General features: G+C 70.5%; 113 protein-coding genes and 3 tRNA genes (2 of these 116 only partly in view). 52 read left to right on the top strand and 64 right to left on the bottom strand.

Annotation, left to right across the window (positions count from 1 at the left end; genetic code table 11):
* Window positions 1-142: the 5' portion of a hypothetical protein gene (locus HAV39_RS17270; protein WP_191840213.1), read on the bottom strand. 266 nt of this gene lie to the left of the window's left edge; the window shows 142 of its 408 coding nt (coding positions 1-142); its start codon is at window positions 140-142; its stop codon lies off the left edge, out of view.
* 79 nt (window positions 143-221) lie between these two features.
* Between HAV39_RS17270 and HAV39_RS17265 the strand changes: the two genes are divergently transcribed.
* Window positions 222-905 (top strand): hypothetical protein, encoded by a 684-nt coding sequence (locus HAV39_RS17265; RefSeq protein ID WP_191840212.1) that lies wholly within the window; start codon window positions 222-224, stop codon window positions 903-905.
* Window positions 906-953: 48 nt separating this feature from the next.
* Here HAV39_RS17265 and HAV39_RS17260 read toward each other — a convergent pair whose 3' ends face one another.
* Window positions 954-2,153, bottom strand: a complete 1,200-nt coding sequence (locus tag HAV39_RS17260) for an acyl-CoA dehydrogenase family protein (RefSeq protein ID WP_191840211.1) — start codon at window positions 2,151-2,153, stop codon at window positions 954-956.
* A gap of 156 nt (window positions 2,154-2,309) precedes the next feature.
* On the opposite strand from HAV39_RS17260, the gene HAV39_RS17255 reads away from it, so the two are divergent.
* The 3 genes from HAV39_RS17255 to HAV39_RS17245 are packed head-to-tail and all read left to right on the top strand — an operon-like array spanning window position 2,310 to window position 3,864.
* Window positions 2,310-2,738, top strand: coding sequence for a DUF4190 domain-containing protein (locus tag HAV39_RS17255; protein WP_191840210.1), 429 nt, complete (start codon window positions 2,310-2,312; stop codon window positions 2,736-2,738).
* Window positions 2,739-2,763: 25 nt separating this feature from the next.
* On the top strand, window positions 2,764-3,303 hold the full coding sequence (locus HAV39_RS17250) for a DUF4190 domain-containing protein (RefSeq protein ID WP_191840209.1): 540 nt from the start codon (window positions 2,764-2,766) through the stop codon (window positions 3,301-3,303).
* A 12-nt stretch (window positions 3,304-3,315) separates the two neighbouring features.
* Window positions 3,316-3,864 (top strand): DUF4190 domain-containing protein, encoded by a 549-nt coding sequence (locus HAV39_RS17245; protein WP_191840208.1) that lies wholly within the window; start codon window positions 3,316-3,318, stop codon window positions 3,862-3,864.
* 115 nt (window positions 3,865-3,979) lie between these two features.
* Here the strand turns inward: HAV39_RS17245 and HAV39_RS17240 are convergent, their stop codons facing one another.
* Window positions 3,980-4,792: an SDR family NAD(P)-dependent oxidoreductase gene (locus tag HAV39_RS17240; RefSeq protein ID WP_191840207.1), complete on the bottom strand. Its 813-nt coding sequence runs from the start codon at window positions 4,790-4,792 to the stop codon at window positions 3,980-3,982.
* A 72-nt stretch (window positions 4,793-4,864) separates the two neighbouring features.
* Here HAV39_RS17240 and HAV39_RS17235 point away from each other — a divergent pair, with 72 nt between their 5' ends.
* Window positions 4,865-5,818, top strand: a complete 954-nt coding sequence (locus HAV39_RS17235; RefSeq protein ID WP_191840206.1) for an HpcH/HpaI aldolase/citrate lyase family protein — start codon at window positions 4,865-4,867, stop codon at window positions 5,816-5,818.
* Window positions 5,819-6,090: 272 nt separating this feature from the next.
* Here HAV39_RS17235 and ddaH read toward each other — a convergent pair whose 3' ends face one another.
* The 5 genes from ddaH to HAV39_RS17210 form a co-directional block, all read right to left on the bottom strand.
* The gene (ddaH, locus tag HAV39_RS17230) at window positions 6,091-6,936 is read right to left on the bottom strand and encodes a dimethylargininase (protein WP_342355586.1); all 846 of its coding nucleotides are present in this window, start codon (window positions 6,934-6,936) and stop codon (window positions 6,091-6,093) included.
* A 152-nt stretch (window positions 6,937-7,088) separates the two neighbouring features.
* Window positions 7,089-9,284: a heavy metal translocating P-type ATPase gene (locus tag HAV39_RS17225; RefSeq protein ID WP_275413918.1), complete on the bottom strand. Its 2,196-nt coding sequence runs from the start codon at window positions 9,282-9,284 to the stop codon at window positions 7,089-7,091.
* A 13-nt stretch (window positions 9,285-9,297) separates the two neighbouring features.
* Window positions 9,298-10,269 carry a hypothetical protein gene (locus HAV39_RS17220; protein WP_239120500.1) on the bottom strand — a complete coding sequence of 324 codons (972 nt, stop codon included), beginning with the start codon at window positions 10,267-10,269 and terminating at the stop codon, window positions 9,298-9,300.
* On the bottom strand, window positions 10,262-10,480 hold the full coding sequence (locus tag HAV39_RS17215; RefSeq protein WP_120317963.1) for a heavy-metal-associated domain-containing protein: 219 nt from the start codon (window positions 10,478-10,480) through the stop codon (window positions 10,262-10,264). Before HAV39_RS17215 ends, HAV39_RS17220 begins: the two co-directional genes overlap by 8 nt.
* A gap of 17 nt (window positions 10,481-10,497) precedes the next feature.
* Window positions 10,498-10,800: a metal-sensitive transcriptional regulator gene (locus HAV39_RS17210; protein WP_155388484.1), complete on the bottom strand. Its 303-nt coding sequence runs from the start codon at window positions 10,798-10,800 to the stop codon at window positions 10,498-10,500.
* 158 nt (window positions 10,801-10,958) lie between these two features.
* Between HAV39_RS17210 and HAV39_RS17205 the strand changes: the two genes are divergently transcribed.
* Window positions 10,959-11,900, top strand: coding sequence for a C40 family peptidase (locus HAV39_RS17205; protein ID WP_191840205.1), 942 nt, complete (start codon window positions 10,959-10,961; stop codon window positions 11,898-11,900).
* A gap of 155 nt (window positions 11,901-12,055) precedes the next feature.
* On the opposite strand, the gene HAV39_RS17200 is transcribed toward HAV39_RS17205, so the two are convergent.
* The 7 genes from HAV39_RS17200 to HAV39_RS17170 all read right to left on the bottom strand — a co-directional run bounded on the left by HAV39_RS17200 (window position 12,056) and on the right by HAV39_RS17170 (window position 19,204).
* On the bottom strand, window positions 12,056-13,180 hold the full coding sequence (locus HAV39_RS17200) for a branched-chain amino acid ABC transporter permease (protein ID WP_191840204.1): 1,125 nt from the start codon (window positions 13,178-13,180) through the stop codon (window positions 12,056-12,058).
* The gene (locus HAV39_RS17195; protein ID WP_191840203.1) at window positions 13,177-14,067 is read right to left on the bottom strand and encodes a branched-chain amino acid ABC transporter permease; all 891 of its coding nucleotides are present in this window, start codon (window positions 14,065-14,067) and stop codon (window positions 13,177-13,179) included. The genes HAV39_RS17200 and HAV39_RS17195 overlap by 4 nt, the downstream gene beginning before the upstream one ends.
* Window positions 14,067-14,777, bottom strand: a complete 711-nt coding sequence (locus tag HAV39_RS17190) for an ABC transporter ATP-binding protein (RefSeq protein WP_191840286.1) — start codon at window positions 14,775-14,777, stop codon at window positions 14,067-14,069. Before HAV39_RS17190 ends, HAV39_RS17195 begins: the two co-directional genes overlap by 1 nt.
* Window positions 14,778-14,992: 215 nt before the next feature.
* Complete coding sequence (locus tag HAV39_RS17185) at window positions 14,993-15,736, bottom strand: ABC transporter ATP-binding protein (RefSeq protein ID WP_191840285.1); 744 nt, start codon at window positions 15,734-15,736, stop codon at window positions 14,993-14,995.
* Window positions 15,737-15,832: 96 nt separating this feature from the next.
* Window positions 15,833-17,020: a substrate-binding domain-containing protein gene (locus HAV39_RS17180; protein WP_239120501.1), complete on the bottom strand. Its 1,188-nt coding sequence runs from the start codon at window positions 17,018-17,020 to the stop codon at window positions 15,833-15,835.
* A 210-nt stretch (window positions 17,021-17,230) separates the two neighbouring features.
* Window positions 17,231-18,268: a coiled-coil domain-containing protein gene (locus HAV39_RS17175; RefSeq protein ID WP_239120502.1), complete on the bottom strand. Its 1,038-nt coding sequence runs from the start codon at window positions 18,266-18,268 to the stop codon at window positions 17,231-17,233.
* A 141-nt stretch (window positions 18,269-18,409) separates the two neighbouring features.
* Window positions 18,410-19,204 (bottom strand): inositol monophosphatase family protein, encoded by a 795-nt coding sequence (locus HAV39_RS17170; RefSeq protein WP_191840282.1) that lies wholly within the window; start codon window positions 19,202-19,204, stop codon window positions 18,410-18,412.
* Window positions 19,205-19,241: 37 nt separating this feature from the next.
* On the opposite strand from HAV39_RS17170, the gene HAV39_RS17165 reads away from it, so the two are divergent.
* Window positions 19,242-19,586, top strand: coding sequence for a hypothetical protein (locus HAV39_RS17165; protein WP_191840202.1), 345 nt, complete (start codon window positions 19,242-19,244; stop codon window positions 19,584-19,586).
* Window positions 19,587-19,705: 119 nt separating this feature from the next.
* Window positions 19,706-20,242 (top strand): acyltransferase, encoded by a 537-nt coding sequence (locus HAV39_RS17160; protein WP_191840201.1) that lies wholly within the window; start codon window positions 19,706-19,708, stop codon window positions 20,240-20,242.
* A 50-nt stretch (window positions 20,243-20,292) separates the two neighbouring features.
* On the opposite strand, the gene HAV39_RS17155 is transcribed toward HAV39_RS17160, so the two are convergent.
* Window positions 20,293-20,889 (bottom strand): TetR/AcrR family transcriptional regulator, encoded by a 597-nt coding sequence (locus HAV39_RS17155; RefSeq protein ID WP_191840200.1) that lies wholly within the window; start codon window positions 20,887-20,889, stop codon window positions 20,293-20,295.
* Window positions 20,890-21,046: 157 nt separating this feature from the next.
* Here HAV39_RS17155 and HAV39_RS17150 point away from each other — a divergent pair, with 157 nt between their 5' ends.
* The 5 genes from HAV39_RS17150 to HAV39_RS17130 all read left to right on the top strand — a co-directional run bounded on the left by HAV39_RS17150 (window position 21,047) and on the right by HAV39_RS17130 (window position 26,666).
* Entirely contained in the window at window positions 21,047-21,946 is a 900-nt protein-coding gene (locus HAV39_RS17150; protein WP_191840199.1) for an ABC transporter permease, read from the top strand.
* The gene (locus tag HAV39_RS17145; protein ID WP_373311725.1) at window positions 21,939-22,706 is read left to right on the top strand and encodes an ABC transporter ATP-binding protein; all 768 of its coding nucleotides are present in this window, start codon (window positions 21,939-21,941) and stop codon (window positions 22,704-22,706) included. The genes HAV39_RS17150 and HAV39_RS17145 overlap by 8 nt, the downstream gene beginning before the upstream one ends.
* Before the next feature lie 76 nt (window positions 22,707-22,782).
* Window positions 22,783-23,889 carry a DegT/DnrJ/EryC1/StrS family aminotransferase gene (locus HAV39_RS17140; protein ID WP_120317950.1) on the top strand — a complete coding sequence of 369 codons (1,107 nt, stop codon included), beginning with the start codon at window positions 22,783-22,785 and terminating at the stop codon, window positions 23,887-23,889.
* Window positions 23,890-23,941: 52 nt separating this feature from the next.
* Window positions 23,942-24,955 (top strand): Gfo/Idh/MocA family protein, encoded by a 1,014-nt coding sequence (locus HAV39_RS17135; RefSeq protein WP_191840197.1) that lies wholly within the window; start codon window positions 23,942-23,944, stop codon window positions 24,953-24,955.
* Between the two features lie 22 nt (window positions 24,956-24,977).
* Window positions 24,978-26,666 carry a glycosyltransferase family protein gene (locus HAV39_RS17130; protein ID WP_191840196.1) on the top strand — a complete coding sequence of 563 codons (1,689 nt, stop codon included), beginning with the start codon at window positions 24,978-24,980 and terminating at the stop codon, window positions 26,664-26,666.
* 39 nt (window positions 26,667-26,705) lie between these two features.
* Here the strand turns inward: HAV39_RS17130 and HAV39_RS17125 are convergent, their stop codons facing one another.
* The 5 genes from HAV39_RS17125 to wecB form a co-directional block, all read right to left on the bottom strand.
* Complete coding sequence (locus tag HAV39_RS17125) at window positions 26,706-27,275, bottom strand: hypothetical protein (RefSeq protein WP_191840195.1); 570 nt, start codon at window positions 27,273-27,275, stop codon at window positions 26,706-26,708.
* A gap of 44 nt (window positions 27,276-27,319) precedes the next feature.
* Window positions 27,320-28,693, bottom strand: coding sequence for a glycosyltransferase (locus tag HAV39_RS17120; protein WP_239120503.1), 1,374 nt, complete (start codon window positions 28,691-28,693; stop codon window positions 27,320-27,322).
* A gap of 64 nt (window positions 28,694-28,757) precedes the next feature.
* A complete protein-coding gene (locus HAV39_RS17115; RefSeq protein ID WP_191840194.1) occupies window positions 28,758-29,294 on the bottom strand; it encodes a hypothetical protein in 537 nt (178 codons plus the stop codon).
* On the bottom strand, window positions 29,291-30,496 hold the full coding sequence (locus HAV39_RS17110) for a glycosyltransferase (RefSeq protein ID WP_239120504.1): 1,206 nt from the start codon (window positions 30,494-30,496) through the stop codon (window positions 29,291-29,293). The genes HAV39_RS17115 and HAV39_RS17110 overlap by 4 nt, the downstream gene beginning before the upstream one ends.
* Before the next feature lie 25 nt (window positions 30,497-30,521).
* A complete protein-coding gene (wecB, locus tag HAV39_RS17105) occupies window positions 30,522-31,610 on the bottom strand; it encodes a non-hydrolyzing UDP-N-acetylglucosamine 2-epimerase (RefSeq protein ID WP_191840193.1) in 1,089 nt (362 codons plus the stop codon).
* Window positions 31,611-31,952: 342 nt separating this feature from the next.
* Here wecB and HAV39_RS17100 point away from each other — a divergent pair, with 342 nt between their 5' ends.
* Window positions 31,953-33,236 carry a nucleotide sugar dehydrogenase gene (locus tag HAV39_RS17100; RefSeq protein ID WP_191840192.1) on the top strand — a complete coding sequence of 428 codons (1,284 nt, stop codon included), beginning with the start codon at window positions 31,953-31,955 and terminating at the stop codon, window positions 33,234-33,236.
* Between the two features lie 118 nt (window positions 33,237-33,354).
* On the opposite strand, the gene HAV39_RS17095 is transcribed toward HAV39_RS17100, so the two are convergent.
* Window positions 33,355-34,494, bottom strand: a complete 1,140-nt coding sequence (locus HAV39_RS17095) for a glycosyltransferase family 2 protein (RefSeq protein ID WP_191840191.1) — start codon at window positions 34,492-34,494, stop codon at window positions 33,355-33,357.
* Between the two features lie 185 nt (window positions 34,495-34,679).
* Here HAV39_RS17095 and HAV39_RS17090 point away from each other — a divergent pair, with 185 nt between their 5' ends.
* Window positions 34,680-35,549, top strand: coding sequence for an aldo/keto reductase (locus HAV39_RS17090; RefSeq protein WP_191840190.1), 870 nt, complete (start codon window positions 34,680-34,682; stop codon window positions 35,547-35,549).
* Window positions 35,550-35,688: 139 nt separating this feature from the next.
* Window positions 35,689-36,273 carry a LytR C-terminal domain-containing protein gene (locus HAV39_RS17085; RefSeq protein ID WP_191840189.1) on the top strand — a complete coding sequence of 195 codons (585 nt, stop codon included), beginning with the start codon at window positions 35,689-35,691 and terminating at the stop codon, window positions 36,271-36,273.
* A 45-nt stretch (window positions 36,274-36,318) separates the two neighbouring features.
* On the opposite strand, the gene HAV39_RS17080 is transcribed toward HAV39_RS17085, so the two are convergent.
* From HAV39_RS17080 to HAV39_RS17065, 4 genes are all read right to left on the bottom strand, one after another.
* A complete protein-coding gene (locus HAV39_RS17080) occupies window positions 36,319-36,771 on the bottom strand; it encodes a hypothetical protein (protein ID WP_191840188.1) in 453 nt (150 codons plus the stop codon).
* 365 nt (window positions 36,772-37,136) lie between these two features.
* Complete coding sequence (locus HAV39_RS17075) at window positions 37,137-37,598, bottom strand: hypothetical protein (protein WP_191840187.1); 462 nt, start codon at window positions 37,596-37,598, stop codon at window positions 37,137-37,139.
* A 1,044-nt stretch (window positions 37,599-38,642) separates the two neighbouring features.
* Window positions 38,643-39,395, bottom strand: a complete 753-nt coding sequence (locus HAV39_RS17070; RefSeq protein WP_239120505.1) for a class I SAM-dependent DNA methyltransferase — start codon at window positions 39,393-39,395, stop codon at window positions 38,643-38,645.
* Window positions 39,396-39,596: 201 nt separating this feature from the next.
* Window positions 39,597-39,672: transfer RNA gene (locus HAV39_RS17065), tRNA-Arg, on the bottom strand.
* Window positions 39,673-39,804: 132 nt separating this feature from the next.
* Here HAV39_RS17065 and HAV39_RS17060 point away from each other — a divergent pair.
* A complete protein-coding gene (locus tag HAV39_RS17060) occupies window positions 39,805-41,043 on the top strand; it encodes an MFS transporter (protein WP_239120506.1) in 1,239 nt (412 codons plus the stop codon).
* A 129-nt stretch (window positions 41,044-41,172) separates the two neighbouring features.
* Here HAV39_RS17060 and HAV39_RS17055 read toward each other — a convergent pair whose 3' ends face one another.
* The 10 genes from HAV39_RS17055 to pdxH all read right to left on the bottom strand — a co-directional run bounded on the left by HAV39_RS17055 (window position 41,173) and on the right by pdxH (window position 51,960).
* Window positions 41,173-41,637: a DUF4442 domain-containing protein gene (locus HAV39_RS17055; RefSeq protein ID WP_191840186.1), complete on the bottom strand. Its 465-nt coding sequence runs from the start codon at window positions 41,635-41,637 to the stop codon at window positions 41,173-41,175.
* A gap of 161 nt (window positions 41,638-41,798) precedes the next feature.
* Window positions 41,799-43,109: an ABC transporter ATP-binding protein gene (locus tag HAV39_RS17050; protein ID WP_120317936.1), complete on the bottom strand. Its 1,311-nt coding sequence runs from the start codon at window positions 43,107-43,109 to the stop codon at window positions 41,799-41,801.
* A gap of 239 nt (window positions 43,110-43,348) precedes the next feature.
* Window positions 43,349-45,523 carry a bifunctional glycosyltransferase/CDP-glycerol:glycerophosphate glycerophosphotransferase gene (locus tag HAV39_RS17045; protein ID WP_191840185.1) on the bottom strand — a complete coding sequence of 725 codons (2,175 nt, stop codon included), beginning with the start codon at window positions 45,521-45,523 and terminating at the stop codon, window positions 43,349-43,351.
* 109 nt (window positions 45,524-45,632) lie between these two features.
* Window positions 45,633-46,991, bottom strand: a complete 1,359-nt coding sequence (locus HAV39_RS17040) for an L-serine ammonia-lyase (RefSeq protein WP_191840184.1) — start codon at window positions 46,989-46,991, stop codon at window positions 45,633-45,635.
* Window positions 46,992-47,132: 141 nt separating this feature from the next.
* A complete protein-coding gene (locus HAV39_RS17035; protein WP_191840183.1) occupies window positions 47,133-47,903 on the bottom strand; it encodes a DUF4230 domain-containing protein in 771 nt (256 codons plus the stop codon).
* Window positions 47,904-48,022: 119 nt separating this feature from the next.
* Entirely contained in the window at window positions 48,023-49,183 is a 1,161-nt protein-coding gene (locus HAV39_RS17030) for an acyl-CoA dehydrogenase family protein (protein WP_191840277.1), read from the bottom strand.
* 174 nt (window positions 49,184-49,357) lie between these two features.
* Window positions 49,358-49,651: a type II toxin-antitoxin system VapB family antitoxin gene (locus tag HAV39_RS17025; RefSeq protein WP_120317932.1), complete on the bottom strand. Its 294-nt coding sequence runs from the start codon at window positions 49,649-49,651 to the stop codon at window positions 49,358-49,360.
* 34 nt (window positions 49,652-49,685) lie between these two features.
* The gene (locus HAV39_RS17020) at window positions 49,686-50,345 is read right to left on the bottom strand and encodes a nitroreductase family protein (protein WP_191840182.1); all 660 of its coding nucleotides are present in this window, start codon (window positions 50,343-50,345) and stop codon (window positions 49,686-49,688) included.
* A 2-nt stretch (window positions 50,346-50,347) separates the two neighbouring features.
* Window positions 50,348-51,271, bottom strand: a complete 924-nt coding sequence (locus tag HAV39_RS17015) for an aldose 1-epimerase family protein (RefSeq protein WP_239120507.1) — start codon at window positions 51,269-51,271, stop codon at window positions 50,348-50,350.
* A gap of 23 nt (window positions 51,272-51,294) precedes the next feature.
* Window positions 51,295-51,960, bottom strand: coding sequence for a pyridoxamine 5'-phosphate oxidase (gene pdxH / locus HAV39_RS17010; RefSeq protein WP_191840275.1), 666 nt, complete (start codon window positions 51,958-51,960; stop codon window positions 51,295-51,297).
* 262 nt (window positions 51,961-52,222) lie between these two features.
* Between pdxH and HAV39_RS17005 the strand changes: the two genes are divergently transcribed.
* The 5 genes from HAV39_RS17005 to HAV39_RS16985 all read left to right on the top strand — a co-directional run bounded on the left by HAV39_RS17005 (window position 52,223) and on the right by HAV39_RS16985 (window position 58,373).
* Complete coding sequence (locus tag HAV39_RS17005) at window positions 52,223-53,326, top strand: citrate synthase 2 (protein WP_120317930.1); 1,104 nt, start codon at window positions 52,223-52,225, stop codon at window positions 53,324-53,326.
* 177 nt (window positions 53,327-53,503) lie between these two features.
* Entirely contained in the window at window positions 53,504-54,628 is a 1,125-nt protein-coding gene (gene serC, locus HAV39_RS17000; RefSeq protein WP_191840181.1) for a phosphoserine transaminase, read from the top strand.
* 280 nt (window positions 54,629-54,908) lie between these two features.
* Window positions 54,909-56,120, top strand: a complete 1,212-nt coding sequence (locus HAV39_RS16995; RefSeq protein WP_191840180.1) for an acyltransferase family protein — start codon at window positions 54,909-54,911, stop codon at window positions 56,118-56,120.
* A 193-nt stretch (window positions 56,121-56,313) separates the two neighbouring features.
* Complete coding sequence (sepH, locus tag HAV39_RS16990; protein WP_191840179.1) at window positions 56,314-57,333, top strand: septation protein SepH; 1,020 nt, start codon at window positions 56,314-56,316, stop codon at window positions 57,331-57,333.
* 53 nt (window positions 57,334-57,386) lie between these two features.
* Window positions 57,387-58,373, top strand: coding sequence for an aldo/keto reductase (locus HAV39_RS16985; RefSeq protein WP_191840178.1), 987 nt, complete (start codon window positions 57,387-57,389; stop codon window positions 58,371-58,373).
* 112 nt (window positions 58,374-58,485) lie between these two features.
* Here the strand turns inward: HAV39_RS16985 and thpR are convergent, their stop codons facing one another.
* The 7 genes from thpR to HAV39_RS16950 all read right to left on the bottom strand — a co-directional run bounded on the left by thpR (window position 58,486) and on the right by HAV39_RS16950 (window position 64,282).
* Window positions 58,486-59,028: an RNA 2',3'-cyclic phosphodiesterase gene (gene thpR, locus HAV39_RS16980; RefSeq protein WP_191840177.1), complete on the bottom strand. Its 543-nt coding sequence runs from the start codon at window positions 59,026-59,028 to the stop codon at window positions 58,486-58,488.
* Window positions 59,028-59,537, bottom strand: a complete 510-nt coding sequence (locus HAV39_RS16975; RefSeq protein WP_191840176.1) for a hypothetical protein — start codon at window positions 59,535-59,537, stop codon at window positions 59,028-59,030. Before HAV39_RS16975 ends, thpR begins: the two co-directional genes overlap by 1 nt.
* A gap of 142 nt (window positions 59,538-59,679) precedes the next feature.
* A complete protein-coding gene (locus HAV39_RS16970) occupies window positions 59,680-60,132 on the bottom strand; it encodes an RDD family protein (RefSeq protein WP_203736202.1) in 453 nt (150 codons plus the stop codon).
* A 25-nt stretch (window positions 60,133-60,157) separates the two neighbouring features.
* Entirely contained in the window at window positions 60,158-60,898 is a 741-nt protein-coding gene (locus HAV39_RS16965) for a maleylpyruvate isomerase family mycothiol-dependent enzyme (RefSeq protein WP_203736203.1), read from the bottom strand.
* Between the two features lie 13 nt (window positions 60,899-60,911).
* Entirely contained in the window at window positions 60,912-62,207 is a 1,296-nt protein-coding gene (locus HAV39_RS16960) for an MFS transporter (RefSeq protein WP_191840174.1), read from the bottom strand.
* A 109-nt stretch (window positions 62,208-62,316) separates the two neighbouring features.
* Complete coding sequence (locus tag HAV39_RS16955) at window positions 62,317-62,766, bottom strand: MarR family winged helix-turn-helix transcriptional regulator (RefSeq protein ID WP_373311729.1); 450 nt, start codon at window positions 62,764-62,766, stop codon at window positions 62,317-62,319.
* A 67-nt stretch (window positions 62,767-62,833) separates the two neighbouring features.
* Window positions 62,834-64,282, bottom strand: coding sequence for an NCS2 family permease (locus tag HAV39_RS16950; RefSeq protein WP_191840173.1), 1,449 nt, complete (start codon window positions 64,280-64,282; stop codon window positions 62,834-62,836).
* A 121-nt stretch (window positions 64,283-64,403) separates the two neighbouring features.
* Here HAV39_RS16950 and HAV39_RS16945 point away from each other — a divergent pair, with 121 nt between their 5' ends.
* Window positions 64,404-65,162 carry a DUF3027 domain-containing protein gene (locus HAV39_RS16945; protein ID WP_120317919.1) on the top strand — a complete coding sequence of 253 codons (759 nt, stop codon included), beginning with the start codon at window positions 64,404-64,406 and terminating at the stop codon, window positions 65,160-65,162.
* Here HAV39_RS16945 and HAV39_RS16940 read toward each other — a convergent pair.
* Window positions 65,159-65,788 (bottom strand): futalosine hydrolase, encoded by a 630-nt coding sequence (locus tag HAV39_RS16940; RefSeq protein WP_191840172.1) that lies wholly within the window; start codon window positions 65,786-65,788, stop codon window positions 65,159-65,161. The genes HAV39_RS16945 and HAV39_RS16940 overlap by 4 nt on opposite strands.
* Window positions 65,785-66,600: a hypothetical protein gene (locus HAV39_RS16935; RefSeq protein ID WP_191840171.1), complete on the bottom strand. Its 816-nt coding sequence runs from the start codon at window positions 66,598-66,600 to the stop codon at window positions 65,785-65,787. Before HAV39_RS16935 ends, HAV39_RS16940 begins: the two co-directional genes overlap by 4 nt.
* A gap of 33 nt (window positions 66,601-66,633) precedes the next feature.
* On the opposite strand from HAV39_RS16935, the gene HAV39_RS16930 reads away from it, so the two are divergent.
* Both HAV39_RS16930 and HAV39_RS16925 read left to right on the top strand, forming a co-directional pair.
* On the top strand, window positions 66,634-66,864 hold the full coding sequence (locus HAV39_RS16930; RefSeq protein ID WP_120317916.1) for a DUF2530 domain-containing protein: 231 nt from the start codon (window positions 66,634-66,636) through the stop codon (window positions 66,862-66,864).
* Window positions 66,861-67,664: a 1,4-dihydroxy-6-naphtoate synthase gene (locus tag HAV39_RS16925; protein WP_191840170.1), complete on the top strand. Its 804-nt coding sequence runs from the start codon at window positions 66,861-66,863 to the stop codon at window positions 67,662-67,664. Before HAV39_RS16930 ends, HAV39_RS16925 begins: the two co-directional genes overlap by 4 nt.
* Window positions 67,665-67,763: 99 nt before the next feature.
* Here the strand turns inward: HAV39_RS16925 and HAV39_RS43525 are convergent, their stop codons facing one another.
* Window positions 67,764-68,150, bottom strand: a complete 387-nt coding sequence (locus HAV39_RS43525; RefSeq protein WP_120317914.1) for a cold-shock protein — start codon at window positions 68,148-68,150, stop codon at window positions 67,764-67,766.
* 191 nt (window positions 68,151-68,341) lie between these two features.
* Between HAV39_RS43525 and HAV39_RS16915 the strand changes: the two genes are divergently transcribed.
* The 3 genes from HAV39_RS16915 to HAV39_RS16905 all read left to right on the top strand — a co-directional run bounded on the left by HAV39_RS16915 (window position 68,342) and on the right by HAV39_RS16905 (window position 71,342).
* Window positions 68,342-70,741, top strand: a complete 2,400-nt coding sequence (locus HAV39_RS16915) for a helicase-associated domain-containing protein (RefSeq protein WP_191840169.1) — start codon at window positions 68,342-68,344, stop codon at window positions 70,739-70,741.
* Between the two features lie 75 nt (window positions 70,742-70,816).
* Window positions 70,817-71,008 carry a hypothetical protein gene (locus HAV39_RS16910; protein WP_191840168.1) on the top strand — a complete coding sequence of 64 codons (192 nt, stop codon included), beginning with the start codon at window positions 70,817-70,819 and terminating at the stop codon, window positions 71,006-71,008.
* 88 nt (window positions 71,009-71,096) lie between these two features.
* A complete protein-coding gene (locus HAV39_RS16905; protein ID WP_191840167.1) occupies window positions 71,097-71,342 on the top strand; it encodes a hypothetical protein in 246 nt (81 codons plus the stop codon).
* Between the two features lie 192 nt (window positions 71,343-71,534).
* Here HAV39_RS16905 and HAV39_RS16900 read toward each other — a convergent pair whose 3' ends face one another.
* Entirely contained in the window at window positions 71,535-72,386 is an 852-nt protein-coding gene (locus HAV39_RS16900; protein ID WP_191840166.1) for a L,D-transpeptidase family protein, read from the bottom strand.
* A 132-nt stretch (window positions 72,387-72,518) separates the two neighbouring features.
* On the opposite strand from HAV39_RS16900, the gene HAV39_RS16895 reads away from it, so the two are divergent.
* Window positions 72,519-74,189 carry a DNA repair helicase XPB gene (locus HAV39_RS16895; protein WP_191840165.1) on the top strand — a complete coding sequence of 557 codons (1,671 nt, stop codon included), beginning with the start codon at window positions 72,519-72,521 and terminating at the stop codon, window positions 74,187-74,189.
* Between the two features lie 125 nt (window positions 74,190-74,314).
* Here the strand turns inward: HAV39_RS16895 and ligD are convergent, their stop codons facing one another.
* From ligD to ku, 3 genes are read right to left on the bottom strand one after another with little or no spacing between them, the layout of a single operon-like run.
* Window positions 74,315-75,142 carry a non-homologous end-joining DNA ligase gene (gene ligD, locus HAV39_RS16890; protein ID WP_191840164.1) on the bottom strand — a complete coding sequence of 276 codons (828 nt, stop codon included), beginning with the start codon at window positions 75,140-75,142 and terminating at the stop codon, window positions 74,315-74,317.
* A complete protein-coding gene (locus tag HAV39_RS16885; RefSeq protein WP_425321546.1) occupies window positions 75,139-76,008 on the bottom strand; it encodes an ATP dependent DNA ligase in 870 nt (289 codons plus the stop codon). The genes ligD and HAV39_RS16885 overlap by 4 nt, the downstream gene beginning before the upstream one ends.
* A complete protein-coding gene (gene ku, locus HAV39_RS16880) occupies window positions 76,005-77,042 on the bottom strand; it encodes a non-homologous end joining protein Ku (RefSeq protein ID WP_191840163.1) in 1,038 nt (345 codons plus the stop codon). The genes HAV39_RS16885 and ku overlap by 4 nt, the downstream gene beginning before the upstream one ends.
* A gap of 65 nt (window positions 77,043-77,107) precedes the next feature.
* Here ku and HAV39_RS16875 point away from each other — a divergent pair, with 65 nt between their 5' ends.
* From HAV39_RS16875 to HAV39_RS16850, 6 genes are all read left to right on the top strand, one after another.
* Window positions 77,108-77,605 (top strand): NUDIX domain-containing protein, encoded by a 498-nt coding sequence (locus HAV39_RS16875; protein ID WP_239120509.1) that lies wholly within the window; start codon window positions 77,108-77,110, stop codon window positions 77,603-77,605.
* A gap of 51 nt (window positions 77,606-77,656) precedes the next feature.
* The gene (locus tag HAV39_RS16870) at window positions 77,657-78,964 is read left to right on the top strand and encodes an MFS transporter (RefSeq protein WP_239120510.1); all 1,308 of its coding nucleotides are present in this window, start codon (window positions 77,657-77,659) and stop codon (window positions 78,962-78,964) included.
* Window positions 78,965-79,070: 106 nt separating this feature from the next.
* Window positions 79,071-80,033: a class I SAM-dependent methyltransferase gene (locus HAV39_RS16865; RefSeq protein WP_191840162.1), complete on the top strand. Its 963-nt coding sequence runs from the start codon at window positions 79,071-79,073 to the stop codon at window positions 80,031-80,033.
* A 1,123-nt stretch (window positions 80,034-81,156) separates the two neighbouring features.
* Complete coding sequence (locus tag HAV39_RS16860) at window positions 81,157-81,711, top strand: RNA polymerase sigma factor (protein ID WP_191840161.1); 555 nt, start codon at window positions 81,157-81,159, stop codon at window positions 81,709-81,711.
* A gap of 1 nt (window position 81,712) precedes the next feature.
* On the top strand, window positions 81,713-82,672 hold the full coding sequence (locus HAV39_RS16855; RefSeq protein WP_191840160.1) for an ATP synthase subunit B family protein: 960 nt from the start codon (window positions 81,713-81,715) through the stop codon (window positions 82,670-82,672).
* Window positions 82,673-82,715: 43 nt separating this feature from the next.
* A complete protein-coding gene (locus HAV39_RS16850; RefSeq protein WP_191840159.1) occupies window positions 82,716-84,140 on the top strand; it encodes a Fic family protein in 1,425 nt (474 codons plus the stop codon).
* Between the two features lie 19 nt (window positions 84,141-84,159).
* Here the strand turns inward: HAV39_RS16850 and HAV39_RS16845 are convergent, their stop codons facing one another.
* Window positions 84,160-84,912, bottom strand: coding sequence for a DUF4145 domain-containing protein (locus HAV39_RS16845; RefSeq protein WP_191840158.1), 753 nt, complete (start codon window positions 84,910-84,912; stop codon window positions 84,160-84,162).
* A gap of 200 nt (window positions 84,913-85,112) precedes the next feature.
* Here HAV39_RS16845 and HAV39_RS16840 point away from each other — a divergent pair, with 200 nt between their 5' ends.
* Window positions 85,113-85,331, top strand: coding sequence for a hypothetical protein (locus HAV39_RS16840; RefSeq protein ID WP_191840157.1), 219 nt, complete (start codon window positions 85,113-85,115; stop codon window positions 85,329-85,331).
* A gap of 146 nt (window positions 85,332-85,477) precedes the next feature.
* Here HAV39_RS16840 and HAV39_RS16835 read toward each other — a convergent pair whose 3' ends face one another.
* Window positions 85,478-85,699 carry a hypothetical protein gene (locus tag HAV39_RS16835; RefSeq protein ID WP_191840156.1) on the bottom strand — a complete coding sequence of 74 codons (222 nt, stop codon included), beginning with the start codon at window positions 85,697-85,699 and terminating at the stop codon, window positions 85,478-85,480.
* A gap of 416 nt (window positions 85,700-86,115) precedes the next feature.
* Here HAV39_RS16835 and HAV39_RS16830 point away from each other — a divergent pair, with 416 nt between their 5' ends.
* Window positions 86,116-86,535: a hypothetical protein gene (locus HAV39_RS16830; RefSeq protein WP_191840155.1), complete on the top strand. Its 420-nt coding sequence runs from the start codon at window positions 86,116-86,118 to the stop codon at window positions 86,533-86,535.
* A tRNA-Tyr gene (locus tag HAV39_RS16825) sits at window positions 86,517-86,606 on the top strand. Before HAV39_RS16830 ends, HAV39_RS16825 begins: the two co-directional genes overlap by 19 nt.
* A 192-nt stretch (window positions 86,607-86,798) precedes the next feature.
* Here HAV39_RS16825 and HAV39_RS16820 read toward each other — a convergent pair.
* Both HAV39_RS16820 and HAV39_RS16815 read right to left on the bottom strand, forming a co-directional pair.
* Complete coding sequence (locus tag HAV39_RS16820) at window positions 86,799-87,365, bottom strand: phosphoribosyltransferase family protein (protein ID WP_191840154.1); 567 nt, start codon at window positions 87,363-87,365, stop codon at window positions 86,799-86,801.
* A 277-nt stretch (window positions 87,366-87,642) separates the two neighbouring features.
* Window positions 87,643-88,038, bottom strand: a complete 396-nt coding sequence (locus HAV39_RS16815) for a hypothetical protein (protein ID WP_191840153.1) — start codon at window positions 88,036-88,038, stop codon at window positions 87,643-87,645.
* Between the two features lie 217 nt (window positions 88,039-88,255).
* Here HAV39_RS16815 and HAV39_RS16810 point away from each other — a divergent pair, with 217 nt between their 5' ends.
* The 12 genes from HAV39_RS16810 to HAV39_RS16755 all read left to right on the top strand — a co-directional run bounded on the left by HAV39_RS16810 (window position 88,256) and on the right by HAV39_RS16755 (window position 97,893).
* Window positions 88,256-88,570: a DUF5798 family protein gene (locus HAV39_RS16810; RefSeq protein ID WP_191840152.1), complete on the top strand. Its 315-nt coding sequence runs from the start codon at window positions 88,256-88,258 to the stop codon at window positions 88,568-88,570.
* A gap of 75 nt (window positions 88,571-88,645) precedes the next feature.
* Window positions 88,646-89,500, top strand: coding sequence for a helix-turn-helix domain-containing protein (locus HAV39_RS16805; RefSeq protein WP_191840151.1), 855 nt, complete (start codon window positions 88,646-88,648; stop codon window positions 89,498-89,500).
* 19 nt (window positions 89,501-89,519) lie between these two features.
* A complete protein-coding gene (locus HAV39_RS16800; protein ID WP_191840150.1) occupies window positions 89,520-89,738 on the top strand; it encodes a DUF397 domain-containing protein in 219 nt (72 codons plus the stop codon).
* Window positions 89,739-89,744: 6 nt separating this feature from the next.
* Window positions 89,745-90,965 (top strand): MFS transporter, encoded by a 1,221-nt coding sequence (locus HAV39_RS16795; protein ID WP_191840149.1) that lies wholly within the window; start codon window positions 89,745-89,747, stop codon window positions 90,963-90,965.
* A gap of 118 nt (window positions 90,966-91,083) precedes the next feature.
* Window positions 91,084-91,470, top strand: coding sequence for a plasmid replication, integration and excision activator (locus HAV39_RS16790; protein WP_191840148.1), 387 nt, complete (start codon window positions 91,084-91,086; stop codon window positions 91,468-91,470).
* 88 nt (window positions 91,471-91,558) lie between these two features.
* Window positions 91,559-91,960, top strand: a complete 402-nt coding sequence (locus HAV39_RS16785) for a hypothetical protein (protein ID WP_191840147.1) — start codon at window positions 91,559-91,561, stop codon at window positions 91,958-91,960.
* 104 nt (window positions 91,961-92,064) lie between these two features.
* Entirely contained in the window at window positions 92,065-93,165 is a 1,101-nt protein-coding gene (locus HAV39_RS16780; RefSeq protein WP_191840146.1) for an FtsK/SpoIIIE domain-containing protein, read from the top strand.
* 2 nt (window positions 93,166-93,167) lie between these two features.
* On the top strand, window positions 93,168-94,058 hold the full coding sequence (locus HAV39_RS43520; RefSeq protein ID WP_308440925.1) for a hypothetical protein: 891 nt from the start codon (window positions 93,168-93,170) through the stop codon (window positions 94,056-94,058).
* Window positions 94,059-94,198: 140 nt separating this feature from the next.
* A complete protein-coding gene (locus HAV39_RS16770; protein ID WP_191840145.1) occupies window positions 94,199-94,870 on the top strand; it encodes an NUDIX domain-containing protein in 672 nt (223 codons plus the stop codon).
* 46 nt (window positions 94,871-94,916) lie between these two features.
* Complete coding sequence (locus tag HAV39_RS16765) at window positions 94,917-96,425, top strand: replication initiator (protein WP_244958817.1); 1,509 nt, start codon at window positions 94,917-94,919, stop codon at window positions 96,423-96,425.
* A gap of 17 nt (window positions 96,426-96,442) precedes the next feature.
* Window positions 96,443-96,622 (top strand): helix-turn-helix domain-containing protein, encoded by a 180-nt coding sequence (locus HAV39_RS16760; protein ID WP_191840144.1) that lies wholly within the window; start codon window positions 96,443-96,445, stop codon window positions 96,620-96,622.
* The gene (locus HAV39_RS16755; RefSeq protein WP_191840143.1) at window positions 96,622-97,893 is read left to right on the top strand and encodes a tyrosine-type recombinase/integrase; all 1,272 of its coding nucleotides are present in this window, start codon (window positions 96,622-96,624) and stop codon (window positions 97,891-97,893) included. The genes HAV39_RS16760 and HAV39_RS16755 overlap by 1 nt, the downstream gene beginning before the upstream one ends.
* Before the next feature lie 79 nt (window positions 97,894-97,972).
* Here HAV39_RS16755 and HAV39_RS16750 read toward each other — a convergent pair.
* A tRNA-Thr gene (locus tag HAV39_RS16750) sits at window positions 97,973-98,045 on the bottom strand.
* A 65-nt stretch (window positions 98,046-98,110) separates the two neighbouring features.
* On the bottom strand, window positions 98,111-98,404 hold the full coding sequence (locus HAV39_RS16745; RefSeq protein WP_191840142.1) for a DUF2218 domain-containing protein: 294 nt from the start codon (window positions 98,402-98,404) through the stop codon (window positions 98,111-98,113).
* 133 nt (window positions 98,405-98,537) lie between these two features.
* On the opposite strand from HAV39_RS16745, the gene HAV39_RS16740 reads away from it, so the two are divergent.
* Window positions 98,538-100,304 (top strand): metallophosphoesterase, encoded by a 1,767-nt coding sequence (locus HAV39_RS16740; RefSeq protein WP_191840141.1) that lies wholly within the window; start codon window positions 98,538-98,540, stop codon window positions 100,302-100,304.
* Here HAV39_RS16740 and HAV39_RS16735 read toward each other — a convergent pair.
* Entirely contained in the window at window positions 100,292-101,146 is an 855-nt protein-coding gene (locus tag HAV39_RS16735) for a PSP1 domain-containing protein (RefSeq protein WP_191840140.1), read from the bottom strand. The genes HAV39_RS16740 and HAV39_RS16735 overlap by 13 nt on opposite strands.
* Window positions 101,147-101,368: 222 nt before the next feature.
* Between HAV39_RS16735 and HAV39_RS16730 the strand changes: the two genes are divergently transcribed.
* Window positions 101,369-102,919: a hypothetical protein gene (locus HAV39_RS16730; RefSeq protein WP_191840139.1), complete on the top strand. Its 1,551-nt coding sequence runs from the start codon at window positions 101,369-101,371 to the stop codon at window positions 102,917-102,919.
* 8 nt (window positions 102,920-102,927) lie between these two features.
* On the opposite strand, the gene HAV39_RS16725 is transcribed toward HAV39_RS16730, so the two are convergent.
* The 7 genes from HAV39_RS16725 to topA form a co-directional block, all read right to left on the bottom strand.
* A complete protein-coding gene (locus HAV39_RS16725) occupies window positions 102,928-103,629 on the bottom strand; it encodes a hypothetical protein (RefSeq protein ID WP_191840138.1) in 702 nt (233 codons plus the stop codon).
* Entirely contained in the window at window positions 103,629-103,910 is a 282-nt protein-coding gene (locus tag HAV39_RS16720; RefSeq protein ID WP_191840137.1) for a hypothetical protein, read from the bottom strand. Before HAV39_RS16720 ends, HAV39_RS16725 begins: the two co-directional genes overlap by 1 nt.
* Window positions 103,907-104,236 carry a YbaB/EbfC family nucleoid-associated protein gene (locus tag HAV39_RS16715; RefSeq protein WP_120317893.1) on the bottom strand — a complete coding sequence of 110 codons (330 nt, stop codon included), beginning with the start codon at window positions 104,234-104,236 and terminating at the stop codon, window positions 103,907-103,909. Before HAV39_RS16715 ends, HAV39_RS16720 begins: the two co-directional genes overlap by 4 nt.
* Before the next feature lie 199 nt (window positions 104,237-104,435).
* Window positions 104,436-105,635 carry a DNA polymerase III subunit delta' gene (locus HAV39_RS16710; RefSeq protein WP_191840136.1) on the bottom strand — a complete coding sequence of 400 codons (1,200 nt, stop codon included), beginning with the start codon at window positions 105,633-105,635 and terminating at the stop codon, window positions 104,436-104,438.
* 133 nt (window positions 105,636-105,768) lie between these two features.
* Window positions 105,769-107,856, bottom strand: coding sequence for a dTMP kinase (gene tmk / locus HAV39_RS16705; protein ID WP_223124418.1), 2,088 nt, complete (start codon window positions 107,854-107,856; stop codon window positions 105,769-105,771).
* Window positions 107,857-108,165: 309 nt separating this feature from the next.
* Window positions 108,166-108,795, bottom strand: coding sequence for a TetR/AcrR family transcriptional regulator (locus HAV39_RS16700; protein WP_191840135.1), 630 nt, complete (start codon window positions 108,793-108,795; stop codon window positions 108,166-108,168).
* 106 nt (window positions 108,796-108,901) lie between these two features.
* Window positions 108,902-111,042, bottom strand: partial view of a type I DNA topoisomerase gene (gene topA, locus HAV39_RS16695; protein WP_191840134.1) — the 3' portion only. Its footprint extends 712 nt past the window's final position; the window shows 2,141 of its 2,853 coding nt (coding positions 713-2,853); its start codon lies off the right edge, out of view — the gene reads right to left on this strand; it ends in the stop codon at window positions 108,902-108,904.

Below are 111,042 nucleotides of genomic sequence, written 5' to 3'. Positions count from 1 at the left end.
ACTCGAAGGTGTACGCCCAGCTCAAAGTGTTTCCCTCGGCGGCGCGGCCCGCCTGCCACCAGCCGAGGGCGAGACATGTGACGACGGCCGACAGGGCCAGCGCATGACCGGCCAGCCAGCCGGGGGTGAGCAGTCGTCGCACGTCGGCCAGAATAGCCTGCCCCGGAATCGACACCGGCCGCGCCGTTGGCGGAGGTGAGGTGGTCTCGTAGCCTTTGCGGGTGATCGCCGTGCCGACGACCCCGCGCGCCCGCGCCGCCGCGCTCACCGCGGCCGGGCTCCTGCTCATCGCCGGCGCGTGGTGGTACGGACGCACCACGCCCATCCATCCGCTGTCCGGCGACGAGGCGGTCACCCTGTGGCTGATCGTCATCGGGGTGGGGGTCGCCGTCGCGCGCTCCTTCCACCTGATGCGCCACCCGAACGGGCGGTGGTGCCAGGGCGCCGCCGACGGCGAGCCCGGCCTCGTGCTCACCCCGGTGTCGGACCGGGTGCTGACCGCGGTGTGGTTCGCCGTACAGCTGCCGATCGTCGCGCGCTGGGCGCGGCTGGAGGACGGCCGTGAGGTCGGTCTCGCGATCGGGTGGACGCTGCTGGCGCTCGGGCTGCTCTGGGTGGTCGTGCGCCCGGCACACGGGCACGCGCGGCAGATCGTGCTCAATGCGAGCGGGGTCCGCGTGCACCGGCGGCACCTGCCCTGGTCGCAGGTGCGCTCGGCGCGGCCGAACAGCGGGGCCGGGGTGCGCCTGGACACCACCGCCGGCACCCTGCGCCTGCGCGGCGCGGACTACCGCGTGCGTGACGCCGAGGTCGCCGCCGTTCTGCAGCACTACCTCGACCACCCCGAACGCCGGGGCGACCTGGCCCACCTGCCTGACGCGCCACCGGAGCTGCGCTCGCGCTGACACGCCGACGGGCGCGACCCGGACAGGATCGCGCCCGTCGGCACCCGGTCAGCGCGCGCGGTACTCCTTCAGGAGGCCGCGGGAGATGATCGTTTTCTGGATCTCGCTGGTGCCCTCGCCGATGAGCAGGAACGGGGCCTCGCGCATGAGGCGCTCGATCTCGTACTCCTTGGAGAAGCCGTAGCCGCCGTGGATGCGGAACGACTCGGTGACGATCTCGTGGCAGTACTCGCTGGCCAGCAGCTTGGCCATGCCCGCCTCGACGTCGTTGCGCTCGCCGGAGTCCTTGAGCCGGGCGGCGTTGACCATCAGCGCGTGCGAAGCCTCGATCTTGGTGCCCATCTCGGCGAGCTTGAAGGCGATGGCCTGGTGCTGGGCGATCGGCTTGCCGAACGTCGCGCGCTGCTGGGCGTAGGCCACGGCCAGTTCGAACGCGCGGATCGAGATGCCGCAGGCACGGGCGGCCACGTTGACCCGGCCCACCTCGATGCCGTCCATCATCTGGTAGAAGCCGCGACCCGCCTTGTCCGCGCCGCCGAGGATCGCCGACTCCGACACCCGGTGGCCGGACAGCACCATCTCGGTGGTCTCGACGCCCTTGTAGCCCATCTTCTCGATCTTGCCGGGGATGGTCAGCCCGGGTGCGGTCTCACCGAACCCCGGCTCCTTCTCCAGCAGGAACGTGGTCATGTTGCCGTAGACGCTGTCCGCGCCCTGGTCGGTCTTGACCAGCGTGGCCACCACGGACGAGTACGCGCCGTTGGTCAGCCACATCTTCTGGCCGTTCAGCACGTACGTGTCGCCGTCGCGGACCGCCTTCGAGGTGATCGCGGCGACGTCGGAGCCGGTGTTCGGCTCGGACATGCTGAACGCGCCGCGCACCTCACCGGTGGCCATCCGGGGCAGCAGCCGCTGCTTCTGCTCCTCGGAGCCGTGCTGGCTGATCAGGTACGCCACGATGAAGTGGGTGTTGACGATGCCGGACACCGACATCCAGCCGCGGGACAGCTCCTCCACGACCAGGGCGTAGGTCAGCAGCGACTCGCCGAGTCCGCCGTACTCCTCGCCGATGGTCAGGCCGAACAGGCCCATCTCCTTCATCCCGGCGAGGATCTCCTCGGGATACTCGTCGGCGTGCTCCAACCGCTGCGCGCGCGGGATGATCTCCTTGTCCGCGAACTCGCGCACCGTCTCGAGGATCGCGGTCTGCACATCGGACAAGCCTGGAGTACGGGCGAGACGAGCCATCTGTCAGCCTCCCGGGGACTGAACGAACCTTCAGGTGAGCTGAGTATGAGCCGGGCCCTCGTCCCATCCAAGGCGCTTGACAGCACCGTCACTGTGAAAAGGTTCACCGGGTTCGCTAACGTGCGCTGAACCCATATCCGAGAGACAAGGCACCCCATGAGCTACACCCCGCCCGGCCAGGACCCCTACGCCCAGCAGCCGGACCCCAACGCCCAGCCGAACCCCTACGGCCAGCCGCAGCCCCCCGTGCAGCAGCCGTACGAGCAGCCCGGCCTGCAGCAGCCCTACGCCCAGCCGTGGGGCGGCGCGCCGGTCAAGCAGAACAACGGCCTGGCCCTCGCCGCGATGATCGTCGGCATCCTCGCCATCCCGTCCGCGTGCTGCGCCCTGCTCGGCATCGCCGTCGGCGCGGCCGGCGCGATCATGGGCCACATCAGCATGAAGCAGATCGCCCAGCAGGGGCAGGCCAACCGCTCGCAGGCGCTGACCGGCATCATCTGCGGTTACGTCGGACTGGGTCTCGGCATCCTGAACGCCATCGCCGGGGCGGCGCTGAGCCTCAACGGCGGCTTCGGCTCGTTCTGACCAGACGTCGAGTCAGGAGTTCTTCATGACCTACCCGCCGCCGAGTCCGGATCCGTTCAACCAGCAACCTGATCCGTACGCTCCGCCGCCCACCCCGAACCCGTACGCCCCGCAGCCGGTCAGCGGGGACCCCTACGCGGCGCCGCCGGTGAGCGCGGACCCGTACGCCGCGCCGGCCGTCAGCGGCGCGCCGTACTCCCCGCAGCCGACGGGCGCGTACGGCGTGCCCTTCACCCCCTACGCGCAGGGTCCCGCCGCGCCCGGCACGAACGGCATGGCGATCGCGTCCATGGTGCTCGGCATCGTAGGCGTGCTGCTGTGCTGCTGCTACGGCATCGGCGCGCTGCCGGGCCTGATCGGGGCCGTCCTCGGCCACATCAGCCTGAAGCAGGTCAAGCAGACCGGCCAGCAGGGCCGCGGCATGGCCATCGCTGGTATCGCCACCGGCTGGTCCGCCGTCGCGCTGACGGCGATCATGGTGGTGCTGCTGATCATCGGGGTGCTCAACGACCCGAACTTCTGGAACGAGATCCAGAGCGGTAGCAGCAGCAGCGACTGGGACTAGCTGGGAGAAGCCATGACCTATCCGCCTCCGCCGTCCGGCCAGGACCCGTACTCGGGTCAGCCGGATCCCTACGCGCCGCCGGCCGCGGCCAACCCGTACGCGACACCGCCGCCGTACGGGTCCCCGGCCGTGCCCGGCTCTCCGGCGACGCCGCCGGCGAGCGTGCCGCCGGTCGCGCCGCAGTCGGGGCAGCCCTACGCCGACCCCTACAAGTCGGCCGACCCGTACGCCGCGCCGCAGCAGCCGTACGGGCAGGCTCCGTACGGGCAGCAGCCTTACGGCGGGTACCCGCCGCCCCGGCAGCAGAACAGCATGGCCCTGGTCGCGCTGATCCTGTCCCTGGTCGGCCTACTCACCTGGATCACCGCCCCGATCGGCGCGATCCTGGGGCACTCGGCGCTGAAGCAGATCCGCCAGACCGGCGAGGACGGCGAGGGCATGGCGAAGGCGGCGATCATCGTCGGCTGGATCCTCACCGGCCTCGGTGTGGTGGGCTGCCTCTGCGCCTTCGGCCTGCCGCTCCTGGCCGTGCTGGGCGCGGGCGGCGCGAGCGTCAACTGACGACGGCGGCGCGCACCGGACACCGGGGCGGGCCGCCGAACACCGATCGAGGCTCCGACCTGCTGTCCCAGACAGCCTGGTCGGAGCCTCGACTCGTGCGGTCCCGCTCGGTGCGTCAGAGGACGGCGGTGACGCTCGCGTCCCACAGGCGGGCGGCGAACCGCGGGTCGCGGGCGCTGGGGTGCGGGCGGGTCGGCTTGCGCAGCACGTAGTACGCCCCGTTCTGCAGTCGCACCGGATCCTCGGTGGCCAGCCAGACCAGCTGGTCGGCGCCCTGCTCCGGGGTGGCGATACCGGGACCGATCTTGTAAAACAGCCGGGCCGCGGGCGTGCCGAAGCGGGTGCGCACCACGCCCGGGTGGAACGAGTAGCTGAGCAGGTCCGGCCAGCGCCGGGCGGCCTCCGCCGCGAACAGGATGTTGGCCCGCTTCGAGCCGCCGTACGCCAGCCAGGCGCTGTAGATGCCGCCACGCCGGTCCAGGTTGTCCGGATCGAGGGTGCCGAACGAGTGCGCCATCGACGCCGTGTTGACGATGCGGGCACCCGGTGCCAGCTGGTCGCGCATCAGGTGCGCCAGCAGGAACGGGGCCAGGTGGTTGGTCTGGATGGTCAGCTCGTGACCGTCCACGGTGGTGGTGCGCCGGTTCGCGACCAGGCCGGCGTTGTTGGCCAGCACGTCCACGCGCTGCCCCGCGAGCTTGCCGGCCAGGTCGCGGACCTGCGACAGCTGCGCGAAGTCGGCCAGCAGACCGACCGGTTCGGGGCCCGCCGCGGCGGCCCGGACCGCGCCGAGGGCCGCGTCCAGCCGCCCCGGATCGCGCCCCACCAGGGTGACCTGCCAGCCCAGTCGCACCAGCGCGACAGCGGCCGCCTGCCCGATGCCGGACGTGGCACCGGTGATCACCGCATGGCGCGTGAGATCTTCCACAGTCCCGTTCTCCTCTCGACGGGAGTGAGGTTACCGTGGCGTCAACTACTGAACGCTCCCTAAGGAGTATCGATGGCCGCTCTCGGGCGTTCCCGCAGGTCCTGTCTGGCCGTGCCGGGTTCCAGCGTCAAGATGCTCGGCAAGGCCCAAGGCCTGCCAGCCGACCAGGTCTTCCTCGACCTGGAGGACGCGGTGGCGCCGCTGGCCAAGCCTGAGGCCCGCAAGAACATCGTGGCCGCGCTCAACGAGGGCGACTGGGCCGGCAAGACCCGCGTGGTACGGGTCAACGACCTGACCACGCCGTGGACGTACACCGACGTCATCGAGATCGTCGAGGGTGCGGGCGCCAACCTGGACGCCATCATGCTGCCCAAGGTCCAGAGCGCGTCACACGTGGAGTGGCTCGATCTGACGCTCACCCAGCTGGAGAAATCGCTCGGCCTGCCGGTCGGCGCGATCGGCATCGAGGCCCAGATCGAGAACGCGGCCGGTCTGGTCAACGTGGACGCCATCGCGGCGGCGTCGCCCCGGGTGGAGACGATCATCTTCGGCCCCGCCGACTTCATGGCCTCGATCAACATGAAGTCGCTGGTCGTCGGCTCGCTCATCCCCGGCTACCCGGGCGACCCGTACCACTACATCCTGATGCGCATCCTGATGGCCGCGCGTATGCACGACAAGCAGGCCATCGACGGACCGTACCTGCAGATCAAGGATGTGGACGGGTTCACCGAGGTGGCCCGCCGCTCCGCCGCGCTCGGCTTCGACGGCAAGTGGGTGCTGCACCCCGGCCAGATCGACGCCGCCAACGAGGTCTACTCGCCCGCCCAGTCCGACTACGACCACGCCGAGCTGATCCTCGACGCGTACGACTACTACACCTCGGAGCAGGGCGGCCGGCTCGGCGCGGTCATGCTCGGCGACGAGATGATCGACGAGGCATCCCGCAAGATGGCCCTGGTCATCTCCGCCAAGGGCCGCGCCGCCGGGATGACCCGCACCACGTCCTTCACGCCCCCGGCCTGACCTCCGCCGCGCATCACCCGCTGGGACCGGCGCTGTTCCGCACGGGAAGCGGCTCCGCTCACCGCGGGTGATCGCGGCCCAGCGCATTTGCTCTGCACCCATTACCTTGCTCTGCACCCACGGACGCAACACAGCACAAGCCGCGGCGGCCATCGTGGTCGCGACACCTGCACGGTTGCGCCGGTGGGTGCAGAGCAAGCTTTTGGGTGCAGAGCAAATGCGGCCGGGACCATATGGTCCCGGCCGCATCCTTCGGATCAGGGGGTACGCGGTCAGTCGCGCAGTTCGGCGATGCAGCACTTCACGCTGCCGCCGCCCTTCTTCAGCTCGGCGAGGTCCACCAGCACCGGGTGGTAGCCCGCGGCGGTGAGCTTGTCCGCAAACGCGGTCGACTCCGTGTTGATCACGACGTTGCGCCCGTCGCTGACCAGGTTCAGCGCGAAAGCGAGCGCATCGGCCTCGTCGGCGATCACGGCGTTCGGGAACAGCTGCGCGATGACCTTCTGCGAGGCCTCGGAGAACGCGCCCGGGTAGTAGGCGATGTTCTCGTCGTCGAGCACGGTCAGCGCAACGTCGAGGTGGTAGAAGCGCGGGTCGACCAGCTTGAGCGAGATCACCGGGCGGCCCAGGGCCTCGGCGGCCTCGGCGTGCGCGGCGGGCTCGGTGCGGAAGCCGTACCCGGCGAGCGCGATGCCGCCGTGGGCGTCGGGCAGGTAGGCGAAGTCGCCCTCACCCTCGTTGATCTGGGTCGGCGCGACGAAGGAGTACTCGTCGCGGGACTCGTAGAAGGCCCGGTGCGCGGCGGCCTCGTCGGCGCGCTGCGGGTAGCGGAACTTCGCCCCGTACGCGACGCCGTCGACCACGAACCCGCCGTTGGCCGCGAAGACCATGTCCGGCAGGCCGGCCTGCGGGGTGAGCACGTGCACCGTGTGGCCGAGGTCGACCATCGTCTGGCGCAGCACGTCCCACTGCTTGACCGCGAGCGCGGTGTCCACCGGCGCGGTGGTGTCCATCCACGGGTTGATGGCGTACTCCACGACGAAGTGCTCCGGGGCGCACATCAGGTAGGTACGCGGACGGGGCCGCCGGGCAGTGGGGGTCAAGTCACGCTCTGTCACGATCAGCAAGGTTACGCACCCGGAGCGCCGCTCAGTAGCGTGAAGGATTGCGTCCTTACGCTGGTCTGTTGCGTCTTGGCCCCATCGCGCGGCGGTCTGTTGCGTGAAAAGGCAGGTTCATTTACGGATCCGGTGCCACCCAGCGTGACGGATCACCGGAAACGGAACAGGCGGAGCGAATTCGTCACCACGAAGATGCTGCTCAGCGCCATCGCGGCGGCCGCCAGCACGGGCGTGACCAGACCCGCCGCGGCCAGCGGCAGCGCCGCCACGTTGTAGGCGAACGCCCAGAACAGGTTGCCCTTGATCGTCCGCAGGGTCGCCCGCGACAGGCGGATCGCGTCCGCGGCGACGGTCAGCTCCCCGCGGACCAGCGTCAGGTCCGCGGCCTCGATCGCCGCGTCGGTGCCGGTGCCCATCGCCAGCCCGAGGTCGGCGGCGGCCAGCGCCGCAGCGTCGTTGACCCCGTCACCGACCATCGCCACCGTGTGCCCCTGCTCCTGCAGCCGCCGCACCGCGTCGACCTTGCCGGCCGGGAGCACCTCGGCGACGACCTCGCCGATGCCGACCTCGGCCGCCACCGCCCGCGCCGGGGCCTGCGCGTCACCGGTCAGCAGCACCGGGCGCAGCCCGAGCCGCTTGAACTCCGCCACCGCGGCCGCCGAACCTGGCTTGACCGTGTCCGCCACCAGCAACCACCCGGCGAACTCGCCGTCGAGCGCCACCGCCACCGCGGTCAGCGCCTCGTCCGGGTCGAGGGTCACGCCCCGCTCGGCGAGCAGCGACGCGCGGCCGACCAGCACCTTGCGGCCGTCGACGACGCCCTGTGCGCCCAGGCCGGGCAGGGACTGGAAGTCGTGCACCGCGGCGGGGGCGATGCCGTGCGCGGCGGCCCCGTGCACCACGGCCCGCGCGATCGGGTGCTCGGAGGCATGCTCCACCGCGGCGGCGTACCGCAGCAGGTCCTGCTCCTGCACCCCGGCGGCCGGGAGCGTGCCGACCAGCGTCATGACGCCGGTGGTGACCGTGCCCGTCTTGTCGAGCACGATCGTGTCGACCCGGCGGGTGGATTCGAGCACCTCGGGGCCCTTGATCAGGATGCCGAGCTGGGCACCCCGGCCGGTGCCCACCAGCAGCGCGGTCGGGGTGGCCAGGCCCAGGGCGCACGGGCAGGCCACGATCAGCACCGACACCGCCGCGGTGACCGCAGCCGAGGTGACCCCGCCGTCGTACGCCGTCCAGAACGCGAACGTGCCGACCGCCAGCGCGATCACGAAGGGGACGAACACGCCGGAGATCCGGTCGGCCAGCCGCTGCACCGGAGCCTTGCCCGACTGGGCCTCGGTGACCAGCTTCGCCATCTGCGCGAGCTGGGTGTCCGCGCCGACCCGGGTCGCCCGCACCACCAGCCGCCCGCCGGCGTTCACGGTCGCGCCGACCACCGCGTCGCCGACGCCGACCTCGACCGGCATGCTCTCGCCGGTGAGCAGGGCGGTGTCCACCGCGCTGCTGCCCTCGACGATCACGCCGTCGGTGGCGATCTTCTCGCCGGGACGCACCACGACCAGGTCGCCGACCGCTAGCCGGTCCACCGGGACCCGCTGCTCGACACCGTTGCGCAGCAGCACCGCGTCCTTCGCGCCCAGGTCCAGCAGCGCCCGCAGGGCCGAGCCCGCGCGGCGCTTGGCCCGGTGCTCGAACCACCGCCCGGCCAGCAGGAACGTGGTGAGCGTGGTGGTCACCTCCAGGTAGAGGTGCATGCCCGGGTCGTCGCCCCGGGCAGCCAGCCAGCTCAGCGACATGGTCATGCCGGGCATGCCCGCGCCGCCGAAGAACAGCGCCCAGGCGCTCCAGCCGTACGACACCAGCACACCGAGGCTGATCAGCGTGTCCATGGTGGCCGCGCCGTGTCTCGCGTTGAGTGCCGCGGCGCGGTGGAACGGCCAGGCGCCCCACACCGCGACCGGGGTGGCCAGCGTGAACGCCAGCCACTGCCAGTTGGTGAACTGCAGGGCCGGGATCATGCTGAGCAGCACCACGGGCACCGTCAGCAGGGCGCTGATCAGCAGCCGCCGGCCGAGCGGGTCCGGCTCGGGCCGGGCGGCCTCGTCGGCGGCGGGAGCGGCCTGCGGCAGGGCGGCCGTGTACCCGGTGGCCTCGACGACCTTGATCAGGTCGGCGACGGAGACCGTCTCCGGGTAGGTCACGTGCGCGGTCTCGGTGGCGAAGTTGACGGTGGCGGTCACGCCGTCCACCCGGTTCAGCTTCTTCTCCACCCGTCCGGCACAGGTGGCGCAGGTCATCCCGCCGATGTCCAGCTCGATGACGTGCGCCTGCCGCAGGTCCACGACCCTTCGCCCCCTACTTCACCTCCAGCGTGTACTGCGCCGTGCGGACCTTGCCGCCCACCGAGTAGTCGAAGAACATCCGGTAACGCCCCGGGCTCGGGGCGGCCAGCCAGAACTTCACGCCGCCGTTGACCAGCGCGGGCTCCGGATGCACGTGCACGTAGGCCAGATCCAGCTCGCGCAGCACCACCAGGTGGCCGAACGAGCCGAGGTAGGGCTCCAGCTTGGCGGTCGCCCCGCCCTGCTTCACCGTGAACAGCATCGGCTGGCTGGCGCCGATGACCGGAGTGCCCTCGTAGCCGGCGGTCAGGCCGTCGACAGATGCCTCGCGGGCCGACGCGGGCAGCGGCTGCGGGCGGTAGTCACCGGCCACGGTGAGGTCGGTGCCGAGCGCGATCGCGGTCTGGGTGCCGCCCGCACTGATCGCGGTGAAGTCGGCGTACGCCCGCCACGGGCCCGGCGTGGCCAGGTCGGCCTGCACGGTCCAGGTGCCGTCGGCGGCCATGGTCGGGTGCAGGTGCTGGTAGCCGGTCATGTCCCGGCGTACGACGACCAGGTGCAGCGGCTTGTCGTGCACCACCGCGAAGTCCGTCACCGGCTTGCCGTCCGCCCCGTTGACCACGAACTTGAGCTGCTGCGGGCCGGGCGCGCCGAACACCGTCGCCGCGGGGGCCAGGGTGTAGCCGCCGCTGCTCACCGCCAGGCCGCCGACCTCGGAGCCCGCGCTGGCCTGCGGGGCATGCACGTGCACGCCGCCCATGCCCGGCGAGGCCGCCGGCGCTCCTGTGGTCGCCCCCTGCGTCGGACTCTCGGCCGGGCCGAGCACCTTGCCGAGGGTGAACCCGACGACCAGCGCCACGATCAGCCCGCCGACGAACATGCCGAGCTTGGTGCCCGCCGCGTCGCCGTTGCCGGCCGCCGCCTGGGCGCGCACGACTCCGGCCTGCGCGGGCACCTCGGCCTGCGCCGACTGTTGCTCAGGCATCGACGCCGGCCAGCTGGTAACCCGCCTCGTCGACGGCGTTGCGCACCTCGTCGAGCGGTAGCACGGCATCGCTGACGACCGCGGCGTTGCCCGCGGCGAGGTCGATCTCGACCTCCTTCACACCGGGCAGCGCGGTCAGCTCCCTGGTCACCGCGCTGGCGCAGTGCCCGCAGGTCATGCCGGTGATCTGGTATGTCGTCCGAACGGACATCGCGGTCTCCCTACGACCTATGACCGGACCAGGCGAGCGATCGCCTCGGTGGCTTCCTTGACTTTGGCGGCGGGGTCGCCCTGCCGGGCGGCGTCCACCACGCAGTGGTTGAGATGACCCTCCAGCAGACCGAGGGCGACGGCTTGCAGCGCCCGGGTGGCGGCCGAGATCTGCGTGAGGACGTCGACACAGTACGTGTCCTGCTCGACCATCCGCTGCAGCCCGCGAACCTGCCCCTCGACCCGCTTCAGCCGCGCCAGCAGCGCCTGCTTGTCGTCGTCCTGGGCGTAACTGACCGGGGTCTTCTCGCTGCTCTCCACGATCCCACCATACCCCCTGGGGGTACCAGTGCCAAGACACGCCGGGTGCCGCTCGACACGTCGGTCTGACCAAGCCTGCACCGATCATGCACTTTTGTCGTTATAACCACGTGTCGAACTCCGCCACGCGGCGCCTCGTGTTATGGGCAGGCGCGACGTTGATCGCGTCGACCGTGCTCATCTCGGGCGCCGCGCACGCCGAACCGTCGAGCGCCGAGCTCGACCGCCAGATCCGTGCCAAGTCCGACCAGCTCGAGGTGGTCGTGGAGAAATACCACGAGCTGCGTGACGACCTCAAGACGACGGCCGCGCAGACCGAGGTCCTGCAGCGCCAGATCGAACCGTTGAAGGAGCAGATCACTTTCCGCCGCGGCGCCGTCGGGCGGCTCGCGGCCGCCGGCTACCGGTCCAGCCGGTCCATGTCCCTGTCCCTGCTGCTCGACGCGGGCACCACGCGCGACATCGTCGACCGGCTGCTGCTCATGAAGGCGTACACCCAGCACCAGCAGCGCGAGATCGAGGAGCTGGCGCTCACCTCGGAGCGCTACGCCACCGCCCGGCGCACCCTGGACGCACTGCTCGAACAGCAGAAGAACCAGCAGCGGCAGCTCGGCCGACAGCGCACCACGATCGAGTCCGCGATCGCGGACCTCAAGAAACTGCGCGTCAAGGCGTACGGGCCAACCGGACGGCCGGTCCGCACCGAGGACCGGGCGAAGCCACCCGTGCCCCGCCTGGCGGGCGCGGGCGAGAAGGTCCTGAAGTACGCGCTGGCCCAGATCGGCAAGGACTACAAGTGGGCGGGGGAGGGTCCGGGCGGCTTCGACTGCTCGGGCCTGGTCGCCGCCACGTTCCGCACGATCGGCATCCAGCTGCCGCACAGCTCCGGCCGCCAGCAGCAGCGAGCCCGCACCATCTCCCGCGGCCAGCTCGTCCCCGGCGACCTGATCTTCTTCTACCGCGACGTCCACCACGTGGGCATCTACCTCGGCGGCGACAAAATGGTCCACGCCCCCCAGTACGGCGAGCGCGTCCGCGTCGACCCGATCGACTCCCTCCCCATCAACAGCTTCGGCCGCGTGGTCCTCTCCACCCACTGACCCCGCGACCCGGTCCGGTCGAGCCTCACCCCGCCCACCCGACTCGTCCCACATCGACGCTGGCCTATTACATCGACTTTTCGCGATCAGACTCGACGTAATAGACCAGCGTCCATCAACAACTGGGGCGTAACCCCTGCGCGTCGGTGGGGTGGTCAGGGGCGGGAGGTGGGGGTGACGGCGCGGCGGAGGGCGGTCAGGCGGGTGCCGAGGCCGGCCAGGCCGCCGGGAAAGAAGTAGACCGCGAGGATGAAGATCGTGCCCAGCACGAACAGCGGCTGGGACAGCGGCCCGGCCAGCACCCCGGGCAGCGAGTCCACCGCGTCGGACGCGCCGAAGCCGGTCAGTCGGTGATCCAGGTAGGTGAACAGCACCCCGCCCAGCACCGGGCCGAACCGGGTGCCCGGACCGCCGAGCACCACCATCACCAGCAGCGTCAGCGTCAGGTCCGACGACGCCACGTGTGGGGACGCACCCGCCGCGAGCAGCAGGTACACCACGCCGCCGAGCGCGGCCAGGGCGCTGGACAGGGTGAAGGACACCAGCTTGAAGCGGTACGGGTCCAGCCCCAGCACCCCGATGCGCCGCTCGTCGTCGCGCAGGCCCGCGAAGACCCGCCCGGTCGGCGACTGCGCCACCCGGTGCAGCACCACCACGACCAGGCCGAGGTAGGCCAGCGCGATCCAGTACAGGTTGACCGTGTTGACGACGCCGACCAGCGCGTCGGGCAGTCCGGAGGCGTCCAGCGACAGGCCCTCCTCGCCACCGGTCAGGCCGCCCGGGTCGCGGGCCACCAGGATCGCGCCGACCTGCCCGAACGCCAGGGTGACCATGGAGAACGCGATGCCGTGCACCCGCAGCGCGACCGCGCCCAGGGCCGTCGCGACGGTGGTCGCGAACAGCACCGCCAGCAGCGCGGCCAGCGGCAGCGGGTAGCCGTACTTGGTGATGAGGATGTCGGTGCCGTAGACGCCGAGCGCGAAGTAGAGCGCGTGCCCGAACGAGAGCAGGCCGGTGCGCCCGAACAGCAGGTCGTAGCCGGCCGCGAGGCCGCCGAAGACGAGGCACAGCGCGAGCACCTGCAGCGCCCCGGGCGAGTTGATCGGCCCGTCGAACAGCCCCGGGATCGTGATCCCGCTGTACGGCAGCACCGCCAGCAGCACGAACGCTGCCACCGGCCAGAACCGCTTCACCAGCGCGAACGCCGTCGGACGGGTCGCCGCGGGCGGCACGGTCGGCCTGTCGGGAGTGTGCGCCACGGGGGTCTGCGTCGCCGTCATGCTGTCGCCGCCTTTCCGGCCAGGCCCGCGGGACGCCACAGCAGCACGACGGCCAGCAGCGCGACCACGCAGATGTCTCCGGCGCCCGAGGTGCCGTAGTAGTTGACGAACTGCTGCAGCAGGCCCACCGCGACCGCGGCGACCGCCGAGCCGAGCACCGAGCCCATGCCGCCGATCACGACGACGATGAACGCGAAGATCAGCAGTGAGGCGCCGCTGGTCGGCGAGACGCTGCCGAAGTACACCCCGGACAGCGCGCCGGCGAGCGCCGCAGCCGCCCCGCCGATGGCGAAGACCAGCGTGAACGCCTTGCGCACGTCGATGCCGAGCGCGGTCACCATCTCCCGGTTCTCCACCCCCGCCCGGATGATCAGGCCGTACCGGGTCCAGCGCAGGAAGGCCAGCAGCAGCCCGAGCACCACCACAGCGGCGACGATCAGCAGCAGCCGGTCCAGCGGCACCCGGGCTCCGGCCAGGGTGACCACCTGCTGGGTCCACGACGGGCGCGGGAACGGACGCGGGTCCGCGCCGAAGCCGGCCTGCAGCGCCGCCACCCCGGCCAGCGAAAGGCCCACGGTGACCAGCACCTGTTCGATGGTGCGCGAGTAGAGCGGCCGGATCATGACCAACTCCACCAGCGCGGCCACCGCGGTCCCGGCCACCACCCCGAAGGCGACGGCGAGCACGAAGCCCCACCCGTCCGGGCCCGCCCCGGGCAGGTTGCCCGCGGCCCACCAGGTGGCGTACGCACCTACGGACAGGAACAGGCCGTGCGCGAAGTTGAGCACGTCGGCGAGCCCGAACACGAGCGACAGGCCCGACGCGACGAGGAAGTACAGCGCCGCCAGGCCGAGCCCGGTGACGGTCATCAGGACGATCGTCGACATCAGTGCCCCCCGGCAGCGTTGACGGCCAGCAGAGACTTGGTGAGCGCCGGGTCGGCCAGCAGTCGCTCGCCCGGCCCGGTCCAGGCGACCTGGCCCGCGGCGATGACGACGGCGTCGCCGGCGAGCCTGCGTACGACGGCGAGGTTCTGCTCGACGAGCAGCACCGGCACCGCCTGCGCGGCCCGCTCCAGGGCCTCGGCCACCTCGGTGACCACCTTGGGCGCGAGGCCCTTGGTGGGCTCGTCGATGAGCAGCAGCCGGTTCCGGTTCAGCAGCACGCGGCCCAGCGACAGCATCTGCTGCTGCCCGCCGGACAGCGAGCCCGCCCGCTGCTTCGCCCGCTTGGACAGCTCCGGGAAGAGGCTGAAGACCAGGTCGTAGTCGGGGACGTCGGTGCGCTCGGCCAGCCGCAGGTTCTCCGCGACGGTCAGCCCGGCGAACACGCACCGGTCCTCGGGCACGAAGCCCAGCCCGGCCTTGACCAGCGCGTGCGTGGGCCTGCCGAGGATCTCCTCGCCGCCGAGCCGGACCGAACCGGTCGCGGTGCCGTTGCGCGGGGTCAGCCCCAGGATCGCGCGCAGCGTGGTCGACTTGCCCACCCCGTTGCGCCCCAGCAGCACGGTCACGCCCGACGATGCGACGTCGAAGGACACGCCCTGCAGAATGTGCAGTCCGGCGATCCGCACCGACAGGTTCTCGACGTGCAGCAGACTCGCCGCCCCGGCGGGATCGCCGCCGAGCGGCGCGGAGATCTGCTCAGTCGTCGCAGTGCCGCCTGGGTTCGTCCTGCGGGGCTCGCCAGCTCGCTCCTCGGCCTTCACAGTGCTGCCTGGGTTCGTCCTGCGGGGCTCGCCAGCTCGCTCCTCGGCCTTCACAGTGCCGCCTGGGTTCGTCCTGCGGGGCTCGCCAGCTCGCTCCTCGGCCTTCACAAGCCCTCCCCCAGGTATGCCTCCTGCACGGTGGCGTTGGCCATCACCGCGTCGGGGGTGTCGCAGGCCAGCAGCGCGCCGTGGTGCATGACGGCGATGCGGTCGGCCAGGTCCAGGATCACGTCCATGTGGTGTTCCACCATGAGCACGCTGCGACCGCTGTGGGCGGTCAGCTCCCGGATCACCTCGACCAGCTCGGGCACGTCCTCCGCGGACACCCCGGCCATCGGCTCGTCCAGCAGCAGCACCGACGGCTCGCCCGCCAGCAGCAGCGCGATCTCGAGCTTGCGCTTCTCGCCGTGGGCGAGCGTGCCCGCGAGCGCGTCGCCGCGCGCGGCGAGCCCGACCGTGGCCAGGCACTCGTCCGCCCGCGCCGCGACCTCGCGGTATGCCGTGGCGCGCCGCCACAGGGCCAGCGAGCCGCCGCGGTGCGCCTGCACCGCGAGCCGGACGTTCTCCCGCACGGACAGGCCGCCGAAGACGGACGAGGACTGGAAGGTGCGGCCCAGGCCGCGCTGCGCCCGGCGGTGCGGGGCCAGCGCGGTGATGTCCGACCCGTGCAGCAGCACCCGCCCGGCGGTGACCGCGCGCAGGCCGGAGATGAGGTTGAACAGCGAGGTCTTGCCGGCCCCGTTCGGGCCGATCACGCCGAGGAACTCACCGGGGTGCAGCTGCAGGGACACGCCGTCGACGATGGCGACTTCGCCGATGCGCCAGGTCAGCGCCTCGGTCGCCAGCACCGCGGCGGGGGCTTCTGGGGAGCCGAGGCTCCGGTCGGGCCGCTGGTGCGGCGCGGCCGGAGCCTCGGTCGTACCCGTGACGGGGTGGTCCACAGGTCAGGGCTTCATCGCAACGGCGGGCGGGGTGACGTCTTCCGGCGCCAGCTCCTTGACCAGCTGCGGCTTGGCGGCCGGGCCGGCACCCACGAGCTTGACCTGGAACATCGGCTGGATCATGGCGTGGTCCTCCTTGCGGATGGTCATCTTGCCCTTGACCCCGTCGAAGCTCCAGCCCTCCAGCGCGGTGACCATCTTCTCGACGTCGTCGCCGCCCTCGGTGATCGCCCGCACCACCATCTGCGCGGCGTTGAACCCGTCGGGGCTGAACAGGTCGAGCCCACCGGTGATCTTCGCGCCCGCCGCCTTGGCGGCATCGTTGCTGGTCGCGCCGTCGAAGTAGTGCGACAGGAACGAGATCTTCTCGCCGGCCGCGCCGAACACCGGGTACGACGCCTTCTGGTCGAGGCCGGTCACCACGGTGGTGCTGGTGAGCACGCCCTGCTGGTCCAGCGCCTGCCACATGGCGGTGGCGGTGGTGCCCGCCCAGGCCACGAACAGCAGGTCCGGCTTGGCGGTGTTGACCTGGCTGGCGAACGGGGTGAAGTCGGTGGCGCTGGCCGGCACCAGGATCGCCGACACCTTCGCGCCCGCGCCGCCGATGACCGCGGTCACCGCGGTCTCGTTGGCCTTGCCGAACGCGTTGTCCTGCGCGAACACCACGACCTTCTTGTCCTTGGCGTCGCCGATGAACGACTTCGCGGCAAGCACGTCCTGGTACGACTGGCGGCCGGAGCGGAACGTGTAGCGGTTGATGCCGGTGACGCCGTCGGTCGCGGCCGGGCCGGAGATGAACAGCGTCTTGTCCTGCGCGGCGACCGGCGCGACCTGCAGCGCCACCCCGGAGGAGGCCGAGCCGGCGAGGATCTTGACACCCTTGCCGATCAGGTCCTTCGCCGCGGACACCGCCTTGGCCGGGTCACCGGCGTCGTCGGCCTCGAGCAGCTCGATCGTGCGGCCGTTGACCTTGTTGGTGCCGTTGGTGGCCTGGGCCAGGCCGGCCTTGAAACCGTCGATGTACTGCTTGCCGTAGCTGGCCAGGGCCCCGGACTGGGAGTAGACCAGGCCGACCTTGACCGGCGCGCCGTCGCCGCCCGTGCCCTGGGCCGCCTCCTGCGGGCTGCTGCAACCGGCCGCGGCCAGCAGGGCAGCGGCGACCGTCGAGGCAACGAACACGCGCCGGGACAAACCGGCATTCTCTGCAAAACTGTGCAGTCTGCTGCGCTCGCTCACTGCATCTCCTCATTGAGTGGTCTGCCAATGCCGCGAGGTCGCTCTGATTAATGCCGTGTTGCGAGAGAGAGTCACCTCGTGGTCGCGGACCACGCTAGAGAGACACCTCACAGGCGGCCATGTGGGCGGGACCCACAACGACCGCCGAGGCGATGTAGCGCGCAGCTAGAGGACGGACAGGTGAACGTGGTTGGTGTGGTCGCCGGCCGGGTCGTCGCCGCAGTTGCCGCCCGCGGAGCGATACGTCTTCCAGCCCGATCCGGCCAGCCAGATCTTGCAGTACCAGATCACGTACATGACGCCGAGCCTGCTCGCGTTCTTGACGAAGAACGAGGCCAGCTTGTCGCCGTAGAGCTTGTTCGCGCCCTTGGACGAGAAGTTCTTGAACCCGTCCGGCTCCGAGGAGAAGTCGCAGGCCCGGCCCTTGGGGTGCTCGTACATGTCGCCGGAGCGGTAGCAGGAGACGTAGTGGTCGAACCACCGCTGGGCCTGCTGCAGGGCGTGCAGGGTGCGCGGGGTGATGCAGCCGTTGGCCGGGGTCGGGTCGTTCACGGTGCAGCCCTGCGACGGCCAGCTGCCGTCCGAGTTGCGCTTGGCCGGCGCGGCGGTCGGCGCGTAGGGGTCGACCCAGCCGGTGGTGGTGTACCCGCCGACGGCCGACAGCGCCCGCTCGGTGGCGCTGCGCAGCTTCGCCATCTCGGACAGCTGCTTGTTCTGCTCCCGGACCCGGTTGTCGATCTCGGCCTTGGTGCTGTCGATCTCCTTGCGGGCACTGACCAGCTCGCTGATGCGGGCCTCGTCGCGGGCCGTCATCTTCTCCAGGGCGGCGGAGCGGGCCAGGAAGGATTCCGGCGTGTTGGCGTTCAGCATGACGCCGATGACGCCCAGGCGTCCGGCCTTGTAGGCCTCGGCCGCGTACTTCTGCACGCTGTTCTTGGCGCGCTGGTAGCGGTTGTCCGCGACGACCAGCTTCTGGTTGAGGGCCGCCTGCTCGGTCTTGGCCTTGGTGAGCAGGCCTTCGGCCTCCAGGTACTGACCGGCGGCGCTTTCCAGGGTCTGGCGCAGCTGCGCGACCTTGGTCGAGGAGATCTCGTTGGGCTCGGCCTGTGCCGCGGTGGGGAACGCGGTCACGAGCACCGCTGCCGCCACGGCGACGGCGATGGCCGGCACGAAACGCCGGCGAGGGCGCACCGTCAGGGTCACGGACGTGAATCCTTCCGTCTCACGCCGCGAAGGGAAGGAGCTGGGGTGCGCGCGGCGGCGGCCGCCACGGGTGTCGGGGGCACCCGCAGACGCGCGGCCGCGACGCAGATTACCGCAGCGGCGCGCCGACAGGAAAGTTGTTCATGCCAGCAACACGCTGCGTACCAGCCCAAACACCGCATCGTCACGGCACACGACGAGGCCGTTGCGCGGGTGCACCGGGTCGTAGTCGGCCCCGTCGAAGTGCCTGACCACGCCGCCGGCCTCGCGCATCAGCAGCGCGCCCGGCGCGTGGTCCCACGGCTTGGCCCGCCAGAACAGCGCGAAGTGCCGCGTCTCGCGCAGCAGTTCCGGATACTCCCGGGCGGCGCAGCGCAGCCCCGGGATCGCCTCGGAGAGGTTGGGCAGCCGGGACACGACCTGCTCGCGCAGCTCGGCCGGCAGGTACTTGGTCATCACCGCGCCGCGCAGCTGGTCCGCGCCGACCGGGGTGTGGTCCAGCACCATCCGGACGCCGTCGACATAGGATCCGGCGCCGGCCTCGGCCGCGGCCACGGTCCCCGGGACCGGCTCGTAGATCACCGCGAGCACCGGCACGCCGCCGCGCATCAGGGCGACCATCATGCCGAACGGCTCCTGCCCGGCGGCGAAGTTGCCGGTGCCGTCGATCGGGTCGATCAGCCACACCGCGCCGTCGTCGTCCAGGCGGGTGAGCACGTCCGGGTCGGCCGCGACGGCCTCCTCGCCGACCACCAGCGAGCCGGGCAGCAGCGCCGCGAGCCGCGCGGTCAGCATGACCTCGGCCTCCCGGTCGGCGACGGTGACGAGGTCCCCGGGGCTCTTCTCGACGATCTCCCCATCGGCCAGGTTGCGGAACCTCGGCAGGACCACCGCCTCCGCGGTTTCCCGCAGAATCTCCACAATCCGGTCAATCATCGCCACGCCCCGATCCTGATTGGTTTATGATCGCCTAATGTTCGCACGGAGGACGAGTCGTCTCATCGCCACCGCAGCGCTGGTGGCCGCGCTCACCGGCGGGGCCCTGGCCGGCTGCAGCGGCGAGGGTGCGACCAGCACCTGCAGCACCACCGGCTGCACCATCACCTTCGAGCGCAACGTCACCAACGCCAAGATCTCGATCCTGGGCGTCGAGGTGCAGCTCGTCAGCGCGAACCAGGACTCGGTCACGCTCAAGGTGGCCGGTCAGGAGGTCACCGTGCAGCGCGGCGACGGCGTGAGCGTCGGCGACTTCACCGTGAAGATCAACGAGATCACCGACAGCCAGGTCGTCGTCCAGGTCGACCGCGGCGGAAACTGACCCGGCACCAGCGCAGACCCCCGCCCGCACCAGGTTCCCGACGGGTTAATCTCGTACCCGTCCGGCTGCGCCAGCAGCCCAAACCCCGGCGCGGAGCGCCCCGGAACACGGTGGTCGACATGACTGGCACCCCCTCCACACCCCCCGTTTTCGTGCATCCCAGCGCTGACGTCGAGGAAGGCGCCCAGGTCGGCGCCGGCACCAAGATCTGGCACCTGGCGCACGTGCGCAGCAGCGCGACCGTCGGCGCCGGCTGCGTGATCGGGCGCAACGTGTACGTCGACGCCGAAGTCGTGATCGGCGACCTTGTGAAGATCCAGAACAACGTCTCGGTGTACCACGGCGTCACCATCGAGGACGAGGTCTTCGTCGGTCCGTGCGTGGTCTTCACCAACGACCTGCGGCCGCGGGCGCAGAACCCGGACTGGCAGATCACCCCGACGCTGATCAAGCGGGGGGCCTCGCTCGGCGCCAACGCCACCATCGTCTGCGGCACCGTGATCGGCGAGCACGCGATGGTCGCGGCCGGTTCCGTGGTGACCAAGAGCGTCGCGCCGAACCAGCTGGTCGCCGGCAACCCCGCCCGCCACCTCGGTTGGGTGGACGAGAAGGGCAACATCGTGTCCCGCGAGGCGCAGCGCCCCGACGGCCTTTGAGCTGGCCCGACCGGCCGCGCTGCCCGCCCGGGGCCGCGCGGGCCGGCGGATCAGGCGGACAGGGCGGCGATGACCGCGTCGACCAACCGCCGTACGTAATCGGTGGGCAGCGGATCGCGGTTGACCGTGAGCCGCCAGTAGATCGGGCCGACGATCAAGTCCACCGCGAGGTCCGGGTCGGTGCCCGCGGGCAGCTCGCCGCGCTCCACCGCCCGGCCGACCAGCAGCGTTCCGATCTCGTGCTGGTTGGCGCGCAGCGCCTGCTGCAGGGTCTGCGCGATCTCGGCGTTGCGCGACGCCTCGGCCAGCAGGTCGGGGATGATCTGCGAGGCCAGCGGGTGACGCAGTGCTATCACCAGGATCTGCATGAATACCGTCAGGTCGCCGGTCAGCGTGCCGGTGTCGGGCAGCGGCAGCTTGCGGCCCGCGACCCCCGCCACGATCTCCAGCACCATCTCGAGCTTCGAACCCCACCGGCGGTACACCGCGGTCTTGGCCACGCCCGCCCGGCGGGCCACCGCCTCGATCGAAAGTCGGCCGTAGCCCACAGCGGCAAGCTCCTCCACCACCGCAGCCTGAATGGCCTCGGTGATGTCACCTCTCAACACCGCGGCCCCCGCGGGGACTCGCCTACTCTCTGCCAGCACGTGCCTACGATAGCGCAGCGACGCGACGGTTGCGTCGCGACGTTCCGTCGGATTAACATCATCACTAGTACGTCGCTACGGTGGCGTCCCGTCCTTGGCGTCGGCTACCGTGTGTCACCGCCACTCAATCCCCAGTTTGGAGATCGGAGCCCTTACCATGGCTGAAGCTGTGGTGACTGAGCCTTATTCCGCCCCCGCGCCGGCGCAGCTCGCTGCCCGGCACGGTCTCCGCGTTGCGGGCGAGCGGCCGGCCCTGACCGACTATGTTCGCAGGCTGTGGGCGTACCGTCACTTCATCCTCGCGTTCGCGAATGCCAAGAACGTCGCGACGCTCACCACCGCCCGGCTCGGCCAGCTCTGGCACGTGCTCACACCGTTGACCAACGCGGCGGTGTACTACCTGATCTTCGGCCTGATCCTCGACACGAGCCGCGGCATCGAGAACTTCCCCGCGTACCTCTGTGCCGGCATCTTCATCTTCGGCTACACCACGCAGGTCGTGACCGGTGGCACCGGGGCGATCTCCGGCAACCTGGGCATGATCCGGGCACTGCAGTTCCCCCGGGCCAGCCTGCCGCTGTCGGTCACCATCACCCAGCTGCAGCAGCTGCTCGCGGCCATGCTGGTGCTGATGGGCATCGTGCTGATCACCGGTGAGCCGCTGACCCTCAACTGGCTGACCCTGATCCCGCTGCTGCTGCTGCAGTCGGTCTTCAACGCGGGCCTGGCCATGCTGGTGGCGCGGGCCGGCTCGAAGATCACAGACCTGAAGCAGATCATGCCGTTCCTGCTGCGGACGTGGCTGTACGGCTCGGGCGTGTTCTTCAACCTGGCCGCGGCCACCGACGGCCTGCCCAAGTGGGCGTCCACCCTGCTCCACCTCAACCCGATGTCGGTCTTCATCGAGCTCGGCCGCGAGGCGCTGCTCGTCAACACCCCCGCCCCCGGCATCTCCGTGCTGAACATGTGGCTGGTCGCCCTCGTCTGGGCGGTCGTGGTGGGCATCGGTGGTTTCGTGTACTTCTGGCGTGGCGAAAAGGAGTACGGCCGTGGCTGACAAGCGTCCCACTGTCATCGTCGACGACGTGCACATCGTCTACCGCGTGCACGGCGCCGGCACCAAGGACAACTCCCCGCTGGCCGCGCTGCGCCGGATCGCCTCCCGCAAGCCGTCGCCGACCGTACGCGAGGTGCACGCCGTCAAGGGCGTCAGCTTCACCGCGTACGAGGGTGAGGCCATCGGCCTGATCGGCAGCAACGGCTCCGGCAAGTCCACCCTGCTGCGGGCCGTGGCCGGGTTGCTGCCCGCGACCCGCGGCGCGGTGTACACCAAGGGCCAGCCGTCGCTGCTCGGCGTGAACGCCGCGCTGATGAACGACCTCTCCGGCGAGCGCAACGTCATGCTCGGCTGCCTCGCCATGGGCATGGACCGCAACGAGGTGCGCGCCCGCACCCAGGAGATCATCGACTTCTCGGGCATCAACGAGCGCGGCGACTTCGGCTCCCTGCCGATGCGCACGTACTCGTCGGGCATGTCGGCGCGGCTGCGCTTCTCGATCGCGGCGGCCAAGAAGCACGAGGTGCTCCTGATCGACGAGGCGCTGGCCACCGGTGACGCGTCGTTCCGCAAGCGCAGCGAGGACCGCGTCCGCGAGCTGCGGGCCGGGGCCGGCACGGTGTTCCTGGTCAGCCACTCGCTGAGCTCGGTGCGCGACACGTGCGAGCGATCGATCTGGCTGGAGTCCGGCGTGATCCGGATGGACGGCCCGACCGACGACGTCATCGCCGCGTACGAAGACTACAGCAGCAATAAATGACCACCACCAGCACAGATACACTCGGGCGTGCCATCTGCACGTGTCCGGTGGGAAGCATGGAAATGAGGAGGACCCCTTGAGCGACGAGCTGATCCCCCCGGCACGACCGGTCATCGGCGAGGCTGAGATCGAGGCCGCGGTACGTGTGCTACGCAGCGGCATGGTCGTGCAGGGCCCGGAGGTCAAGGCATTCGAGGAGGACTTCTCGACCCTGGTCGACGGCCGGCACTGCGTGGCCGTCAACTCGGGCACGTCGGCGCTGCACCTGGCCCTGATCGCGATGGGCGTCGGCCCCGGCGACGAGGTCATCGTGCCGTCCTTCTCCTTCGCGGCCTCGGCCAACGCGGTCCGCCTGGTCGGCGCCGAGCCGGTCTTCGCCGACATCGAGGCGGGCAGCTTCTGCCTGGACCCCGACGCGGTCGCCGCCGCGATCACCCCGCGCACCGTCGCGATCATGCCGGTCCACCTGTACGGGCACCCCGCCGCGATGGACCGGATCATGGCGCTCGCCGGCCGGCACGGCCTCGCCGTGCTGGAGGACGCCTGCCAGGCGCACGGCGCGGCGCTGAACGGCACCCCGGTCGGCGCCTTCGGCGTGGCCGGCACGTTCAGCTTCTACCCCACCAAGAACATGCACTCGCTCGAGGGCGGCATGGTCACCACCGCGGATGCCGAGTTCGCCCGGACCCTGCGCCTACTGCGCAACCAGGGCATGGAACAGCGCTACGCCAACGAGATCGTCGGCGCGAACATGCGGCTCACCGACGTCGCCGCGGCGGTCGGCCGGGAGCAGTTCAAGCAGCTGGCGGCGTGGACCGAGCAGCGCCAGGCCAATGCCAAGTTCCTCGACTCGCGGATCACCGCGCTGGTGACCCCGCCGGTCGCGGACAACGCCAAGCACGTCTACCACCAGTACACGGTGCGCGTGCCCGGCGGCGCCCGGGACGCGGTGCAGCAGGCGTTCACCGCCAAGGGCATCGGCACCGCGGTGTACTACCCGACGCCGATCCACCGGCTCAAGCCGTACCTGACCGCCGAGGGCAAGGTGAACCCGGCGTGGGACCTGCCGGAGACCGAGCGGGCGGCGGCCGAGGTGCTGTCCCTGCCGATCTTCCCGTCGCTGACCCCGGCCCAGCTGGAGCGCATCGCCGACGCGGCGAACAGTGTGGCGGGTCTCCTGTGAGCAGCGAGCAGCGAGCTCGGGAGCCCCGCAGTCGCAAACGAAAGGTGATGCCATGAGCGGCGAACGCAAGCTGCGCGCCGGCCTGATCGGCCTGGGCGCGATGGGCCGCAACCACGCCCGGGTGCTGTCCGGGCTCGGCGGCGTCGAGCTGGTCGCGGTCGTCGACCCGATGGGCGACACCGCCGGCACGCTGCGGGTGCCCGTGGTGCCCACGGTCGACGAGCTCATCGCCATGGGCGTCGACTACGCCGTGATCGCTTGCCCGACGGCGCTGCACGAGGAGGTCGGCCTGGCGCTGGCCGCCAACGGCGTCTCCGCACTGATCGAGAAGCCGCTGGCCCCGTCGCTGGACGCGGCCCGTCGCCTGGTCGACGCGTTCGAGAAGGCCGGCCTCGTCGCGGGCGTCGGACACATCGAGCGGTACAACCCGGCGCTGCAGAGCCTGCGCAGCCGCCTGGAGGCGGGCGAGCTGGGCGAGGTCTTCCAGGTGGTCACCCGCCGGCAGGGCCCGTTCCCGCACCGCATCGCCGACGTGGGCGTGGTCATGGACCTGGCCACCCACGACATCGATCTGACCAGCTGGGTCACCGGGCAGGCGTACACCTCGGTGTCGGCGCACACGGTGTTCCGCAGCGGGCGCCCGCACGAGGACATGGTCGCCGCGGTCGGCCAGCTCAGCGACGGTTCCATGGTGAACCACCTGGTGAACTGGCTCAGCCCGCTCAAGGAGCGGTCCACGGTCATCACCGGTGAGCGCGGCTGCTTCGTCGCGGACACGCTCACCGCCGACCTGACCTTCTACGCCAACGGCGCCATCAGCACCGAGTGGGAGGCGCTGCGCTCCTTCCGCGGTGTGGCCGAGGGCGACATGGTCCGGTTCGCCATCCCCAAGCGCGAGCCGCTGCTGGTGGAGCACGAGCGCTTCCGTGACGCGGTCGAAGGCAAGCCGAGCGACATCGTCACGCTGCGGCAGGGCCTGCGCACGGTGGAGGTCGCGGCCGCGGTGCTGAAGTCCTCCGCCGACCGGATGACCGTCCAACTGCCCGCCCCCGAACCCGAGGGCTGATCCTGAACGGAGCCGGTCATTCATGACCAGCAGTGGTGGCGCGACCGCAGGCCAGGCACACCGGACGGTGCGCCTGGCCTGCGGGCTCTCTCCGAACGACCGGCTCGTCGTGTGCCTGGCCGGGGCGGATCTCGTGCAGGGGCTCGCGACGCTGATCGCCGCCCTGCCCCGGCTGCCCCGTCACCATGTCGCGCTGGTCGGCGACCTGCCGCCGGGTGACGACCTGCTCGACCGGGCAGACCGGCTGGGCGTACGCGGACGGGTGCACGTGGTGCCCGCCCCGCCCGGTGACCTGGCCGCCTTCCTCGGCTCCGCCGAGCTGGGGCTGGTCGGCTACGAGCGCGGCACGGGCGCGCCGGTCACCGCCGCGATCCAGGCCTACCGGGCCGCCGGGCTGACCGTGCTGGCCGCCGAGGCCGGCCCGGCCCGGGGTTTCCTCACCGACAACGATCTCGGCGTGCTGTTCCGCGCCGGTGACCCGGCCGGTGGTGTCCGGGCCGTACGGCAGGCCGTGCGCGAGCGCTCACGGTCGTTTCAGGCGGCCCGCTGGGTGGTCGGGCGGCCCCGCCGGGTCGCGGGCGCGCTCAAGCGTGCGGTACGGCGGCGCTCGCTGCTGCCCGCGCCCCGCCCCGCCGCCCCGCCCACCCCGGCACCGCCGACCTGGCGACCGCTGGGCGACACGCCGATCCGGCTCGGCCTGGGCACCGCCAACCACGCCGGGCAGCTGTCGGCGTTCGCGTGGGCGATCTGCCGCAACCGTCCCGACGTATCCGCCGAGCTGGTGGTCGCCCAGGCTCCGGGCCGCTTCCGCCACCCGGCCGACGAGCACCTGACCTTCCAGCAGCAACGCCTGCTCAGCGTGCAGCTGGCCCAGGCGGAGCGGGTGTTCGGCTACACCCACCTGCTGGCCGACGCGTTCCGCCCGGTCCTCGGCTACCTCAACGGCAACCACATCGACGCCGACCTGCCGACCCTGCGCCGCGTGCCGGGGCTGAAGGTGGCGCTGCTGGGCCACGGCAGCGAGGTCCGCCATCCGGCCCGGCACCGGGAGCGGCACGGGCACTCCATGTTCCTGGACGCCCCGCCGGGCATCGAGGCGCAGCTCACCACGCTCGCCGAACGCTCCCAGCGGGTGGCCCGCGACAGCGGCCTGCCGGTCTTCGTGACGACCCTGGATCTGCTGTCCGACCTGCCGCAGGCCACCTGGGCGCCGCTCGTGCTCGACGTGGACGTCTGGGCCAGCGACCGGCCGCCGCTCGAGCGGGCCCGCCCGGTGGTGCTGCACGCCCCGTCCAACCGGTGGACCAAGGGCACCGACCGGATCCTGCCGGTGCTCACCGAGCTGCACGACCGCGGGGCGATCGACTTCCGTCTGGTCGAGGGCATGCCCTGGAGCGAGATGCGGGACCTGGTACGCGACGCCGACATCGTGGTGGACCAGCTGGTGATGGGCAGCTACTGCGCGTTCGCCGTCGAGGGCATGGCGGCGGGCCGGCCGGTGGTGGCCTTCCTGGACGAGCAGGTGCACCGCGCCGCCGGGGTCGCCCCGCCGATCGTCAACGCCACCCCGGCCACCCTGCGTACGGCGATCGAGTCGCTGCTCGACGACCGTGCCCGGGGCGCGGAGCTGGGCGCGCGCTCGGTGGAGTACGTGCGCGAACACCACGACGGACGGCGTACCGCGGCGGCGTTCGGGGACTTCCTGACGTGACGGGTGGGCGCGATCGCGCCCACCCGCGGGTCCACCAGGTCAGGCGGGCTCGCCGGCCGGACGCTCGTAGGCCTTGACGTCGAGGTTCGTCGTCGCCACCGCCTGCGGAAAGCGCTTGGCCAGGTGCCAGGCCAGCGTGATGGCGTTGACGTCGGCCACGATGATGCGGTCGACCTGCCCGAACGGGACGTCGCGCAGCTTGCGCATGGCGACCATGGCCAGCACCTTGGGCCGGACCACGCGGTACGCGGGCATGTAGATCCGGTTGTGGACGCCCTCGGCGAGGCGGTGGTGCGTCCGGCGCATCCGCGTCACCCGCGCCTTGCGCGGCCCTTCCGGGCGCTCGCCGCCCACCACCCGGATCAGCCGGCGCGGCAGCCGGAACAGCAGGGCGTTCTCCACCCAGCGCACCGGGTGGCGCTCCTCGGCCTCGTGGATCTCGTGGATCGGCACCGACCGGTCCAGCCCGAAGTCGTGCCACGCCGCCGCGTTCATGGCGATCAGACGGAGGTCCACGCCCTGCGACAGCAGCAGGTCGAGGTGGTCCTTCACCCGGTCGTCCGGCACGCTGAACGCCACCACGATGACCAGGGGCCGACTCTGCGTCATGGCTCGCTCCCGCGGTGAAGCGCCCGTGGGCGACTCGTAGGACATCACTTGGCCGCCCGTGGGCGCTCGACTACCGCCCGCAGCCGCTCCTCCAGCGGGGCCAGCACCGTCTCGCGACGGTACCGGCGGGCGTGTTCCTTGGCCTGGCGGCGCTGCTCGGGCTCGATGTCCCGAGCGGCCTTGGCCGCGGCGACCATGGTCTGCGCCACCTCGTCGGGGTCCAGGCTGTTCGCGTTGAACCACAGCGGGTAGCCGTCGAGCACCTCGGTCGCGGCGATGCCCGGCGCGTGGACCGAGACGATCGGCCGGCCCGCCGCCATGTACTCGAAGATCTTGCCGGAGGTCACGTAGCGGGCGCCGCCGGCGAGGAACACCAGCACGTCACTCTGCTCGTACACCTGGCCGACGTCGGTCTTCGACACCGGACCGCGGTAGACCACCGCATCGGTGGAACCGGCCCGCTGCTCTTCGAGGTTGACCCCGAGCTTCTCTGCGATGTCAGATTGCCCGTGCGCGAAGAAGCCCAGGTGGCCGTGGATGTTCAGCTGCGCGCCGGCCATCTCGGGATGGACCCGGGCGCGCTGGAAGGCGGTGACCATCTCCTCGACCGGCTGGGCGTGGGTCAGCGTGCCCAGGTAGCCGAACTGCAGCGGCCGGGGCTCGCCGGCGGGCTCCAGCGCGGGCGGCTCGCCGATCTCCGCCATCAGGTCCGGGTCCCAGCCGTTCGGGATGACCATCATCCGGTTCGCCACCGAGGGGTAGCGCTCGGCGTGCCAGCCCCGCAGCGCGTCGTTGACGTAGCAGGAGGCCGAGGCCCGGCTCAGGACGCGGCGCTCCCACTTCCAGGCCTGGTGCTCCGGGGGGAACGCCGGGGCGTCGGTGAACAGGTTCAGCGTCCACGCGTCGCGGTAGTCGGCGACATAGGGCACGCCGGTCATCCGGTTGAACATCCAGGCCGCGGCGAAGGACACGAATGGGTTGCCGGTGGCGAGCACGATGTCGAAGCGTCGGCGGGCGTGCATGCGCAGTGCGCGGCTGACCGCGTTGAGGCCCCACGAGTAGTAGTGCTCCGGGAAGATCCGGTCATGGGCGGCGGTATAGATCTTGCGGGTCAGCAGCGGCAGGTTCCGGCGCATGGGGCTGAACCGCCGGATGTCGCGCTCCCAGACGAACTGGTGCTGCGCCGGCCGCTCCACCCGGATCCGGGGGTCGACCGTGGCGGCAAGCCCCTCGTCCACGGAACCGATGACCTCGTGCAGGAACTTCAGGGGGGAGGCGAGAACGGTGACGTCCCAGCCCTGGTCGGTCAGGAAGTTCGCCGTGGCACGCGCCCGGTAGACCCCGCTGGCACGCGAAGGCGGGAAATAGAAGGCCAGGTAGAGCACACGCGGTCGTCGCTGGCCACGCCTATTCGTCATCGGTCATCCCTCTGGGCGATGGGTCACTGACAGCCTCACGGGCAGCGAGCACCGCATTGGCAGCTTATCCGAGGCTGAATGCGATACGAGGTGAACTCACGACACCGGTGACACGGCTCTCCATCACCCGGGCGACGTCCGGCATCGATGCCGGGTCGCTCACCACGATCAGGTCAGGGGCGGTGGCGGCGAGCTCGGCACGCAGCGCCCGGCCGCGCGGGTCACGCCAGAGCCGCCGATACACGGGCAGGAACATGCGCCGGTGCACCGGCGCCGCCACGCGGCGCTCGTAGCCACCTGCCGCCCGGTGCGCCGGTGCGCGCAGCGGCCCGTGGCCGACCAGCCGGAACAGCAGCCGGGGCGCCCCGAACAGCAGCGCCCGCGCGAGCCAGGCGACCGCGCCCCGCTGCTCGAGCCGGTCCAGCTCGACCACCTTCACCTGCGGCGCGAAGGTCTCCTTCGCCCACGGCGCACGGCGCGACACCACCACTACGGCGGTGCCCCCGTCCGCGACGACCTGCGCCGACTCCTCGACCACGATCCTGCGGCGGCTGGCGCCCAGCGCCACGAACAGCACCCGCATCCCGCTCCCCGCCGTCATGCCGCCACTCCCGCGAACCAGGCCCGGTGATGGGCGTCGGCAACCGCCCGGTAGCCGTACCGGGCGGCCAGCTCGGTTCGGGCGCGGGCCAGGTCCAGCCCGTCCGGCCAGCGGGCGGCGAGCAGCCGGTATGCCTCGACGATCGACTCGGCGTCGTCATCGACGCCGAACAGCTGCCCCGCGGCCTCCTCGATCCCGGACAGCGTGCGCTCCGGCCCGCCGCACCGGGTGACCAGCACGGGCAGCCCTGCGGCCGAGGCCTCCACCACCACCATGCCGAACGTCTCCGCCCGGCTCGGATGCACCAGCAGGTCGTGCTCGCGCATGAGGCGCAACGCGACCTCCGGCGGGACCGGTCCGGTGAAGGTCACCGCGTGGGCCACGCCGAGCTGCCCGGCCCGGGTCTTCAGCTGGTCGAGCAGCGGGCCCTCACCGACCAGGGTGAGGGTGAGCGCGTCGTCGTCGGCGTGACAGGTCGCGAACGCTTCGAGCAGCAGGTGCACACCCTTGGTCGGCTTCAGACCGCCCACGTAGATCCACCTGTGCAGACGTGCCACCGGGTCGGTCCGCCCGGCCTCGAACGAGATCGGGTTCGGCATGACCTGGATCCGGTCCCGGTGCTGCGGGAACGTCTCGGACAACAGCCCGCGTACGCCGTCGCCGACGGCGAAGAAGCCGGTGCAGCGGGTCAGCAGTTCGTCGTACATGGCGCGCGAGTCCGGGTCGGCCAGGATCAGGTCGAGGAAGCTGGCGTGCTCGGTGACGAACAGCTTCGCGTCCGGTCGCATGTTGCGCAGCCCGGCCCAGCCGCTGGGCAGGCCCACGTGCGCATGCACGACCGGTGCGTCCAGCGGGCGGCCGCCGAGCGCGATCCGCAGGGCCGCCTCGTGCCGCCGTGCGTTCTCGGCGTACAGCGTGCCCCGCGGGATGGAGACCGGCAGTTGCTGCAGCTGCGCGCCGCCCACGGTGGGCCGCCAGTGGACCGCCCTGGGCAGCAGCCAGCGCGCGGCGGCGTCGACCTCGGCGTCCTCACGGGCGGACAGCTCGGCCACCCAGTCGTCGCAGTGGTAGACCCGCATCCGGTCCACGGTCGGCGCGGTGGCGTCGACCATGGCCTGCACGAACGACCCGCGGAAGGGTGACTGCCGGGTGGGATACCACGGTGTGATCACCGCCACATCCCGGTCCACGGTCGGCTGCATGGGACTCTCCAAGGCTCGTGGGGGGTCAGGCAGCCCGCTCGGCGAGGAACGCGACCACCCGGTCTGCCGCGCGGCCGTCACCGTAGGGCAGCCCGCGCGGCGTGGCGGGCGCAGGGCGCGTGGCCGTGTCGATCCATTCCTGCCCGCCCAGCGCGGACGGCCGCGGCACGAGCCGGTTCCAGTCGCCCTCCAGCGTCTCGATCCACTCGGTCTCGGTGCGCAGCGTCGTGCACGGCCGGTCGAGCAGGTACGCCTCCTTCTGCAGACCACCGGAGTCGGTCACCACGCCGACCGAGCCGAGCACGGCCGAGACCATGCCCGCGTAGCCGAGCGGCTGGCCGACGTGCACCGCGCCCTGCTCCAGCTTCAGGCCCTGCTCCGCGGCCCGCGCGACCAGGCGCGGGTGGGCCAGCAGCGCGACGGGCACAGGAAGCGCCGCGAGCGAGGCGATCAGCTCGGCCAGCAGGCGCGGGTCGTCGGTGTTCTCCGCGCGGTGCAGGGTGGACAGCAGGTACGGCTGGTCGGGGTCGATACCGGCGGGCAGCTGCGGCCGGGGGTGCTCGCCGGCCAGGACGGCGTCGCGCACCCGCAGGCAAACGTCGACCATCACGTCGCCGGCCAGCACCGAGCGGGCGGCGAGGCCCTCGGCTGCCAGGTGGCGCATCGCCTCCTCGGTGGGCGCGAGCAGCAGGTCGGCGGCGTGGTCGGTGAGGATGCGGTTGTGCTCCTCGGGCATCCGGCGGTTGAACGAGCGCAGGCCCGCCTCCAGGTGCGCCACCGGCAGGTGCTGCTTGACCGCGCTGAGCGCGCCGGCCAGCGTCGAGTTGGTGTCGCCGTACACCAGCACCCAGTCGGGCGCCTCGGCCGCGAGCACCGGGTCGAGCGCGGCCAGCGTGTTGCCGGTCTGCACACCGTGGCTGCCGGAGCCGATGCCCAGGTGCACGTCGGGGGCGGGGATGCCCAGGCCGGAAAAGAAGACGTCGGACAGGTTCACGTCGTAGTGCTGCCCGGTATGCACGATCACGTGCTGATGGTCTGTTTTCGCGAAGGCGGCCGCGATCGGCGCGAGCTTCACCAGTTGAGGACGTGCCCCGACGATACTGACAACCTTCATGTCGGCCTCTCCTGCGATCTCGTGACGCCGGTCCACGGTGCGGCTCAGGCGCGAGCCGAGCAGTACGATACGGGGCCAGCTCTGCAACGACAAAAAGATCGACGTAGGTGCAAGCCCCACCACGGCCCGTATACCGGACGACGACGCCCTGGTGCCGGGCCTGCGGACGTCCCGGCCCTCGATGCCGGATGTCGTAGACTCCCGGGCGTTCGAGGCGCTGCCGCCAGGGATGATCCCCCACCGGCAGGCACACCGCTCGTTTGCTGCTGGACGGCGGCCCCTGTCACGATGGACCGGCTCATCCGCCGCCCGCGGCGCGCCGGCTCGAGGAAGAAAGTAGCTATGAAGATCTGTGTGGTAGCCCTGGGAAAGATCGGCCTCCCGCTCGCGGTGCAGTTCGCCGCCAAGGGTCATGAGGTCATCGGCGCCGACGTCTCCGAGCGGGTCGTCAGCCTGGTCAACGACGGCGCGGTGCCGTTCCCCGGCGAGACGGACCTCGACGTCAAGCTCAAGGAGGCCGTCTCCGCGGGCCTGCTGCGCGCCACCACCGACACCACCGCCGCGGTCGCCGAGTCCGAGGCCGTCGTCGTGGTCGTGCCCCTGTTCGTCGACGCCGACGGCGTGCCGGACTTCGGCTGGATGGACAGCGCCACCCGGGCCATCGCCGCCGGTCTGCGCCCCGGCACCCTGGTGAGCTACGAGACCACGCTGCCGGTCGGCACCACCCGCAACCGCTGGGCCCCGATGCTGCAGGAGGGCTCCGGCCTGACCGCCGGCCGCGACTTCTCCCTGGTCTTCAGCCCCGAGCGGGTGCTCACCGGCCGCGTCTTCGCCGACCTGCGCCGCTACCCGAAGCTCGTCGGCGGTGTCGACGAGGCGTCCGCCGCGCACGGCGTGCGCTTCTACGAGGCCGTGCTCGACTTCGACGAGCGCGCCGACCTGGACAAGCCCAACGGCGTCTGGGACCTGGGCTCCGCCGAGGCGTCCGAGCTGGCCAAGCTCGCCGAGACCACGTACCGCGACGTCAACATCGGCCTGGCGAACCAGTTCGCCCGCTTCGCCGACAGCGTGGGCGTCGACGTCAACAAGGTCATCGAGGCGTGCAACACCCAGCCGTACAGCCACATCCACACGCCCGGCATCGCCGTCGGCGGCCACTGCATCCCGATCTACCCGCGGATGTACCTGTGGAACGACCCGGCCGCCACCGTGGTGCGCGCCGCCCGCGAGGCCAACGCCGCGATGCCGGAGTACGCCGTGCAGCTGCTCGCCGACGCGTACGGCGACCTGACCGGGGCGAACGTGCTCGTGCTCGGCGCCGCTTACCGCGGTGGCGTGAAGGAGACCGCGTTCTCGGGTGTCTTCCCGACCGTCGAGGCGCTGCGCGCCCGCGGCGCCAACGCGTTCGTCACCGACCCGATGTACACCACCGAGGAGCTGGCCGCGCACGGCCTGCCGCCGCACCAGGGCGAGGCCGTCACCGCCGCGATCATCCAGGCCGACCACGCCGAGTACCGCAACCTCGGCCCGGCCGAGCTGCCCGGGGTCCGGGTGCTGGTCGACGGCCGCCGCGTCACCGACCCGGCCCGCTGGGCCGGCACCGACCGCGTCGTCATCGGCGGCTGACCCGCCTTCCCGCGAAACGGCCGCCACGCCCACCAGGGTGCGGCGGCCGTTTCGGTAGGCGATACGACAAGGCCGCCGCGCCCTGACGGCGCGGCGGCCTTTCGCGTGACCTGACCGGTCAGTGGGTCGTGTCGAGCACCGCGGCGTCGACCTCGGCACGCTGGCGCGGGACGGTGGCGACACCGGTCGTCGGCACCGGCAGGCGCAGCGCGGGGGCCGGCCTGCGCGAGCTGCGCACGGCCGCGAGCCGCTGCGAGGTCAGCCGGTGTGCCAGGCGCAGCAGGGTGTACGCCCCATAGGCGTCGTTGCGGACCAGCCGGTGCTTCAACCCGCCGACGCCGCCTGGCGGCAGGTAACCGCCGTCGGGCAGGCGGCGGCGGTAGTCCTCGACGATGCGGCGGAAGAAGGCCTTGCGGCTGCGCCGGCCGAGCCGCCGCTCATGGCCGATGATCACCAGGTAGTGATTGATCATCAGGCGGAACAGCTCGGGCCGGAACTGCTCGAACCTGCCGCCGGCCTGGTCCACGGCGGCGAAGACGCGCTCGTACTGCGCGAACACCTCGAAGTGGCGGTCGGACACGGAGGCGGTGATGGCCCCGGGCGTCTGCTGACGGTACTTGTAGCAGACCACGTCGAGCACGTCGATGGTGCCGGCAGCCATCAGCAGCGGGTGGCTGTACGCCGCGTCCTCGTACCAGCCGGGGTGGAAGCGCAGGCCGTTCTCCTCCAGGAAGGCCCGCCGGGCGATCTTGGTGCAGGCCGACTGCGCCAGCCGGAGCAGTTCCGGCCTCCGCGACAGGTGCAGCGGGGTGGGCGCGTCGCCCAGCAGCCCCGCGGAGACCCGCGGCACCACGGTCCCGTCGCCGAACACCTCGGCGTGATCCACGATCAGCACGTCGGGGTGGTGCAGCGCGAGGCGGTCGAGCACCGTCCGCACGGCCCCGTCGGGCACCCAGTCGTCGGAGTCGATGTACCAGACGTAGTCGCCCTTCGCCTGCGCGAGCCCGGCGTTGCGGGCCCCGCCCAGGCCGACGTTGGCGGTGAGGTGCACCGGCCGCACGCGGGCGTCGCGCGCCGCGAAGGCGTCCATGATCGCTCCGCTGCCGTCGGGCGAGGCATCGTTCACCGCGACGACCTCGATGTCATCGCCGGGGTGGGCCAGCAGCGATTCGAGGCATTCCCCCAGGTAGCGCTCGACGCCGTACACCGGCACGACGAACGAGATGCGAGGAGAGGGCGAGGGGGATTCATGTCTCACGTCAGCAAAGGGTGCCAGACACGCCCTACCGCACGCCAGGCCCAAATGGTCACAAGGTCCCCACCGACCCAGCCCAGCCCCCGGTCCACCGTCGGCAAGGCCCTTTTCCCGACCTGCCCGGACCGCATCCGGCTAGGCTGTTCGGCGAGGCATGACGTCCGGCGGACACCAGGCGAGGAGCACTCATGACGGCGCAGAGCACCCTTCCCGCGGCGGCCTCGGGCCGCTTCTCCATCGGCGGAGACCTACCCGTCAACCGGCTCGGCTACGGGGCGATGCAGCTGACCGGCCCCGGGGTCTGGGGCGACCCGGCCGACCCGGACGAGGCCGTCCGCGTGCTGCGGCGTGCCGTCGAACTCGGCGTCGACCTCATCGACACCGCCGACTCCTACGGGCCCTTCGTCAGCGAGATGCTGATCAAGAAGGCGCTGCACCCGTACCCGGCGGGCCTGGTCATCGCGACCAAGGGCGGCTTCACCCGCGCCGGTCCCGGCGACTGGCGGGCGGTGGGCCGACCGGAGTACCTCCGCCAGCAGTGCGAACTGAGCCTGCGCCACCTGGGCCTGGACCGCATCGACCTCTACCAGCTGCACCGCATCGACCCGAAGGTCCCACTGGAGGACCAGCTCGGCGAGCTGGTGCTGCTGCAGCAGGAGGGGAAGATCCGGCACATCGGGCTGTCCGAGGTGACCGTGGCGCAGATCGAGCAGTCGCGCAAGCTCGCGCCGATCGTGTCCGTGCAGAACCTCTACAACCTGGTCAACCGCAGTGCCGAGGACGTGCTGCAGCACTGCGAGCAGCAGAACCTCGCCTTCATCCCGTGGTTCCCGATCGCGACCGGCGAGCTGGCCAAACCCGGCGGCCCGCTGGCGCAGGCCGCCGAGCGGCACGGGGCGAGCCCGGCCCAGCTGGCGCTCGCCTGGCTGCTGCGCCGCTCGCCGGTGATGCTGCCGATCCCGGGCACGTCGAGCGTCGCGCACGTCGAGGAGAACATCGCGGCCGCCGAGCTCACGCTGACCGACGAGGAGTACCGGGAGCTCGAGACCGCGGTCTGACCGGCGGCTCGGGCCGGGCCGGTCGTCAGGCCGGACCTCCCCTGACGGCAACGGCTGCGACCGTATCCCGCCCCGCGCACGCTCGAGCATGGCAGCGACGCGACGCAACCTCTCGCGGCCACCCGGGAGTCTGGAAAGCATGACCACCACAGCCGCACCGGAGACGGTCGAGCCCCGCCCCGCCCGCCGCCGCATCCGCCTGGCGGCGCTCGCCGTCGTCGCCGGAGCCGTCGTGGCCCTGGTGACGACGGTCCTCATCGTGACCGCACCCGACCCGACTTCGCCGCCGAGTGCCCTGCCCGCCGGCTGCCGGGCGGGGCAGACACCGGTCAGCCTCGACATCCCGACGGAGAAGCAGGCACAGGTCAACGTCTTCAACGGCACCGCGACCTCCGACCTGGCCGGAACCGTCGCCGCCGGCCTGCGCGACCGCGGCCTGAATGTCGGCGCCGTCGGCAACGAGCAGACGCGGCAACCGGGCAAGGTCGCCGTCCTGCGGTTCGGACCCGATGCCGTCGGCGCGGCCCACCTGGTACGCGGCTACGTGGCCGAGGCAGAGGAAGAGGACAAGGTCGCGTTCGAGTTCGACCCCGCGCGCCGGACCGCAGACGTGGATCTCGTGGTGGGCGGGCAGTACAAGCTGCTCGCGACGTCGACCGAGATGCGGCACCGCATGGCGCTGCTGGGACGTCCAGCCCTGCCGCCCGGCACCTGCCGCCGCTGACGGCCGCGCGTCACGCCACCGGCACGGTCGTACGACGTGCGGAGGTCAACCGGCCTTCCCTCCGTTTGCTCGCGCAACGCGGAGGAGGGCGTTGAGCTCGTCGGCGACGTCGTCGGCCTGGCTCCTCCGTCCGGTCATCCGAGCCAAATTCGCTGCCTGCACAGCCCATACGCCGATCGGTCCGCCCAGCTCCGGCCGTCGTACGACGACCAGCAGGTGTCCGGCCTCGAAGCGCTCGATGTCGAGCCACGGGACGACGGAGGTCTTCCAGATGCGCACGACGGTGACGTCCTCGACGCCGGCCACGAGGCGGGGACGTATGTAGCCGCGCCAGCAGAACAAGACGATCACGATGGTGGACGGCACGAACAGGAACGCACCGTCGGCCTTCCCCACCACCGCCCATGCGCAGGCGAGAAAGCCCGGCCCCAGGAACAGGAAGGTCCAGCCCAGCACCGGGTAGGCGCGGTTGCGGAAGGTCCGCGGCAGCCGTGACATGCCCGGCGCAGCTCCGGCAGGCACTTGATCGGCACTCACGTCCGCGGATTATGCCAGCTCAGCGATCCTCGCCGTGCCCGTTGAGGACGAGTACGACATCGACTCGCGAGGGCGGCAGATCCCCGTACTGCCGTCTTGACCTGGTTCGCGACACGGTACGGCCGAGCTGATCACGGCGGTAGGGCCGGAGAATCCCCAGGTCGGCTCGTTCGGGTGATGCCTGCGTGGCCACATGACAAGGCTGGTTGCGGCCGTAAGCACATTCGGTGCTTCGGTACGGTAAGTGGGTCGGCTGTCCCAGGGGCTCGCTGGGAAGGTCGGTCAGTCATCCATTGACGACGTTCCTGTTTCCGGGCCGACGCGCGCTAGCCACCGTCGGGCAGGACCCTGACGGCCGTGTCCGGCGGTGTCTGCCTGGTCAGCCCGTACCAGTAGAACGCGAACAGGTTGTGCTCCCGCCCGTGGTCGAGTCGCTTGGCCACCTTGTTGTGCGGGAAGGCTCGCAGCCCGTTCGGCATCTCAACGACAGCAGCCTCCTCCTGCGCATCGAACGCCCAACGCCCGCCGCCGTGACGCACCATGAGTTCGCCCAGGTAGGCACCCATACTCATGATCATGCTGTGGCGGTGGGCCGCCGGGGGATCGCTCGCCAGGAACGCATCGCAGATGTCGTCGAGTCGAGATGCCTCGTCCGGCTCCCACCCGAAGGGAGTGCCTTCGGCGGCCGCCCCGCGGACGAAAGCGTCAGCCAGATTGCGCATGGCTTCAGCGGTCTCTTCGTCGCTCGGGTTTGCGCGCTTCCGGAATCGGTCGAGGAATTTGCCCATGAGGTGCCTCCACATCGACGCACGGACTACTGCTTACGGAAAAAGGCGTTCGACGACGGCAGAGCCAGTAGGACGATGATCACGATCGCCAGAACCGCTACCAGACCGCCGGCACCCAGCTCGACTGGATGGACCCAGGACGGCAGGCTGTCCCTTAGCCGCCTCGTCACCTCTGCCGCGTCAACGGGAAAATAGTCGCTATTGCTCTCGCCGAGCGAACTCGCATTGATACCCAGGCCAGCCGCGCTGCTGCCCTGGCAGCAGAGCAGGAGACCGCAGAGGACCCACGTGATGATCCGAGCCTGCTGGCGGCCTCTGACGCCAGGATTAGCGCGGTAGCACCATAGGTCAGGACGATGGCGGCGCTGATCCCTACGGCGAACACGGCCAGATCCTCGGGCGCGACTACGCCGTGCGCGGTGCCCCCGAAAACCGTTTCGTAAACGCTCTTGATGGCGGGATAACTGGACAGCGCAGCGATCAGGCTCGGCACCGACGACAGCGCGACTCCCAACAGCAGGAATCCGGTCGTCGAAACGGTGCCGGGACGGGTCTGCACCGGGCCTTGGCAGGAATCAGAGGGGGCAGGCATAAGGTTTCCTCTCGCCTGATGGCCCAGTCCGCTGAGCACGAACTAGACCGCCGCGCTGCTGCTTCACGCCTCACATCGCGCGGTGAGGGCCTCACCGAGGGGTTCTCGACGCCTGTGCGAGCTTCTCAAATTCGGCGTGCTGGTGCCAGTCACCTCTCAGCGACTACGTACTCTGACCGACCCCCGACGAACCAACGGTGAGCAGCACATTGGCCCAATGATCGTTGATCATTGGTCTGACCTGGTGCCCCAGCAGGAATCGAACCTGCGACCTGCAGTTTAGGAAAGGGGCTTGTTCTTCGTGGAATGACCTAGCGGCAAGCTGCACAAACGTGCGCCACGTCGCGAAGGCCATAGATCATTCAGCATATCTTCCGTGCGAGCCAGGACGCAAGCGCCGTTGCCGTGCTTCGCACCCGTACAGCAACGACATCTGCTCTCATGCCTGCCGGTCAGTTGGCAGGCTTCTCCCAGATTGAGACGTGCTGGGCACTCTCGCCAGTGAAGGGCTCCCGTGTCCATCCGTCCCATCGCTCACGAAGGCGCAGTCCGGCGAGCTGAGCCATCAGGTCGAGTTCTGCCGGCCACACGTACCGGAATGGGACCGACCTGCACTCGCCGCGCCCTTCGACGACCTGGACGTAGTTCGAACTCATCGCCTGCGTTGCGACATCGTAGATCGAAAATGCCCACTTGGTCGGGCTGGTGTGGAACGGGACAACATTCTGTCCGGTCGGGAGGCTGCGCAGCTCGGGAGTCATGACCTCGATGACGAAACAGCCTCCCGGTTCGAGGTGGGCAGCAGCGGTGCGGAAGCAGGCGACCTGGGCCTCCTGCGTCGTCAAATTCATGATCGTATTGAAGACGAGGTACGCGACTGAGAACGTGCCATCGACCCTCGTCGTGGCGAAGTCGCCGATCGTGACGCCGATCGAATCACCGCCGGGCTTGTCGCGCATCCGGGCAACCATCGCCCGGGACAGATCGATGCCGTGGACTGGAACTCCACGCTGAGACAGGGGCAGCGCGATACGCCCCGTTCCCACACCCAGCTCCAGGGCTCGGCCGTCGCCGGCGAGTTCCGCCAGTAGGTCGACCGCGGAGTTCACGGCCTTCGGCTGAAACATCGCCGACGCGGGGTCGTCGTATCGGGCCGCCACAGCGTCGCCGAAGAACCCGTCTTCATCATTGAGTTGATCAGTCACGGGCGAACCGTATCCCAGCGACCACTGCGACGCTCGCGGATTTCGCACGCTCGGAGCTTCGCCGCAAGATCTTGGCTGATGGCCGCACGCACCCTCCGCGATTGGCGACGAACGGCGGCTCGGGGTGGCGCACAGCCGCACACGACATCGATCGACCAGCGTGAGTCTTGCCAGTTCGGAAGGGGAATTGCCTGATGGTGGTGGTGCCCCCGGCAGGAATCGAACCTGCGACCTGCGGTTTAGGAAACCGTTGCTCTATCCCCTGAGCTACGAGGGCGCGAGTGCACAGTCTAGCGACCGGTGAGACATCTCGCGGTACGAGGTGCCGCGGGCACCCGCCCGTGTTCCGACCCCAGCTCACGGCTTCCCACTTTACAAACCGTACGTACGTACTGTTAATATCGCCGGCGTGTTCAACAGGTTCCTCCCCGCCCCGGGCACGCCGCGTGTCCTCATGTTCGCCACCCTGGTGAACACCTTCGGCAACGGCGCATACCTCACCACCAGCGCGCTGTTCCTCACCCGCTCGGTCGGCCTGAGCCCGGCCCAGGTGGCGCTCGGCCTGAGCGCGGCGGCCCTGGCCGGCATGGTGCTGACCACCCCCATGGGCTACCTCGCCGACCGCCGGGGCCCCAAGCAGGTGCAGATCGTGGCGCTGGTCGTGCTCGCGGCCTGCTTCACCGGCCTGACCCAGGTCCGCGACCTGTGGTCGTACGTGCTGATCGCCTGCGTGATCGCGGTGGGCGACGCGACGGTGAAGGCGGCCAACGGCGCGATGATCGCGGGCGCGGTGCCCCCGGCGGAGCGGGTGCGCACCCGGGCCTTCATCCGCTCCACGAACAACGCCGGTATCGCGCTGGGCACCCTGGCCGGCGGCCTGCCGCTGCTGCTGGACACCCGCGCGGGCTACCTGGCCGTGCTGCTGGGCAACGCGGTGACGTTCCTGCTGGCGGCCGCCGTCGTCAGGCGGGTCACCGCCGTCGCCCCCGCGTCGGCTCCGGCGGGCGGGCCGCGGATGGTCGCCCTGCGCGATCGCCCGTTCCTGGCGTTCGCACTGCTCGACGGGGTGGTGGCGGCCCTCTACAACGAGGTGCTGAGCCTGGCGCTGCCGTTGTGGCTGATCGCGCACACGCGGGCGCCGGTCGCGCTGGTATCCGCGGCGCTGCTGGTGAACACGATCGGCTGCGTCACCCTGCAGGTGTGGGCGTCACGCGGCACGCACACCGCCGCGGACGCGGTGGGTGTGTCCCGGCGCGGCGCGCTTGTGGTGGCCGCGTCGTGCGTGCTGTTCGGACTGTCGGCGGGGCGGCCGTCGTGGCTGGTGGCGGTGTTGGTGCTGGCGGCGTCGACGGTGCACGTGCTCGGCGAGCTGTGGTTGTCGAGCGCGACGTTCGCGGTCGTCTTCGACCTGGCCCCGGACTGGGCGCAGGGCCAGTATCAGGGCGTACACCAGACGGGGCGGCAGATCGGCAACATGGTGGGGCCGCCGGTCATCACGGCACTGGTCGTCGGCTGGGGCGCCCCGGGCTGGAGCGCCCTCGCCGCGATCTTCGCGGCCGCGGGCCTGGCCGCGCCGCACATCATCCGCTGGGGCCTGCGCCGATCAGGCCGCCAGGGGGCGACCGCCGCTCTGGCCGCCGCAGGCTGACCCGGATCGTCGCCGCAGCCGAGGCGCGACGCCGCGCCCACCGGTCCGCGTCTACACCCGGCGGGTAGCGAGCCGGGGCGGGCGCGACGCCGCGTTCCACATCGGCGGCCACCGCGTGGCCTGGCCCGCTCAGCGGTTGGGGCGCAGGGTCCAGGTGATGGCCAGCTCGCCGGTGGTGATGCCCTCGGCGTTGGCGATGACCACGTTGACCTCGAACTCGGGCCGCTGCCCGGCGTCCAGTTCGGCCACCACGTCCGCGGGCGGCCGGGACAGCGTGGCGGTCGCGCTGACGACGCCCATGGCCAGTTTCTGGTACGCGATACCCGCGCGCACCGCGAGCGGCGTGGCCCGGTGCAGCTGGTCGCCGAACGCGGCGAGCACGATCGCGCCGGAGGCGGTCTCGCCGAGGCTGAACATGGCGCCGGCATGCGGGCCGCCGACGTGGTTGTGCACCGCGGGGTCGTCCGGCAGCGTGGCGACGGCGCGCACCCCGTCCGCGTCGACGGTGATCTCGGTGAACCGGATGCCGAGGGTGCGCGCGAACGGCACGGTGCCCAGCAGGCCTTCGGCGACAGCAGTGGCGTCGATCGTCATGCCCGCCATGTTACCCATCAGTAACTAGCGGGGGCAAGGGGCCGGCCTGGAATGAAGATCGCCGTCTCGGGTCGAAAACCGAGGTGTGACCCCAGGTTTCGGCCCGAAACGGCGATCTTGGCCCACGGCCGCGGTGGCCGCGGGGGGGGCGAGGTGACCCGTCAGCGCCAGCCGACGTCGATCCGGTCACCGCGCTCGTCGAAGAAGTGCAGCGCGTCCATGCGCACCGCGATGGACAGCGGGTGTCCCGAGCTGATCTGCGGGTACGGCGCGAGCCGCACCGCCAGCTCGGCGGCACGCCGGTGGTGCCGGCCCGGGTCCGAGAGAACGCTCTCCCGCTCACGGCTCGACGGCCGTTCGACCACCGAGGTGGCGGCGCCGTTGGAGCGGCCCTTCATCCGGTTGATGACGTGGCCGAAGCGGCGCAGGCGAGAGCCGTGCTCCTCCTGCTCGGCCGCGGACCGGCCGATCTCGTCGACCACGACAGCGGTCGCGCCGATGTCCACGAAGGCCAGCGACTCGTGACCGTGGTGCTCCAGGTAGCGGATGCGGCCCTGCAGCACGTCGCCCGGGGTGTCCGGGGCGACCGGCGTGAGGGCCTCGGCCCGTACGCCGATGACGATGCGCTCGCCGTGGAAGTGCGACACGGCGCGGGCGCGGATGTCGTCCCACTTGAGGTACAGCGACTGCTCGCCCAGGTTGAGCTGGACGTAGCGGTCGAGGTGCACGTAGACCGACGCCTCCAGCAGGTTCATGCGCGGGCTGCCCAGGAAGGCGGCCACGTAGAGGGTGGCCGGCTTGCCGTACACCTGCGTCGGCGTGCCCACGTCCTGCAGCACGCCCTTGCGCATGATGGCGACGCGGTCGGCCATGGTCAGCGCCTCGGCCTGGTCGTGCGTCACGTACACGGTGCTGACGCCCAGCTCGCGGACCAGCCCGGAGATCTCCGCGCGCAGCTCGGCACGCAGGCCGCTGTCGAGGTTGGACAGCGGCTCGTCCATCAGGAACAGCCCGGGACGGCGCACGATGGCACGGCCCATGGCCACCCGCTGGCGCTGGCCGCCGGACAGCTGGCTCGGCTTGCGGCCGAGCACGTCCCCGATGCCCAGTGCGCTGGCCACGTCGGCGACCCGCTCCGCCCGCGGCTCCGGCTCGATGCCGGACAGCCGCAGCGGGAAGCCGATGTTCTCACCCACGGTCATGTGCGGGTACAGCGCGAAGTCCTGGAAGACCATGGCGATGCGCCGGTCACGCGGCGGGAGCTGGTTGGCCAGCTGGCCGTCGAGCATGATGGCGCCGCTGCTGGGATCCTCAAGCCCGGCGATCATGCGAAGCACAGTCGATTTGCCGCAGCCGGAAGGACCCAGGAGCACCATGAACTCCCCGTCGGCCACGTCCAGGCTGACGTTGTCGACCGCTACGGTCCCATCTGGAAAAACTTTGGTGACGTCTTTGAGCGCGACGGTTGTCACCGTCTCCTCCCACAGCCCTCGTTCCGGCCCCGAATCTGGACACTCTCGCGAAAAATCCCCCGCCTTCCTATCGGGTAAACGTTCCATGTTCACGCGGTCACGAATCTATTACCTTGCCGCTCGCCCAGTTCACGACGCTGCGGATGCGGCCGCGAACGCACAGTGTCTTTTTCGGATGGTGCATACGGCGAGGCCCGGACCGCCGTCGCGGTCCGGGCCTCGCCAAGGCGGCGGCGTCCTCAGCGCGGCGGCACCGGTCGCGGCGGCGTCACCTGCTCGCCGAGAAAAACACGGCGCACCACCCGTTCGGCCGCGTGCCCGTCCTCCCAGGCGCAGAAACGGTCACGGAAAGCTGCCCGTCGCTCACTCGACGCGTTCGCGCGGTCCTCGCCGAGCAGCGAGAGCAGTTCGGCGAACGTGCCGGCGACCGGACCCGGCGCAAGCTCGATCACGTCCAGCGACGCGCCGCGGGCGGCGCGGTACTCCGCCCAGTCCGGCACGTAGAGCACGATGGGCCGGTCCAGCACCGCGAAGTCGAAGACCACCGACGAGTAGTCGCTGACCAGGATGTCCGCGGCGAGGTAGAGGTCCTCCACCACCCGATACCCGGACACGTCCTGCACCCGGGCGTCCGGCGAGTCCGCTCCGGGCACCAGGCGGCCGCGCACCAGCACCCGGCCGCGCGGGCCCAGCGCCGCGGCGAGCGCCGCCGGATCGAACGGCGGCAGGGTCAGCGGCTCCGGGCGGGATGTCGGCATGTAGAGCACGACGGTCTCGTCCTCGGGGACGCCCAGCGCCGCCCGCGCCGCCGCGGACTCGGCCGCGCCCGCGCGGGCCAGCCGGTCGTTGCGGGGCGAGCCGGTCTCCAGCGACTCGAACGCGCACGGGTAGGCGCGCTCCCACACCTCGGTGCTGTGGGCGTTCGCGCTGACGCTGAAGTCCCAGCGGTCGCTGCGGCGCAGCAGCGCCGCGAAGTTGTGCTTCTCGCCCGCCGGAAAGCGCTGCTCGTCCAGGCCCATCGCCTTGACCGGGGTGCCGTGGTGCGTCTGCAGGTGCACCTGGCCCGGCCGCTTGCGCACGAAGTCCGGGAAGTTCACGTTGTTGACCAGGTACTTGGCCCGGGCCAGCAGCCGGTAGTAGGCCCGCGAGCCCTCGACCACGTGCGCCGTGCCCGCGGGGACTGCGCCGGCCGCGTCCCGGCCGATCATCCACACCCCGCGCACGTGCGGGGCGAGGCGGCGGGCCGCCTGCTCGACGGCGGCCGGATTGCAGGAGACCTCGCGATACCAGTACGCGGCGTAGCCGGCCAGGTTCTCGTCGAGGGGCAGGCTGCGCTGCAGCCGGTAGTAGGCGCGCGCGAGCAGGCCCAGGTGGGAGCCGGACCCGGCGCGTTCGCGCAGCCCGGCGGCGAGCGCGTCACGCAGGCTGCGCTGGGCCCGCCGCACCGCCTGCACCGCCGCGTACGAGCGCCAGGCCCGCCGGGCCACCAGGCGGTAGCGCAGCCCGTCCGCGCCGCGCGGCGGGGCGAACCCGCCCGCGGGCAGGTAGCGGGCGAACATGTCGGCGGTGCGCAGGAACGAGTGCCGGCGCAGGTTCGGCGGCAGCCGCTCGGTGTTGCCGACGGTCTGCATCAGATGCCAGATCATGCGCGCGAACAGCACCGGCCGGATCGGATCGGCCCGGCTGCCCTGCCGGTCGATCAGCTCCCACGCCCGCTCCCAGTGGGTGAAGACCTCCAGGTGCCGGGGGTTCACGGTGCGCGTGATCGCGCCCTGGCGGCGCTGGCGGTAGGCGTAGCAGACCTCCTCCAGCGTGAAGATCCGCTCCGCGCCCACCAGCAGCGGGTACGTCCAGGAGACGTCCTCGTACCAGCCGGGAGCGAACCGCAGGTCGAGCTTGGCCAGCAGATCCCGCCGCACGATCTTGTTCCACACGGTGTGGATCGTCTTGATCAGGTTCGGGCGGGCCTGCAGGTCGGCTCCGTTGGGCCCGACCGCGGCGGCGAACGAGCGGCGCAGCCTGCTCCGGCGCGGCCGCCCGACGGGGTACGTGCGCTCGAAGTCCACGATCAGCACGTCCGGGGCCTGCTCGCGCAGCGCCCGCGCGACCGTCTCCAGGGAACCCGGGGTGAGCGTGTCATCGGTGTCGACGAACCACACGTACTCGCCGGTCGCCTGGGCCAGGCCGACGTTGCGCGCCTCCCCGAGCCCGACGTTCTGCGCCAGGTGCAGCACCCTGACCCGGGCGTCCCGGGCGGCGTACTCGTCGAAGATCTCGCCGCAGTGGTCGGGCGAGCGGTCGTCGACGGCGATCAGCTCGACGTCGTCGAAGCCCTGGTCCAGGATCGAGTCGAGGCACTCGCGCAGGTAGCCCTGCACCCGGTAGGCGGGCAGGACGATGCTCAGCAGCGTCACGTCGGCATCGGCCCCCTGCGCGGCGGGGCCGGTGCGGCCCGCGTTCGGTGTCGCCTCAACGCTAACAACGCGGACCGCGCTCAAACGGGTGAAACCGGAGGACGGTCGCTCAGCACTCGATCACGTTGACGGCGAGCCCGCCACGTGCGGTCTCCTTGTACTTGACCTTCATGTCGGCGCCGGTCTCCCGCATCGTCTTGATCACCTTGTCCAGGGAGACGAAGTGGTTGCCGTCGCCGCGCATCGCCATCCGGGCCGCGGTGATGGCCTTGACGCTGGCCACCGCGTTGCGCTCGATGCACGGGATCTGCACCAGGCCGCCCACCGGGTCGCAGGTGAGCCCGAGGTTGTGCTCCATCGCGATCTCGGCGGCGTTCTCCACCTGCTCCGGGGTGCCGCCGAGCACCTCGGCCAGCCCGGCCGCCGCCATCGAGCAGGCCGAGCCCACCTCGCCCTGGCAGCCGACCTCGGCCCCGGAGATGGACGCGTTCTCCTTGAACAGCACGCCGATCGCGGCGGCGGTGAGCAGGAAACGCACCACGCCGTCGTCGTTCGCGCCGGGGATGAAGCGGGCGTAGTAGTGCAGCACCGCGGGCACGATGCCGGCCGCGCCGTTGGTCGGGGCGGTGACCACCCGGCCGCCGGCCGCGTTCTCCTCGTTCACGGCGAGGGCGAACAGCGTGATCCAGTCCATGACCCGCAGCGGGTCGGTGGCGAAGTGCTCCTTGGACAGGCTGCGGTGCAGCTCCGCGGCCCGCCGGCGCACCTTCAGACCGCCGGGCAGGGTGCCCTCGACGGTGCAGCCGGTCTCCACGCAGTCCTGCATGACCTGCCAGATGCGCAGCAGCCCGGCCCGCACGTCGGCCTCCGAGCGCCAGGACAGCTCGTTGGCGAGCACGATGTCGCTGATCCGCAGGCCGGTGTCCTTGGCCAGGGCGAGCAGCTCACCGCCCGTCCGGTACGGGAAGCGGACCACCGTGTCATCCGGTTTGATGCGGTCTGCCCCGGCCGCGTCCTCGTCCACCACGAAGCCGCCGCCGACCGAGTAGTAGGTGCGCTCGCGCACGCACGCCCCGGCCGCGTCGAAGGCCGCGAACGTCATCCCGTTGGGGTGGTAGGGCAGCGAGCGCCGGCGGTGCAGGGTCAGCTCGAACGAGGCGTCCTCGATGTCGAGCAGCCGGACCCGGCCCGCCGCCTTGATCTCGCGGAAGCGGGCGTCGGCGGTGGCCGTGTCGACGGTCTCGGGATCGTCGCCGGCCAGCCCGAGCAGCACCGCCTTGTCGCTGCCGTGGCCGTGACCGGTCGCGCCCAGCGACCCGAAGAGCTCGGCACGCACCAGCGCGACATCGCTGAGCAGCCCGTCCGCCTTCAGCCCGGTCGCGAACCGGTTCGCCGCGCGCATCGGCCCGACCGTGTGCGAGCTGGAGGGCCCGATCCCGATCTTGAAAAGGTCGAACACGCTGATCACGGGGTGTGCCTTCCGACGCTGGAACGAACAGCCAACAGTAGCTCTGCCGCCGACCGGACCGTCAGCCGAGTGCTCCCCGGCGGGCTGGCACCGGCTCCGGGCCCCAGCCCCCGCGACGCCGGCTGCACGCCGACGGCGACCTCACGCCCCGTCGAAGATCACGGTTACCGATGTGTAGCCCAGCGAGCGCATCATGCTCTCCAGGGTCTTACGGGTGTTCTCCTCGGCCCGCTGCTGCAGCGTGCTCTTCTTCGCCGCGTCGGCCAGCTGCTGCTCAGCCCGCAGCAGGGTCTCCTGCTGCCGGTTCGGGTCGCCGTCGAAGAACTCGCCCACCCGGTTGATCAGGCCCCGCTCCTCGGCGAAGACGTAGCTGCGGTCCAGATCCAGCTTCGGCTCGGCGACCTGCGGCGCGGGCAGCGTGATGGTGACCGACTTGCGGTCCGGCGAGACGACGATCTTGTCGTCGGAGAGGTTGCTGAAGTCGACGTAGGCCTCGACCGTGCCCGCCGCCACGAACAGCGTGCGCTGGTTGAGCAGCCAGTCGGGGATGAACTTGCGGTCCTCCTTGAGGTCGACGATGACCTCGAAGTTGCCCTCGGCCGCGACGAACCGGCTCAAGTCCTTGATCGACAGCAGCAGCGGCGGCTGCGAGTTGTCGGTCGTCCGCTCCGCGAACGGGTTGCCGAACTTCGGGATCAGCCCGGCCGCGGTCAGCCCGAAGTAGCCGCCGGCCAGCACGCCGAGCACCACCACCAGGGCCAGGAACGCGCGGCCCAGCCGGGACCGGCGGGGCGGCTCGACCAGCACGGTCTCCTCGTCGTCGGGACGCTGCCGGGGCAGCGGTTCGGTCGGCCGGGACCGGCCGGGTTTGAATTCCGGCAGGTTCTGCGTCGGCTCGTCGGCGGCGCCCATTGACGTCTCCTGTCTGACCGCTGGGGTGTACGGACACCACGGTATTACCCGACGCCGACAACAAGCACCCTCTGCGGTCGGACGAATACGCGATAGCCGCGCGACGGGCCGGGCGGCCGTCAGCCGAAGGCGGCGATGCCGGTGAGGCGCTGGCCGAGCACGAGCTGGTGGATCTCCGAGGTGCCCTCGTAGGTCAGCACGCTCTCCAGATTGTTGGCGTGACGCAGCACCGGGTACTCCCCGGAGACGCCGTTGGCGCCGAGGATGGTGCGGCACTGCCGGGCGATCGCGATCGCCTCGCGCACGTTGTTCAGCTTGCCCGCGCTGACCATCTCCGGGCGCAGCGCGCCGCGGTCGGCCGTGCGGCCCAGGTGCAGCGCGAGCAGGAAGCCTTTCTGCAGCTCCAGCGCCATGTCGGCGAGCTTGGCCTGGGTGAGCTGGAAGCCCGCGATCGGCCTGCCGAACTGGATGCGGGTGCCGGCGTACGCGATGGCCGCGTGCAGGCAGTCGCGGGCCGCGCCGAGCGCCCCCCAGACGATGCCGTAGCGGGCCTCGGTGAGGCAGCTCAGCGGGGCCTTCAGGCCCTGGGCGCCGGGCAGGATCGCGTCGGCGGGCAGCCGCACCTCGTCCAGCACGATCTCACCGGTGGCGCTGGCCCGCAGCGAGAGCTTGCCGGTGATCTCCTTGGCGGTCACGCCGGGCGTGTCCATCGGCACCGCGAATCCGCGCACGCCCTCGTCGGTGCGGGCCCAGACCACGGCGACGTCGGCCACCGGCGCATTGGTGATCCACATCTTGCCGCCGTGCAGCACCCAGCCGTCGCCGTCACGGCGGGCCCGGGTGGACATGTTCGCCGGGTCGGAGCCGTGGTCGGGCTCGGTCAGGCCGAAACAGCCGATCAGCTCACCGGAGGCCATACCGGGCAGCCAGCGCTGCTTCTGCTCCTCGGAGCCGTACTTCCAGATCGCGAACATGGCCAGCGAGCCCTGCACGCTCACCAGCGAGCGCACACCCGAGTCGGCCGCCTCCAGCTCCAGGCAGGCCAGCCCGTACGCGACGGCGGACGATCCGGCGCAGCCGTAGCCCTCGAGGTGCATGCCGAGCAGGCCGAGCGCGCCGAAGTCGCGGGCCAGCTCGCGCACCGGGGCGTGGCCGGTCTCGTACCAGCCGGCCACGTGCGGGCGTACCTTGTCGTCGACCAGGCGCCGGACCACGGCGCGGATCTGCAGCTCCTCATCGGTGAGCAGCGAGTCCAGGTCGAGCAGATCGAGGGGGAGCACCGGAGAGGTCACGAGGCCACCTTAACGGCGGCTAAGCCATCAGGTAAACGACGGCCGGGTTCGGCCGCCGACCGCACCCGCCAGGAGCGGAAGTCCGCGCAGCGGACGAGCGACCGGCGGGTAAGGGAGGCTGAGAGGCCGAACCCCGCGCCCGCGAAGGCGGGCGCCAGCAGCTCAGCTCAGGACCAGGACGCGGACGTGGATCTGGTGCCGCTGCTGCAGCGCCGCGCGCAGCGCCCGGTGCAGCCCGTCCTCCAGGTAGAGCTCGCCCTGCCACTGCACCACGTGGGGGAAGAGGTCGCCGTAGAACGTGGAGTCGTCTGCCAGGACCCGGTCCAGGGCCATCTCCAGCTTGATCGTGATCAGCTGGTTGAGCGACACCCGCTCCGGCGGGATCTCGGCCCACTGCTTGAGGGTGTACCCGTGCTCCGGGTACGGCCGCCCGTCGCGCACCGCCTTGAAGATCACGCCTGCCCTCCCTCCGAAACCGAGTGCGCTCAGCCTAACCGCCGTCGGCGACGTTACGCGCACCCGCCGACACCTGCGCCGCTTCCACGGTCGCTCCCCAGGTCCCGCGGTGGACCACCTCGTCGAGTGACCTGCGGCCCCGGGCGAGTGACGCCGACCGGTGATCGGCCGCCCGGTAGCCCACGCTCACCGCGCCGACCGGGGTGTGCCCGGCCGGCACGCCGAATGCCGCGCGGAACGCGTCGAGCCGCTGCGGCGGGATGCCGAAGAAGCACGCGCCCAGGCCCTCGTCCACCGCGGTGAGTAGCATCAGCAGCGCGGCCATGCCGGTGTCGACGTGCCAGTACGGCACCGCCCAGCGCGCCTCGTCGCGATCCGTCCAGCCCTTGTCGGACTCGGCGTACCGGTCCAGGTACGCCGACTTGTCCGACAGCGGAACGATGATCAGCGGTGCGGTGCGCATGCCGTCCAGCCACCGGGTCCGCGCGCCGGCCGGCGGGCTCGCCGCCGTCCAGAAGCGTTCCCGGTCGCCTGCCGCCTCCAGCACCAGGAACGCCCAGCCCTGGGCGAACCCGGCCGAGGGCGCCCGGGTGGCGTGGCTCAGCAGCCGCTGCACGACCTCGGCCGGCACCGGCCGGTCCGGGTCGTAGCGGCGCACCATCCGGCGCCGGCGGACGACGTCGGCGAACTCCACGCTCAGGCCCCGAGGTCGGCGCGGATTCCCCAGGTGCCCTGCCAGGTCTCGTCGGGGGCCAGCTCGACCAGGTCCCGGCCCGAGCGCATCGCATCCGGCGGGCAGGTCATCGGCTCGATCGCGACCGCGCGGCGGTGCCGCTCGCCGGTCAGCGTGTGCGCGGTGAACAGCTGCCACCAGTGGAAGTTCGCGTCGGCCCAGACGTGCACCGCGCGCCCGTCCGGGGCGCTGATGCTGACCGTCGAGCCGCCGTCGCCGTCGCGGACCAGGTCGCCGAACGCCGTGTCGAGCTCCAGCGCGCCGATGCGCCGCGGCTCGGTGAAGTCGAACTCGCCGCCGGCCACCTTCGCCGCGCCGATCGGCAGCATGCGGCCGTCGACCAGCAGCCGGGTGCGCGCGGGCACCGTCAGCGTCAGCTCGTCCACCGTGTGGCCGGGGATGCGCAGGTACGGGTGCGTGCCGACGCCGAAGGGCGCGGGGTCGGCCGAGCGGTTCGTCACGTGGTGCGTCACGGTCAGGCCGAGATCGCCCAGCCGGTACTCGACCCGCAGGTCCAGCCGCCACGGGTAGCCGATCTGCGGCTCCAGCCCGCACTCCAGCGCGAGCAGGCCGTCGGACTGCTCCGCCACGTGCCAGGGCAGCCAGCGCACCAGGCCGTGGATCGCGTTGTGCAGGGACGGCTCGCTGAGCGGAAGCTGGTGGGCCTGGCCCGCGTGGCGGTAGTGGCCGTCGCGGATCCGGTTCGGCCAGGGCATCAGCAGCTGGCCGGAGCCGGCCGGGCAGAGCTCGCCCTCGGCGTAGCCGTCGAGGATCTCGGTCCCGCCCACCGAGTAGCCGCGCAGGCCGCCGCCGACCTCTACGACGGTCGCGGTCTGATCACCGTGGCTGAGCGTCCATTGGGTGCCGGACGGCCGAAAGTTGGTCACGATCTCGCACCCTACATTGCTTTCTAGGGCGCCAGGCGCTCCACGATCCACCTGTCCGCGCCGCCGTCCGGCTCCCTGCGGAAACGGAGCCGATCGTGCAGCCTGCTGCGCCTGCCCTGCCAGAACTCCACGGTCTCCGGCTCCACCCGCAGCCCGCCCCAGTGCTCGGGCAGCGGCACGTCGTCCTCGGCCGGGAACGACTGCTCGGCGGCGGCGTACGCGTCGTCCAGCGCCTGCCGGTCGGGCAGCACCGAGGACTGCGCGCTGGCCCACGCGCCCAGCTGCGCCCCGCGCGGGCGCAGCCGGAAGTACTCCTCGCTCACGTGCCGGTCCACCGGCGCGATCCGGCCGCACACCACCACCTGGCGGCCCATCGCGAACCACGGGAAGAGCAGGCTGGCGTACGGGTTGGCCAGCGCCTCCCGGCCCTTGCGCGAGGCGTAGTTGGTGAAGAACACGAAGCCGCGCTCGTCGTAGCCCTTGAGCAGCACGGTGCGGCTGCTGGGCCGCCCCTGCGCGTCGGCCGTGGCGACGATCATCGCGTTGGGCTCCGGCAGCTCCGCGGCGACCGCCTCTGCGAACCACCGCCCGAACTGGGTGGGCCAGTCCGCGGCGAGGTGCTCCTCGACGAGCGGCTCCTCGCGTACGGCCGGGCGCTGCGCGGCGGCGGGCTCGTATTCACGGCGCATGCGCGCCAGGTCGTGGGGCGCGGCGGAGGGGCCGGTGGTCAAGGTGTGCTCCAAGTCACGTAGTCATCCTGTCGCACTGCGTATCAGCAGTGGAAATCGTGTCGTGCCAGCTCGCCCCCGGTGGAAATCCCGTTGACAAGGCCATCGTCGACCGAAGATGTCGCGTCCGGCACGTGCGGGGCGGGTCGCCAAACGGTTACCCGCGGGGCAAGATGTTGCTCGAACTGAACCTAACCTCAGGTCCGAGAACCGGGAGAACGACATGTCCGACTTCAAGCCGGGCCTGGAGGGCGTGATCGCCTTCGAGACCGAGATCGCCGAGCCCGACAAGGAAGGCGGCGCGCTTCGCTACCGGGGCGTCGACATCGAGGATCTGATCGGCCAGGTCTCCTTCGGCAACGTCTGGGCGCTGCTGGTGGACGGCAAGTTCGGCCCGGGCCTGCCGCCCGCCGAGCCGTTCCCGGTGCCCGTGCACTCCGGTGACATCCGCGTCGACGTGCAGTCCGCGGTCGCCATGCTCGCCCCGTACTGGGGCCTGGGCCAGCTCCTCGACATCTCCGACGAGCAGGCCCGCGAGGACCTCGCCCGGGTGTCGGTGACCGCGCTGTCCTTCGTGGCGCAGTCGGCCCGCGGCCTGGGCCTGCCGGCCGTGCCGCAGAAGGAGATCGACAAGGCGCAGACCATCGTCGAGCGCTTCATGAAGCGCTGGCGCGGTGAGCCCGACCCGCGGCACGTCAAGGCCGTCGACGCGTACTTCATCTCGGCCGCCGAGCACGGCATGAACGCCTCCACCTTCACCACCCGGGTCGTCGCCTCCACCGGCGCCGACGCCGCGGCCTGCATCTCCTCCGGCATCGGCGCGCTGTCCGGCCCGCTGCACGGCGGCGCGCCCTCGCGGGTGCTGCACATGATCGAGGGCGTGGAGCGCTCCGGCGACGCCGAGGGCTACGTCAAGGGCGTGCTGGACCGCGGCGAGCGGCTGATGGGCTTCGGCCACCGGGTCTACCGGGCCGAGGACCCGCGCGCCCGCGTGCTGCGCCGCACCGCCAAGGAGCTGGGCGCGGCCCGCTACGAGGTGGCCGAGGCGCTGGAGAAGGCCGCGCTGGCCGAGCTGCGCGCCCGCCGCCCCGACCGGGTGCTGGAGACCAACGTCGAGTTCTGGTCCGCGGTCGTGCTCGACTTCGCCGAGGTGCCCGCGCACATGTTCACCTCGATGTTCACCTGCGCCCGGGTGGCCGGCTGGTCCGCGCACATCATGGAGCAGAAGAAGCTGGGCCGCCTGGTCCGCCCGTCGGCGACGTACGTCGGCCCCGGCACCCGCAAGGCCCAGGAAGTCGAGGGCTGGAACGCGATCAGCCACCACTGATCCGTCCGTACACCGCGAAGGGCGCCCGCACCACGGGCGCCCTTCGCGCGTGAGGACCATCACGGGGGAAACGGTGGGACGGCGCCCAGGGGTGGGTCGTTGACGTGGGAGAATGCGGCATTGGCAGCGTCGCCGATGCTCTCTCGCACGATCTGACACGCCTGAAGGACTGATGTCATGGCCGAGACGCCGATCAAGATCCCTGCCGAGCTCCTGCCTGCCGACGGCCGGTTCTGCTGCGGCCCGTCCAAGGTGCGGCCCCAGGCGGTGGAGGCGCTCAGTTCGGTCGCCGGCTCCTTCCTCGGCACCTCGCACCGGCAGAAGACGGTGAAGAACCAGGTCGCCCGCTTCCGGCAGGGCCTGGCCGACTTCTTCGGCCTGCCCGAGGGCTACGAGGTGATCATCGGCAACGGCGGCACCACCGCCTTCTGGGAGGTCGCCGCGTTCTCCCTGATCAAGGACCGGGCCCAGTTCGCCACGTTCGGCGAGTTCGGCGCGAAGTTCGCCAAGGCCGTCAAGGACGCCCCGTTCCTGGGCGCGCCGACGGTGCACAAGGGCGAGCCTGGCAGCGCCGCGTTCCTGACCGCGGAGGCGGGCGTGGACGCGTACGGCATCACGCAGAACGAGACGTCGACCGGTGTCGCCGTGCCCGTGCAGCGGGTGGCGGGAGCCGACCCCGGCGCGCTGATCCTGCACGACGCCACCTCGGCCGCGGGCGGCCTGGACGTGGACCTGACGCAGAGCGACGTCTACTACTTCGCGCCGCAGAAGTGCTTCGCCTCGGACGGCGGCCTGTGGATCGCCATCCTCTCCCCGGCCGCCATCGCGCGGGCCGAGGAGATCAAGGCGGGCGGCCGGTACATCCCGGCGTTCCTGGACCTGGTCACCGCGATCGAGAACTCGCGGCTGGAGCAGACCCTGAACACGCCGGCGCTGGCCACCATCTTCCTGGCCGCCGAGCAGACCGACTGGATGAACGCGCAGGGCGGCCTGTCCTGGGCGGCGCAGCGCACCGCGGAGAGCGCCGAGATCCTGTACCGCTGGGCGGAGAAGTCGCCGGTGGCGACGCCGTTCGTGACCGATCCCGGCCTGCGCTCCAATGTGGTCGCCACGATCGACTTCAACGACGGCATCGACGCGGCCGCGATCGCGAAGACGCTGCGCGCCAACGGCGTGGTCGACACCGAGCCGTACCGCAAGCTGGGCCGCAACCAGCTGCGCGTCGCGCTCTACCCGGCCATCGAGCCGTCGGACGTGCAGGCACTGACCGCGAGCATCGACTACGTGATCGAGCAGCTGTAGACCGTTTCGCGCAACTGATGCGGCGGGGCCCGAAGGGCTCCGCCGCGTTTTCGTCCGCGTACCGGTGAATCCATGCGGCATTTGGGCCTATTTACGGAAGTCTTGGATAGGCTCGCCGCTTCCGCCGGGTGTAGCCAGCGGCACGGCTGGGCAACTGCCTGCAGAGCGAGCCCACCCGACCAGCGCAAGGGGTCCACTGGTGACAACGCAGACGGAACCGACCGGAAAAAAGACGCCGGACGCGTCAACTCCGGCCGGGGCCTCCCGTGTCTTGACGGTCATGACAGCCAACCCAGCGGCGCCGGCGCGCACCCTTCCGTCCGGCACCACGCTCCCCCCGGCCGCGACGGCACCGCGCCCACCGGCGCACGCTCCGACGGCCGGCCATCCCGCCACGCAGGTCGCGGCTGCCGCCCAGGCTCCCGAGGAGCACCCGGACGGCGCGCCCGCCGCGCGTCCGGCCACACCCCGGCTGCTGGTCCTCGACGGGCTGCGGCTGGCCGCGGCGCTGCTGGTGGTCTCCCATCACCTGGTACGCGGGCCGTGGGGCGTCGAGCCCGGCTCGCTGTTCGGCCCACTGGCCGCCGTCGCCTCCCTCGGCTGGCTCGGGGTGAACCTGTTCTTCCTCATCAGCGGGTTCGTCATCTGCCTGAGCAGCTGGGGCCGCGGCCTCGGCGAGTTCACGGTCTCCCGGGTCGTCCGGCTGTTCCCGGCATACTGGGTCGGCGTCGTGCTGACCACCGCGGTGCTGGCCGCCTGGCCCGCGCTGCGCGGGCCGCTGCCCGCCCCCGAGTCGCTGGTCAACCTGACCATGCTGCAGAGCGGGCTGGGCGTCACCGACCAGGACTGGTCGTACTGGTCGCTCGGCGCGGAACTGCGCTTCTACCTGCTGTTCGCCATCGTGGTCTGGCTGGGCGTGACCTGCCGCCGGGTCGTCTACTTCTGTGCCGTGTGGACCCTGGTCGCGGTCTTCTCCACCACCTGGGACCAGCGCTGGATCGACAACATGATCGTCCCGGAGTTCGCGCCGTACTTCGTGGCCGGCGTGGCGCTGTTCCTGATCCACCGGTTCGGGGCCAACCTGCTGCTGTGGGGGCTGGTCGGGGCGAACTGGCTGATCGCGCTGTACCGGCTGCAGGGCTACCCGGCACTGGAGCACTTCCACCAGAGCTGGTGGAGCGTGGCGGCCGTGGTCACCGGCTGCTTCGCGCTGCTCTCGGCGATCGCGCTCGGCGCGTTCCACCGCGTCGGCTGGCGCTGGCTGACCGTCGCGGGCGCGCTGACCTATCCGCTCTACCTGATCCACCAGGCCGTCGGGCAGACCCTGATCCTGGCGCTGCGCGGGCACGCGCCGCACTGGCTGCTGCTGGCCGGGATCGTCGCGCTGCTGCTGGGCGCCTCCTGGCTGATCCACCGCTATGTGGAACGTCCGCTCGGCGGCCGGCTCAAGCGCAGCCTCACCACCTCGCTCGCGGCCGTACGCAGGGGCTGAACCGCCCCCACCGGCCACCGTGGACACGCCGGATATGTCCGCACGCGAATGTGAGCGTGTCGTCAGACTCGGCGTGGCGGGTGCGCGGGTGTGCCTTCAACGCGTACGGTGTTGTCTTGGGAACGTCATACCGTGGCCGGGAGCTCCCCCCGGCAGCCACGGCATGGACCGGCACAGGGGACGGAGGCTGACGATGCGACCCGTACGGTTCGTCGCCCTCTCCGAAGACGGCCAGGCGCTCGTCCTCGCGGACGAGGTCGGTCGTCTACTGGCGCTGCCCATCGACGACCGCGTCGCCTCGGCGACGCACCCCGATCGCGGCTCCAACGCGCACACGATGACCATCACCGCGTCGCCCTTCGACGCGGCCACCGTGCTGTCCCCGCGGGACATCCAGTCGCGCATCCGCTCCGGCGAGAGCGCCGACGACGTGGCCCGCATCGCGGGCGTGCCGGTGGACCGCGTGCTGCGCTACGCCGGCCCGGTGCTGCAGGAACGGGCCATGCTCGCCCAGCACGCGCGGCGCACCCGGCTGAAGAGCTCCGACAAGGGCGCGACCCTCGCCGACGTCGTCGACGGCCGGCTGGCCCAGCACGGCATCGACACCGAGAAGATCTCCTGGGACGCCTACCGCCGCGACGACGGCACCTGGCGCATCGTGGCCACCTGGCCCTCGGGCAAGGCCACCGCGCAGGCGATCTGGGAGCTCGACCGCAACCGGCAGTCGGTGTCGCCCTACGACGACATGGCGCAGTACCTGTGCGCCGAGCGTCCCACCCAGATCCTGGGCCAGGACCCGACCGCGGGCCAGACGCCGACGCCCAGCCGCAGCGGTCACGGCCTGCCCACCGCCGCCGACACCGCGCGCCGCCCCGGCCGTGACCCGATCCGGGCCGGTCGCGACGCGCTGGTCGCCGCGATGGACCGGCCCCTGGGCAGCGGCCCCGGCCGCGGCCTCGACGTGCCCTCCGACGCGCCGCGCCAGCGCCCGGCCAGCGCCGTGCTGGCCGGTGGCCGCGACAGCAGCGCCTTCGACGAGGACGCGGACGCGCCCAAGGAGGTGCCGGCCGTGCCGTCGCTGGCCGTGCTCCGCCCGCGCCGGCAGCCCGCGGCCGACAACACCGCGACCGGCCCCGGCGACAAGCCGCGCAAGCGCCTGCCGAGCTGGGACGACGTGCTCTTCGGCGGCGCCCCGGCGGCCCGGGAGAGCTGACCCGTCCCTTTCGCCCCGCCGGGCCCGTTCCGGCGGGGATAGGGTGGGTACTCATGGAGTTCACCACTGTGGGCCGCACCGGCCTGACCGTCAGCAGGCTCTGCCTCGGCACCATGAACTTCGGACCCAAGACGTCCGAACCCGACAGCCACGCCATCATGGACCGCGCACTCGACCACGGCATCAACTTCTTCGACACCGCCGACGTGTACGGCTGGCAGCTCGGCGAGGGCATCACCGAACAGATCATCGGCCGCTGGTTCGCGCAGGGCGGGGGCCGCCGCGACAAGGTCGTGCTGGCCACGAAGGTGTACGGCAAGATGGGCGAGTGGCCCAACGAGCAGGGCCTGTCCGCCCGGCACATCGTCAAGGCCGCCGACGCGTCGCTGCGCCGGCTGCAGACCGATTACATCGACCTGTACCAGATGCACCACGTGGACCGGAAGACGCCGTGGGACGAGATCTGGCAGGCGATGGAGACCCTCGTCGCCGCCGGCAAGGTGCTCTACGTCGGCTCGTCCAACTTCGCCGGCTGGCACATCGCGGCCGCGCAGGAGGCCGCGCGCAGCAGGCACTTCCTCGGCCTGGTCTCCGAGCAGTGCATCTACAACCTCATGACGCGCCATGTCGAGTTGGAGGTGATCCCCGCGGCGATGCAGTACGGCGTCGGCATCATCCCATGGTCGCCGCTGCACGGCGGGCTGCTGAGCGGGGCGCTGCGCAAGATCAAGGACGGCACGGCGGCCCGGTCCGGCGAGGGCCGCGCGACCGACACCCTCGCCGAGCACCGCGGCACCATCGAGGCGTACGAGAAGCTCTGCGAGTCGCTCGACGCCGACCCGGCCGACGTCGCGCTGGCCTGGCTGCTGTCCCGCCCCGGCGTGACCGCGCCCATCATCGGCCCGCGCACCGCGGAACAGCTCGACAAGACCCTCGGCGCCCTCACCCTCACCCTGGATGAGGACACCCTGACCCGCCTCGACGAGCTGTTCCCGCCCGTCGGCAAGGGCGGCCCAGGCCCCGAAGCCTGGGCCTGGTGACCGGTTCGCTCGGCGGGTGAAGATCGCTGTTTCGTGCCAAGAGGTGAGGTCAGACCACACTTTCCGACACGAAACAGCGATCTTCAAGGTTCCGCGTGGTCGGAGGGTCGGCTCAGACCGGGTGGTGGGCGAGCGGCGTGTAGGACGGGTTCGGCCCGAGCATGCTGCGGACCAGGACGAGTTCCGTGACGGGCCAGGCCGGGCCGGTGTAGTCGCGGAGCGTGGCCAGGTCGGCGGTGAGGTCGGGGTGGCTGATCCGGTCGCCGGGTCGGGCCACGGTGAGGTGCGGGGCGAAGCGCTTGTCGTCCGGGTGCAGGCGGCGGGCCCGCAGCTCGCGGCGCACCGCCCGGCCCACCCGGGTGAGGCCCTCGACGTCGCCCTCGACACCTGCCCAGAGCACCGTGGAACGTCCGTGGCCGAACTTGCCGCCGCCACGGATTCGCAGCTCGCCCACCGGACCCTCCACTGCGGACACGGCCAGCGCCGCCGGTCCGGCCGACTCGTCGGGCACCTCGCCGAGGAACGCCAGGGTGAGGTGCCACCGCTCGGAGGGGGTGACCCGGGCGCGGGCCCGGCCGACGGCGAGGGAGTCCACCACGGCGGCCAGGTGGTCCACTGCGTCCGGTGGCGGGAAGACCGCGACGAACAGGCGCATCAGCCCTCCGCGAGGACCACTCCCGCGGCGATGAGCGCACCCTCGACCCGGACCCGCTCGATCTGCAGGTCGAGGCCGTCCACCTCGGTCAGGTGCTCGTCGATGCCGAGGCACTGGCACGCGTCGCGCAGCGCCTGGTCGTAGTCGGCGTCGTCGCGGGGCAGCTCGCGCAGCCGGTCGACGATCTCCTCGAACGGCACCAGTGGCGGACCGGCCGGCGCGGGCTGTGGCAGCCAGGCGGGCGCGAGGCCCACCGCGCTGAGCCGCTCGGCGGCGAACTGGACCATGGTCTCCCGGGCGGAGCCGATGGCGACGGTGGCAACCCGGGCCGCGGCGACCCAGGGCGGCCCGGCGGGCGGGGCCAGGTCGAACGCGCGCTCCAGCCGGTCCAGGGTGCGCTGCTCATGCCAGGACTCGCGGACCTGCTCGGCCCGGCTGCGCATCTGCGTGACGACGTCATCGGCGCAGATGGCGGCGGCGATGGCCGCAGGCATACCGACGAGCGCCATCACTCCGAGAGTGAGCGGAAGAGCGCTGTCGGTCGCCACATCAAACGACACTATGCCCACCTGGCCTTTCCTCGCCAGTTGATTGACGTCACGGATGATTGGCCGCGTGGCCGGAATAATTCCGCTGGTGCCGAACCGGCGGTCAGGCCTCGATCACGACCGTCTTCACCAGCTTGTCCGCGATGGTCTGCCGTTTGGCGTCCCACAGCGGGAACAGGAAGCCCAGATAGCAGATGACCGCGTCGACGAGGTGCGCCAGGTCGCGCAGGAACGCCCGGCCGGCGCCGACCGTCCTGCCGGTGTCCGCGTCGACCAGCTTGACGCCCAGCACCCGCCGTCCCCAGCTGAAGCCGGTGTCACCGGCCAGGACCCACCGGTGGTGTCCGACCACGGCGAGCCCCACCAGCAGGACGGTCCAGTAGACGACCCCGCCGCCGCTCGGCTGCCCGGGCACGACCTGCCCGGTGCGGGAGTCGAGCGACGGCGCGACCACGACGGGCCCGTCCAGCACGTAGGCGAGGACGACGAAGGCGGCGGCGACCAGGAGGTCGATCAGCGCCGCACCGACGCGCTTGATCCAGGATGCGTGGCTCACGCCGGGCTCCGATGGGGTGAGAGGGTTACTGGGTCGCCGTGCGCAGCAGTCCGCGCAGCTCCGCGACGATGGCGGGATCGCCGGTGACGGTCACCGTCTCGTCGCCCGCCCGCCGCCACAGCCAGCGCAGCAGCGCGTCCGGCGAGCCGGTGAGCTCGGCGGCGGCCGCGCCGTCGCCCTCGGTCACGGTGAGCACGTCCGGTCCGATCGCGACCAGCCAGCGCCGCCCGTCCGCGGCCAGCGCGACGGACCGCCCGCTGCCGGCGGCCAGCCCGTCGACGAAGTCGTCACGCCAGGTGGCGGCGCAGTATTCCAGGAAGACGCGCAGCACCTCGTCGATGCCGTCGAGGGCCAGGTCCGCCGGGACGTCCACGGACGGCGTCCCGGCCGCCAGCTCGGCGTCGATGCGGTGGATCACCGTCTCCTGGGCCATCCGGCGACGCCAGAAGCCCACCGTGGGGTCCGGCGCATACCAGTTGCCGGCCGGCTCGTCGTCGGCGCGCGCGGCGAACTCCTCGGTCAGCTCCCGGTAGGCCCGGCGCAGCAGCGCCGACGGTTCCTCGGTGGCGAGCCGCGGCGGCGGCCAGTCCTTGGGCTCGGCCCCGTCCCGTATGCAGGCGATCTTGTGCAGGTAGACCGCGGCGACGTGACGGTCCAGATCGGCCACCGTCCAGCCGGGGCAGGTCGGCACCGGCCGGTCGAGGTTGCCGGTGCTGACCTCGACCAGCCGGGCGAAATCAGATTCGAGTGCGGCATGGAAGTCCATGGGCCGCATTCCATCACGCGACGGCGACACTCTCCTGGCGCACGACCCGCACCCGCGGCGTCGGCCGCGCTTGGAAGGCCAGCCGGTCCCCGGCGTGACGCAGCTGCCAGACGAGCGCGGCCAGCGCCGCCAGCAGGGAGACCGCGCCGCCGAGCCAGATGCCGGCCGCCGCGCCGAAGTGCTCCGCGATCCAGCTGATGACCATCGAGCCGATGGGCGCGGTGCCCAGGAAGATCAGCACGTACAGCGCCATCACCCGGCCGCGGAACGCCCCGTCGACGCCGAGCTGCACCCGCTGGTTCGCGGCCTGGCCCAGGAACACGGTGCTGAACCCGGTCGGCACCAGCAGCAGCAGGACCAGCCACTTGTACGGCGCGAACCCGACCGCGATCGCCAGCAGCCCGAACGCGACCGCGGCAGCCAGCAGCAGGTATACCGAGGGGCGGCCCTTGCGGGCGGTGCCCGCCAGCGCGCCGGCCAGGGAGCCGACCGCCAGTGCCGTGTTGAACAGGCCGAAGGTCGCCGCGCCGGTGGCGAACACCGTCTTGGCCAGCAGCGCGAGCGTGAGCTGGAAGTTGTAGCCGAACATCGCGATCACGAACATCATCGCCATCGGCAGCAGCAGGTCGTGCCGGGTACGCACGTAGCGCAGCCCGTCGACGACCTTGGCCTCGGCGCGCTCGTCACGCGGGAGCAGTTCCGGGCGGTGCAGCTCGGTGGGGTTCATCCGGGCCTGCATGAGCACCGGCGCGATCGCCATCACGGTGCTGACCAGGAAGACCGGGCCGGTGCCGAGCCAGGCGATGGCGACACCGGCCAGCGCCGGGCCGGTGATGCGGGCGGTCTGGAAGGTGGCGGCGGACAGCGACAGGGCGTTGGGCAGCAGCGGCTTGCCGACCAGCTCCGACACGAACGCCTGGCGCACCGGCGTCTCGATGGCCTGGGCCACGCCGAGCAGGCCCGCGAAGATCATGATGTGCCACAGCTCGATGACCCCGGTGGCGATCAGGATCGCCTGCGCGATGGCCAGCACGGCCCACACGCCGTTGGAGACCATCAGCAGGGTGCGCTTGTCGAAGCGGTCGGCCAGCGTGCCCGCGTACAGGGTGAGCAGCATGACCGGGACGAACTGGAGTGCGGTGACCAGGCCCAGCGCGGTCGGGGAATCGTTGCTCAGCTCCAGGACCAGCCAGTCCTGGGCGACGTACATCATCCACACGCCGATCAGCTTGATCAGCTGACCGCCCGCGAAGAGCCGGTAGTTGCGAACCGTCAGGGAACGGAAGGTGGTGCTCAGTCTTGCCCGCACGCGGAGTGCGCCTCCTCGGATAGCCTTGCCGCCGCTCACCGGCCGGGGTGTCCCGGTCGGATCGGACGGATCAGGCCTCCGCTTGCCCTGATCGCGGGATGCCCCGCGATCAGTCGCGCGCGAGCCGCTCCAGCAGTGCTGCGGCACGTATCACCGTGTCGCGTTCCTGGGCGGTCAACCCCGCCAGCTTGCCGGCCAGCCATTCGTCGCGCACCCGCTGGTAGTCCTCCAGCACCGCGAGCCCCTGTTCGCTGGGCGACAGCAGAACCTGCCGCCCGTCGGTGGGGTGCGGGGTCCGGCTGATCAGACCGCGTTCTTCCAGCTTCGCCACGATCTTGGTCATCGTGGGCGGTTGCACCCGCTCCGCCTCGGACAGCTCGCGCGGGGTGAGCGCGCCGCCGATCCGGAGGCTGGTGAGGGCGGACAGCTGGGTCACGGTGAGATCGCCGACCGGGCGCTCCTGGCGCAGCCGACGGTTGAGCCGGGTGATGGCGTCGCGGAGCCGCTCGGTCAGCTCCTCGGGAGAAGCTTGCGTCACCATCACCACCTGCTCCGTCACGCTTATTAGCTTAGCTAATAAGCCTGGCTAACGATATCCCTTTACCGAGGTGAGAGCGGTCACGCTCTCAGAAAACCAGCTTCTCCAGCGCGCCCACGGCGAAATAGACCACGAAGAGCAGCGCCACGATCCACAGCAACGGGTGCACGTCGCGCAGCTTGCCCTTACTGGCCTTGATCAGGACATACGTGATGACGCCCGCGCCGATGCCGTTCGAGATCGAGTAGGTGAACGGCATGATCACGATGGTGAGGAACGCCGGGATGCCGATCTCGTAGTCGGTCCAGTCGATGTTGCGCACCGCGGTCATCATCAGGAAGCCGACGACCACCAGCGCCACCGAGGCGGCCTCGAACGGCACCACGGTCACCAGCGGGGCCAGGAACATCGCCAGCAGGAACAGGCCACCGGTGACGAGGTTGGCGAACCCGGTCCGCGCGCCCTCGGCGACACCCGCCGCGCTCTCGATGTACGACGTGTTGCTCGATGTGCTCGCCGCGCCGCCCGCCGCCGCCGCGATCGAGTCGACCAGGAGGATCTCCTTGGTCCGCGGCACCATGCCGTCCTCGGTCAGCATGCCGCCCTCCTGGGCGACGGCGACCATGGTGCCCATCGTGTCGAAGAAGTCCGTCAGCAGCAGGGTGAAGACGAACATCGCGCAGACCACGACGCCCGCGGTCTTCCACCCGCCCAGCACGTTGAAGTTGCCGAGCAGGGACAGGTCGGGCACACCCACCCACTTGTCCGGCACCACCGGCACGTTCAGCGCCCAGCCGGCCGGGGTGCCCGCCGGGCCGCCCATCGGTCCCACCTGCGCGATCGCCTCGACAATGATCGCCAGGATGGTCGAGCCGATGATGCCGATCAGGATCGCGCCCTTGACCTTGCGGGCGACCAGCACGATCGTCACCAGCAGGCCGATCACGAAGACCAGACCCGGCCAGGTCACGATCTTGCCGCCGATGCCCAGCCCGATCGGCGGCGAACCCTGCCCGGTCGAACGCACGAACCCGGCGTCCACGAAGCCGATGATGGTCAGGAAGAGGCCGATACCGACGCCGATCGCCGTCTTCAGCTGCATCGGCACGCTGTGGAAGACCGCCACCCGCAGGTTGGTCAACACCAGGATCGCGATGATCACGCCTTCGATGACCACCAGACCCATCGCGTCGGCCCAGGTCATCAGCGGTGCGATCTCGTACGCCACGAGGGCGTTGACGCCGAGACCCGCCGCCAGCGCGAGCGGGAACCGGCCGACGACACCCATCAGGATCGTCAGCAGGCCCGCCATCAGCGCGGTGGCCGCCGCGACCGCCGCCAGCGGCAGCGTCGCGCCGTCCATGTCCTTGCCGCCGCCGAGGATGAGCGGGTTCAACACCACGATGTAGGCCATCGTGAAGAAAGTGGCCAGGCCACCACGCACTTCGCGGGACATCGTCGACCCGCGTGCGGAGATCTCGAAGTAGCGGTCGAGGCCCCCGACCGCACCAGGATCAGCTGTGCTCATGGGGCGCATCGTTCCAGATCGAAGGCCGATTGTGTACCGAGCCACGAAGATCGTCCCGCGACTGCCCGCCGGGCAAGCCCACCGCCAGGGCTGCCGGGTCACCGAAACTCCAAATCAGCGATGAGGAAGAATGGGGAATGTGACCAGGACCGCCACCCGCGCCCCGAAAGTCGATCAAGCCTGCGCCGAGGCCGTGGACGTCGCACGTGCCGCGATCACCGAGGAACCCGGGCACATCGGCGAGCATCTGAACGTGGTCGCCGAAGGCGATCGCGTGGTCACCCACTACTTCGCCTGCGACCTGCCGGGCTACCGCGGCTGGCAGTGGGCCGTCACGGTGACCCGCGCCCCGCGCAGCAAGCACGTCACCGTCTGCGAGACCGTGCTGCTGCCCGGCGGCGACGCGCTGCTCGCCCCCGGCTGGGTGCCCTGGCACGAGCGGCTGCACCCCGGTGACCTGGGCGTCGGCGACCTGCTGCCCACGCCCGAGGACGACGACCGGCTCACCCCCGGCTACCTGCTCGGCGGCGACCCCGAGGTCGACGAGGTCGCCTGGGAGCTCGGTCTGGGCCGCCCGCGCGTGCTGTCGCCGCTGGGCCGCGAGGAGGCCGCCCAGCGCTGGTACGACGGCGAGAACGGCCCCGACGCCCCGATCTCGCTGGCCGCGCCCCGCACGGCGCGCTGCGTGTCCTGCGCGTTCTACGTGAAACTCGGCGGCTCGCTGGGCCGCATGTTCGGCGCCTGCGCCAACGTGTACGCCCCCGACGACGGCCGCATCGTCTCCCTCGACCACGGCTGCGGCGGCCACTCCGAGGTCCTGATCGACGAGACCGTCATCCCCGCCCCGCCCACCATCTACGACGACGGCGTCGTCGAAGACATCGACTAGAGGGTCAGCGCGGCCAAGGCCGTGCCCGCGACGGTGAGGGCGGCGAAGGCGTCGCCGATGCGCCAGGCGGCGCGGTCGCGGGGGCCGACGACGTTGGAGATCGTGCGCAGTTCGGCGAAGGGCAGGCCCGCGCCCTGGGCGGCGCAGGCGACGCCGTAGCCCTCCATCGCCTCGGCGACCGCGGTCGGGTGGCGGCGCAGCAGTTCGGCGGTGCCTTCCGCGGTGCCGGTGACAGTGGAGACGGTCAGCACCTCACCGGCGGTCGCGTCCGGCAGCGCCGCTCGAAGGGCAGCCAGCAGCGCGGCGTCCACCTCGGCGGTGGCGCTGCCGAAGCCCAGCTCGTCCAGGCTCAGGAAGCCCTGCGGGGAGTCCGCACCCAGGTCCGCGGCCACGCAGCGGGTGGCCAGCGCGGTCGCGCCCGGCAGGAGGCCGATGCCGCCGCCGATGCCCGCCGACACGACCGCCCGGTAGCGGTCGCCTGCCAGCGCCAGCAGCCGCGCGGTGCCCGCGGCGGCCGCGGCCGGGCCGACCCCGACCGGGGCCACGGTCACGTCCGCGCCCGGTGGCAGTCCCCGGGACAGCGTTTCGGCCTCGGCGGCGACCGCCGTCACGACCAGCAGCGTCATTTCTTCCTCCCCTCGTCGCCGGACGGGTCCAGCGACGACGGACGGTACACGTGGAAGCCCTCGGGGATGGTGCGCTGCTCCTGCTGCGGCAGCCGCTTGGCGGGCGGCACGGGCGGCAGCGGCTTCGCCGGGCCGGGCGCCGGGCCGCCGGGCGCGGGCAGCCGCAGGGCCAGCAGCGCGCCGACGGACAGGCAGCACACGGCCACCCACAGCGGCCAGGCCGCCACGAACCCGCCGATGACCAGGCCGGTCACCCCGGCCACCAGCCCGGCGATGAGGGCGTACTGCATCGCCCGCCACAGCGCGCCGAACACGTGCGCGCCGGGCGGCAGCAGGCGGCGCAGCAGCACCAGGTGCACCGCCCACTGCGGCAGGATCAGCGCGACCAGCACCAGCAGCAGCACCCAGCTGGTCAGCCACTGCGCCGCGAGCAGTGTCGCGACAGCGCGGCCGACCAGCAGCAGGCCGATCAGCGCCCGGCCCGAGGCGGGCGCCGCCGAGACGGCCAGTCCCGCGGGCACCGCCGCCAGGACCCCGGCTCCGAAGGCGAGGCCGAGGTGCGTCGAGCCGGGCGCGCCGACCGCCCAGACCAGGCCGGCCAGCAGGGACAGGTCCGCGGCGACCACCACCGCGTGCAGGTCGTAGAGCCGGGCGACGCCGGTGACGCCGCCCGAGCCCTGCACCCGTATCCGCAGGGCGGTGCGGGTCAGCCAGCGGATGCCGATGACCGATCTGCTCACCGTGGCGATGAGCACCCGGATGGTCCGGACCACGACGTCCGCGAACGTCTGGAGCGCGCGCAGCAGGGGCATGGTGCCTATCCTGCCAGCGCGTACGCTGTTGTCGTGCCCTTGGAACCACCCAAACCGCTGGACCCCCCGACCGTCCCCTTCGCCATCGGCGGCATGGCCGCGTTCGCGCTGGTCGGGCTCGTGTTGTTGTTCTTCCGCGACTGGCTGTCGGCCAACGGTCACTCCAGTTGGCTGTGGATCTGCGTCGCCGGTGTGGTCTGGGGCCTGCCCGGACTGGCCACCATGATCGTGCACGACCGGCACCGGAAGGCGCGCCGCTCATGAGGATCGCCTTCTCGCCGTGCCCGAACGACACCTTCGTCTTCCACGCGCTCGTGCACGGCCTGGTGCCCGGCGCACCGGAGCTGGACGTCACCTTCGCCGACGTGGACGTCACCAACACCGCCGCCCTCGACGGGCGCTTCGACCTGGTCAAGGTCAGCTACGCGGCACTGCCGTGGCTGCTGGACACCTACGAGCTGCTGCCGTGCGGCGGGGCGCTGGGGCGCGGCTGCGGCCCGCTGCTGCTGACCGCGGGCCGCGCCGACATCACCGGCGCGACGGTCGCGGTGCCCGGCGACCGCACCACCGCCTACCTGCTCTTCCGGTTATGGGCGGAGCAGTCCGGGCAGGTCCCCGGGCGCATCGAGGTGGTGCCGTTCCACGAGATCATGCCCGGGGTCGCGGCCGGTCGCTACGACGCGGGCCTGGTCATCCACGAGGCCCGGTTCACCTTCCAGCGGTACGGGCTGACGAGCCTGGTCGACCTCGGCGAGTGGTGGGAGGCCGACACCGGCCTGCCCATCCCGCTCGGCGCGATCCTGGCCAAGCGCGGCGCGGTCGACGCCGCGGCCGCCACCGACTGGATCCGGGCCTCCGTCCGGGCCGCCTGGGCCGACCCCGAGGCCAGCCGCGCGTACGTGCTCGCGCACGCCCAGGAGATGGAGCCGGACGTCGTCGACCAGCACATCAAGCTGTACGTCAACGAGTTCACCGAGGACCTCGGCCCCGACGGCCACGCCGCCGCCCGCGCCCTCCTCCACCGCGCCGCCACCGCCGGCCTCGTCCCCCCGGTCACCCTTTGATCCCTCCCCTGCCGCAACTCTTAAAAACCTGCGCCCTCACCGGTTCCGTGAGGGCGCAAGTTTTTAAGAGTTGTCGCGGAGGCCGGCGGCCCGGGGCGGTCAGACCTCGAGGTCGCGGGCGATGGTGTGGAGGGCCTGGGCGAGAGCCTGGGCGGTCTTCTTCTCCGGGAAGCGGCCGCGCTTGAGATCCGGGAGGATCTTCGACTCCAACACCTTGATCATGTCTTCGATCAGGGTGTTCAGCTCGTCGGCGGGCCGGCGGCGCAGCTCCTGCAGCGAGGGCGGCGCGTCGATGAGCTTGACCTGCAGCGCCTGGTCACCCTTGCGGCCCGCGGCGACCCCGAACTCGACCTTCTGGCCGGGCTTGAGCTCGCCGACGCCGTCAGGCAGCGCGGCCTTGTGCACGAAGACGTCGCCGCCCTCGTCACGGGTCAGGAAACCGAATCCCTTCTCCGTGTCGTACCACTTCACGCGACCCGTAGGCACTGCTGCACACCTGCTTCTTTCCCCGAGGGCGCCAGGCGCCCGGCACGTCGAACGGCCACGCCGGTGGTGGCCCGCTGACAAGGCTAGCGATCGTGATCCGGGGGCCCAACTGGAATCCCCGCTTCCGCGTCACCGTCGGCGTCCTTACGACGGCCGCGCGCGGACCGCCGACCGGATAGCGTGGAGGCACGATGAGCACCGAGCTGTCCGATTACCTACGCGCGCTGTCCGACGACGCCCTCGGCGCGCTGCTGCGCCTGCGCCCCGACCTGATCACCCCCGTGCCCACCGACCTGACGGTGCTGGCCGCGCGGGCCCAGACCCGGGTGTCGGTGGCGCGCACGCTCGACACGCTCGACCGGTTCACCCTGGAGATCCTCGACGCGGCCCGCTTCACCCGATCCCCATCGGACGGCACCACGTCGGCGGCCGCGATCGTCGCCATGGCCTGCGCACCGACCGGCGGGCCCGAGCCGGCCAGGGTCACCGAGGCGGTCGAGCGGCTGCGCGCCCGCATCCTGCTCTATCCCGCGACGCCCGGCGACCCGGACACGCTGCGGCTGGTGCTCACCGTCGACGAGGTCTGCTCGCCGTACCTGGCCGGTCTCGGCCGCCCGGCGGTCGAGCTGGACACGGCGGCCGATCTTCAGGGGGCGGTCATCGCGCTGGTCACCGACCCGGCGCGGCTGCGCCGCACGCTGCTGGCCGCGCCGCCGGCCGCCCGCGCGGTGCTGGACCGGCTGGCCGAGGGCCCACCGGTGGGCACCACCACCAACCGCACCGAGCCGGTGTCCTGGCTGCTCGAACACCACCTGCTGGTGGAGACCGCCGAAGGGGCCGTCGAGCTGCCCCGCGAACTGGGCCTGCTGCTGCGCCGTGACGCGGGTCCGCTGGGGCCGCTGCACCCGCTGCCGCCCGCCATCAGCGCCGCGCCACGCGCGGTGACCACGGTGGACCGGGCCGGCGCGGGGCAGGCGATGACCGTCGTGCGCCATACCGAGGATCTGTTGGAGGCGCTGGGTGAGGAGCCCGCCGCGGTGCTGCGCGCCGGCGGCATCGGGGTGCTGCCGCTGCGCCGCCTGGCCAAGGCCGCCGGGATCGCCGAGCCGCTGGCCGGGCTGCTGCTGGAGACCGCCGCCGCGGCCGGGCTGATCGGCGAGCTCGAACTCGGCTCGGAGCTGGCGTTCCTGCCCGCGGCCGGCTACGACCAGTGGCGGGTGGCGCCGCTGGCCCAGCGCTGGACGCTGCTGGTCGGCGCGTGGCTGGCCATGCCCCGCCAGCCGGGCCTGGCGGGGCAGCGCGATCTGAAGGACCGGCCGCTGACCGTGCTGTCGCCGCAGCTGGAGCGGGCCGGCACCCCCGCGGTCCGGCGGGCGGTGCTCGCGGCGCTCGGCGAGCTGGTGCCGGGGACCGGGCCGGACGCCGACGAGCTGCTGGAGTGGTTGCGCTGGCAGGCGCCGCGACGCCTGCGGGGGCGGGAGGAGCTGCACCGCGAGGCGCTGGCGGAGGCCGCCGACCTGGGCATCACGGCGCTGGGGGCGCTGACCGGATACGGTCGGGCGCTGGTGGAGCAGGCGGCCGCGGCGGGGGCCGACGACGATCCGCTCGGGCGGCGGCCGGAGGGAGAGCTGCCCCCGGAGGAGACTCCGGTGGCCGTCGCGCTGGCGAAACTGCTGCCGCCGCCGGTGGACCACGTGCTGATCCAGGCCGACCTGACCGTGGTCGTCCCGGGGCCGCCGGAGCCGGCCCTCGCCACCGAGCTGGACCTGGTCGCCGAGCACGAGTCCGGTGGTGGGGCGAGCGTCTACCGGGTCACCGCGGCGAGCCTGCGCCGGGCGCTGGACGCCGGGTACGCCGGGCCGGACCTGCACACGCTGTTCGCGCGCCGCTCCCGCACCTCGGTGCCGCAGGCGCTGACCTACCTGGTGGACGACGTGTCGCGGACGCACGGCGGGCTGCGCACCGGCACCGCCACCGGTTACCTGCGCAGCGACGACGAAGGCCTGATCTCGGCGGCGCTGGCCGACCGGCGGCTGAGCGGGCTGCAACTGCGCCGGCTCGCGCCGACGGTGCTGGTGACCGCGTACAGCTCGGCACGGCTGCTGACCGCGCTGCGCGACGCCGGGTATGCGCCGGTGCCCGAGGACGCCACCGGCGCGGCGGTGCTGACCCCGCCGAAGGTGCGCCGGGCCGCGGCCCGGCCCGCGCTGGAGCCGTCACCCGACGCCCTCGACGCCCCCGGGCTGACCGCGCCGCGGCTGCTCGGCATCGTCGAGGAGATCCGCCGCGGGGATGCCCGCGCCCGCGCCGCCCGCCGCGCGCCGGCCGAGGTGCGGGCCGCCGCCGGGCAGCCGATGTCCAGCCTGACCGCGGTGCAGGCGCACAGCCATGCGCTGGCCGTGCTGCAGCAGGCGGTCCGGGACAAGGCGAAGGTCTGGGTGGGGTATGTGGACGCGCACGGCGCGAACGCCTCGCGGCTGGTCCGGCCGGTCTCCATCGGCGCGGGCTACCTGCGCGCCGAGGACGACCGCACGCAGACTCTGCACACCTTCGCCCTGCACCGGATAACCGCGGCGGCGCCCGCGGACTGACCGTCGTCGACTCGGTGACCGGGCAGCCGGTGGCGGACGGGCCGCACGTGGCCGAGCTCTGCCACGCTCGATGCCATGGACCCCGCGCGCCGCGCCAGGCTGCTTCTGCTGGCCGCCCTCCTGCTCGGATCGGGCGGCTGGTTCGCGCTGTCCTGGGGCCTGCTGGGCACCGCCCCGGCCGACGCCGCCAACGAGGCGGTGGGGGCCGCCCTGGGACTGCTGATCCTCGTCTCGGTCGTCGGCACGGTGCGCCGTCACCGCCGATGATCATCGCGATATCACCCTAATGCCTGGCATTTCAGCCGCAATCCGGCATCGGATGGCACGCTGGAACCGGGAAGGGATGAGGGATGCGATGACGACTGACCAGGAGATGGCGACCGAGCAGAGCGAACCGGCGCCGCCCGCGGTGCGGGGGCCCTCGCGCAACATGGTCATGATCGCCGGCGGCGCCGTCGGCGGGCTGGTGGCCTGGTTCTTCTACGCCTGGCTGGGCCTGCGTCGCAACGTGGTGGACGCGGCCGGGGAGTCGATCGGCAGCGGCATCTTCCTGCTGCTGGTGCTGTCCGTGGCGGGGGCGACCTACCGCAGTCGCAGGTGACCCTCCGCCGAAGGGTGATGGGCCGTGGCTGCCCCTAACCGCCACGGCCCATCCGACGTTGCGCTCGCCCCCGTTTGGCGCCCCGAACGCGCACGGCAATCGGATTACGCATCCCGCACCGTCAGCGGTTGCGGTCCTGCATCGATTTAGGCCGAAAGAATGACCGTCATCGACCGTTCGGGGGAGGACCGGTCAGGTGCCGGGACGGCGGCCGAAAATCTTGACCGCGGTACCCGTCTTGAGCGTGTTCCAGTACTTCTGCGAGTCGGCGGGCAGCAGGTTGACACATCCGTGCGAACCGATGCTCGAGTTGTGGATGTAGGTCGTGGTGGTGTGGAAACCCTTCCCCTCCACGATCCGCTGCCACAGGGGCAGCCACACGTCCCAGTCGGTGGACCAGTTCTTCGTCTGCCGGTCGTGGATCGTGTACGAGCCGGTCGGCGTGGTGAAGCCGGCCATGCCCGTCCTGGTCACCGTCGGGCCGTAGACGACCTTGCCACCGCTCATGATCCAGGTGGTCTGGTTGGTCAGGTCGATGCACGCGGTGAGCGCGTTGCCCGCGTTGCAGCTGCTCGGCTTCGACTTCACCAGGCGCTGCGACACGCTGTGGGTCAGCGGGCCGGCCTTGCCGTTGACGGGCCGGATGTCGAAGCGCTTCTGGAACTTCTTGATCGCGGCGCAGTCGGCGGCGGACTGCTTGCCGTCCACCGTGACCGTGCCGTATCCGCCGAGCGTGACCAGCGCCTGCTCGACGGCCTTCTGGTGCTCCCCCTGCGGGCAGACGGCGGCGACCGGGCTGGTCGTCGGCTTCTTCGTCGGCGAGGGCTTCACGCTGGGCGAGGGCTTCACGCTGGGTGAAGGCACCGCGCTCGGCGACGGCTCCACGCTCGGCTCCGGTTCGCTCGACGCGGGTGCCGGGATGGGCTGATCAGTCGGTGCGGCCACGAAGTCCGGCTGCCCACCGGCAGTGTTGTCCTTCGGGTCGCAGGCGGCCGCGAGGGCCAGAGTCGTGACTGCCAACAGGCCCACGAGTAAACGGCGCACCAGGCCTCCCCAGGTTCGATATCGCCGGTGTCGGGACTATAGACGCTTGGGCTGGATGCGCGGTTGCCAGCCGTTCGGTCAGAGCGTGGGAGACTGGACTGTTGACCCTCAGTTCCCCAGCGCGAGGTGAGCATGACGAACGGCCCGCTGATCGTCCAGTCCGACAAGACCCTGCTGCTCGAGGTGGACCACCCCGACGCCACCGCGTGCCGGATGGCGATCGCGCCGTTCGCCGAGCTGGAGCGCTCGCCCGAGCACATGCACACGTACCGGCTGACGCCGCTCGGGCTGTGGAACGCCCGAGCGGCCGGGCACGACGCCGAGAGCGTCGTGGACGCGCTGCTGCGCTTCTCCCGCTACCCGGTGCCGCACTCGCTGCTGGTCGACGTGGCCGAGACGATGGACCGCTACGGCCGGCTGCAGCTGCTCAACGACCCCGCACACGGGCTGGTGCTGCGCGGGCTGGACCGCGCCGTGCTGGTCGAGGTGGCGAAGTCGAAGAAGGTCGCCGGGATGCTCGGCGCGCAGCTCGACCCGGACACCATCGCGGTGCACGGGTCCGAGCGCGGCCACCTCAAGCAGGTGCTGCTGAAGCTCGGCTGGCCCGCCGAGGACCTCGCCGGGTACGTCGACGGCGAGGCGCACCCGATCGCGCTGCGCCAGGACGGCTGGCAGCTGCGCTCCTACCAGCGCGAAGCGGTGGAACACTTCCAGGCCGGCGGCTCGGGCGTGGTGGTGCTGCCCTGCGGCGCGGGCAAGACCCTGGTCGGCGCGGCGGCGATGGCCGACGTCAGCGCGACCACGCTGATCCTGGTCACCAACACCGTCGCCGGCCGCCAGTGGCGGCGCGAGCTGCTGGCCCGCACCACCCTCACCGAGGACGAGATCGGCGAGTACTCCGGCGAGCGCAAGGAGATCCGCCCGGTCACCATCGCCACGTACCAGGTGCTCACGACCCGTCGCAACGGCACGTTCCCGCACCTGAACGTGTTCGACGCCCGCGACTGGGGACTCATCGTCTACGACGAGGTGCACCTGCTGCCCGCGCCGATGTTCCGGTTCACCGCGGACCTGCAGGCCCGCCGGCGGCTGGGCCTGACGGCCACCCTGGTCCGCGAGGACGGCAAGGAGGGCGACGTGTTCAGCCTGATCGGGCCCAAGCGGTACGACGCGCCGTGGAAGGACATCGAGTCCCAGGGCTGGATCGCCCCCGCCGACTGCACCGAGGTCCGGGTCACGCTGTCCGACGCCGACCGGTTGACCTACGCCGCGATCGAGGCGGAGGAGAAGTACAAGTTCGCGGCCACCGCGAAGGCGAAACTGCCGGTGATCGAGGCGTTGATCGAGCGGCACTCCGACGAGCAGGTGCTGGTGATCGGGGCCTACCTGGAGCAGCTGCACGAGATCGGCCGCTACCTGGAGGAGAAGGGCGTGTCCGCGCCGATCGTGCACGGCGGCACCACGAACAAGGAGCGGGAGCGGCTGTTCGACGCGTTCCGCGACGGCTCGGTGCGCACCCTGATCCTGTCCAAGGTCGGCAACTTCTCCATCGACCTGCCCGAGGCGGCGGTGGCGGTGCAGGTGTCCGGCACGTTCGGCTCGCGCCAGGAGGAGGCGCAGCGCCTGGGCCGGGTGCTGCGGCCCAAGGGCGACGGCCGGCAGGCGCACTTCTACACGGTCGTCTCCCGAGACACCATCGACACCGAGTACGCCGCCCACCGCCAGCGCTTCCTCGCCGAGCAGGGCTACGCGTACACCATCGTCGACGCCGACGACGTGCTCAGCGGCCCCGCAGGCGCCTGAGCACCCGCGCGACCTCCGGGCAGTCGCCCTGTGGGCAACCCACTACTGCCTGTGGACATCGCGTCACCCCCTGTGAATATCGGCTGTGGGCGACCCCCTGACCTGTGGATATCCGGCTCCACAGGTCAGGGCCCGGTCAGCAGGCCCGCGTGGAGGTCGCCGAGGCGGGCCGCGCGGTCGAGGACCTCGGCCGGGCCGAAGGAGGCCGCGGCGAAGTCACCGTGGGCGACCTCGTCCCAGGTCAGGGGGGCCGAGACGGTCGGTGTGGGGCCGGCGCGCAGGGAGTAGACACATACCGTCGTCTTGGCCTGGTTGTTCTGGCTCCAGTCGATGAAGACCTTGCCCGGCCGCAGTTCCTTGGCCATCTGGTCGGTCACCATGTCCTTGGCCGCCGCGGCGAACTCGGCCGCGATGTCCCGGGCGTAGCTCATGACCTCGTCGAAGGTGCCCTCGAAGGTGCTGCTGACCTGCATGCCCTTGCGGCCGGAGGTCTTCGGGAAGGTCTCGCGGCCGTCGACGGCCAGTCGCTCGCGCAGCGCGAGGGCGACGGCGCGGCACTCGTCGAGGCCCGCGGGCGGGCCGGGGTCCAGGTCGAACACGACGCGGTCGGGGCCGGGGGCGCCGACCTTCCACTGGTGGGTGTGCAGCTCCAGGGCGGCGAGGTTGGCCAGCCAGACCAGGGTGGCCGACTCCTGGCAGATGATCAGGCCGTCAGGGGAGACGGGCACCCAGGCGGGCTTTTTGACCGGGGCGTTCTTCTCGAAGAAACCGGGACGATCTGCGCCGTCGGGGTAGCGGATGCGGGTCAGCGCGCGGTCGGCCAGGTGCGGGAGGATCACCGGCGCGATGCGGTGGTAATAGTCGATCACCTCGGCCTTGGTGGTGCCGTCCGGATAGAGCGGCTTGTCCAGGTTCGACAGGCTCAGCTCGCGGGAGTCGACGCTGACCTTCATCCGCAGTCCTCGCCCAGGCAGTCGCCGGGCAGCTTGTCCGGGCGCAGCCGCAGGAAGATCGGGAAGCGCAGGCGGCCGTCGGGTGTGATCTCGCTGTACCGGACCTCGACCACCAGCAGCGGCTCCACCCACGTGCCCGGTTCGGCCGGGCCGGCGAACGGCGAGGTGGGGCGGACCAGGTCCCGTAGCACGGGCAGCAGCGCCCGCTCGGTGCGCACGGTCAGCCCACCGCCGACCCGGCCGCGGTAGCGCAGCGTGCCGTCCGGCAGCGGGGTGCCGATGAGCAGCGCGCCCAGCGGGCGGGCCCCGGCGCGCCAGCCGCCGATCACGAAATCGCCGGTGCGGACGAACTTCCACTTGATCCAGTCGGGTGAGCGCACCCCGGGCTGGTAGCGCGAGGCCCGGCGCTTGGCCATGACCCCTTCGAGGCCGAGTTCGCGGGCCGCCGCGACGGTGGCCGGGCCGTCGTCGAAGCTCGGTGAGACGGTCGCGGCCGGGCACACCGCGGGCAGGCGCAGCCCGTCCAGCACCTCCCGGCGCTGGTCGTAGGTCAGTTCCGGGCGGATCACGTCGAAGGCGACGTACACCGGGGCGGCGCCCTGCTGCATGGCGTGGAAGCTGGGCAGGCCGGCCGCGTCGAACGCGACCAGTTCGCCGTCGAGCACCTCGGGCACCGGCGGCAGCTCGGGACCGGTCAGCTGCCGCCCGGACCGGCCGAGGAACCGCCCGCCGGCGTAGACGGCCCGGTAGCCGTCCCACTTCACCTCGTACGCCCACAGCGGGCCGCTCGGCAGCGGGCCGGCCGTCGCCAGCATCGGCGCGATGGCGGCCCGGCCGACAGCGCCGCCGGGCGTGACGCGGATCAAGCTGCCTTGGCCTTCTTCGCCGGTGCCTTCTTGGCCGCCGCCTTCTTGGCGGTGGACTTCTTCGCCTCGCTCTGCGCCGCCCCGCCCTTGGCCGAGGCGGTCGTCGCGGATGCGGCCTTTGCGGGTGCGGCCTTGCGGGCCGCGGCCTTCTTCGGCGCCGGCTCGGCCTGCTCCGGTTCCGCCTTCGCGGTCTTCTTGATCGGGGTGACGGTGGCGTGGCCGGTGCGCTTCTCCTCCGGCGCGGGCGCGCCACCCCGGGCCGCGCGGGCCCGCTCCACCGACTCGCGCAGCGCCGCCATCAGGTCGATCGTCGGCGCGATCGGCTCCTCCGTGGTCGGCTGCACCACGGTGTCCTTCTTGCCGATCTTCACGTCGATGACCTGCTGCAGCGCCTCGCGGTAGGAGTCGGTGAACTCCTCGGGCCGGAAGTCCCCCGACATCGAGTCGACCAGCGAGGCCGCCATCTTGATCTCCTGCGGGCGCAGCTTCACCTCGTCGTCGAGGAAGTCGAACGCGGCCTCGCGCACCTCGTCGGGCCACAGCATGGTGTTGAGCACCAGCACGCCCTCGTGCACGCGTACCGTCGCCAGGGTCTCGCGCTGCCGCAGCGCCACCTTCACCACCGCGACCCGGTCCACGTTCTCCAGCGCCTCGCGCAGCAGCAGGTACGGCTTCACCCCGGCCGCGCCGTCGGGTTCGAGGAAGTACGCCTTGTCGTAGAGGATCGGGTCGATCTGCTCGTTGGGCACGAACTCCAGCACCTCGATGGCGCGGGAACTGGTCAGTGGCAGGTTCTTGAAGTCGTCGTCGGTGAGCACCACGATCTCGCCGCCGCCCACGTCGTACCCCTTGGCGATCTGGTCATAGCTGACCTGTTCGCCGTCGAGTGAGCAGACGCGCTGATATTTGATCCGTCCGCCGTCGGCGCGGTGCACCTGGTGGAATCGGATGTCCTTCTCCTCCGTGGCGGAGTAGAGCTTCACCGAGATGGAGACCAGGCCGAACGAGACGGCGCCCTTCCAGATCGCCCTCATATGGGAAGTATGCCCGATAGAACGCCGTGTACCGCAAGAACCCCGGGGGATCTAGGCTGGCCCGCATGGGTTCTGACGACGGCTGGGTGAACTCGTACCACGGCAGGATGCGCGCGGCCATGGGCGACGCGACGCTCTTCTTCCTGGGTGCGCGCGGCGTCATCCGGGACGAGCAGGGCCGGGTCCTGCTGATCAAGCGCACCGACAACGGGTACTGGGCCTTTCCCGCCGGGGCCATGGAGCTCGGCGAGTCGATGCGCGACTGCGCGATCCGGGAGACGTTCGAGGAGACCGGGCTCAAGGCCGGGCGGGCCACGCTGTTCGCCTTCCTGTCCGGGCCGCAGTACACCTTCACCAACATCTTCGGCGACACGTACCAGCACGTCTCCGGGTCGTACCTGCTGACCGAGATCTCGGGTGAGCTGACCCCCGATCCGGACGAGGCCGCCGACGCGGGCTGGTTCTCCCCCGAGGACCTGCCGGAGCCGACTTCGGGCGCGGTGCGCTGGACGCTGGACCACCTGGCCCGCTTCGAGGAGACCGGCCAGATCTACTCCGACTGAGCGCCTTAACCGCTTGCCGCGACTGCGACCCACCAGGCAGTATCGGCGCACGTGACGAGCAAGAGGCGCTTCGCGCTGGACCTGTCGCCCCTGCGCGGGCGGGACTTTCGGCTGGTGTACACGGCGGCCGGGGTCAGCAGCTTCGGTTCCATGATCACGTACGTGACCATCCCGTTCCAGCTCAAGCAGCTGACCGGCGACCCGCTGACGGTCGGCCTGCTGGGCGTGGTGGAGCTGGTGCCGCTGCTGTTCATGGCGTTCGTGGGTGGCGCCCTGGCCGACTACCTGGACCGCCGCAAGCTCGTCTTCTGGGCCGAGGCGGGCCTGGCCGCGCTGACCGGCCTGCTCCTGCTCAACGCGCTGGTCGGCAGTCCCCAGGTCTGGGTGCTGTTCGTCATCGCCGGGCTGGCCGCCGCGGTCGACGGTGTGCACCGCCCGGCGATGGACGCGATGATGCCGCGGCTCGCGCCCGCCGAGCAGATGCCCGCGGTCGGCGCGCTCAACTCGCTGCGCTGGCAGATCGCCCAGATCGCCGGCCCGACCCTGGCCGGTCTCATGATCGCCAACCTGGACGTGGCCTGGGTGTTCGGGTTCGACCTGGCCACGTTCGCCGTGTCGCTGGTCTGCTTCAGCCTGGTGCGGGCCGTCGCCCCGCCCGAGGCGGCCGAGCGGCCGTCGCTGCGCTCGGTCGTCGAGGGCATCCGGTACGCCCGCAGCCGCCCCGAGCTGATCGGCACCTACCTGGTCGACATCAACGCGATGTTCTTCGCCTTCCCGGTCGCCCTCTACCCGTGGGTGGCCGACAAGTACGGCGGCGCGTCGGTGCTCGGCCTCTTCTACGCCGCGCTGGCGGTCGGCTCGCTGCTGGTCACGGTGACCTCCGGCTGGACCGCCCGGGTGCACCGGCACGGCCTGGCGGTGCTGCTGGCCGCGGGCGCCTGGGGCCTGGGCATCGTGCTGTTCGGCCTGGCCGGCTCGCTCTGGCTGGCCCTGCTCGGCCTGGTCGTCGCGGGCGCCTCGGACATGATCTCCGGCCTGTTCCGCGGGGTGATCTGGAACCAGACCATCCCCGACCACCTGCGCGGCCGCCTGGCCGGCATCGAGATGCTGTCCTACCTGACCGGCCCGATGCTGGGGCAGACCCGCGCCGGGCTGAGCGCCCGCTGGTGGGGTTACAGCGGCGCGGTCGTCTGGGGCGGCGTGCTCTGCGTGGCCGGCACCGGCGCTCTGGCCGCCGCGCTGCCGGCCTTCCTGCGCTACGACGGCCGCGAGGGCCTGGCCCGCAAGCAGGCTGAGGAAGCCGCCCGCGCCGCCGAACTCGCCGCCCTCCGGGCCGTCGACGCTCCGACGGCGGCGTGAACGATCCAAGCCTCGAATAGTTTCTGCCGATTCGCTCCTTTTCGTGTCGGTTGGTGGATTAGCCTCCCTATTGGGGCAATTCGCGAGGCGGAACGGAGCGGTCGCCATGCAGACCACACCCGTCGAGGTCATCGACTACGACGCAAACGGCTACGACTACCGCGAATACTGGTCGGGCCGGGACTACGAACTCTGGGCCGAGCAGCGCGTGCTGCGGCGGCTGGTGCCGAAGCTGGGCCGGCCGACCTGGTTCGCCGACTTCGGCGGGGCGTTCGGCCGCAACGCGGGGCACTACCTCGCCCGCGCCGAGCACGCCGTGATCATGGATTTCTCGGCGACCAACCTGCGCAACGCCGGTGATCGCCACGCCGCCGAGGTCGCCACCGGCAAACTGCACCTGGTGCGCGCCGACCTCTACCGCATCCCGTTCCGGGACTTCGCGTTCGACGCGGGCATGGTGGTCCGGGTGCTGCACCACCTGTCCGACGTGAACCGCGGCCTGACCGAGATGAGCCGCACCGTCGGCGGCCGCTGGCTGGTCGACGTGCCGATCAAGCACCACGTGCTGGGCCTGGCCCGGGGCCTGCGCTGCGGGCAGCTGCGCGAGGTGCGCAGCCCGGCCCCGGTGGCCATGGGCGTCGAGGAGCAGTTCTGGAACTTCCAGCTGGGCGCGGTCCGCGACCGGCTCGGCGACCTCGGCTGGCGCACCTCGCTGGGCGCGAGCGTGAACAACTTCCGGCAGTGGGAGAAGGTCGCCCCGCGCGCGAACAAGCTGGCCCGGCCCTTCGTGCACGGCATGGAGGTGGTCGCGCAGACCTGGGGCAGGGGCTGGTGGGGGCCCAGCCAGTTCCTGGTCGCCCGGCGCCACGATCCCGCGCAGCCGGCGTACGACCGGCCGGGCGGGCACACCGTGGACCTGCCGCCCGAGCTGGCCGGCCTGGCCCGGCGCATGGTCTGTCCGGTGTGCATGACCCGGCTGAACTGGACGACCGCGACCGCGACCTGCACCCGCTGCGACCACACCTACCACCGCCACGGGGCGTTCTGGGACTTCGTCCCACCCCAGTGAGCACCGAACGCCGCGGCCCCGGATCAGTCGATCCGGGGCCGTTCGCCCGTGTCCGGCGGTGCCGTCTGTGGCGCGGCCGGAGTCGTGCTCGCCCGCCGCCGGGCGTGACGACGCCCGACGCGAAGCGCACGAAAAACCGCCCCCCACGGATGTGGGGAGCGGTTTCGTTGCAGAGCCGCCTAACGGAATCGAACCGTTGACCTTGTTATTACGAGACCCATCTATGCCCCGTGCCAACCGAGCTCGTTGACGCCAGGTGCAGCTCTCTCCGTTCTGGGGTGAGCCGGTGGGAGCCGCTCGCTGGGGTCACGCGGGGGTCAGGCGCGTTGACCCTCATCTTCCGACTACTCGCGGCACGGTCGATGGTGGCCGGTTACGAGGCCACGCGTCCGCGTGTCGGTGGCAAAAGCCGGCAAAGGATGGTGCCGTTGCTGCACTTCGCTGCTGTACAGCAACGGCCCCCGTTCACCGGTGCCTGCTGCTCGCAACACCCCACCTGCCGCAGCCGTGGCCGGTGTCGCTCGGAGTGACCTCGCCGATGGTCACACGATGGCAGGCGAACGGTTGCGCCTGCACGGCGTCGGGCACCGACTTGTGGACAACCACATGCTTGTGGATAACGGCCTGATCATGTCGAGGTGTGCTAGCTCACCCGCGCACCGACGCCGGCCAAGATTCACTCACGCCGCTGTGGCGGTGGGGTGTACTTCGATCGGGTGACTATGCGTGATCAACGCCGATAGCAGACTACTTCGTGTTGCACGTCACCTCGCAGTCCGTCGCGGCTGCGAACTCTCAGCATCCTTTGCTAGATCCTCTTCGGATAGCGCAGCACCGGTGCCATTTTCCAGTCAGATCAATTAATTAACGCGATAGTTGATATTGCCGTTCGAGCCGGTCTTGAAAGTGCCCAAGTCGAGAAAGCCCGTTACGCAACGCTTAGATCAACTTGGATGACGCCAAGATCTTTGTTTCCTTGTAGTCCGGGCGGTACCGAGAACTCCTCTTACCTGTTGAGGGCGCAGCGAGTGACAACAGAAGAGGGTGCCACCGGAAAGCCCATTGCCATGCCACGTCGTGGTGACCCCCATCAGACTTGAGCGGATAGTAGGGACTGCTTTCAGTGGAACTGCGGGAGGGTGACGCCGAGTCGTTCGAGGCCTTTTACAAGGCCGAGTGCGCGAAACTTCGGCGGTTCGTTCGGGCCCTGACCAGAGATAGCGATCTTGCGGAAGACATTGTCCAAGAGGTGATGATCACCATCCGGCATTACTGGGGCCGGTACGAGAAGCCTGCACACCTCATGTACCAGGTCGCTCGCCAGGAGCTGTCGCGGCACACGCGGAGGGTGCCAGCACAGTGGCTGCCGCTGGACCACCACTTGAGCCAGGCCGAGCAAGCCATGTCGGCTACTGGAGTGGACCAGTTCCAGCTTATTGAGGAGCGTGACGGAACAGCGCTTTCGCTGCTCCGTCGACTACCGGACCGTCAGCGCGAGGTAGTTGCCATGATCGACATCGCAGGACTGAGCGTCAAAACGGTCAGCGAGATTCTCGGAATCTCGCCGTCCGCAGTCAAGACGCATCACTCTCGCGGTCAGGAGCGGCTGCGCGAGCTGTACACGAAGGAATACAACGGCACCCAAGGCAACGCCGCATTCACCACGGAAGGATTCTGAGATGAACATGGCGGACCGGCTTCGAGCGGAAATGGACGAGCTCGAAAGCTGCGAGTCGCACGATCTGGACCAGGACTTCACCAACCTAGAGCGGACCTACAGCCAGCGTGTTCAGCACCCTCAGCGATTCCATAGCCTCACCCAACTCGCTGAGGGTGCACTCCTCGGAAACGCAGCCTATGCGCTGGGAGTTCACTACGTCGTCCAGGACAAGCTCGACCCCGCAGAGTACTGGCTACGCATTGCCGCCGAGCACGACATTGGCGACGCAGCGCTTAGGCTCGCGCACCTATGCGAAATCCGAAGTGTCCAGAACTTCAACACAGCCGCAAACCCGCAGGCGATTCTAGAGACCGCCGAGCTACCAACGTCGACTGACCCGAAGTTAGAGGAGGCGCGCTACTGGTATAGCCGAGCCGAGTTGGCCGGTTATTCGGACGAGTGGGGGGACGAGCTCGAACAATCAGCATTCAGCCTTGACTGCTGCGCACCAATGGTGGATTTCGCCGCAGAAGAGCGGGCGGAGCGAATGATCGAGGAAGCGAAGAAGCAGGCACGGGAAGAAGCAGGCGCCATCCTGAGAAGGGCACGTGCAGACGTGCAGGTCGTGGTAGACGAAGCGCGAGTTGACGTCGAGCGCCTTGCACTGCAGAGACAGCAAATGACCGAAGAGGTTGACCAACTGCGTGCTGTGCTTCGAGGGCTGGCAGGGCTGTTGGGCACTCAGCCAAGGCCGGAGGGCAGGATTCGATCCCTGTGGTATGCCGTGATTGGAGGAAGGTCTGCGCGACGTTCGTCGCCGGCCGCGGACGGACTCGACCAGGACCTCGCTGCGGCGTCCGAGATCCTGATGGGATTTCCGCTCCCCGAACAGCGGCTCACACGACCGATGATCGCGACAATGGTCACGGAGGTGCAACAGAGAATGCCACGGCAGGCGATGGCTGAGGCGACACATTGAAGCCCTGCCAAGTTCGTGCTTTCAATATTGAACTGGACTTGACGTGAAGCCGATTACTCGCGGCGTATGGAGCGTGCAGGAGCTTCAGAGCGGCCTCAGTGGCTCTCCCTACTCCGTACCGCACGGCACGGAGGAGTTGCACCGCGCAAGTAGCTTGCTGGATACGATCCTTGACATATCAGTCCAAGCGAGCGTAGCCCGTCAACACCTTGACAATGTTCGATTCAAGTTGATCAAGGGAAATCAGCGCGTCAAGGAAATTCACGAGAGTAACCGGGTCGAAGGACTTGGCCCCACCCTGCTCGGCCAGACGAACGAGATTCTCTCCGGCCCGGTTGCTCGTGATACAACCTCAGCAATCAACCTCTACTCGGTCCTGAGGACGCTAGAGTCCGACAACCGCACCCTTGATGTACTCGGCTTGCATGGGGCGAAGCTGTTCGCCGAACAGCTAGTTGGGGTGTTCCCAGGCGAGCCATTAACCGAGGTAGATGTCCGCTCGATGCACGGTCTGCTCATGCAAGGGCACCCTGGGGCGGGACGGTACAAGCAGTATTTGAACTCGATCGCCGGATCAAGGCACAGTCCGCTAGCGCCGTCTGACACACCTGGCGCAATGGCACACCTGGTCGATTGGTTAAATCGAACAATCCAGTCTAGGTGCCTGCCGCCGGTGGTAATCGCTGCAGCCGTCCACGCATGGCTGGCGCACATCCATCCATTTGACGACGGCAACGGTCGAATTTCGAGAGTGCTTGCGAATCTGATCGTCGGCGGAAGCATGTTGCCGCCTATCATCATCAACCTTTCGGACGACCGCGATCAGTACATAGACGCGCTCGCTATTAGCGATGAGGGCGGGAATCTTGCGCCGCTGATCGGCGTCTTCAATCGTGTAATGCTCCGCGCCGTTACCGACATGCGCGATCCCGACTTTGCACTGAGACTCTTTAACGATGAGGTTCGGCAGCGATCACTGGGCGAGTACGTGCTATGGAGGCGCACTGCTATTGACTGGTTCAAGACGCTGGGAGGCGCATTGCTCCTGCATGACCTTCGCCTTCGATTCGATGACACACGAATGATCAGCCAGGAGAGTTTCGAACGTCTCAAGTCGTCCCGCACCACTGAAGGTATCGTCTCTGGCGGAATCGGCAATAATGACCGCTATCCCGATTCTCGGGCATACTTGCTCTTCGACAAGACGCGTGAGTTGTTCCGGTACAGCAACGGCGAGCCAGCAATCTCCTTCCTGAGATACGCCCCCCGTGCCTGGGGTGACAACGTCTATCGACTGATGGATGCAACCGTTTCAGAGGTCATCATTAAGGCTGATCCAGCCGAGGGCGTGTTCATCCGAAATCGGAGTGGCAGAGCCTCCCGCCTACCCGCGGTGGAGGCTGCGCAGCTTGTCGCGCAATCGCTGGCAGAAGATTTCAGGCGTGGCGCCGCGAGAGCGTCCTACTGACCTTTCCCAACGACCTTCGCTATGGGCTTGGCTGGTTTGGCCCCGGAGCCGGAGCCAGGCCCTTTTCGGCACGTCGGGCGCTGAAAGCGTCATAACGCGCCGTGAACACATACACGTAGTCGAGGAGTGCCTCGGCGAGTTCGAGTGCGTCTGCTGCGTCCTCGGCTGAGATCTGATCGCCGGAGAAGTGTGCGCCATCGTTCCGCAGAGCCCGCAGGCCTTGAGCCCACTCAAGCAAGCGTTGATCAATGACGTTGCCGGCGGCAAGCCTCTGTAAGGCGGCGTGCAACGGCTTAGTGTTGGCCCCTTTATCCGCGCAAAACGCCTCCAAGGCTCGCCCGACCATGACGGTGGTTGCGCGATATGCCTTCGAGTTGAAGCACGTGCGCGCTTCCTCCAACTCATTGCGAATCGCTTCTGGGATCGACAGGCTAAGAGAACGCGAGCCGGACGGCCAGGCGACCGAAGGGCGCAGCCAGAGGGTCTCGGCAACCCACCTGTCACCGATCTGGAACACCACGGAGGGGCCGTGGCAGTGCTCGCAGCGCAGAAGTGAGTACAGCTCCGGCGCCGCTCCAAAGTCTTCGCTGCTGTCCCAGATCATCGAGCCCATGACCTGAGCGGCCGATGGCTGTGCGCATCGAGGACAGATAACGCCGAGAGTCTCCAGCACCGCATCATCATGCGGTCTGGCATTGGCCAGAGCCATCGGATTTCCTGGTGGGATGGCAGGGCCGAAGCGGGCACCGAACGTGCCCGACGGCTCGGCCATCGCCGAGCACCTCGGCCCACCATGATGCGCACTACGCCGGCCAGAACTCTTCAACCCTGTACCTACGGATTGGTCGCCTGAAGCACGAGGTCAGAAGTGTGATCCGGAGCGGTTAGAGTCACCTGCAGACCTGGTCGGAAGGCATGTCGCGCTAAGGCCCATCCGCCCACGTCGGGTTGCTGACCAGCTAGGGTGCCTTCATGATCCGAAAGAGCATACGGGCCGATCCTGATGTGCCAGACGAGGTCGAGGCAGCCGAGACATGGCTGAGCATCAACCGGGATGCGCTCACCTACGTGGATGAGATTGGCTGTGGTTGCTGCTCGCGGGTCTGGCGGATGGAAGGCCCTGCTGACGTCCTAGCGACCACCCCGCCCATCGTGTCGCGTTTCTGGGACCCTGACTGGGACACCGAGTAGCGAGGTGACCCTGCGGGCGACCCTGAACCTACGGATTACTGGCGGTACGGCCAGCGGCGGTCGCGGACGACCTCCTGAGCATGGTCACGGTCGGGCTCGGTTTGTTACGGGTGACAGCGTTGCTGTACCTCGCTGCTGTACTGCGACTAACGGATGTCACCCTGGGCTGGCTTCCGTCGTTGGCGCAACCAAAGAACGCCGTCTACAAGACCAAAGACCAGCAGCAAAGCCAAGATGCAGGCCAGCGGCCAGAACTTCCAGTTGTTCGACTCGTACAAGTCCGGCAGGGCTGACGCGACGTTAAGCCAGATGACCAGGGAGAAGGCACCGCCCGCAACCCGTCGAGCCAAGCTCTTCTGCTTGATCATCAGCTCCGCCTGTTCATGATCACGACTCCTGTAGTGCGCGGGGACTGTACCGCCGCCATTACCGCCTTACAAGCGGAGGGTCGCAGGTTCGAACCCTGCCACGCCCACCACCGGGACCAGGGTAAAGGCCCTGGTCCCTTTGCGTTTCTGATCCAAGTGGCGTCGCCGGACTTTCGCCGCCATTGACCGCGGGAAGCCTCGATTTGCCGAGGCTAGTTGCACGGATGTTGCACGCAAGATCAGGTTGTATGCTGGCCCGGCGTGTCGACGGAGAAGGGCTGAACATGGGCGGGTCGTACTGGAGTGCGCACGTTCCCTACCGAACTGACCTTGAGGCAGCCCTACAGCAAGCCCGGTGGGACGTTTACCGCAGCGGTGAGTTCTTCCGGGATGAGCCAGACCTGCGGGCTCGATCCATGGCCGAAGAGGAATACGTGGCCTGGCACACCGCGTGGTCCCGAGCCAGTTGGGTCGAGGCGTTCGGTGAGGACGCGGACGAACCGGATTACCTGGAGTCACGAATTGCGTGGCGGGCGGCGCAGATCGAGGTGACCGGGCCGGACACACTGCTCGAATCTCAGCCGTTCTCGGGCACACACTCGGTCATCGACATGACTGGGATCGCCGAAATCCCAACAGAGGGAATGGTGGCCCCGGTCCCAGCGGACATGCTCGACGAAGTCTTCGGAACGCGCCGGCCAACGGCAACGGACGTCGAGCAGGCGGTCAGGACCCACCGGCTCTCCGGCTGGGAACGATGGGAAGGCCTGTACGTCGTGGCATATGACGGCGATACGCCTAACACGATCTTCTTCACGGGAGTCAGCGGCGACTGAGCCGTACTCCCTTCACTGCGGTCTGTAAATCCGTCGCGAAAGCTACAGAGGTTCGAATCCTCTACCCGCCACCAACAGCACAAACGCGGCTCTGACCAGCAAGATTGGTCGGAGCCGTGTTTCGTTTGGGGTCCGGGCGTGTCCGGCTGAGTCCGACTGGTTGTGACGGGCTACGGGAACATAGCGGGAACGCGCGCGGCTCAAGATCGCGGTGGGCTGTACCTTCCACTGTGAGTACTTCGTGATTTCGGCCGATCGCTGGCTCAGAGCGCGCGCTCATGAAGCAGCGAGCGGACGGTGAGCTGCCGACGTACCTCGGGCGTCGCCCCGTCGATGGCTGCGGCCACGCCTAGCCAAGTCGCCTCTGCGTCATCCACCAGTGACCTGACCGCGCTAGCCTGGCTTCCTGTCTCAATCCAATCGTCTACCAGGACGACCCGGTCCTCGGGGCGAAGAAGGCTACGCCGGATGGACAGGTTCAAACTGCGGTGCTTGTAGTCCGGCGGCGTCGTTCGGGCGATCAGCCGATCTTCTGAATCGTCCGGCTGATCCCCCTTGCGCACGATCGCGAAGCCGACCTCTAGCGACAGCGCCGCAAGGGGGCCGAGAAGGATTCCATGTGCCTCGATGCCCACCACGACAGTCGGACGTTCAGCACGGAACAGGTCGGCCAGCGCGGGACCGATGCCAGCCAGGATCGAGCTATCCCTCCACCAGTGGGAGTACTCGGGGAACCAGAGTTCGCCACGCTGGTGCCAACTGATCACAGATCGTAAGTCAGCTGCGAACGCTCGCGCCGGCGAGTCCTTGCGTACACCTTGATCGCGCATGCGGCCAATAGTGCACGCGACAGGGGCGGTACTCACCAGCGATATCTACCTAGCTCCCCGTCTGCCGTCGGCCCGCACCCCGTGGTCATGATCTCCGGCCGTGGTCAAGACGGAGCTCCCCACTGGAAGAACGGTCTTGACCACGGCCGGAGATCATGAAGGCTTTGCCCGGGTCGATGGTGGGCGGGGTGCGACTCCCCGGAGCCCGAGGTTGAGGGGTTGACTTTGACCTTGAAGACCTCAGGTGGCACGGATGTGACGGCGGCGGGAGCGGCGGTCAGTTAGTCCGTCTGACGTGCGAGGAAATGATCATAAAATCAAACAATAAATGATCTTCGTCGTTGTGATCACCCTGTCGACAAAAGATCATCTTCCCTCGCTGGGCGGTCATCCTCAGCTTGATCACCTCCGGCACGCTCTGGTGCGCGTCGTCGCTGGCCATGGCCGCAACGTCGGCCAGTCGATTATCAGCCGCTTTGATCAGAGCGCTGACCTGCGGCAACTCTTCGCCTTCGGCAAAGTCGATCTGTCCACTCGACTCAAGGCATCGCTGCTGACTGCCGGGTCGGGCGCGGGCCTGGCGCGGCCGGAGGCAGAGCGCCGAGGCCCAGTGCCCGGACCCGGCGCGGCGCTTCAGCGCCGCCTTGACCTCGTAGGGAAAGTTTCGACACATGCCAATGGCGTAAGGGTGCCGGCAGGGAAGCGGCGTGATCGAGATGCGGTGGGAGATCGCACGGCAGAGTCGTTGCGGCTGCTGGTCTTAGCGTCGGTGTTGCGTCGGGCTGGTGTCGGTATGGGCTCGTAGGCTGGTGTCGTCTCGCACCGCTCAGCGTTCCCCCTCCGGCCTGTCGTGGCTGGCGCTGGGAACACTTGGTTAGGAGAATGGACGCATGACTGCACCGACTCAGCGCGTGGAACGTCTGGAGGCCGCTGCCTTCCGGACTGATCGTGACATCGCTGCGGTTAATGACCAGCTTGAAGCCGTGAACGGGCGTCTCGATCTGCTGTCCGGCGCGGTCAGTGAGCTGTCGGGAGACGTGCGTGAGCTGCGCACGGACATGACCGAGCTGCGGGCGGACGTGACTGGCCTGCACGGCAAGGTCGATCGCCTCGAAATGTCGATGGCGTCTCAGGGCGTCTTGCTGGCTGCGATCGCGCAGAAGCTCGGCGTTGAGGACCAGGGCGTGAACGACCAGGCGCTGTAGCCGCTGTTGACCGACGGGGGTGGGTTGCCCGTAGAGTCGAAGGCATCATGCACGCGTGCAAGTTGGGAGCCCACGGTGTCCGATGCCGCATACCGCGAACGGGTGGGTGCCGAATTGCGCCGGATTCGGGAATCCATCCCCGTTTCGGGTGAGGACGTAGCTGCCGCGTTGAACTGGTCGCAGTCGAAGGTGTCGCGTGTCGAAAACGCGAAGATCAGCATTTCCATGCAGGACCTCGCGACCCTGCTGCACTACTACGGTGTGCCGGAGGAAGTCCGGGCCGAACTGCTGAGCATGAACGCCGATGAGACCGGCCTTGAAGGGGCATGGATCGTGCGGGCTGGTGGCACGACCCGCCGCCAGGTCGAAGTGGCCGCCATCGAAACGCGCGTGACCACCATCAGCCAATTCCACTCTGGGATCGTTCCCGGTCAGCTTCAGTCGCCGTCATACGCTCGCTGGCTCGTGGGCGTCGGCGGGTTCAAGGACGTCGAGGGCATCGTTCGCCGTCGTATGGCGCGTCAGCAGCTACTGGAACAGGACGGAGCGCCGGATTACCGGGCAGTGTTGGACGCTCGCGCTCTCCTGTTCTGGCCAGGCGACAGTCCCGACCTTGTCGCCGAGCAGATTTCGCGCCTGAAGGCACGCATGTCGCTGCCAGCGGTCTCTGTGCAGATCATCCCGCTATCGGCGAACCGCCAGGCGGCAGCCCTCGTACCGTTCCTGATCTACGAGTTCAGGACGAACAGCCCGACCGTGGTCCTTGCCGAATCCCAGACTGCCGATCTATACCTCTCCTCCCCCAGCGATGTGGAGACGTATCAGCAGCTCTTTACCGGCCTGACTGCTGACGCGCTCAGTTCTGAGGACTCATTGGACTATCTCGACGACCTTGTCCGTGATATTGAAGAGATCACGTCTCGTCGATGACGTGTGTTGGGGAGGAACCATGGACAAGGCATCCCTGTTCGACGGCGCAACGTGGCGCAAGAGCAGCAGCAGCGACAGCGGCGGCTGCGTCGAGGTGGCCTACGCGAATGGCCACATCGGCGTCCGCGACACCAAAGACAACGGCTCCGGCCCTGTGCTGGTCTACACAGAGCGGGAGTGGACGGCATTCCTTGCTGGCGCGGCCAAGGGCGAGTTCACCCTTGAGCAGCTGGCATAGCAATCTATGACCGTTCAGCAGCTCGACAGCTCGGAGGCCACGCAGAGTCCGCGTGGCCTCCGGCTCCTGCTCGCCTCGGCGGCTGTCTCCGTCACTGGAGACGGCGCGCTACTAGCGGCTGCGCCGCTCATGGCGGCGTCCCTCTCACAAGACCCCTTCGAGATTGGGTTGGTGGCGGCCGCCGGATACGCCGCATGGATCGTGGCCGGGCTGCCCGCAGGTGCATTGGTCGACCGCTGGAACCGCCGGACTGTCATGGTGGCCGCGGATGCCTTCCGAGCTCTGACGCTGGGGCTATTCGCGCTGCTCGTGGTGACTGGCCACGCCAGCATCGCGGCATTGGTCGCGACCGTGTTTCTGGTCGGCCTGGGGTCGTGCTTCTTCGATCCTGCCGTGCAGTCGCTGATACCCGACCTGGTAGGGCGAGACAAGGCGTTGCTGACCCGAGCCAACGGCGCTCTGTGGGGGATCGACACCCTCGGCCGGTCGCTGACCGGTCCGCCGCTCGGCGCCGCATCCTTCGCACTCGCCCGCGCGCTGCCGTTCGCCGCCGACGCTCTGTCCTTCATCGGATCTGCGGTGCTACTCCGCTTCATCCCCAGCGCGCCTAGCCACAATGCAGTGCATCCACGGTTGCTCGCCTCCGTCCGCGCTGGCATGGCCTTCCTGGCTACTCATGGAGAGCTCCGGCGGCTCACACTCGGCATGGGCGCTTACAACCTTGGCTGGAACCTCGGCTTCGCAACGCTGGTTCTGTACGCACAGCAGTTCCTCAACCTCGGAGCGATGGGCTACGGCATTCTCATCTCCGCTGGTGCAGTGGGCGGAGCACTTTCGGGCTGGCTCACCCCGAAGTTGGTCAAGTCAGCCTCGGCGTCAGGGGTATACGCCGTCGCCCTGGTCCTGCAAGCGGCGATATGGCTGACTGTCGCATCCACGGGGAATCCGTGGGTAGCCGGCACCGCCATCATGTTCCTCGGTGGATTGTCCACGACAGTGAGCACCGTTGGCGGCACTGCTCGGCAGCTCCTCACCCCTGGCGACCTCGTCGGCCGGGTCGTCTCGGCTACACGGCTCGTGGGTATCGGTGCGGCGGCAGCCGGAGCGTTCCTTGGCGGCGTGATCAGTCAGCAGGAAGGCCTGCGCGCACCGATGCTTACGTCGGCCGGGCTCCTCGTGCTGATCGCAGCAGTCTTCCTCGTGGCTCACCGCCAGTCCTCGCGCTAGTCCAAAAGGGAATTTCGCCCTTCTTTCGGTCAGTCGCTTGCGGACGCTTATGCACGCGTGCATGATGGAGACACGACGGTATGCACACATGCATAACGCCATCGAGGGAGGTAGGGCAATGCTGAAAGGTCCGATCGCAGTTCGGTTCGAGCAGGTGTTCCCGTTCGGGGCGTACCTGAACTCGGATGTCGAGCCGGTGTTCGAGTTCGAGAACGGCAAGCGGGGCTCACAGAAGAAGCACCCGGTCACGGGTGAGCTGCTGTGGGAGGTGACCGTGATCGACGGTGACCGGTCGCTGAAGGGCGCGCAGACGGTCGCGAAGGTCAAGCTCGCGTCGGCGTACCAGCCGGTTCCGCCGAACGCGGTTGCTGGTTCGCCGTTCACGCCGGTGGAGTTCACCGAGATGACCGCGACGCCGTACATCTCCGACAACGGTGGCCGGGCGCGCCTGGCCTGGTCGTACATGGCCCGCGAGATGGTCGCCGCCGATGCGGCTCAGTCCTGATCTACACACGCCACGCGGGACCGGTCTCCTCCGCCAAGATTCGCCCGGTCCCGCGTGCTGACTCCTCACCCCAAGAGGGAGGTTCGTCATGTCCACGCTACCCAACCCCGCCGCTATTACGGCAGCTGACTCGTCGGCGCTGGTGTCGTCCCTGGCCGCTCCCGCGATCCTTGCGTCCCGGTCGCTGTTCATGGCCGGGTTCTCCGACGAGCTGCGCGTCGCGACGCTGATCGAGGTCGCCGGCGCCGCTGCTGCCCTGGCTCGCCAGATCGCCCTGACCAGTCACGTCGACCTGCGCTCGGTGATGCTCCAGGTGACCACCCCCATGGACGCCCGCGCTGTGCTCGGCCGTGGTGCCTGGCTGCCTACGATGGTCCGCCCGGTCCCGGTCCCCGCCCAGCCTGTTGCCGAGGTCCGTCCCGCCATCGCCCGCCGTGCCGACAACGGCACTCAGCTTGACCTGCTGGCCACGATCGGTGGTGAGCAGTGATGTTTGGCGGTGCCCGAGTTCAGATGATCAAGTGCCTGTGTGGGGACTGGGTCCACCCGCGCGACTACCACCGCTCGTGGTGCTTGTGCCGCCCCTGCGCACAGTTGGCCAAGTTCCGCCTGGACGACATCGAGCCGCTGTGGCCGCAGCTCATGACCGCGTGCAAGCTCACGGTCCGGCACTACGGCACGCTCTACACCCCGCGCATCGTGGGCATCTACTCCCGTGACGGCCTGGACGTGCTCACCATCGCGGTCGTGCCCGGCCAGACCCGTGCCGACTTCGCCAAGCACATCACCCGCATGGCCGAGACGTTCGGCGTGCGGCGCGTCGCGATCCGCGCCGGTCTCAAGCCGGGCCTGGTGGTGCTGCACCTGCACCAGGGCGACCCGCTGTCGGCCGTGGTTCGGCCGCTGCCGGTGCCGGTGGTCGCTGACCTGGCCGCGCTGCCGATGGGACGCCGCGAGACGGGCCAGACGTGGAACCTTCGCCTGTCCGGTGGGCACGTCCTGGTCGTCGGCGCGACCGACGCGGGCAAGGGCAGCTTCGTGCACTCGTTCATCCGGTCCCTGGCCGGCGGCATCGCCACCGGGACGGTTCGGGTATGGGGCATCGACCCCAAGGGCGGCATGGAGATGGCCCCCGCCGCACCGCTGCTCGAGCGGTTCCTGTGCGACGGCGCTAAGGAGATGGCCGACACCCTCGACGAAGCCGTCGACGTCATGGACAAGCAGACTGTGGCGCTGCGTGGCCGAGCCCGCAAGCACGAAGCCACCCCCGACGACCCGACCCGCATCCTGCTCATCGACGAGCTGGCGACCCTGACCGCCTACGGCGACAAGAACACCCGCGAACGGATCAAGAACTCGCTCGCGCTGCTGCTGACCAAGGGCCGCGCCGCCGGTGTGCACCTTGCCTCGCTGGTCCAGGACGGCCGCAAAGAGGTCGTGCCGCTGCGGAACCTGTTCACGATCCGGGTCGGACTGCGCCTGGCCGAAGCCGCCGAAGTCGACATGGTCCTGGGCGACAACGCCCGCGACCGCGGCGCCCTGTGCGACCTGATCCCGGTCACGACTCCCGGTGTCGGCTACGTCCTGGACGGCAACGCCGACCCCGAGCGCATCCGGATCTCCTACCCGACTGACGCCGACATCGCCGCGCTGGTCGCCGAGTACGCGCCCGCCTACGCAGGAAAGGGGAACTGACCATGGCCACCAACACCAAGCGCGACCGGGGCGGCAAGTTCGAGACGTTCGTCCTCGTCCTGATCCTGCTCGCCGTGGGCGGTGCAGCCGGCGCAGCGTCGTTCACCCACGTGCACGACTGGACCATGCACAACAGCCCGACCGGCACCGGCGACTGGTTCGGCTGGGCCAACGCGGTCATCTCCGAGCTGATCCCGATCGCGGCGATGCTGGTCATGCGCCGTCGTCACACTGCCGGACAGTCCATCGGTTACCCGATCTTCCTGCTCGTTGCTGCGCTCGGGTTCTCTGTCGCAGCGCAACTCGCCGTCGCTAAGCCGGGTGCGACCGGCTACCTGGTCTCGGTGTTCCCTGCCCTCGCGTTCGCCGCGCTGGCCAAGCTGATCCTCGGCAAGGGAGCAGCCGCAGAGGTCGTCGAGGACCCGGCCCCGACTGCCGTCCGGGACGTCCGTCCCCGTCCTGTCGCCGTCCCGGACGTCCGTCCCCGTCCTCAGGACGTCCCGGTGACGTCCCCGACGCCCCTGAACGTCCCCGCCGTCCCGGCGACCCCTGCCGCGCTGGTCCCGGTTGTCGAGGACCGTCCTGAGCCGGCCCCGGCTACCCCGGCTGCTGTGGTGCGGGCGGTCGCGCCAGTCATCACGAACGTGCCCTCCCTGGGCCAGGTGTCGGACTGGCCGGCCCCGCCGCTGCCCGCCGACCTGCTCGACCGTGCCCGCGCTGCGGCTACCGAGCACGAGCAGACCAACGGCCGACCGATCACCCGCGATGAGCTGCGGGCGGTGCTGCGGGTCAGCAACGACACCACCGGCCAGATCATGCGCACCCTCGGCCTGACCGCACCCCGCACGCCGGTCGCTGCCGTCAACGGCACTCCTGCGCCGGGTCTGCTCTGACGGTCTCCGTGCGGGTTGGGCTCATCACCCCGGCTCGTGCGGTGGCCGCCAGAACAGCGACCACAACAGAGCGCGGGACACGACCCATGGCCTAGACAACCGCGTCGTGTCCCGCTACCTCACAGAGAGGCAGGACCATCATGACCCCCGACACTCCCCGCGAGTACACCCACCCCGACGTGTTCACCATCGGCATCGCCGAGGGCTGGGCCGACCCGATCATGGACCCGATCCTGCTCGACTGGGAAGCCCGGCAGGCCGGAGCGCTGATTCCGTTCGAGCTCGTCGACGGCCGTCCGGTCCGTCCCGGCCCGTCGACCGGCATCCGCTACGGCCGCAACCAGCTCGGCCACTGGGGTGAGCAGCCCTGCGCCGACGCCCTGATCACCGCCACCGTGGGCGGCCTGCGCTACATCGTCATGATCGAGCGCGGGGACGGGCACGGCTGGGCACTGCCCGGCGGCTGCGTCGAGATCGGTGAAGACCTGGCCGACGCCGCCTCCCGCGAGCTGGCCGAGGAAACCGGTCTGATCGTCCCCGCCAACCGGCTCTACCGCACCGGCCCGGCCCGGCTCGTCCCGGACCCGCGCGGCTCGGATGAGGCGTGGATGGTCACCGCCGTCTACCGCGCCGACTTCGGCACCTACGACAGCACCGCCGACCTGCCAACCGTCGCCGGTGCCGACGACGCCCGCCGCGCCGACTGGATCCCCGCCGGCACCTACGCCCACCTCAACGTGCACATCACGGTCGGCTACGGCGGGCAGGTCTTCGCCGCCCACCGCGACCTGCTCGCCGACGAACTCGCCTAACCCGCCCCGGCTTCATCTGACGCGACACCTCGAAAGGAGGTGCCCGGTGATCACTGCACCCGAAAACAGCCCACAGACCCTCGCCGGGCACCTCCTGGCCGACATGATCGGCCTGGACAACCCCGCCGACGCCGAACGCCTCGGACTGCTCGACCGCGCCGCGAAACCCGGCTTCGGCCGCTGGCTCGACGCCGCCGCCCGCGCCCGCGGCTGCACCCGCCCCGTCCGCCTACGCGGCGAAGTCCTCACCGTCAACGCGTCGACCGGCGCCGTGCTCGAACGGTTCTCCACCGACACGCTTCCCGACAACGTGCTCTACAAGCCGTGCGGCACGCGGATCGCCTCGCTGTGCCCGGCCTGCGCCACCACCTACCGCTACGACACCTACCAACTCATCAAGGCAGGCCTCGCCGGCGGCAAGGGCGTGCCTGACAGCGTCGTGACGCACCCGGCCGTGTTCGTCACCCTCACCGCACCGTCCTTCGGCGTCGTGCACACCCGCGTGGTCCGCAACGACAAGCCCCAGCCCTGCCGCGTCCGCCGTGACCGCCCGGTCTGCGTCCACGGCAAGGCGATGTCCTGCAACGCCGTGCACAGCGAGGGCGACGCCCGGCTCGGACAGCCGCTGTGCCTGGACTGCTACGACCACCAGCACCAGGTGGTCTGGAATCACCTGGTCGCGAAGCTATGGGACCGGACCATGCTGGCCGTGCGCCGGCAGATCGGCGCGACCCCCAAGGGCGCGGTCAAGCTCCGCTACGCCAAGGTCGCCGAGTACCAGCGGCGCGGCGTCGTCCACCTACACGCCCTGCTCCGCCTGGACGCCAACCTGCCCGGCGACCCCCACACCATCGCCCCGCCACCGTTCGGCATCGACCCGCAGGGCAACCAGGTCGCGCTCTACACCGCCGCGATGCTCAAGGCCGCTGTCGAGGTCGCCGCCGCCTCCACCGCGCTCAACACCGCCCCGCACCCCGACCAGCCCGCCGGGTGGGTCCTGCGCTGGGGCAAGCAGGTAGACGTCAAGGTGGTCCGCTCGGGCCTGCCCGGTGAAGTCATGACCGAGCAGCACGTAGCCGGATACCTCGCGAAGTACGCCACCAAAGCCACCGAGATCACCGGTGTCAACGCCGGACGGGTCACCGCCTCGTCCATGGAGGCTTACGCCGACCCGCACCGGCACACCAACCGGCTCATCACGGCGTGCTGGAACTTGGGCGCCGCAGACGGCTGGATCGGCCTGCGCCGCTGGGCACACATGCTCGGCTTCGGCGGACACTTCGCCACCAAGAGCCGCCGCTACTCCACCACCATGGGCGCGCTCCGCGCCGCCCGTCGACCTGACGCACGTGACGGCGTCACCGTCCGCACAGCAACCCTCGGCGAACCCGTGGACCTGGTCGACACCGCCGACGACACCACGGTCCTGGTCATCAACCACTGGCAGCACGTCGGCAACGGCTGGCGCACCGCCGGAGACGCCGCCCTCGCCGCCATGGCCGCCGACGCCGCCCGCCAACGCCGGCCGCACATCACCCGACCGAGTGTCACCTGACCAGGGGAGGAATGACTATGGATCGCTTCCTGACCATGGATGAAGCAGGAAGCCTTCTCGGCGTCTCGCGATGGACGGTCTTCCGCCTCGCGAAGCAGCGCAAGCTCACGGCCGTGACGGTCGCCAGCCGTGCGCGGCGAATCACGGAGTCATCTGTTCGTACCTACATGGCCCGACTAATTGAGGAGGCAACCTGATGGCACGTGTGACCGTCACGCCTGGCGACGAGCCAGCGAAGGGGAAGGGGCGAAGTCGGCGCAATGGCGAGGGTTCGATCCGCCAGCGCAGGGACGGCCGATGGGAGGCGCGGGTCTGGGTCTACGCGACCAACGGCTCCGAGGTGCGGCGCAGCGTCTACGGCAGCTCGTGGGACGAGGCCCACGCGGCGATGATCAAACTTCAGTCCGACAAGATGGCGGGTGTTCGTATCCCGGCCAGCGGGGACACCGTCCGGGACTACTTCGACTACTGGCTCAAGCACGTGGCCGAACCAAGGGTCCGGCCCTCGACACTTTCCAACTACCGGCGGCTGACCAGCGCCTACGTCCTCCCCTATATCGGTAGCAAGAAGCTCTCGCAGCTTCGCCCGGCTGATGTCCGCACGTTCCTCAACCGGCTCAAGGGCGTGTGCCAGTGCTGCGCTCTCGGCAAGGACAGGAAGCGGGTTCAGCACGGTGCGTCGGCCCGCTGCTGCGCCGCGGTCCCCGTGGCGTGTTGTGGGAACTTCCTCTCCGACGGTTCGGTCCGGTTCGCGCAGCGCATCGTCAGGGCCATGCTCCAGGACGCGATCGTGGACGAACTGATCGCCACGAACCCGGCGCGTCACCTGCGGATCTCGCACCGGTACCGGCCGAAGTTCACGCCATGGTCGGCAGAGGAAGCTCAGCGGTTCCTGAAGGCGGCTCGGGGTGATCGGTGGTACGCGCTGTACTCGGTAGCGCTGGCGTTGGGTCTGCGGCGTGGAGAGGCGCTCGGCCTGCGGTGGATCGATGTCGACTTCGTTGAGAACGTCATCACGGTCCGCCGGTCGCTTCAGCGGGTCGACGGGCAGCTCGTCCTCGGTCCAGTGAAGACCGACAGCTCGGATCGGAAGATCGCGGTGCCGGAGCCACTGGCACGGGTGCTTGAGCTTCACCGAGCCGATCAGGTCCGGCAAAGCGAGATCGCCAAGCAGTGGACCGACCACGGCATGGTCTTCACCACCGCGGTCGGGACGCCAGTAGAGCCCCGCAACCTCAAGCGGCACTTCGACCGGTTGTGCGACAAGGCCGACGTTCCGAAGATCCGCTTCCACGACTTGCGGCACTCCTGCGCGACGATCCTTTACGACCAGGGCGTGCCAATCGAGAACATCCAGGACGTTCTGGGCCATAGTTCGCCGACGATCACGAAGACGATCTACGTGGAGGCGACTCGCAAGATCCAGCGCGACGCGGTCGACAAGCTCGGGTTCCTCTTCGACGACTGACGCCGCTGGGGTCAAATCCGGGGGTATAAACGATCACAGGCCGGTCCTCCGTGGTGGAGAACCGGCCTGTGACCTGCAGAGCCGCCTAACGGAATCGAACCGTTGACCTTGTTATTACGAGTAACACGCTCTACCGACTGAGCTAAGGCGGCAACGTCGCATCACTATACGCGATCAGGTGGCCCCCGGGCGAACGGGTAGGCGGTGGGTCACATTTTCACGCGGGGACGGGCGTGAACTGCCCGAACTTGAGCCCGTCCTTCTCGCCGAAGCGCTCGGCGTGGCTCACGATCACCCGCTGCACGGTGGCGGCCCGCTCGGCGTCCTCGGCCTCGATCCGGACCACGAGGGCCTCGGCGGTGGCGGTCAGCTCGGCCCGGCCCGCCTCGAAGCGAGCGCTGCCGTGGTCTTCGGCCAGTTCCACGTCGATCTTGTGGCTGAAGTGGGTCAGCACCTGCTTGAGATAGCGGGCGGCGCGCGTGGTGGGGGCGTTCCCCTCGACGATCATCATGCAGTTAGGTTAACCTAACTTTCGCTGGTCGCCCACACGAGCACCACCGCGGGTGTCCGGTTGGCGGCAGCCGGTGCGGATTGCCCGATCGGGCCGGTGCGACCTGTTCCACTGCGGACTAGGCTGCGCTGCTGTGACCGTGATCCCTCCGCGCAGTCCCTCAGACCCGACGCCGGTGTCGGGCCGGACGCACCGTCCGAGCAAACTCGAGCCCGCGCAGCTCGGATTCACCCCCCAACCCCCGGTGGCCTGGCTGAGCCCGCTCCAGCTCGCCGCCACGGGCGTCCGCGTCGCGTTCGCCGCACAGTTCGGCGCCTATCTGGACAAGCGCGAGCTGCAGAACGCCTTCCCCACCAAGGTCCACGACGAGCACGTGAACGACGAGGAGCTGTGGCTGGACTACATCGCCGACCTCGGCGACGGGTTCGACGCCACCTACTCGATGGCCTACCTGCTGGCGCAGGAGGAGGTCGAGGCGAGTGGCGAGCGGCTGCCGCGCGGCCGGGTGCTGGTGCTCGGCGGCGACTCCGTGTATCCGACGGCCAGCGGCAAGGCATACGAGGACCGCTTCGAGGGCCCGTACCGCGCGGCGCTGCCGCAGGTCCCGGCCGAGAACGGGCCGACGCTGTTCGCGCTGCCCGGCAACCACGACTGGTACGACGGCCTGACCGCGTTCCTGCGCCTGTTCGCCCGGCGCGAGGGTTCGCGCATCGGCGGCTGGCGCACCAGGCAGACCCGCTCCTACTTCGCGCTGCAGCTGCCGCACCGCTGGTGGCTGCTGGCGCTGGACGCCCAGGGCGCGGCCTACATGGACGACCCGCAGCTGGAGTACTTCCGCGGCGTGGCCGCCAACATCGAGGAAGGTGACCGGATCATCCTGGTCACCCCGCAGCCGGCCTGGGTGCAGTCCGAGGAGCACCCGCTCTACTACGACACCATCGACTACTTCCTGCGTACGGTGATCGACCCGACCGGCGCGAGCGTGGCCCTGATGGTCAGCGGCGACCTGCACCACTACGCGCGCTACGCGCAGAGTGACAGCGGCCAGCAGCTCATCACCTGCGGCGGCGGCGGGGCCTACATGGCGGCCACGAACCACCTGCCCCAGGCCATCACCGTGCCGCCCAAGCACTCGCAGGTGCGCCGGCAGAGCACCGGCATGCCGTACGCGCTGCAGAAGACGTACCCGAGCAAGCTGCGCTCGCGCTGGCTGGGCAGTGGCGTCTTCGCCCGCCTGCCGTGGCGCAACCCGGGCTTCGCCACGATGCTCGGCATCATGCACACGATGCTGATGCTGTCGCTGAACAACGCGGCGGGCCGCATCCTCACCGTGCCGATCTTCATGATGACCGCGCTGGTGATGTTCTCGTGCGTGTTCTTCTCGGTCGGCCTGACCGAGGCCGCGGCGAAGACGACGCCGATCGTGCTCGGCGCGCTACATGGTTGCGCGCATATCGCGCTGGGTGTGGTGGGGCTGTCCCTGTGGCGGCTGCTGCCGTTCGACGGCTACAAACCCGCGGTGCAGGCCGCTCTGGCGGTGGTGGTGTACCTGACCCCGGCGGGGATCGCGGCGGCGCTGCTGGTGTCGCTGTACCTGCTGATCGCGGCCTCGTTCAAGGTGAACGTCAACGAGCTGTACGCCGGCCAGGGCATCGAGGACTTCAAGAGCTTCCTGCGGATGCGCTTCGCCCCCGACGGCACGCTGAGCATCTACGTGGTCGGCGTCGACAAGATCTCGAAGAAGTGGCTGGCACAGCCGGCGGGTTCCTGGTTCCGCCCGGCCACGGCGCTGAAGCCGCGCCTGGTCGACGAGGTCATCACCCTCGGGCCGGCCAAGCAGCACGCCGCCCCGCCCACCGTGCTGCCCTCCGACGCGGAGGACCCGAGTCACACGGCGTAGCGGTCCTCGTACGACTTGCGGCTCCCGCACACCGACGCCTTCGGGCAGACGGTGCGGGAGCCGTCCGCTGCCAGCCTGATCACCACGGCGTCGCGGGGCACCGAGTGCCCGACCACGCGGCCGTCGCCCTCGGGCGTGCTGACCTGCTCGCCGATGGCCGGCGCGGAACCGTGGAAATCCTGGTACATGGGATGTTCGTACTTGAGACAGCACATGAGCCGGCCGCACGCCCCCGAGATGCGCATCGGGTTGAGCGGCAGGTCCTGCTCCTTGGCCATGCGGATGCTGACCGGCTCGAACTCGGTCAGGAACGTCGAGCAGCACAGGTCGCGGCCGCACGAGCCGATGCCGCCCTGCACCTTCGCCGAGTCGCGGGCCGACAGCTGGCGCAGCTCCACCCGGCAGCGCAGGGTCGCGCCCAGGTCGCGGACGAGCGAGCGGAAGTCGACCCGGTGCGGGGCGGTGAAGTAGACGGTGGTGCGCGGGCTCGGGCCCGGGTCGTCGCCGTCGGCCGGGCCGCCGGGCACGTGGTCCACCGCGATGACCTTCATGGGCAGCTGGTGCTCGCGGATCAGCCGGTTCGCGGCGACGCGGGCTTCGGCCTTGCGCTGGCGGATCAGCTCGTCGCGAGTCACGTCGTCGGGGCCGGCGATGCCGATGACCTTCGGGAAGCCGGAGGTGTCCTCCTCGCTCCACTCGGCCGCCCACACGCAGTCGGCCACCTCGGGGCCGTCGTCGGTGTGCACCAGCACCTTGTCGCCGACACGCGGCCGGAACTCGCCGGGATCGAGGTAGTACAGCTTCCCGTACCGGTTGAAGGTGACCGCGCAGAGCATGCCCATCGGCACACGATAGCCCGGTTTCGTGCATCCGCGGAGATCCGCGACGGCCGGGATCAGGGAAGTGCGGGCTGGAGGAACAGTTCTAGTTGCGTACCTTTTCGGTTGATTGGTCGTTAGCTCATATGGATAGGTCTTCGGATTTGCCGTAACCCTGCCCATAAGCCTTCGTTGGGCCACGACGTAGGTGCGCACCCCCGCGCACCCGTCCGCCCCGGAGGAAGCATGCGCCGCCACTTCGCCGCAGCCAGCACGGTCGCCCTTGTCGCGCTCAGCTCACTGACGATCCTGTCCACACCCGCCACGGCCGGGGTGTGCGACCGGCCCGCCGGATACGCCGCGCGCGCCGGTGCCGACCTGTTGAAGGTGGGCGTGCTGAATCTCGGCCCGCTCGGCCTGAAGCTGCCCACGGTCGCCGACCTGACGATCGCCTCGGCCAACGCGGGCATGTCCGCCACCAGCCGGGTCACCAGCTCCGCCGCGGCCCGCTACGCCGACGCCAAGCTGCTCGGCCTCCAGCTGCCCACCGGGCCGCTGGACGGGCGGGTCTACCAGCAGGCCCCGCCGACGAACACGGCCGGTGTGAAGAACCGGGCGCTCTCGGTCGACCTGGGCCTGGTGAAGGCCGGCACCGGCGACCTCACCGCGCACGCGCGCTGGGCCGCGGGCATGGCCTGCGGCAAGACCGACGGTCCCGCCGGCGAGGCCGACGCCGCACTGGTCGACGCCGCAATCCTGCCCGGCGCCCGGGGCGCCCTGGTGAAGGCGACGCACAACGCCTCCGGCGAGGCCCGCACCGCGACGGTGCGGATGGAGGACCGCACCATCGCCTCCGGCGCGCTGGCCGAGATCGGGCTGAGCGACCTGGAACTGCTCGGCGGCGCGATCGACGTCGAAGTGCTCGAACCGCCCCGACTGACCGTGCTGGCCACCGGCCGCGCCGCCACCTCGGTGGTCGACTACAACGCGCCGGTCCTGAAGATCACCGGTCCCGGCCTCGGCACCAAGACCATCTCCGGGGTGCACCGGGAGATCGAGTTCGCCGTCCCGGCACCGTCGGCGGGCGGGCTCCTCGGCGCCCTGGATCTCGGCAGCGTGCAGCAGCGCGCGAAGGCCGAGGGCCTGCCCCTGCTGGCCGCGAACCCGCTCGGCGGCCTGCTCGACGGCCTGCCGCTGGGCAGCCTGACGCAGACCGTCAAGGGCCTCGGCGGCTCGGGCGGCGGCGGCACCGGCCTGCCCGCGCTGCCGGAGCTGGGCGGCCTGCCCGACCTGGGCGGCCTGCTCGGCGGCAGCGGCGGCAACCTGCTCGGGCTCTGCGAGCTCGCCGTGGTCAAGATCTCCATCGGCGAGCTGGAGAAGCGGGTCACCGACCGGGGCGTGACCGCGCAGGCGGCGAGCATCCGCATCCAGGTGCTCGCGCTGAGCCGCCCGAACAGCAAGCCCGCCACCGTGCTCGACCTGGGCGTGGGCCTGCTCAACGCGTCCGCGACCGCGCCCGCCAAGGCCGCGCCGTCCACCTCGCCGACGGCCCGGCCGTCCGCCTCGCCGAGCACCGGCGGGCCGGGCAACGGCGGCGGTGGCGCCACCCCCTCGCCGGCTTCCGGCACCGATGACGACGATGACGGCTGCGGCGGTCCCGGCTGCAGCCTGCCGCGTACGGGCACGAGCATCGCTCTGATCGCGGGCACCGGCACCCTGCTGTTCGTGGCGGGCCGGTTCCTGCTCCTGCTGACCCGCCGCCGCGCCTCGGGCGGGCCGGAGGACCTGCTGGGCTGACGCCGTATCTACAGCTCGACGCGCAACGTGGTGGCGGTGGACGGGATGTCCGCCGCCACCACTTTCGTCTCCGCGACCGCGGGCCCGCGCGCCAGCAGCCCGTCGAGCTCCGTCAGCAGGGCGTCGACGTCGGCCAGCAGCGCCGCCGCGATCGCCGCGGCGGCCTGTGCCCGCAGCGTGGGGTCGGGCCCGAATGCGGGCTCCCCGATCGCGCCGTCGCTCCGCCCGGTGGCCGAGCCCGCACCGACGGCGACACCCGTGACCAGGGCGACCGCTTCTGCGCTGGCGGCGACCCGGGCCAGCCCGCGCGCCACCCGGGACCGCCCCGCGGCCAGGGCGTCGGCCAGCTCCTCGTGGAACGCGGCGTCGGCGTGCAACTGATCGGCCCGGTGCCGGGCTTCCCGGCTGATCCGCTGGCGGGCCTGCGCGAACGCGTCGCCGGCGGCGCCCTCCCAGGACGGCAGCCGGTCCAGGTCGCCACCGAGGGCCACCGTCACTTCGGCGTGCCCCCGCAGCGCCGCCGCCTGCTGCCGCCACGGCTCCGGCGACCAGCCGGCCAGGCCGGACACCGCGTCGCCGGGCAGCGCGCCCGTGCGCCGCAGCAGCTGCCACACCGGGTGCGCCTCGGGCGCGCCCCAGCGGGCGAGGCTGTCGTCGACCTGGGCCAGCAACCCGGCCGTGCTCGCGTTCAGGTGCATCAGCGCGTCCATCACAGCGGCCTGCCCCGGTCCCGCTCCACCATGCGGTAGGTGGTCCCGGCGGCGCGCACCGCGGCGGCCAGCTCGGCGATCTCCCGGTCGAGGCGGCGCGCCCCGTCCAGGTGCTCGGACCAGGATGCACGCTGCCAGTCCCCGACCGCGCCGGCGAGACGCGACAGGCGTCCCGGCACGTCGAGCACCGCCGGGATGGGCGCCGTGCGGTCCAGCGCCGGGAGCAGCGCGGCCGCCTCGGCGGCGATCCCGCCGATCCGGCTGGTCAGTTCGTCCGTCACCGGGCACCTCCGAGCGCCGTGAAGTCGCCGAACGTCTCCTCGTAAACCTTGCGCCGGGCCCACGCCGCCGCGTCGTGCGCCGCGGTGATGGCCTGCTGGATGGCGCGCGACAGCTGCGGGCCGGTCAGCCCGTCGAGCGAGCCGGTCACCACCACCCGGCGCACCGCGCCGGCCCCGTCCACCACGACCTCGACCAGGTCGTCAGGGTCGTGGACGGTCACCTCCAGCTCGGCCAGGGCGCGGGCGAGGCTTGCCTGCCGCTCCTCGATCCGCCGGTATGACGCGATCGCCTCCTCGATCCAGGCGTCGTCGATCTCCCGGGGCATGCGGCGGCTCCTCAATGGACGGCATCGATACCGCCAGAACGGTACCGGCAGATCCCCCACCCCGACACCCCTGTGGACAACCCCTGTGGACAACCGCCCCACCCCGCCCGCGCCACCCGCCGCGCAACTCTTGACGAGTCGCTTTCACCAGGGAAGACGGAAGCCGCGACGCTTTAAGAGTTGCGGCAAAGGGGAAGGGTCAGCCGCGCCAGAGTTCGAGCATCATGGCTTCCACGGCGATCCGGGGTTTGACGTTGGCGTCGATGGCGGCGCGGCAGGCGAGGATCGATTCGAGGCGGCGCAGCGTGCTCTCGGCGGTCCAGCGCTGGGCGGCGGCCTCGGCGAGCGCCGCGGTGTCGGCGTGCACGGGCGAGACCGGGCCGCCCCAGCGGGCGTTGAGCACGTCGCGGTAGAAGCCGGCCAGGTCCAGCAAGGCCCGGTCGAGAGCGTCGCGCTGGGCCCGGGTGGCCCGTGACTTCTGCCGCTTCTCCAGGTCCTTCAGCTGCCCCGCCATGCCGCGGGCCGCACCGGCGGCACCCTTGCCGGTGCCGCCCGCGCCCAGCGCCATCTCCAGCGCGGCTCGCTCGGCGGCGTCGGACTCGGCGACCGCCGCGGCGGCCTCGGACTCGGCGGCCTCGATCAGCGCGCTCGCGGCGTCGAAGCAGGCGCCCACGCCGGTCAGCTGGCGTGGCACGGCCAGCACCGCGGCCCGGCGGTCGCGCGCCTGGGCGTCCCCGGCCAGGCGGCGCGCGCGCCCGACGTGGCCCTGCGCGGCCGCGGCGACCCAGGCCGCGGTGCGGGGGTCGACCCCGTCGCGCTCCACCAGCAGCGCGCTCACCGCGTCGGCGGCCGGCTGGCGCAGCGGCACCACCCGGCACCGCGAGCGGATGGTCACGGAGATGTCGTCAGGGTGGTCCGACGGCGCGCAGAGCAGGAAGATGGTGCGCTCCGGCGGCTCCTCGACGGCCTTGAGCAGGGCGTTGCCGGCCGCCTCGGTGAGCCGGTCGGCGTCCTCGACGAGCAGCACCTGCCAGCGGCCGTTGGCCGGGGTGGTGGCCGAGCGCATCACCAGCTCGCGCATCAGCGCGACCGGGATGCTCAGCCCGTCCGGCACCACGAGGCGCACGTCGGGATGGGTGCCGGCCAGCGTGGTGTGGCAGCCGGTGCAGTGGCCGCAGCCGGGCCCGGCGGCCTGGTCGGTGCACTGCAGCGCCGCGGCGAAGGACCGGGCGGCGACCGAGCGGCCGGAGCCGGGTGGGCCGGTGAACAGCCAGGCGTGGGTCATCGCGCCCGCGCCGACGGTCTCCCCGCGGAGCACCGCGGCGCCCGCAGCCGCGGCGGCACGCAGCGTGGCGCCGGCCTCGGGCTGGCCGACGAGCTGGTCGAAGACGTCCGTCACGCTGCCTCCCGCTCGTTCACGCCTGCTCCCTGCTCCGCTCGCCGGCGGCCCGCGCGGAACCCGTCCGCCGTGCTCGCACGCACCCTGACGACAGTACGTGGACCCGCTGACACGGTCCACGCGCTGCCCGGTGTCACGTGCGGGTGGCCCGTAACTCGGCGGAACTGTCGCCCGCGGAGCGCGGCTCGCCCGGGGCGGGCACCCGCCCGGCGACGCCACCGCCGGCCCCGTCGGCCGCGACCGGCGCGGGCGGCAGCAGCTTGCCGACCCGCAGCGCGATCTCCGCGGCCAGCTCCTGCTCCTCCCGGGTGCCGTCGAGCACCAGGTAGCGGTTGGGGTCGGCGGCGGCCAGGTCGAGGAAGCCGTGCCGGACCCGCTCGTGGAAATCGAGCGACTCCTGCTCCAGCCGGTCGGCCTCACCGCGCCGGCCGACCCGGGCCAGCCCGGTCGGCGGGTCGATGTCGAGCAGCACCACCAGGTCGGGCTTGAGGCCGCCGGTCGCCCACGTGGACAGCCAGGAGATCTCGTCGACCGGCAGGGTGCGGCCCGCCCCCTGGTATGCCAGGGAGCTGTCCACGTACCGGTCGGAGATGACGATCTCGCCGCGTCGCAGCGCGGGGCGTACCAGGGTCGACACGTGGTGGGCCCGGTCGGCGGCGTAGAGCAGCGCCTCGGCCCGCGGAGCCAGCGCGCTCGCGCCGACCGGCCCGGATGTGGTGGTGTGGGTGTCCAGCACCATCTTGCGGATGCGGGCGCCGATCTCGGTCGCGCCCGGCTCGCGGGTCACCACGACGGAGCGGCCCTCGCCCAGCAGCCGCTGGGCGAGCTGGGCGATCTGGGTCGACTTGCCGGCGCCCTCGCCGCCCTCGAAGACGATGAACACGCCGGCGTTCGCCGAGGGCTCGGCGATGCCCAGCGGACGTCCGCGCATGGAGCCGATCAGGTCTGCCAGCAGCGGCACGCCGGGTTTGTCGTCCATCTGACGCAGCGCCCAGAACCCGGCCAGCACGCCCAGCACCCCGGCGACGGCCAGCAGCACCCGGGTCGACGAGATCGGCACGCCGGTGCTGCCCACGTCGTGCGAGCCGCCCAGGCCGACCAGCACACCGGACAGCGAGATGGCCAGCATCAGCACCACCCGGGTGCCGGTCTGCACGACCGCGAAGACCCGGCCGCGCACCTCGTCGTCGACCTCGCCGCCGAGCAGCGTGGTGCCGGACAGGAAGGCCATGCCCGCGCCGGAGCCGACCAGCAGCGCGCCGACGACCGCCAGCGACAGGTGCGGGGCAAGTGAGAGCAGCCCGACGGACACGCCCGCCAGCATGATGCTCAGGCAGAACCAGCGCCGCCGGGACAGGCCGCCGATCAGGCGCGGGCCCAGCGCGATGCCGAGCCCCAGCCCGATGAAGATCGCCGCGAACAGGATGGCGAAGGTCGCGTCGCCACCGCCCAGCGAGAGGGCGAAGAACTGGCCGGTGCCGATGACCACGCCGCCGGCCGCGAACGCGCCCAGGATGCCGAGCACCAGGCCGCGGACCATCGGCGTCTTGCCGATGAAGCGCCAGCCGTCGGTGAACTGGCGCAGCATGCTGATCTCCTGCCGCGCGCCGCCGTTGTGGCCGGAGATCTCCCGGATGCCGTAGAGCACGACCAGGGCGCTGGCCAGGCGGGAGAAGGCGAGGAAGTACAGGGCGAGGCTCGACGGGCGGGCCCACATGGCCACCGTGACCCCGGAGCGCTCCAGCCACTGGTAGAACTGGTTGAGCCCGGCCAGCACCGCGGCGGCGAGCACCGGGGTGATGCCGTACGTCGTGATGAGGGTGAGCTGGTTCGCGGCCTCCAGCCGGGCGCGCGGGATCAGGTTCGGGACCGCGGCGTCCTTGGCCGGGATCCAGATCAGCGTGATCGCCTCGATGAGGAACGTCGCGGCGGCCGCCCAGCCGACCGTGATCTTGGCGTCGGAAGAGTACAGCGCGACGGTCGGGATGGTGGCGAACAACACGAATCGCAGCAGGTCACAGATGACCATCGTGTAGCGCCGGTCCCACCGGTCGGCCATCACCCCGGCCAGCGGCCCCAGCACCAGCGCCGGCAGCAGGCGCACCGCGATGACCGAGCCGAAGGCAAGGCCCTTCGCGGCGTCGCCGGACACCTGCGCCGAGGCGAACGTCGCCGTGGCGAGCAGGCCGAGCCAGTCGCCGAGCGAGGCCACGCTGAGCACCAACCACAGGCGGCGGAACGGCCGGATGCGCAGGATCGCGCGCAGCTCCGCGCCGCCGCTCAGATCCGCCTGGGCGATGGCGGCCGGGAACGGCGCGGCGTCCGCTCCCTGCGATGGCGTGCTGATGGCCGTACCCTCCCCGCGTCACTGCCCGTCCTGGCCCCAGCGTGCTCGCTGGGCCATGGCCATGGCAATAGCGCCCGGGCGTCCTGCGGCTTCACTCTAGTCCTGCCCCGGCGAGGGCCGACCCTGGTTCGACCCTGAAGACTTGCCACAAAAACGAGGGAGTGGTACGGCCCCTGCCTGTCGTCAGGCCAGCGCGAAGGTCTGGAGGTATCCGCGTACCAGCCGCTTCGATTCTGCCAGCACGGCGGCGTCGCCGTCCGGGTGACGGCGGAACGCGAGCTTGATCAACGCGTCGGCGGCCTCGACCGAGACGGTCAACGCGAAACGCAGCTCACGCGAGTCCGGCGCGTGGTGGAAGCGGATGAGCAGGTCGGCCAGATGATCGGCGATGACCGCGTTGTTGTCGCGCTCCGGGTCGATCAGGTGCACGTCCACCACGTCGCCGAAGTGCAGCGTGCGGAAGCCCGGCACGCTGCGGTGCAGCTCGATGTACTCCTCGATGGCCCCGTCGACGCCGTCCCACCAGTGCGCGAGCTCGCCGGCGGGGATCCGCTCGGCCAGCCGCTCCAGGTAGGCCTCGACGTTGCGCAGGGTCAGCGCCTGCACGATGGCCCGCTTGTCCGGGAAGAACTGATAGACCGACCCGATCGCGACGCCGGCCCGCTCGGCCAGCAGCGTGGTGCTGAGCCCGTCGTAGCCGACTTCGTCGATCAACTCGGCGCACGCGTCGAGCATGCGCTGCACCCGCGCGACACTGCGCCCCTGTACCGGCACCCGGCGCAACGGCCCGGCACTGACAGCTGGTGTGGACACTGATCCGCTCCTCACCGCGGCGTACGTTCCGGGAACCGAACCGGTCGCCACGCTCGCATCGACACCCTACCCAGGGTCAACGACCCTGGGCAGGGTCGGTAAGCGGTCAGCTTGCTGTCTTCTTCGCGGCAGCCTTCTTTGGCACGCTCTTGGTAGCGCCCGTGGCGGCCTTCTTCGCGGTCGCGGCCTTGGCCGTGGTGGCCTTCTTCGCAGCTCCAGCCTTTGTGGCCTTCGTCGCCTTGGCCGCCGTCGCCTTCTTGGCGGGCGCCTTCTTGGCCGGAGTTTTCTTCGGGGCCGGGCCCTTGGCCCGCTTCTCCGACAGCATCTCGCTGGCCTGCTCGATGGTCAGGCCCTCCGGGGTCTGCCCGCGCCGCAGCGAGGCGTTGGACTCCCCGTCGGTGACGTACGGGCCGAACCGGCCGTCCTTGATGACCAGCGGCTTGTCGGTGAGCGGGTCGACGCCCATCTCCCGCAGCGGGGGCTGCGCCGCGCGGCGGCCCCGCTGCTTCGGGGCGGCCAGCAGGGTCAGCGCCTGCTCCAGGGTGACCGTGAAGAGCTGCTCCTCGTTCTCCAGCGACCGGGAGTCGCCCTCGCGCTCGATGTACGGGCCGTACCGGCCGTTCTTGGCGAAGATCTCCTGGCCCTCGGCGTCCTTGCCGACCAGCCGCGGCAGCGACAGCAGCCGCAGCGCCTCCGCCAGCGTCAGCTCATCGGGCACGTGCGTCTTCAGCAGGGACGAGTTCGTCTCACCGCTGGACACGTACGGGCCGTACCGGCCGGACTTCAGCACGACCGGCTCGCCGGTCTCCGGGTGCTCGCCGAGCTTGCGCTCGCCGCTGCCGCCGCCGAGGAACAGCTCGTCGACCTTCTCCGGGGTCAGCTCGTCGGGCGCCAGTCCCTCGGGGACCGACACGCCCTTGCTCTCGGCCGCGGTCTCGGCGGCCTCCGCCTCCGGGCTGCCCTCGGCCTGCCCGCCGCCGGTCGGGGCGACCACGCCGCGCTGCAGGTAGGGGCCGTACTTACCGACCCGGACCACCACGTCGCGGCCCTGCTCGTCGGTGAACAGCTTGATCGAGTTGATGCTGCGCGCGTCGATCTCGCCGAGGTGCTCGGTGACCAGCTTCTTCAGGCCCCCGGCCTGCGCCACGGAGCCCACCTCCGCGGTCGGCGAGCCGAAGTAGAAGGAGGTCAGGAACTCCAGCGCGGTGGCGTCGCCGCCGGCGATCTGGTCGAGCTGGTCCTCCATCGCCGCGGTGAAGCCGTAGTCGACCAGCCGCGGGTAGTGCTGCTCCAGCAGCCCGATCACCGCGAACGCGACGAAGGTCGGGATCAGCGCCTGGCCCCGCTTGATGACGTAGCCGCGGTCCTGGATCGTCTGCATGATCGACGAGTACGTCGACGGGCGGCCGATGCCCAGCTCTTCGAGGGCCTTGACCAGCGAGGCCTCGGTGTAGCGGGCGGGCGGCTGGGTGGTGTGGCCCACCGCCTCCAGGCCCTCCTCGGTCAGCTTCTGGTCCTTGACCAGCACCGGCAGCTTGCGCTCGGCGTCGTCGGCCTCGGCGGACTCGTCGTCGGACGACTCCACGTAGGCCCGCAGGAAGCCGGGGTCGGTGATGGTCCGGCCGCTGGCCGCGAAGTCGGCCTCCTCGTTCTGCGCCGTCGTGGCACGGATGCGCACGCTCACCGTCATGCCGACCGCGTCGGACATCTGCGAGGCGATGGTGCGCTGCCAGATCAGCTCGTAGAGCCGGTACTCCTCGGTGGACAGCTCGTTGCGGACCGCGCCCGGGGTGCGGAAGGTGTCGCCCGCGGGGCGGATCGCCTCGTGCGCCTCCTGCGCGTTCTTCACCTTGCCGGTGTAGCGGCGGGGCTGCGGCGGCACCGCGCCGGAGCCGTACAGCTCGGCGATCTGGGTGCGGGCGGCGGCGATCGCGGACTCGGAGAGGTTCACCGAGTCGGTACGCATATAGGTGATGTAGCCGTTCTCGTACAGCCGCTGCGCGGTGCGCATCGTGGCCGCCGAGGAGAAGCGCAGCTTGCGGGCCGCCTCCTGCTGCAGCGTCGAGGTGATGAACGGCGCGTACGGCTTGCGCCGGTACGGCTTCTCCTCGACCTTGGTGACGGTGAACGGCCGGTCGTCGAGCCGGGCGGCCAGGCCGCGCGCCCCGTCGCCGTCGAGCTGCACCACACCGGAGCCGGGACGCAGCCGGCCGGTGGTCGGCTCGAAGTCCTTGCCGGTGGCGATGC

The organism is Catellatospora chokoriensis, assembly GCF_011297315.1.
Lineage (GTDB): Bacteria > Actinomycetota > Actinomycetes > Mycobacteriales > Micromonosporaceae > Catellatospora > Catellatospora citrea.
The sequence above is the reverse complement of the archived record's forward strand: the minus strand, read 5'-3'. Positions and strand labels throughout refer to the sequence as shown.

What these genes read in the sequence shown, in the direction of transcription:
- HAV39_RS17260 (WP_191840211.1), bottom strand. Translation starts at nt 2,153, where the DNA reads ATGGCTCGTCTCGCCCGTACTCCAGGCTTGTCCGATGTGCAGACCGCG.
- HAV39_RS17255 (WP_191840210.1), top strand. Translation starts at nt 2,310, where the DNA reads ATGAGCTACACCCCGCCCGGCCAGGACCCCTACGCCCAGCAGCCGGAC.
- HAV39_RS17250 (WP_191840209.1), top strand. Translation starts at nt 2,764, where the DNA reads ATGACCTACCCGCCGCCGAGTCCGGATCCGTTCAACCAGCAACCTGAT.
- HAV39_RS17245 (WP_191840208.1), top strand. Translation starts at nt 3,316, where the DNA reads ATGACCTATCCGCCTCCGCCGTCCGGCCAGGACCCGTACTCGGGTCAG.
- HAV39_RS17235 (WP_191840206.1), top strand. Translation starts at nt 4,865, where the DNA reads ATGGCCGCTCTCGGGCGTTCCCGCAGGTCCTGTCTGGCCGTGCCGGGT.
- HAV39_RS17220 (WP_239120500.1), bottom strand. Translation starts at nt 10,269, where the DNA reads ATGCCTGAGCAACAGTCGGCGCAGGCCGAGGTGCCCGCGCAGGCCGGA.
- HAV39_RS17215 (WP_120317963.1), bottom strand. Translation starts at nt 10,480, where the DNA reads ATGTCCGTTCGGACGACATACCAGATCACCGGCATGACCTGCGGGCAC.
- HAV39_RS17200 (WP_191840204.1), bottom strand. Translation starts at nt 13,180, where the DNA reads ATGACGGCGACGCAGACCCCCGTGGCGCACACTCCCGACAGGCCGACC.
- HAV39_RS17195 (WP_191840203.1), bottom strand. Translation starts at nt 14,067, where the DNA reads ATGTCGACGATCGTCCTGATGACCGTCACCGGGCTCGGCCTGGCGGCG.
- HAV39_RS17170 (WP_191840282.1), bottom strand. Translation starts at nt 19,204, where the DNA reads ATGATTGACCGGATTGTGGAGATTCTGCGGGAAACCGCGGAGGCGGTG.
- HAV39_RS17165 (WP_191840202.1), top strand. Translation starts at nt 19,242, where the DNA reads ATGTTCGCACGGAGGACGAGTCGTCTCATCGCCACCGCAGCGCTGGTG.
- HAV39_RS17160 (WP_191840201.1), top strand. Translation starts at nt 19,706, where the DNA reads ATGACTGGCACCCCCTCCACACCCCCCGTTTTCGTGCATCCCAGCGCT.
- HAV39_RS17150 (WP_191840199.1), top strand. Translation starts at nt 21,047, where the DNA reads ATGGCTGAAGCTGTGGTGACTGAGCCTTATTCCGCCCCCGCGCCGGCG.
- HAV39_RS17135 (WP_191840197.1), top strand. Translation starts at nt 23,942, where the DNA reads ATGAGCGGCGAACGCAAGCTGCGCGCCGGCCTGATCGGCCTGGGCGCG.
- HAV39_RS17130 (WP_191840196.1), top strand. Translation starts at nt 24,978, where the DNA reads ATGACCAGCAGTGGTGGCGCGACCGCAGGCCAGGCACACCGGACGGTG.
- HAV39_RS17125 (WP_191840195.1), bottom strand. Translation starts at nt 27,275, where the DNA reads ATGACGCAGAGTCGGCCCCTGGTCATCGTGGTGGCGTTCAGCGTGCCG.
- HAV39_RS17120 (WP_239120503.1), bottom strand. Translation starts at nt 28,693, where the DNA reads ATGACGAATAGGCGTGGCCAGCGACGACCGCGTGTGCTCTACCTGGCC.
- HAV39_RS17115 (WP_191840194.1), bottom strand. Translation starts at nt 29,294, where the DNA reads ATGACGGCGGGGAGCGGGATGCGGGTGCTGTTCGTGGCGCTGGGCGCC.
- HAV39_RS17110 (WP_239120504.1), bottom strand. Translation starts at nt 30,496, where the DNA reads ATGCAGCCGACCGTGGACCGGGATGTGGCGGTGATCACACCGTGGTAT.
- wecB (WP_191840193.1), bottom strand. Translation starts at nt 31,610, where the DNA reads ATGAAGGTTGTCAGTATCGTCGGGGCACGTCCTCAACTGGTGAAGCTC.
- HAV39_RS17100 (WP_191840192.1), top strand. Translation starts at nt 31,953, where the DNA reads ATGAAGATCTGTGTGGTAGCCCTGGGAAAGATCGGCCTCCCGCTCGCG.
- HAV39_RS17090 (WP_191840190.1), top strand. Translation starts at nt 34,680, where the DNA reads ATGACGGCGCAGAGCACCCTTCCCGCGGCGGCCTCGGGCCGCTTCTCC.
- HAV39_RS17085 (WP_191840189.1), top strand. Translation starts at nt 35,689, where the DNA reads ATGACCACCACAGCCGCACCGGAGACGGTCGAGCCCCGCCCCGCCCGC.
- HAV39_RS17080 (WP_191840188.1), bottom strand. Translation starts at nt 36,771, where the DNA reads ATGTCACGGCTGCCGCGGACCTTCCGCAACCGCGCCTACCCGGTGCTG.
- HAV39_RS17075 (WP_191840187.1), bottom strand. Translation starts at nt 37,598, where the DNA reads ATGGGCAAATTCCTCGACCGATTCCGGAAGCGCGCAAACCCGAGCGAC.
- HAV39_RS17055 (WP_191840186.1), bottom strand. Translation starts at nt 41,637, where the DNA reads ATGACGATCGACGCCACTGCTGTCGCCGAAGGCCTGCTGGGCACCGTG.
- HAV39_RS17035 (WP_191840183.1), bottom strand. Translation starts at nt 47,903, where the DNA reads ATGGGCGCCGCCGACGAGCCGACGCAGAACCTGCCGGAATTCAAACCC.
- pdxH (WP_191840275.1), bottom strand. Translation starts at nt 51,960, where the DNA reads ATGCGCCGTGAATACGAGCCCGCCGCCGCGCAGCGCCCGGCCGTACGC.
- HAV39_RS17005 (WP_120317930.1), top strand. Translation starts at nt 52,223, where the DNA reads ATGTCCGACTTCAAGCCGGGCCTGGAGGGCGTGATCGCCTTCGAGACC.
- serC (WP_191840181.1), top strand. Translation starts at nt 53,504, where the DNA reads ATGGCCGAGACGCCGATCAAGATCCCTGCCGAGCTCCTGCCTGCCGAC.
- HAV39_RS16995 (WP_191840180.1), top strand. Translation starts at nt 54,909, where the DNA reads ATGACAGCCAACCCAGCGGCGCCGGCGCGCACCCTTCCGTCCGGCACC.
- sepH (WP_191840179.1), top strand. Translation starts at nt 56,314, where the DNA reads ATGCGACCCGTACGGTTCGTCGCCCTCTCCGAAGACGGCCAGGCGCTC.
- HAV39_RS16985 (WP_191840178.1), top strand. Translation starts at nt 57,387, where the DNA reads ATGGAGTTCACCACTGTGGGCCGCACCGGCCTGACCGTCAGCAGGCTC.
- thpR (WP_191840177.1), bottom strand. Translation starts at nt 59,028, where the DNA reads ATGCGCCTGTTCGTCGCGGTCTTCCCGCCACCGGACGCAGTGGACCAC.
- HAV39_RS16975 (WP_191840176.1), bottom strand. Translation starts at nt 59,537, where the DNA reads ATGGCGCTCGTCGGTATGCCTGCGGCCATCGCCGCCGCCATCTGCGCC.
- HAV39_RS16965 (WP_203736203.1), bottom strand. Translation starts at nt 60,898, where the DNA reads ATGGACTTCCATGCCGCACTCGAATCTGATTTCGCCCGGCTGGTCGAG.
- HAV39_RS16950 (WP_191840173.1), bottom strand. Translation starts at nt 64,282, where the DNA reads ATGCGCCCCATGAGCACAGCTGATCCTGGTGCGGTCGGGGGCCTCGAC.
- HAV39_RS16945 (WP_120317919.1), top strand. Translation starts at nt 64,404, where the DNA reads ATGGGGAATGTGACCAGGACCGCCACCCGCGCCCCGAAAGTCGATCAA.
- HAV39_RS16940 (WP_191840172.1), bottom strand. Translation starts at nt 65,788, where the DNA reads ATGACGCTGCTGGTCGTGACGGCGGTCGCCGCCGAGGCCGAAACGCTG.
- HAV39_RS16935 (WP_191840171.1), bottom strand. Translation starts at nt 66,600, where the DNA reads ATGCCCCTGCTGCGCGCGCTCCAGACGTTCGCGGACGTCGTGGTCCGG.
- HAV39_RS16925 (WP_191840170.1), top strand. Translation starts at nt 66,861, where the DNA reads ATGAGGATCGCCTTCTCGCCGTGCCCGAACGACACCTTCGTCTTCCAC.
- HAV39_RS16915 (WP_191840169.1), top strand. Translation starts at nt 68,342, where the DNA reads ATGAGCACCGAGCTGTCCGATTACCTACGCGCGCTGTCCGACGACGCC.
- HAV39_RS16910 (WP_191840168.1), top strand. Translation starts at nt 70,817, where the DNA reads ATGGACCCCGCGCGCCGCGCCAGGCTGCTTCTGCTGGCCGCCCTCCTG.
- HAV39_RS16905 (WP_191840167.1), top strand. Translation starts at nt 71,097, where the DNA reads ATGACGACTGACCAGGAGATGGCGACCGAGCAGAGCGAACCGGCGCCG.
- HAV39_RS16895 (WP_191840165.1), top strand. Translation starts at nt 72,519, where the DNA reads ATGACGAACGGCCCGCTGATCGTCCAGTCCGACAAGACCCTGCTGCTC.
- ligD (WP_191840164.1), bottom strand. Translation starts at nt 75,142, where the DNA reads ATGAAGGTCAGCGTCGACTCCCGCGAGCTGAGCCTGTCGAACCTGGAC.
- ku (WP_191840163.1), bottom strand. Translation starts at nt 77,042, where the DNA reads ATGAGGGCGATCTGGAAGGGCGCCGTCTCGTTCGGCCTGGTCTCCATC.
- HAV39_RS16875 (WP_239120509.1), top strand. Translation starts at nt 77,108, where the DNA reads ATGGGTTCTGACGACGGCTGGGTGAACTCGTACCACGGCAGGATGCGC.
- HAV39_RS16865 (WP_191840162.1), top strand. Translation starts at nt 79,071, where the DNA reads ATGCAGACCACACCCGTCGAGGTCATCGACTACGACGCAAACGGCTAC.
- HAV39_RS16855 (WP_191840160.1), top strand. Translation starts at nt 81,713, where the DNA reads ATGAACATGGCGGACCGGCTTCGAGCGGAAATGGACGAGCTCGAAAGC.
- HAV39_RS16845 (WP_191840158.1), bottom strand. Translation starts at nt 84,912, where the DNA reads ATGGCCGAGCCGTCGGGCACGTTCGGTGCCCGCTTCGGCCCTGCCATC.
- HAV39_RS16840 (WP_191840157.1), top strand. Translation starts at nt 85,113, where the DNA reads ATGATCCGAAAGAGCATACGGGCCGATCCTGATGTGCCAGACGAGGTC.
- HAV39_RS16835 (WP_191840156.1), bottom strand. Translation starts at nt 85,699, where the DNA reads ATGATCAAGCAGAAGAGCTTGGCTCGACGGGTTGCGGGCGGTGCCTTC.
- HAV39_RS16830 (WP_191840155.1), top strand. Translation starts at nt 86,116, where the DNA reads ATGGCCGAAGAGGAATACGTGGCCTGGCACACCGCGTGGTCCCGAGCC.
- HAV39_RS16820 (WP_191840154.1), bottom strand. Translation starts at nt 87,365, where the DNA reads ATGCGCGATCAAGGTGTACGCAAGGACTCGCCGGCGCGAGCGTTCGCA.
- HAV39_RS16815 (WP_191840153.1), bottom strand. Translation starts at nt 88,038, where the DNA reads ATGTGTCGAAACTTTCCCTACGAGGTCAAGGCGGCGCTGAAGCGCCGC.
- HAV39_RS16810 (WP_191840152.1), top strand. Translation starts at nt 88,256, where the DNA reads ATGACTGCACCGACTCAGCGCGTGGAACGTCTGGAGGCCGCTGCCTTC.
- HAV39_RS16800 (WP_191840150.1), top strand. Translation starts at nt 89,520, where the DNA reads ATGGACAAGGCATCCCTGTTCGACGGCGCAACGTGGCGCAAGAGCAGC.
- HAV39_RS16795 (WP_191840149.1), top strand. Translation starts at nt 89,745, where the DNA reads ATGACCGTTCAGCAGCTCGACAGCTCGGAGGCCACGCAGAGTCCGCGT.
- HAV39_RS16790 (WP_191840148.1), top strand. Translation starts at nt 91,084, where the DNA reads ATGCTGAAAGGTCCGATCGCAGTTCGGTTCGAGCAGGTGTTCCCGTTC.
- HAV39_RS16785 (WP_191840147.1), top strand. Translation starts at nt 91,559, where the DNA reads ATGTCCACGCTACCCAACCCCGCCGCTATTACGGCAGCTGACTCGTCG.
- HAV39_RS43520 (WP_308440925.1), top strand. Translation starts at nt 93,168, where the DNA reads ATGGCCACCAACACCAAGCGCGACCGGGGCGGCAAGTTCGAGACGTTC.
- HAV39_RS16770 (WP_191840145.1), top strand. Translation starts at nt 94,199, where the DNA reads ATGACCCCCGACACTCCCCGCGAGTACACCCACCCCGACGTGTTCACC.
- HAV39_RS16760 (WP_191840144.1), top strand. Translation starts at nt 96,443, where the DNA reads ATGGATCGCTTCCTGACCATGGATGAAGCAGGAAGCCTTCTCGGCGTC.
- HAV39_RS16755 (WP_191840143.1), top strand. Translation starts at nt 96,622, where the DNA reads ATGGCACGTGTGACCGTCACGCCTGGCGACGAGCCAGCGAAGGGGAAG.
- HAV39_RS16745 (WP_191840142.1), bottom strand. Translation starts at nt 98,404, where the DNA reads ATGATGATCGTCGAGGGGAACGCCCCCACCACGCGCGCCGCCCGCTAT.
- HAV39_RS16735 (WP_191840140.1), bottom strand. Translation starts at nt 101,146, where the DNA reads ATGGGCATGCTCTGCGCGGTCACCTTCAACCGGTACGGGAAGCTGTAC.
- HAV39_RS16730 (WP_191840139.1), top strand. Translation starts at nt 101,369, where the DNA reads ATGCGCCGCCACTTCGCCGCAGCCAGCACGGTCGCCCTTGTCGCGCTC.
- HAV39_RS16725 (WP_191840138.1), bottom strand. Translation starts at nt 103,629, where the DNA reads ATGGACGCGCTGATGCACCTGAACGCGAGCACGGCCGGGTTGCTGGCC.
- HAV39_RS16715 (WP_120317893.1), bottom strand. Translation starts at nt 104,236, where the DNA reads ATGCCCCGGGAGATCGACGACGCCTGGATCGAGGAGGCGATCGCGTCA.